Genomic DNA, 115343 nt, shown 5'->3' with positions numbered 1-115343 from the left:
ACGTTCAATCCGGACGGCACCTTCACTGCGGGAGGGGTTTCGGGGGTCTCCCCGGGCGGCATCGGCCTGTACAACAACCGCCCCTCGGGGACGCCCACGGTCACGGTCGGGCTGGCAGGCCGGGTGAATACCCCGAATGGGGAGGCGTTCCTGCCGTTCTGCGGCTTCACCCTGAACCCGCAGAACTCGATCGTCATGACGCCGCTGGAGCAGATCCTGCTGGTGGCGGCCCAGAAGAGCCTGAAGTCGGGCAACGTCCAGGCGACCGCGGCCGCGCCGGGGTGCACCTTCGCCTTCAGCAACTCGGCGGGCACCTACCAGCTCATGGTGAAGGACAGCACCTTCGAGATCACCAACCTGCCCAAGACCGCCGCCGTCACGCCCGTCACCTCGGGAAGCCTGATCAGCATGATCAACGAGTAGGCCTGCGGCGAACCGCCCGTGGCCCGCGTCAGTGGCCACGGGCCTCGTGCGCCTCGTTGTCATGGCAGTCCATGCCCATGCGCGTGAGCAAGCTCTTCATCGCCATCAACGTCTCCATCCTGCTCTGGGGCTTCAGCTCCTGTGCGCTGTCACCTGCCTCCCCACCATCCCAGGATGCGCCTCCACTGTCGGTGATGGCGGGCCCCGCCCAGCCTCCACCCCTTGCGCCTGGAACGCGGAGTCGTCCTCGCGACGCCACGGATGCTGCCTGCTCGGCCTCTCCGGGCTCGCACCTGGGGACGAAACCGCTGAAGCTGAGGATCCAGATGGACGTCGAGGGACGAAGATTCCTCTTGAGCACGGCTCAGAGTGTCGTGATCACGTCGGCGGAGCCCTCCGACGCGGATACGGTTGTCATCCGCGACGCCTTCGTGCCAATCGCCGACGACTCGACGGTGACAGTCGAACCGGCGTCGTTGCTCTACATTTCCCAGCGGCTCCATGGCGCTTTCGACAGCATCAAAATCACCCTCAGCGCTCCGGCCCAGGCGGGACAGGGCTACGAATTCACAGGCAACGCTGTCGTTGGCGCCAGCACCAGCCTTCCGGGATACATCTCCGTCTATTATGACGCCCCCGCCAATGCCGACATGGCCGTAACGGTAGGACTGGCAACCAAGGCCCAGGACGCCTCGGAACCACAGCCGATAAATCATTACATCCTGCAACGTTTTGAGACGCGGGCAATCCCCGTCCCAGGGCCATGCATCCTGATATTCATCGCAGGAGGCGTGCGGATCGGCGAAACACTTCCCATCAGCCTTCTGCGGCCCTTGAAAGGGGCCCAGGCGGCTTCCGGTGAAGCTCTGGCCGTGCCGCGGTCCTCCGGCGTGCCAATGTTGTCCAGGTACCTGCGAGTCGACCTGACCGCGTCAGAGCAGGCGGTGGTCCACTTCGACACAAGGCTCAACGCGTTCCAGTACGGTCCCCAGCCCCATTGACAGGGTGTCTGGGTATTCCCACCGCAAGAAGACTTGAATCACCCACTCCTGGCGCCGCTCAAGCCGGGTGAGCAGGAACAGGTCTCCCTCCGCCCGCATAGGGCACCACCGGCGCGGGCCCCGGCGGTGGACGCGGCCCCTTTGACGCCCGGTGGGTCGCTGTCGTCCTGGGTGCCGAGCGACAACCTCTGGCGTTGCGCGTTTGTCCGGCACGCATCCGGGCCCGGTCATGGTTGTGTAGACTGGCATTCCTCCAACCCCCCCATGCGACCGCCATCCTTTGTCGATGTCTCCACGGTCAACGTGCCGGAGCGTGACGCCGACGTGCCAGCCACCCGGCGCGTCCCCGCGCTGACGCTCGCGGTCCACCCACGGGTGGACCGTGTGGGTGAGCGCGCGCTCCTGTCCTCCGCGCCCGGCGAAGCGCAGGCCCTCTCCCGCACGGAGCCCCTTTTCCATCACCCAGGCCAGTCAGGAGGGCGCCCGCTGGAGGACGCCTTCGTGAGCCGCAAGGCCGTGCGCCTCCAGGTCACCCCGGAAGGAGGGGTGCGCGTGGATCCAGGCGAAGGCAGCCGGGTGCGGGTGGCGGAGCTGGTGCTGACGGGCCCCTGGGAGTTCTCCGCCGAGGAGGTCGCCACGGGCGTGCCGCTGGAGCTGGCGGGGCGGGTGGTGCTCCTGCTGCATGCGGCCTCGCCCGGAGAGGAGGGGGGCGACACGCTGGGCATGGTGGGCGCGAGCGCGGGCCTTCAACGCGTGCGCGCCCAGATTTCCCGGGTGGCGGACCTGAGCGTGCCCGTGCTCATCCGGGGCGAGACGGGCTCGGGCAAGGAGCTCATCGCCCGCGCCCTCCACCAGGCGAGCCCGCGCCGCCAGCAGCCGTTCGTGAGCGTGAACCTGGGCGCCATCCCTCGGGAGCTGGCCGCCTCGGAGCTCTTCGGCGCGCGCCGGGGTGCCTTCACCGGCTCCGTGCGGGACCAGGACGGCTTCTTCCAGGCGGCCCACGGCGGAACGCTGTTCCTCGACGAGGTGGGTGAGGCCTCCCCCGAGGTGCAGGTGATGTTGCTGCGCGTGCTGGAGACGGGGGAGGTGTACCGCGTGGGCGAGCGCGTACCGCTGGCCGTGGACGTGCGGCTCGTGGCCGCGACGGACGCCCTGCTGGAGCAGCAGATTCAAGAGGGCCGCTTCAAGGCGCCGCTGCTCCACCGGCTCGCGGGCTTCTCCCTGAGCGTGCCGCCCCTGCGCGAGCGGCGCGAGGACCTGGGCGTCCTCCTCCACCATTTCGCGCGCGAGGAACGGGAGGCCATGGGCGAGCCGTGGCCCCCGTCATCCGGGGAGCCCTGGCTGCCCCCGGCGCTCGCCGTCCGCCTCCTGCGCCATGACTGGCCGGGCAACATCCGACAGCTTCGCAACGTGGTGCGCCAGCTCGTCATTGGCAGCCGCGGCCAGTCCCACCCGCGGCTGGATGCACAGCTCGACGCGGAGCTGCCCTCCATCACCCGCACGCCCATGGGCAGGCCCGCCGGGAAGCAGGCAACGGTGGAACCCGCGCCCGCGTCCCCTGCCCTCCGGCGCAGGCCCGCGGAGATTCCAGAGGCGGAGCTGCTCGCGGCCCTGCGCGAGGGGGACTGGGACTTCCAGGCCGCCGCGGACCGGCTGGGCATCCACCGCACGTCCATCTACCACCTCATCGAGCGCAGCCCCGGCCTTCGCACGGCGGGTGCGCTGGGCGCGGAGGAGCTCACGCGGGTCCACGCCGCCACCGGGGGCAGGCTGGACGCCATGGTGCGCACGCTAGAGGTGTCCAAGCGGGCGCTCGCGCGGCGGCTCAAGGAGTTGGGTTTGGATGTGCGTGAAGACTGACTCGTTCAGGAGGATGGCAGGTCTTGAAGACAGACAAAGGCAGGAGCGGGAGGCAGTGGTACGGCATGCTCGCGGCGGGAGGACTGCTGATGGCGGGGCTCCTCGCGGGATGCCCCAGCAGGAGGGAGGAGCGGTCGAGCGTGCTGCCCCACACCGGCAGCACCTGCAACAACGGCTTCGCCCCTAAGCCATCGGCGGCCATTGTCGTGGGTTGTGTCAAGGGTTGTCCGGGATTCGCCGAAGGCGCGAACTCCTGCGTCCTACCGAGAGGCGAGGTCTCCATCGAATTTCAGTGCGAACAGCCTGTCAGATTGAGCTGGAGCGACGAGAAGGGACAGCTCTTCCCCGGGTACGATGGAAGCTCCTTCACCATTGGTGGCGCGGGAACATTCGAACAGAGAGTGGGCCCCGCGCCAGGGGACTACACACTGAGCGTGGACGGCCCGGGATGTCCGCCCACGCCGGACACAGGGGGGGGCCCAATCCACTACCCCAAGACCGGCACCCTGGACGTCTTCACCAGCATTGAAATGGAGCCTCTCCCAGAGAAGCAATGACCCCTCGCCCGGTCCTTCATGGGCCGGGGGGCGGTCCGTGATCCACGAGGTGCGGGTTGGCGGCGAGCGCGGCCGCTCGCTCCCGGAGCGCTTCGGGGAGCCCCGGGGATTGCGTCAGGAGCAACCCGGCGCGTAGCAGGCGTGCCTCGGCCCAGGTGGGGTGGAGCGTGAGCAGGGCCTCCACCCCCTCCAGGCCGCGCGCCAGCACGGGCGCGGCCTCCAGCCCCGCCGCCTTCCGGCTCCGGGCCCACGCCAGGCACAGCCGCGCGAAGGCCAGACGCGCCTCCAAACTCCGGGAGTCGCGCACGAAGGCTTCGTCGAAGCCTGTCGCGGCCCGCGCGAAGGCCGCCTCGGCGCGGGCGGGGGCCAGGGCCCGGGCTCGCTCGCCGTGGAGCTCCGCCTGGAGGCGCCACGCCAGGGGCTCTTCCGGGTTGCGGCGGAAGGCCTCGTCGAGCGCGGCCTGCGCCTGCGCCAGGGGGGCCTCCGGCGAACGTCCCCGCGCGAGCGCGCGCGTGGCCCGCTGGAGGTGGACCCGCGCCAGGTTGGCCCAGGGAACGGCCTGCCCTGGCAACAGCGCCGCGGCCTCGGCGTAGGCCTCGAGGGCGGCCCGGGCCTCCGCCTCGGGCGTCGCACTCCGGGGATCGCCCCATTCCGCGCGCGCGGCGTGGACGTCGCCCAGGTTGTTCTGCCCCCAGCCCTGACCGGGCGCCACCTCCACGGCCTTCGCGTAGGCGGCCTGCGCCGCGTCCAGCAGGGGGAACGGCTCCCCGCCCCGGTCCCAGGCCTCGCGGGCCTGCTCCGCCCGGACGATGCCCAGCCCGTTGTGCAGGGGCGCCACGCGCGCGTTGATGGCGATGCCGCGCTCGAACAGGGTGGCCGCGGTGTCCAGGTCCGGGCGCGGGTCCCCTCCCAGCGTCCGCCGTCGCGCCGCCAGCTCGGTGTGCAGCGTTCCGCCCAGGAACCACGCCACGAAGTTCTCCGGGTTGAGGCGCCGGGCCTGCTCCAGCGCACGCCGGGCCTCGTCCAGGTCCGCGTCTGGCGCCGCGGAGCGCGGATCCGAGGCCCGTGTCAGGTGGAGCTGGCCCAGGTTGATCCACACGTCCGACAGCGTGTCGTCCCGCTGGAGGGCCTCCTGGTACGCCGCGATGGCCCGGGCACGGTGCTCCGAGGGGGAGACACCCCGCTGCTCGTCGGCGTCCGCCCACACCCGGAAGATGAGGCCTCGGGTGGCGGAGACCTCGTAGTCGCGCGCCCGCGGGTCGATGCCGTCGAGCGCCTCCAGGGCCTGCTGGAGCAGCGCGCCCGGCTCCAGGCCCCGCCCCTGCTTCACCCGGGCAGCGCGCAACAAGGCCTGGGCCAGCTCCTTGCGGGCGCGTGGATCCGCCGGCCGTGTCGCGAGCACCTGCCTCGCCGCGGCGATGGCGCGCTGGAGGGACGCCTCTGGATCCGCGCCCCGGCGCAGCGCGTCCTCGGCCAGCCGGTTGTGGAACCGGGCCTCCCAGTGCCGGGCCGGCACGCTGTCGGGGTCGGCCGCGAGCGCGTGCGCCACCGCCTCCAGTCCGCGCGCGGCGCCGGACTCCACGTCGCCCTGGCCGTACAGCGCCATCACCAGGGCCTGGTATTCGAGCCGGGCGAGCGCGAGGTGCACCTCCGGAAGGCTGTCGCCTGTCGCGGCGGCGGCGGCGAGGGTGCGGCGACCGGCGTCCAGGTCCTCCTGGGCGGCCCCGCGGTCCCCCTGGTTCCAGCGCTGGTGCGCCCGCGCCTGGAGGATGTCGCCGCGCAGGAGCGGCGCCTCGAAGAACCACGGAGGCAGCGGGCCCGCTGCGTCCAGCCGCGCCAGGGCGTCGTCCCACCGCTCCTCGTGAAAGGCGAGCAGCGCGGCGACGAAGTCCGGGGACGGCACCTCCGCGCCCGCGCTCCGGCGCAGCCACGCGAGCGCCGGGTCCCGGTACTCCCGCTGGACCTGCTCCCTGCGCGTCCGCCGTCGCGCGGGGTCCTGGACGTTCTCCGCGTCCAGGAGCGCGTCGCGGTAGAGCGGTCCCAACGCGAGCGCCAGCGACCACGCGAGGCGCGGCTCGTGGAAGCCTTCGTTCCAGGCCGCCTCCAGGTGCTCGCGCGCCTTCGCCGCGTCCCCCAACGCCAGGGCCCCGCGGCCCAGCGCATACAGGCCCGGGCCCCGGGCCTCCGGGCCTTCGCGCGCGATGTCAGAGGCCAGGGCCTCCATGCGGCGCGCGAGCTGGGCGCGCTCCTCGCGCACGTCATGCAGCCGGGCAAGGCCGGTGTAACGGACCTGCGCCTCCACACGCTCCACCTGTTCGGTGAAGCGGCGGGCCAGCTGCTCCCGGCGCACGGCCTGCCTGCGGGTGAGGCCCACCTGGAGTCCGGCCCCCAGCACGGCGACGAGCGCGACGGCCGCGGCGCCCACCACGACGCGGTGCCGCCGGACCTTCTTGCGCAGCCGGTAGCCCAGGCCCACGGGGCGCGCGCGCACGGGCACGTCCGCGAGGAAGCGCTCCAGGTCCTCCGCCAGCGCCCGCGCCGAGTCGTAGCGGGCGGAGCGGTCCTTCTCCAGGCACTTGAGGACGATGGCCTCCAGGTCCGCGGACAGGCCCGGGACCCGCGCGCGCGGCGGCACGGGCTCCTCCGTGGGGATGCGGTTGAGCACCTCCAGGTTGTTGGCGCCGGGGATGGGAGGCTCGCCCGTCAGCAGGTGGTAGAGCGTGGCGCCCAGGCTATAGACGTCCGCGCGCCGGTCCAGCCGGCCCACCTCGCCCCGGGCCTGCTCCGGGGACATGTACGGGGGCGTGCCCATCACGGAGCCGGTGGCGGTGGCGCCGCGCGTGGTCGCGTCGTGCGCGAGCCCGAAGTCCACCACGTAGGGAAGGAGGCGCCCGTCCGGGGTGCGCTCCACCAGGATGTTGCCAGGCTTCAGGTCGCGATGGATGAGGCCCGCCTGGTGGGCGGCGTGGACGCCCTGCGCGACGTCGCGCATCAGCACCACCTGCTGCTCCACGGTGAGCGTCCCGGCCAGCTGCCCCAGCGTCTGTCCTGGGATGTACTGCATGGCGATGAAAGCGCGGCCCTGCACCTCGCCCACCTCGTGCACCGGGCACACCCGTGCATGGTGCACCCGGGCCTGTGCGCGGGCCTCGTTGAGCAGCCGGTGCACCACGGCCGGGTCATCGCCCTTCACGAACTTGAGAGCGACGGCGCGGCGCAGCCTCGGGTCATATGCCAGGAATACCTGTCCCATGCCGCCCTGGCCCAGGAAGCGCAATCCCTGGTAACGCTCCCAGTCTCCCATGGGAAACACGGGGTCCGCCGAGTGCGTGACCTTGCCCGGCATGGGTATGGAGGGTGTCGAAAGGTCCGGAGCAGCGGGTCGCCGTGGCAGCAGGGCGGCGAGCGTCTCGTCGGAGATGCGTCCGCGCGAGTAGAGCAGCGCGAGCGGCCCCTTGCCGCTGCGACGGGCTTCGTCAGCCAACTGAGCGGCGTCCTCATCCGAGACGAGCCCCTCGGCCACCGCAATGCGCAGCTCCTCCTCGTATGACTGGAGCTGGGCAGTCGTGTCGTCCATGCCCTGCGAACGCTAGCACCCGGAGCCGTGAGCCTGCCCCGAGTCAGCCATGACCAGAGGTCAGACCTGGTGAGAGCCGTGAGCAACCCTTGAGGGGTTGGCGAAGGGACGGCTTCCCCAAGGACAAGCCGCGGCTCAAGGACGCCTTCGGCACCTACGCGCAGGCCATGTTCGAGGAGGACCCGAACAAGAAGAGCGCGGACCTCTTCCGCTCGCGTCAGCCGGATCCGCACCCGCGGTGTCGTAGGCCCCGCTCCCACCCATGGGGGAATGCCCGCCGCCATGAATTCCCGGCGGCGGGCTGCGTCCATCAAGGCATCCGACGCACTTGATGGAGCCCCCCATGTCGAAGTCGAAGTGGCTGCTGGCAACGATGGCGCTGTCCCTCCCGGTCCTGGCTCACGCAGGCGGTCCCCGCGGCAACAACCACGGCGAGCAGGCCCGTGACCATCAGGAGCTGAGGCAGGACGCGCGCGAGACCCGCGATGATCATCAGGACCTGCGCCAGGTGGAGTCGCTGCTCTCCCGCTACGACTCCGCCCGTGGCCGCGCCGCGCGCCGCGACCTGCTCCAGGTGGAAGAGGACCTGCGCCGCTACGTGTCGTCGGAGCTGAACGAGACCCGCCGCGAGCTGTCCCAGGACAAGCAGGAGGCGCGCTCCAGCGCCCGCGAAGTGCGCCACGACGGCAACCGCTACGACGACCGCAAGGACCACCGCGACGACGTGCGCGACGCCCGCCAGGAGTCCCGCGCCCTGCAGCAGACGCGCTCCATCTCCCAGGAACTGAACAACCTCTACGGCCGGATGGACAGCGGCAGCCTCAGCCGCAAGCGCATGCTCATCGCCGACCTGGTCCAGCTCGCCCGCTCCGAGACGGCCCAGAACCGCCAGGAGACGCGTGAGGACCGCCGCGAGGCCCGCGAGGACAGCCGCAGGTACTGACCCCGCATCACGCGTCCTCGGCGGCGGTGAAGCCCTCCAGCCGCTCGATGCCCAGCTTCTTCATCCGGCTCTGCAGCGTGGACGGCTTGAGCCCCAGCAGCGCCGCCGCGCCGCCTTCACCGTAGACGCGACCCCGGGTGAGCGTGAGCACCCGCAGGATGTGCTCGCGCTGCACCGCCGCCAGCGTGAGCACCTTCGCCCCCGCGGGCAGCGGCGCCGGGGTCTCCTCCACCGACACCGGGCCCGACACCTCCCGCGCGCGCTCGCCGTTCGCCAGGTCGAAGGACTGCGCCGTCAGCTCCTGGCCACGCGTGAGGATGGTGGCGCGCTCCAGTGCGTTCGCCAGCTCGCGCAGGTTGCCCGGCCAGTCATAGGACGCCAGCCGCGTCAGCCCTGACGCCGTCACCCGCATGCCCCTCCGGCCCGTGCGCTTCGCCTGCTCCTCCAGGAGGAACGCGGTGAGCTGCGGCAGGTCCTCGCGCCGCTCGCGCAGGGGCGGCAGCCTCAAGGGGAAGACGCTCAGACGATAGAAGAGGTCCTCGCGAAAGCGCTTCTGCGCGATGGCCTGGTGCAGGTCCACGTGCGTCGCCGCGAGGATGCGCACGTCCGCCCGCACCGTCTTGTCGCTGCCCACCGGCTCGAAGGACTTCTCCTGGAGCGCGCGCAGCAGCTTCGCCTGCAGCTCCACCGGCAGTTCGCCAATCTCATCCAGGAGCAGCGTGCCCCCGTGCGCCATCTGGAAGCGGCCCGCACGGTCGCGGTTCGCGCCGGTGAAGGCCCCCTTCACGTGGCCGAACAGCTCGCTCTCCAGCAGGCCCGCGGGAATGGCCGCGCAGTTGAGCGACACGAAGGGCTGATCCGCCCGCGCACTCCAGCGGTGGATGGCCCGCGCCAGCCGCTCCTTGCCCGTGCCCGTCTCTCCCGTAATCAGCACGGGCGTGTCCGTCTCCGCCACCTGCCGCGCGCGCAAGGACAGGTCGCGCATCACCGGACTCAGGGACGTCTCCAGGATTCCTTCCGAGTCCCCGCCCAGCTGCGACTCCAGCAGCTTCGCGTGCTCGTGGTCCTGGCGGTGCAGCCGCTCCGCCGTCGCGCGCTGCTCCGCGCCCTGGAGCGCGGTCGCCAGCATCTGGCCGTAGACCTCCACCAGGTCCACCACCGGCTGCGCGTACGTCTCACACTGCACGCGGTCCAGCGTGAGCACGCCGTAGCAGCGCTCCCCCGCGCACAGCGGCACCACCATGCACGAATGGCCCGCGGGCAGGTCCAACACCCCGTCGAACGGGTCACCGTCCCCGTGCGAGTGGTCCTCCTCCGTGAAGGCCCGCGCGCGCCGCGTCTCCAGCGCCTGCTTCAAGGACGGGAAGTCCGCCAGTTGCAGCGAATGCTTGCGCACCGCCTGGTTCGCGAGCGGGCCACGCGCCGCCACCGCCTCCAGCCGTCCCTCCTTGAGGAGGAACAGCGTGGCCAGGTCGAAGGGCACCACGCGGGACACCCAGTCCAATCCCCGACGGAGCAGCTCGCCCACTCCCTCTTCGGTGGTTGCCAGCTCGACCAGCTCCCGAGCATCCTGCGTCACTTCCGGGTGGCGCCCCATCAGTTCATCCGGCATGTGTTGGCGATAATAGCGGCCCACCGAAATTGCAGTGGCGAAAGGCACCGGAATTTCGTTATGCACCGACCCGGCGTCACCGCCCCGCCGGTGCGAATCTCAGGGGGAGCTGTAACCTCCTGGAATCAGGGCAGTTGATGCGCTGGCACGGTGGCTGCTTTACCCGGTAGCAACTCATCACCTCTGGGGTGGACCACGGTGGCCCGCCCCCCATCCCCAAGGAGTCGAATCCCATGCTGACCGTTGGCGACAAGCTTCCGAACTTCAAGCTGAAGGGCACCGTGAGCCTGGAGAAGAACAAGGAGTTCCAGGACATCTCCAACGACACGTACAAGGGCAAGTGGACCGTCCTGTTCGCGTGGCCGAAGGACTTCACGTTCATCTGCCCGACGGAGATCGCGGAGTTCGGCAAGCACAACAAGGACTTCCAGGACCGCGACGCGCAGGTGCTGGGCCTGTCCACCGACAGCGAGTTCGTGCACCACGCGTGGCGCACGCACCACCCGGACCTGAAGAACCTGCCCTTCCCCATGCTGGCGGACATCAAGCGCGAGCTGTCCAGCGCGCTGGGCATCCTGCACAAGGAAGAGGGCGTGGCCCTGCGCGCCACGTTCATCGCGGACCCCGAGGGCATCATCCGCCACGTGTCCGTGAACGACCTGTCCGTGGGCCGCAACGTCAAGGAGACCGTCCGCACGCTGGACGCGCTCCAGACCGACGAGCTGTGCCCGTGCAACTGGCAGAAGGGTGAGGAGACGCTCACCACGAAGCTGCAGAAGGCGGGGTAAGGCACCATGGCTTCGCTCGAAGTCGTCCGCAGCGAGCTTGCGGACGCCCACAAGGACACCCGCCTCAACCTCTCCGCGGTCCTGGAGAGCACGACCCTCACCCCCGAGCAGCGCTGGGGAACGGCCGTGGCATGCGCCTTCGCCGCCCGGAACGAGCGGCTGAAGGAGGCCATGCTGAACGAGGCGAAGCAGGCACTGGGTGACAAGGCCACGCCGGTCATCGAGGACGCGCGTGCCGCAGCCTCGCTGATGGCGATGAACAACGTCTTCTACCGATTCCGCCACATGATCGGGAAGGAGTCGTACGCGACCAAGCGGGCCGGGCTGCGGATGAACCGGCTGGCCCAGGTGCTGACCAACAAGGTGGACTTCGAGCTGGTCTGCCTCGCGGTCAGCGCCATCAACGGCTGCGAGATGTGCATCCAGTCGCATGAGAAGGTCGTGCTGGAAGGCGGCCTGAGCGAGGACCACGTCCACGATGCGGTCCGCATCGCGAGCGTCATCCACGCGGCGGCGGTTGGACTGGAGTCTTAGTTCCTTCGTCGTTATCCCTGAGTTGTGATTGGCGCCCTCCGGTGGATGACACCGGGGGGCGCTGTCTTTTCTCTTCGACGTCCCACCCCTCACCCGAAAGGAACGTGTCCGTCATGGCCCTCTACAAGAGCCCGAGTCCCCTGTCCGAACAGGCCCGCACCGCCATCTCCGCCACCCTCAACGAGCGGCTCGCGGATGGGTTGGACCTGCACTCGCAGATCAAGGTCGCCCACTGGAACATCAAGGGCCCGCAGTTCGCCGCGCTGCACCCGCTGTTCGAAACGTTCGCGGTGAGCCTGGCCAACCACAACGACTCCATCGCGGAGCGCGCGGTGACGCTGGGCGGCCGCGCGTACGGCACCAGCCGCCACGTGGGCAAAACCAGCCGCCTGCCGGACTACCCGCAGGAGACCTCGCGCGACCTGGAGCACGTGAAGCTGCTGGCCGAGCGCATCGAGGTCTACCTCGGCGGCCTGCGTGAGAGCCGTACGGCGGTGGAAGGCCTCAAGGACACGGACACGGTGGACCTCTTCACCGGCATCATCACCGAGTTCGAGAAGCACGCCTGGTTCCTCCGGGCCTCCCTGGAAGGCTAGGGGCTGCGCCGAAGCAGGGGGCGCGCTAGCGTGTCGTCCGTGAGCGACAGCGTCCCCCTGCATGCGTTTCGCACCGTGCCCCGCACGGGCGTCATCTTCGTCACCGCCGAGGCCACGCGCCGCGGCTACCGTCCCGGCGACCCGGAGTGGTGCAACCTGGGCCAGGGTCAGCCGGAGACGGGGGATTTGCCCGGTGCCCCGTCGCGCGTGCACTCGGTGACGGTGGACATGGCGGACCAGGAGTACGCCCCTGTCGCGGGCCTCTGGGAGGTACGGGAGGCCATCGCGGGGCTCTACAACCGGCTCTACCGCAAGGGGATGTCCAGCCAGTACAGCGCGGAGAACGTCTGCCTGTCTGGCGGCGGCCGCGCGGCCCTCACCCGCGCCGCGGCCAGCCTGGGCAGCGTGAACCTGGGCCACTTCCTGCCGGACTACACCGCGTATGAAGAGCTGCTGGACGTCTTCAAGGCGTTCACCGCCATCCCCATCCTGTTGGAGGGCGAGCGCGGCTACGCCTTCACGCACGACGACCTGCGCCGGGAGATTCAGGGGCGAGGGCTGTCCGCGCTGCTCTTCTCCAACCCGTGCAACCCCACCGGCAAGCTGGTGCAGGGCGAGGAGCTGGCGCGGTGGGTGGGCGTGGCGCGCGAGCTGGAGTGCTCGCTGCTCATCGACGAGTTCTATTCGCACTACATCTGGACGGGCCGCCCGGGCGTGCTGCCGGTGGAGAGCGCCGCCAGGTACGTGGAGGACGTGAACCGCGACCCGGTGATCCTCTTCGACGGGCTCACCAAGAACTGGCGCTACCCGGGCTGGCGCATGACGTGGACGGTGGGGCCCAAGCAGGTCATCGACACGGTCGCCAGCGCGGGCAGCTTCCTGGACGGCGGCGGCAGCCGGCCCCTGCAGCGCGCGGCGATTCCGCTGCTCCAGGAGGACGCGGTGGTGGCGGAGACGCGCGCCATCCACCACACGTTCCGGGAGAAGCGGGACCGGTTCCACTCCCGGCTGGAGCGGCTGGGCATCCGCACGGACCGCGCGCCGGACGGGACGTTCTACGTCTGGGGCAACCTGTCCGGGCTGCCCGCGCCGCTCAACGACGGCATGGCCTTCTTCCGCGCCGCGCTGGAGCACCAGGTCATCACCGTGCCCGGTGAGTTCTTCGACGTGAACCCCGGCAAGCGCCGCGCGCGGGCGTCGCGCTTCCGCAACTACGTGCGCCTGTCCTTCGGCCCGTCGTGGGAGACGCTGGACAAGGCGCTCCTGCGGCTGGAGTCGCTCGTGCTCAAGCACACGCCCGGCGCCATGCCGTGAGTCTGGGCCTGAAACATCCGAATTGCTGACTCAACTCGCCATTCGCTATTTACTGCGCAGCCCCAAAACAGCATCCACAGATGAATGACGCTGCACAGCACTTGCATCAATCCCACACTGCACCTGCAAGACCTTAATTAAACGCCCATCAGGATTTCCAGACCGTCCCTCGAAGAAATTCGCACGCCACCACTGCACTCCGCTCAGATTTGTCTTCGAGTTTACCTTGGCATTCCATAGACGTGCCCCAGTCAAATCGCACCCACTAAGATTCGCACCCTCTAGATTGCACTCAGTCAAATCTGCACCTGCGAATGACGAGCCACTAAAGTCTGCCCCCTTAAAATCGCACAACCTAAGATCACAACCAACAAAGCTACACGATTGAGCCACCAAGCTGCGGCCTCTAGAACCGCACAAAAGCGCCCTATCGAACGCTCCTTTCCTCACGACAACTCCATCAAGCGTAGACTTTTTCATCGACAGCCCTTCAACAACGAGCTTCGAGAAATTACTGCCATTCCAAAAAACATGATCCAAAGAAGGCGCCCGACTTGTCACTGGGTGCGACAGGTGCTCCAGCGCCAAGTCTAGTGAGATAACAGATGACTCAAGCCGCATTCGAGCCAATCGGAGTTCTCCAATAAGAGCCTCCTCGACTGTTCCATCATCTCCCCCTTTCCTGCCCGCCGAGCTTTTCGTTTTGACCAATCCAGCAAATTCGTCAGCCCAATTTGAAATCAACAACTCAACCACATCCCGACCACACCCTAACGCTCCGCCAGCAAGCTCAACCATTCGCTCGTGGGCGTGGTTTACACCCCTCGCCCTTAGCCCGGACTCACACAAAGCAAACGCATGAATACAGGCGCGCTGAATCACAACATTCGCACGCACCACTCTCTTGATAATGCGAGCAGGCTCCTGCTTGGCGAGTTCATGTAACGCATCTTGAACCGCCACCAAGGCAACTGGATCCGTCTCCAGAAGGATGCTCGTCGACAACTGAGACGAAGCCGTCTCAAAGTACGGTCTTTTTGCCCGGAGACCCTGCGTTTTCTGACCACCAATCTCTGCCAAAAGAGCAGCTGCGCTCGTTCGGAGCAACGGGCTCTCTCTGTCGCCAAACCGACGTAACGCCTCGTAGAACTGCGTGTCGCGCTGGTTTTTTAATTGAGATCGATAGTTCAGCGCAAAAACAAGGAGAGTCACCAAACCTGTCAAAACAGGCGCAACCAATGCGACTGCGGTGCCGGGAGACTCCTTGATTAAATCAATGATCGTACTGGGGCGGTTGGCCGCAACCTTCGCCTGCTCTCTGTAATACTTTGCCAATTCGTCTGCGGCTTGCTTCTGGGCGATGTACAGCTCTCTCTGCTCTTGACTTACAGAAGCATCGTAGCTCTGACCTTCTGGCTTATTGTCCAAAACCAGCGATACCCCATCTGATTCACGCTTCGGCGAAAGGGGGCCCCTGGATGCCGCACCCCCACCGTCCGTAGGCGCAGATCCCATCAACAAGACCACGCCCATGGTAGCGACGACCATTTGGGTCCAACCAAAGCAAGTCACCACAGCCCCCTGTCATCTCCCACCAGGAACAGTATTCGTCCGCTGTTCATTCAAGCTAACTCAAGGAATATTCGGCCGCTCTCGTCGACCGGTCCCATTAGCCCTCTATTTGTTGCGTCTGGAACTCCGCGGTGGCCATCACGTGCACCTTCTTGCGGTGGGACACGGGGAAGCCCAGCGAGGTCGTGGCCGGCCGCTTCAAGCTGTAGCTGCCGGACGGGGCCATGGGCATCACGTCCTCGTTCCCGCCTCCGTAGGCGCCGCCTCCGTGGTTCCCGAAGGCCCGCGACTCCCAGGTGCGCTCGGAGAAGCGGTGCAGCCCGGCCAGCGTCACGCCCAGCCCGGCGGCCACGCGGCGCGCCTTCTTCACCGACTCGCGGGCCAGCGCCTCCAGCCAGTCCTGCCGGGCCTCCGGCTCGTGCGTGTAACCCCAGCGCAGCTCGCGCAGCGTCGCCTGCTTCATGCCCGACAGCGCGGCGAGCACGTCTCCCACCCGGGCCATGTCCACCAGGCGGATGCGCACCGTGTAGAGGGCGGACGAGGAGCGCGTGAGCAGCCCCTCCTGGGTCTCCGCCTGCACCGACTGGAGGGTGAAGGCCGAGGCCTGCACGCCCAGGTCCTCCATGAGGCGCACCAGCGCGGCCACCTCCTTCGCGTTGGCGAAGGCCGCGTTGCCGGTGAAGAACGAGGACGCCTTCACATCCACCACCGCGTCCACGTGGTCCGCTTCCAGTTCGTGCTCGGCGGACAGCTCCACGACGATGATTCCCGACTCGGTTGCGGCTCGCTCCGGCATGCGACTCCCTGGGAGTGACTGGAACGGCGAGTATAGGCCCACGACTCAGGCCAGGGGGCATGCCTATGCTCGCGCCACGACCATGCGACGCATCCCGTCCCGGCTGTGGCTGTTGTGCGCGCTGTACTTCGTGCAGGGGCTGCCTTTCGGCTTCCAGGTGACGGCGCTGCCCGTCTACCTGCGCACGCGCGGCGTGTCGCTGGCAGCGCTGGGGTTCGCGGGCGCGCTGTCCCTGCCGTGGATGCTCAAGGCGCTGTGGGCCCCGCTGGTGGACCGCTACGGCTCCGCGCGCGTGGGGCGCAGGCGTTCGTGGATTCTCCCCATGCAGGCGGGCCTGGCGCTCGCGTGCGCGGGGGCGGCCTTCGCGGCGGGGCGGGAATCGCTGCCGCTGCTGTTGGGCCTCATCTTCGTGATGAACCTCTTCGCCGCGACGCAGGACATCGCGGTGGACGGCCTGGCGGTGGACCTGCTGCGTCCGGAGGAACTGGGCCTGGGCAACACCGCGCAGGTGGTGGGCTACAAGCTGGGCATGCTCACCGGCGGCGGCCTGCTGGTGTGGGCCAGCGCGAGCATCGGCTGGTCCGGGCTGTTCCTCGTCATGGCGGCGCTGTGCCTGACCGTCTTCACCATCGTCCTCTTCGTGCGCGAGCCGCCTCCGCGCGAACCCGAAGGCCACGAGTCACCGAAGCTGGACTGGCCCGCGCTCTGGGCCCGCATCAAGTCCGCGCTCACCGTGCCGGGCACCGGGTGGCTCCTGCTCTTCATCGGCACGTACAAGCTGGGCGAGACGATGTCCGATGTCCTCTACAAGCCCTTCCTCGTGGACGCGGGCTACACGCCGGCGCAGATCGGCCTGTGGGTGGGCACGTGGGGCACCGCCGCGTCGCTGCTGGGGTCCACGTGCGGAGGCCTCCTCGCCGCGCGGCTGCCGCTGCTTCGCGCGGTGGCCCTCACCGGCACGATGCGCCTGTTGCCGCTCCTGGGTCGGTGGCTGCTCACGCGGGCGGGCGTCAGCGACGCGGGCGTGCTGGGCGTCACGCTCACCGAGGAGTTCTTCGGCGGCGCGCTCACCACCGTGATGTTCGCGTTCATGATGTCGCGCACGGACCGGAGAATCGGCGCCACGCACTACACGCTCTTGGCCAGCGTGGAGGTCGCGGGCAAGGCGCCCGCGGGGCCACTGGCGGGCCTGCTCGCGGATCCGAAGTTCGGCAACCTGGGCTACGGGAACATGTTCCTCCTGGGCGTCGTGCTGTCCGCCGCGTTCCTCGCGCTGCTCGCCCCCCTGCGCCGTCACGCGCCCGCCCCCGCCGCCGCGCAGCCCGCAGCGTGAAAGTTTCCAGCCTCGCGACACGCGCGTTCACGGGCGTGTCACGAGCGCGAGCCGCGTCAGGGGAGCGTGGTACTGGCCATCGCGTCGTTCGCGGTGCTCTCCCTTGAACGCGCGCCCGTGACACGGGCCGCGAGTGAAGAGGTCCCCATGAAGACCCTGTCGATGACGTCGCTCTTGAGCGGTCTGGCCCTGTTCGCGGCTCCGGCGGCGTTCGCCTCGTCCACCACCAGCATCCCCGCCTTCGAGGCGAGCATCTCCGCGGCGCAAGGCCCCAACAGCCCTGGCGGCACGACCCTCCTGCGCTCGGAACTCAGGCCCGCGCTGGAGGCGTTCATCTACGACACCGGCGGTGCCCAGGGCGTGGACAGCGCCGAGCGGGCCTACCTCACCACCCGCCTCAACGACACGCCGTTTCAGCAGTCGCTGACGGGCACCGCGGCGAAGTACTACGCGGACTTCTACGAGCTGAACGACGCGACCTTCACGAGCTACCCGCTGTACCAGGGCTCCGTCTCCGGCACCGCCGCGTCGCTGTTTGGCGCCACCGGCCCGCTGGCGTCCAACGCGGACATCCGGGAGGGCTACATCCCCAACGGCCAGGGCATCGCCAACCAGGCCACGCTGGGCACCGCGTTCACCACCTACTTCGAGCCGCCCGTCGGCCCCTTCCAGCCCATCACCGTGAAGGAGCTCATCGAGCGGCTTGGCACCACGTCCATCAAGGGCAGCCCCCCCACCGTGGACGAGGTGGAGGGCGCGGTGGCGTACATCACGCAGATTTCGCGCAACAGCAACCGGCTGTACGTCGCGGATTGGACCTGCCGCCGGTGCAGCTTTTCGCCGTGGAACACGCGGGGCTACGTCATCGCCGCGGTGAGCACGGACCGCCGCTTCGTGCGCATGGTCTCCGTGTGGACGGCGGACTTCGGGAACGACTGATGCGACGCACCGCCGCACAGCGGACGTCCTGAAACATTCCAGTCCCGCGACACGCTCTTTCACGAGCGTGTCACGGGCCGTGCGTGACTCCGGAACCTCATGCCGGATGTGTCAGGGGAGCGTGGTACTCGCCAGCGCGTCGCTCGCGGTACTCCCCCTTGAATGAAGAGGTTCTCCATGAAGACCCTGTCGATGAAGTCGCTGGTGGGCGCCCTGATGCTGTTCTCCGCTCCGGCGTTCGCGGACTCCACCACCAGCATCCCCGCCTTCGAGGCGAGCATCACCGCCGCGAAGAGCGCCAGCAGCCCCGGCGGCACGACCGTCCTCCGCTCGGAGATCCGCAACGCGCTGGACGCGTTCCTCAACGACGTGGGCCTCGGCGTGGACAGCACCGAGCGCGCCTATCTCACCACCCGCCTCAACAACACGGCCTTCCAGCAATCCATGACGGGCACCGCGGCGAAGTACTTCGCGGACTTCTACGAGCTGAACGACGCGACCTTCACGGGCTACCCGCTGAACCTGTACCCCGTCGCCCAGACGCCCGCGGTGCTGTTCGGCGCCACCGGCTCGTTCTCTTCCGCGCGCATCTCCGAGGGCTACATCCCCAACGGCCAGGGCATCGCCAACCAGCAGACGCTGGGCGAGGCGTTCAGCAACGCCTTCGGTCCGCAGGCCAGCGACTTCGAGCCCATCACCGTGAGGGAGCTCATCGCGCAGCTCAGCGCGTACAGCTACAACGTGGACGAGGTGGAGGGCGCGGTGGCCTACATCACGGCGATTTCGCGCAACAGCAACCGGCTCTACAGGACGGGCTGGAGCTGCCGCGGGTGCGGCGCGCCGGGCTACACGCAGGGCTTCGCCATCGCCGCGGTGAGCACGGACCGCCGCTTCGTGCGGATGATGTCCGTGACGACGTACGCGGACTGACGTGACGCACCGCCGCAAGCGCCCGGCTACACACCAGGGCGCTTGCGGTCCCCGCCGCCTCCGTTCATTGATGCGCGTCACACGCACCGGGTGGGCGGAAGCGCGCTTCCGGCTCGGGCATCACGCAGCAACCGGAGGAAGCACCATGGCGGAGATGAAGACGTATACGGGTGGCTGCCACTGTGGACAGGTCCGCTACGAGGCGACCACGGACCTGGCGCAGGTGGTGAGCTGCAACTGTTCCATCTGCCACAAGATTGGCGCGGTGCTGACGTTCGTCCCGCCGGAGCAGTTCAAGTCCCTCTCCGGCGCGAACGTGGTGCAGACCTACCAGTTCAACAAGAAGGTCATCAACCACCTGCACTGCCCCACCTGCGGCGTGGAGTCCTACGCCACCGGCAAGGGCCCGGACGGCAAGGAGATGTTCGCCGTCAACCTGCGCTGCCTGGACGGCCTGGACCTGTCCACGGTCACGCCCTTCCCCTACAACGGCCGGGACGCGTAAGGCCCGCGCCTCACGCCCGGCGGCCCCGCCACATCAGGCCCCCTGCGACGAGGACCGCCGCGGAAGGAGCGGCCCACGGGAGGGATTTCCGCAGCCGGTGCTCCCAGACGTCCACCCGGTCCGCCAGGAGCAGCAGCATCCAGTGGCCGGGCTTGTGGTCGGGCTTCGCGTAGGCCGCTTTTCGCAGCAAGCCGCTCAGCCCCTTCGGAGGCTGGGCGGTGCCGAACACCGGCGGCATCTGCTTGCGGCCGGCGTGCTTGAACACCGGCACCTCCGCGTGCTGGAGCGCGATGGGCGCGCGAGCACCCGCCAGCGGCTTCGGCGCCGTCTCCATGGGGACGCCCGGACGGTTGGCGGGGTCCTGATCCACGGCCGAAGTGGGGTTCGCTTTCGCCCGCGCCTTCGCGTGGCCGTTCTTCGCGCGACTCGATTTCCGCGTCGTCTTCTGGGGCATGACGTGCCTCCTGTGATGGCGAGTGGTGTCTGTCAGGCGTGGCCGTGCGGCATGAGGACGCACTTCACGCACCCGTCCTGCTTCTGCGCGAACAGGTGGTAGGCGTCCGGCGCCTGCTCCAGCGGGAAGCGGTGGGTGATGATGATCTTCGCGTCGATGCGGCCCTTCTGGATGTGCTCCAGCAGGTGCGGCATGTACCGGCGCGTGTTCGCCTGGTTCATCCGCAGCGTCAGGCCCTTGTTCATCGCGGTGCCAATGGGCACGAAGTTCCACGGCGGCCCGTACACGCCAATGATGGAGACGTTGCCGCCCTTGCGCACGGAGTTGATGCACCACTCGATGACGGTGGGCGCGCCGGCCTCCAGCTTCAGCCCCAGGCCCAGCACGCGGTGCGCGCGCGAGCCTTCCGCCTCCATGCCCACCGCGTCGATGCAGACGTCCGGGCCGCGGCCGTCGAACATCTCCTTCAGGTGCAGGATGATGTCGCCCACCTCCTTGAAGTTCACCGTCTCCACGTTCGCGAACTTCCGCGCGAACTCCAGGCGGTACGGCACGTGGTCCACCGCCACCACGCGGCCCGCGCCCATCAGCCACGCGGACTTCATCGCGAAGAGGCCCACCGGGCCCGCGCCGAAGACGACGACCGTCTCGCCGCCCTTGATTTCGCCCATCTCCGCGGCCTGGTAGCCGGTGGGCAGGATGTCGGAGAGGAAGAGGACGGACTCGTCATCCATGTCGTCCGGAATCTTCATGGGGCCCACGTCCGCGAAGGGCACGCGCACGTACTCGGCCTGCCCGCCGTCGAAGCCGCCCGTGGTGTGCGAGTACCCGTAGACGCCGGAGGCCACGTCGCTGCCGGGGTTGCTGTTCTCGCAGTTCCCGGTGAGGCCGCGCTGGCAGTAGAAGCAGGTGCCGCAGGAGATGTTGAAGGGCACCACCACGCGGTCGCCCTTCTTCAGCTGCGCGACCTCCTTGCCCACCTCCTCCACCACGCCGGTGAACTCATGGCCGAAGGTGCAGCCCACGCGCGTGTCCGGCACCAGCCCGTGCAAGAGGTGCAGGTCCGAACCGCAGATGGCGGCGCGGGTCACCTTGAGGACGACGTCCTGGGGGTGCTCGATGCGGGGGTCCGGCTTCTGCTCCACCTGGACGCGATAGGGACCTTGGTAGGTGAGTGCACGCATGCGCGGGATTCCTCCGTCCCTAACGGGTGAGGACGCCCGCGCGCCAAGGCAAGGGACGGTGCGCTCCCGGCCCCTGCTCGGCTAGCTGCTCTCCGGCGGTGCGAAGGTGCCCACGGGCTTGTCCGCCGCCCGCCACAGGTACCAGCTCACCACGCTGCGATAAGGGCGCCAGCGCTCGCCGTACGCCAGCAGCGCCTTGGGCTTGGGCTGTTCCTTCAGGCCATGCAGCACCATGAAGCCCTTGCGCACGCCGAAGTCGTCCACGGGGAGGATGTCCGGCCGGCCCAGGCGGAAGATGAGCAGCATCTCCACGGTCCACTGGCCAATGCCGCGCACCTGCGTGAGGTGCTCGATGAGGTCCGCGTCGGACATGCGGCGCACGCGCGCGAGCGGCGGCACCGTGCCGTCCACCGTCTTGCGCGCCAGGTCCTGGATGGCCAGCAGCTTGTTCGCGGACAGGCCGGCCTCGCGCAGCGTGGCGTCCGGGAGCGCGAGCAGCTTCTGGGGCGTGAAGCCCTTGCCCTGCCCCACCCGCTCGCAGACGCGGCCGAAGATGGTCGCCGCCGCGCGGCCGTGGAGCTGCTGGTAGACGATGGAGTGCGCCAGCGCCTCGAAGGGGCTGTGCAGCGGGCTCCGCTCGAAGCGGAACGGGCCAATCGTCTTGAAGAGCGTGCCCAGGATGGGGTCCGCGCGCACGAGGGCGCGGCGCGCGGCGGGTGTGAACGCATCCGGCAACAACACGGGGGTGGAAACAGGAGCGCGCGGCATGGACCGCATGCTGCCCGGCCCCACGCCACGCGCAACCCCCGTGTTGCTTCGGACCCGGCGCGCTAGATGGGCGCGGCCCGATCCGTCTCCTCGGGCACGTCGTTGCGGGGCTCGCCCTCCATCAGGGAGTCGTATTCCTCCTCCAACTGGATGCCCAGGTCCTCCAGCTGATCCTTGGTCAGGAGCTTCCGCGCCGCCTTGAAGAGGTCCTTCTCCTCCTCCTCGACGTGGTGCTCCACCTGCTCCTGGAGGACCTTCATCTTCGCGTCGAACTCCTCGTCGGAAGGCTCCATGTCCAGCAGGTCCGCGATGAGGCGCTTGACGGCGAGGTGCTCCTCCACGGCCTCGCGCAGCTCATCCTCCGTGTCGTCCTTCTTGATCGCCGGATACAGGTACAGCTCTTCAATCTTCGCGTGCGCACCCAGCCGGTCGGCGATCTGCTCGAACAGCTCCTGGCGCTGGTCGTCCGCGTGGTCCGCCAGCTTCTCGTACTTCTTGAAGAGCTTGGACACCTCTTCGTGCTGCTGCTTGATCAGTTCCAACGCGTTCATTCCCTGCCCCCTGAATGAAAGTGGATGTGCAGAGAGATGGGGGTGGGACCGTCCGAAAGGAAGCCCACCCGCACGCACTTCTCACTTCATCGGCAGCTTCACGGACGGCAGGTCCTTGAGCGCGGGACCGTTGAGCACGCGCCCGGTGGGGCTGAAGCGGCCGCCGTGGCAGGGGCAGTCCCAGGAGCGCTCCGCGTTGTTCCAGTGCACGTGGCAGCCCAGGTGCGTGCACACCGGGGACACTGCGTGCGGCGTGCCGTCCTCCTCGCGGTACACGGCCACCTTGCGGCCATCCACCTCCAGGATCTTTCCCTCGCCGGGCGCCACATCCGCCAGGTGGTGTCCGTCCGGCCTGGCCAGCCGGTCCGCGACGAAGCGGAAGGCCACCTCCGCGTTCTCCTGGATGAAGTCCTTGGCACCGGCCTTGGGCTTCACGCGGCCCGCGTCGTACAGCGCGGCGTAGGGGTTCTGGTTGCCGAGGATGAGGTCCGACAGCACCATGCCCGCGAGCGTGCCGAACGTCATGCCCGTGCCGGAGAAGCCCGTGGCCACGTACACGTGGCGGCTGCCCACGTTGCGGCCGATATAGGGCAGGCCGTCCGCGGACTCGATGATCTGACCGGACCAACGGTGCGCGATGCGCTTCACGGGGAAGCGGTCGCGCGTGTACGCCTCCAGCGCGGCGAAGCGAGCGGCGGTGTCCTCCTCGCTGCCGACCTTGTGGTCCTCGCCGCCCACGATGACGTAGGACATGCCGTCCACCCGCTGCGTGCGGACGTAGTGATACGGGTCGCGGCTGTCGTAGTACTGGCCCGGCTCCAGCGGCCCGTCCAGCGGAGCCGCCACCGCGTAGGTGCGGTACGGGTAGAGCTTGGTGTGCATGGCCACGCGGTTGAGCGGCGTGGTGGTGGCCTCCACCACCGCCTTCGCCGTCACGGTGCCCAGTTCCGTGACGACGCGGCAAGGCGTGCCGTCATGGATGTCCACGACCTGGGTGTTCTCGAAGAGGTGGCAGCCGTCGCCAGGGATGCGGTCCGCGAGCGCGAGCAGGTACTGCCGCGGGTGGAACACCGCCTGGTCCTCCACGCGCAGCGCGCCCTTCACGGGGAACGGCAGCGGAACCTCCTTCGTATAGGACGCCAGGAGGCCGGCCTGCCGCGCAGCGGAGACCTCGTGCAACAGGTCGCGCAACTCGGCATCCGTCTCCGCGTAGCGGAAGCCCGGCACGCGGGTGAAGCCGCAGTCGATGGCGAGCGTCTCCACCAGGGACGCAATCTGTTCAATGGCTGCGCGGCTGGACGACGCGGCCAGATGAGCACCCTTCTCACCAAAATCTTTCAGGAGCGTGGCGTACGGCGTGTCCAGCAGCTCCGTGAGGTGCGCGGTCGTCTGCCCCGTCTGGCCGGAGAGGACGCGGTGCATCTCCAGCACCGCCACCTTCTTGCCAGCGCGCTTGAGCAGCCAGGCGGTCGTCAGGCCCGCGATGCCCCCACCGATGATGGCCACGTCCACGTCCAGGTCGCCCGGCAGGGAGGGGAAGTCCCGGGGAAGCGTCGTCACCGTCCAGAGGGATTTGTGCTGGCGCTCTTCATTCATGCTGGAAGGCTAGGAATCCGCTTCCCTGGGCATAAGCCACGCCTGCCGAGCCCCGCCCGCCCGGTTGCCCAGCGCCGGGTGTATGCGACCCAACAGAGCTTCGCCCCGGGTGTTGGTCAGTCAGGGGCCGGGCGTGAACAGGGCTGGGGTGCGATGTCGCCAGCGCGTTAGAACGGCCCTTGGACCCGAAGGTCCGCGCCGGGCGGACCCAAGGAGCATGCGCCGAATGCCCGTGGAACGCGTGGCTGGTGGGGCCAGCCTGGTGGACGTGCTGGACCGCCTGCTGGACAGGGGGTTGCGCTTCGACTCGCCGGCCCTGGAGGTCCTGGGCCGCCCCTCTTCTTTGGAGGGGGAGGCGCGCATCGTGGTGGCATTTTCGGAGGTCCGCACCGCAGACTCGCTGGAACGCGGTCGTTCCCCGCGTCCCCCTTCACCCGGAGCGTAAGGTCGTGGCGTCTCCAGCCCCGCTGCCCCCCGCCGAAGCCGACCCCGGGGCGCGCCTCGTGCTCGCCGAGCACCTGCTCGCCTGCGAGTCCGCCGTCGCCTGTGCGCGAGCGGTCGTGGAGTGGCTCGCACGCAGACATGGCGCGTCCACCGCCTGTGTCGGGCCGGGGGATGGCGCGGGTGCGTCCGTGTGCCTGGCCAGTGAAGGGCTGACGGGCGCGCAGCAGGCCGCGCTGGCCCGGGCGTGGGACACGCAGGGCTCGCCGCTCGCTGGCTTCCGCAACCGGCCCGGGGCGCGGTGGCTGGCGGCGGACGCGGTGGAGGGCGCGGCGATGCCCGGTGGGTTCCTCGCGGTGCCGCTGGGCCGCTCCGGAGCGCCCGCAGCCGCGCTGCTGGTGGTGGGGCTGCCCGGCCCGGCCGTACCGGAGGACGTGGCGTGGGTGGCGTCGTGCGCGGGTCCGCACCTGGCCCGGCAGCTGGCCTCGGATGCGCGGGCGCCGCGCCGTCCGGAGCCGGACCGGCTGCTGCGCCGGGTCATCAACGCGGTGTCGGACCCCGTGCTGCTCACGGACACGGAGGGCACGCTGCTCTTCGCCAACGCCCGCGCGGAGGGACTGCTGGCGGCGGGCCCGGACGCGAGCCCCGGCCGCACGCGCGCCGTGGAGCTCAACCAGCGCCTGTTCCGGGAGACGCTCGCGCAGGGCGGCACGTCCGTGCACCGGCGCGAGGTGCCGCTGGTGGATCCGCTGGAGGGCATGGACCTGCTCTTCGAGCTGGTCACCACGCCGGTGCTGGCGCCGGACGGGCCGTCCGTGGTGGTGAGCGTGCTGCGCAACCTGACGGACCTGGGCCGCGCCACGCAGGCGCTGGGGGAGAGCTACCGGCAGCTGCGCGCCACGGAGCGCGAGGCCCGGAGCGAGCGCCACCGCCTGGACCGGGTGCTGGACTCGGTGGCGGACCCCATCATCCTGACCGACCCGGCGGGCGGCATGGTGATGATGAACGACCCGGCCGAGCGCCTCTTCGCGTGGCCTCACGAGGAGGGCCCCGGCGGAGAGCCCACGCTGCGCCGGGTGCGCGCCAACGACGCCCTCTTCGCGTCCTTCCTCGCGAACCTGCTGGGGCCGGTGAACGCGGGCGTGTCGCGCTGGAAGAGCCAGCTGACGCTGGACGAGCCGTCCACCGGCGCGCCCGTGCCCATGGAGGCCATGGCCAACAAGGTGCTGGGCGACGGGGGCGAGCTGACGGGCATCGTCACCGTGTTCCACGACCGCACGGAGGTGCTGGAGCGGGCGCGGCTGCTGGAGCGCGTGAAGGAGGTCTCCAGCGAGCTGGAGGCCCGCGTGCAGTCCGCCACCGCGGAGCTGGCGGAGCAGAACGAGAAGCTGCGCCGTCAGGCCATCCAGTTGGAGCAGGCGAGCGCGGCCAAGTCGCAGTTCCTGGCCAACATGTCACATGAGTTCCGCACGCCGCTGAACGCCATCCTCGGCTACACGAACATGCTGCTGCAGGGCGTGTCCGGGGAGATGACGCCGCCGCAGCGAAGGAACCTCACGCGCATCGACTCCAACGGGCGGCACCTGTTGGAGGTCATCAACGAGATATTGGACATCACCCGCATCGAGGCGGGGCGGATGCCGCTGCACCTGTCGGACTTCGGAATCCCGGAGCTGCTCCAGGAGGTGATGGCGGAGATGGACCCCATCATCGCGCGCAGCAAGTTGACGGTGGACACGCGCCTGGATGATGGGCTGCCAGGGGTGTGGAGCGACCGACAGAAGGTGAAGCAGATCGTCCTCAACCTGTTGTCCAACGCGCTGAAGTTCACGCACGAGGGCGGCGTGCACGTGGTGGTGGAGTATCAGAACGCCACCGGCACCGTAGCCATCTCGGTGAAGGACACAGGCATCGGAATCGACGTGTCGAACCAGGAGAAGATCTTCGAGGACTTCCAGCAGGTGGACAGCTCGCCCACGCGTGCCTATGGGGGAACGGGCCTGGGCCTGTCCATCTGCCGTCGCCTGGCCTCGATGCTGGGGGGACGCGTCTCCCTCCAGAGCGCCCCGGGCGAGGGCTCGACCTTCACCCTGCACTTTCCAAGACGCGCGAGACGGACATGACGAACACCCCGGAAAAGACAAAGCCGCTCGTGCTGGTGGTGGACGACTACCAGGATGCCCGGGAGATGTACGCGGAGTACCTGGAGTTCTCAGGCTTCCGCGTGGCCGAGGCGAAGAACGGCCAGGAGGCGTTGGACAAGGCCTTCGAGCTGGTGCCGGACGTCATCCTGATGGACCTGTCGCTGCCGGTGATGGACGGCTGGGAGGCGACGCGCCGGCTGAAGGGCGACGCGCGCACGAAGAGCATCCCGGTGGTGGCGCTCACGGGGCATGCGCTGAAGGGCCACTCGGAGGACGCGAACGAGGCCGGGTGTGATGCGTACGTCACCAAGCCGTGCCTGCCGGACGCGCTGGTGGACCAGGTGAAGAAGATGATCGCCCTGCGCGAGGCGGCATCCACGCGCTGAAAGCCGTAGCTGCACGGAGGGGGCACGTCATGACGACGAAGACCCAGGCGGAGTCCTCGCGCGAGGGACGGGCACACTACCTCTACGGCATCGTGCGCGAGGACAGCGGATGGAACCTGGACCTCGCGGGGCTGGATGAAGCCCCGGTGCGCCTGGTGCACGAGGGTGGCCTCACGGCGCTGGTGTCCGAACTGGCGAGCCCACGGGTGGTTCCCACGCGGACGCACCTCCTGATGCACCAGCGCGTCACGGAGGCCGTGGTGCGCGAACACACGCTGGTGCCGGTGGCCTTCGGGACGGTGCTGCCGTCGGAGGAGCGCGTGCGGGAGTTGTTGCGCGTGGCGCGCGCGCCGCTGAGCCGGGCACTGTCCGAGCTGGAGGGCCGGGTGGAGCTGGGGCTGAAGGTGTACTGCCACGGCGACGCGCTGACGCGCAGGTTGCTGGAGGCGAAGCCGGAGCTGGCGCGCGGTCCCGCCGAACTCGAGGAGGACCACGAGGCGAGGCTGGAGGCGGCGCTGCACGACTGCACCCGGAAGGACCTGGACGGGCTGAGGGCGGGACTAAGGCCGTTGGCGGAAGCCACGCACGAAGCGCCGCCGCTGGGTGAGCGGATGATGCTCAACACGGCCTGGCTGGTGGACCGCACGCGGGTGGCCGCGTTCGAGGCGCGGGTGCAGTCACTGGTGGCGCGGCTGGACGCGTACACGTTCCGGTTCACGGGGCCGTGGCCGGCCTACAGCTTCGTGGACGTGCGGTTGGACGTGGAGGCGGAGTCCACCGCACGGTGAGATTCAGCGAGGCGCGGTGAGCTTCGCGGCGTCCTCGGCCAGGAGCTCCAGTCCGCCGCCCATGCGCGTCCAGCCTGCGGTGAACTCCGTGCGCGCGTACCAAGAGCCGTCCGGCGTCTTCGCCATGGAGAGCTCGCCCACGGCCTTGCCGGCGCGCTGGTACTCCACGCGGAAGGCAGGCGTGGGAGCCGGGCCCGGAGGGGCTTCGCCCCGTCCCAGGAGCTCCACGGGAGTGAGGCGCCACAAGCGGTCATGCCAGTTGCGGGCGAAGTCGTCTGGAGTGCTCGCAGCATCCACGGGCGACAGCTGCACGGCGCCCGGCGACTTGCCGCTGGCGACGAAGGCGCGGGACGTGGTGCCGGTGGAGATGACGATGTGGTCGAAGCCGTCCACGTCGAAGGTGTGCAGGCGCCGATCCACGAGCCGGCTGGCTGCTGCCTCCAGGTCCGGCAGCAGTCCGGGGCCGAGGAGGAAGACGTGCCCGTCGGTCGTGCGCTGGAGATAGGGGGCGCCCCAGCCCGAAGCGGGCGTGGCGAGTCGGAACGTCTTCGGAGTCCCGTCCAGAGTGAGCGTCAGGCCGCGCTCCGTCTTCACCAGGCCGATTTCCTCCAGCTTCTTGTCGTCCAGGACGCCCAGGTCCCGCTGCGCGCGCAGCGGAGCGAAGCGGGAGAACAGCTTCAGCGCCACGTCGTTGCCGCGCAGCTCGCGGGGCGGAGGCACGGGAGCAGGACTCGCGGGTGTCCCCGCGTCGGTGGAGGCGTTCGCGCCTGCGTTGGCGCGAGGCGCAACCCCAGCGTCGGTGGCCGCCGCGAGCGCGCCTGTGTTGGCCCGAGGCGCGACCCCAGCGTCGGTGGTCACGGTGAGCGCGCCTGTGTTGCCAGCACTTGCTGGCGAGTTCGCGCCAACCTGCGGGCCTGCGTCGGACGTCACGTGGGCCAGTGCTCCCGCGTCGAGCGCGGCACTGCCCGCATCACTGGCGACTCCCGCTTCGGAACCCGGCTTCGCGGGCTTGTTGCCCAAGCGGACCCAGACGGTGTCGCGGTCCTGGGGGTCGCGGAACAACTCCACGAACCGCACCTCCTCGTCGTACCGGATGCGGTCGAGCACGCTCGCCTGCGCATCCTCCACCGTCACCTCACCCTGCGCACGCGAAGGCTCGCGCTGCCACACGAAGAACGCGGCCACGAGCGCCACGCCCGCCAGCACGCCCTGCACCGCCACATCGCGAGCCTTCATCGCGCACCTCCCGCCACCGCGGTGCTCCGGGGAGCACGCCGTCCACGCCGCCGCGTCACGAAGTAGCCCACTGCCAGCACCGCCAGCGGCATCCCGAAGACCGTCGCGTAGAACCACACGACGTCCTGCGAGCGCGTGTGCTGCAACGGCACGTCCTCCTCGCTCGTCGTCACGCCGGAGAGCGCCTCCTCGCCGGAGAGCCAGCGCAGCGTGTCCACCGCGAGATACGCATTGCCCACGTTGCCCAGGATGCCGTCACCCAGCGCGTCCGCGTCCGCGATCACCACCGCGCGCGGTGCGGGCTTGCCCTCCGCGGCGGGCCGCTCCACCGCCACCACCAGCGGCCACGCCTTCGTAACCTCGCCCGGCTCCGGCTCGAAGTCGCCATTGCGGTCCGCGAACGTCTCGCCCTGCGCGCGCACGCTCGTGTCCAGCATCACGCCGGGAACGGGCGGCGTCAGCGGCTCCAGCGCCGTCGCACCCATGAAAGCCACCGCGCCCTGCGAGCCCAGCGCGGACAGCGACGTCACCGACGGATGCGAGGAGAAGCTCGCCGTGCCCAGGTTGGCCCGGTCACTCAGCTGACGCGTGGTGCGGAAGTACACCCGGTCATTCGCCAGCGGCACGCGCAGCGACTTGAGCCCCATCGGTTGCAGCAACGGCTCCAGCGCCGCGCCATCCGGCTCCAGCGCGATCCACAACCGCCCTCCCCGCTCCCAGTACTCGCGCAGCGCGGTGGCCTCTTCCGGGAGCAGCTCCCGCGTGGGCCCCAGCACCGCCACCATCGCCGCGTCGCCCGGCACCGCCGAGCCCAGCCCCTCCGCCACCGTGAGCGTGCGCACATCCACGTTCTGCGCGCGCAGCAACTCCTTGAACTGCGCCACCGACGGCCGGGCCGCCTCACCCTGCACGGGCCGCGTGTCGGCGCGCTCGCCATGGCCTCCCGTGAGGTAGACGATGCGCTGGGGCTTCGCCACCGCCAGCAGCCGCCGCTGCACCTCCGCGTCCAGCCGCTGGAGCTGCCCGCGAGCACGCTCCGGGTCCAATCCCAGCGTGAGGATCTCCTTGCGGGCCCCCCGCGACAGCACCACGGAGCCGTTGTTGCTGACGCCCAGGGCCTTGCCGCGCGCGGGCTCCACCGCCTGGTCCAACGACTCCACGCCCAGCTGCGGACTCTCCGGCTCCAGGTCGCGGAAGTACTGCCGCACCGCCTCGCCCACCTCGTTGGCGGGCGGGAAGAAGAGCGTCACCTGCAAGGGCTCGTTGAGGCCTCGCACCAGCTTGCGCGTCGCATCGCCCGGCTTCGCGGTCCGGAAGTACGACAGGTCCCAGGTCGGGTCCGCTTGCGTCGCCACGTACGTCGCCGCGAACGCGAACACGATGACGAACGCCATGCCCAACCCTGAGAACAGCGCGCTCTTCACGCGCCCCGTCTCCGGCACCTGCGCCCGAGCCATCGCCACGAGCGCGGCCTCCACCATCGCCAGCGGCACGAGCGCGCACAACAGCAGCGCCGGGAACAGCACCGCCAGCACCACTGACAGCCGGGGCGACGAACGCGACAGCGGCTCACCGAGGAGCGCCGTCCCCACGTCCCCCTTCACGAAGTAGAGCACCAGCGCGGCCAGCCCCACGACGTACAGCGTGAGCACCCACCGCTCCAGTGCGCGCCGGTCCGCGGGCGCGGCGATCATCCGCACCGCGCGCCACGCCGTCGCGGCCACCACCACGGCGGTACCCAGCGACGCCAGCGCCACGCGGCCAGAGCCCACGCCCAGCACGCGCTCCGCGAGGAACACGGCCACGAGCCCCGCGACGAACGCCCCCGTCGCGGCGAGCCCCGTCCCGAAAGAAGCCGGCGAGCTCATCGCCACCTCCGCGCTTCCAGCACCCGCGTGGCCGCGAACAGCGCCACGTAGGTGACCACCAGGTAGTAGACGACGTCCCGCACGTGGATGAGCCCTGCCTGGAACGGGGGGAAGTGCTGATTCCACAGCGACATCGCGCTGAAGACGTCGGACAGCGGCTGCTCGGTGATGCGCGCCAGCAGCCAGCACAGGATGAGCGCCACCAGCATCACCGCGGAGAAGATGGCCGCGAGCAGCTGGTTCTTCGCGAGCGACGACCCGAACGTGCCCACCGCCAGCGACGCGCTGCCCAGCAGCAGCAACCCCAGGTAGCCCGCCGCCACGTGCCCGAAGGACACCTTGCCGTTCACCAGCACCAGCAGCGGCATGTAGAGCGTGAGCAGCAGGTACAGCGCCAGGAACGCGAGCCCCGCCAGGAACTTGCCCAATACGATGTCCCGGTCCCGCACCGGCGACGCGTACAACAGCGGCAGCGTGCCCGTCTGGCGCTCTTCCGCGACCAGCCGCATGGACACCAGGATGGCCGCCACGATGGTGAACCCGCTGGAGTAGTAGAAGAAGCCGGACAGCACCTCCGCGGAGCGCTTGCTCGCGCCGCCCAGGGCGTACGCGTTGAAGAACAGCCCGTTCACCGCGAGGATGATGGCCAGGATGACGTAGCCGCTGAGCGTGCGCAGGTAGCCGGCCAGCTCGCGGCGAGCAATCAGGAGCGCCTTCACGCCTTCACCTCCTGCCCATGCGTCAGGCGCAGGAACAGCGCCTCCAGTTGCCCCTCGTTCGCGTCCAAGCGCAACAACTCCAGGCCCGCGCCCACCACCGCCCGCGCCACCTGGGGCCGCAAATCCGGCGCCGCCGCGACTTTCAGGGCCAGCACTCCGCCCGCCCCTTCCCGCACCTCCACCGCGCCGAAGCCCTGCAACGCTTCGAGTGCCCGCGCGCGGTCGCCCCGCACCTCCAGCACGATGGACGGGCCGCCCAGGCTTCGCGACAGCTCCTCTTCACTGCCCTGCGCCAGCAGCGTGCCCTTGTGGATGATGAGCAGGCGGTCACACGTCTGCGAAATCTCCGGGAGGATGTGGCTGGACACGAGCACCGTGTGCGCGCCCTTGAGGCCGCGGATGACGTCGCGCATCTCCACGATTTGAAGCGGATCCAGGCCGCTGGTCGGCTCGTCGAGGATGAGCAGCGCGGGTTTGTGCACCAGCGCCTGCGCCAGTCCCACTCGCTGGCGGTAGCCATGGCTGAGCGTGGAGATGACCTCGCCGTGCACATCGCGCAGGCCGGTCTTCTCCTCGGCTTCGCCGACGTGGGACGCGGTGGCCTTGGCGGGCACGTCGCGCAGCCGGGCGACGTAGGCCAGGTATTCGCCCACCGTCATCTCCTCGTAGACGGGGGGCACGTCCGGCAGGTAGCCGATGCGCTGGCGCACCTCATGGGACTGGCTCACCACGTCGTGCCCGTCGATGACGACGCGGCCCGAGGTGGGCAGCAGCACGCACCCCAGGATTTTGAGTGTCGTCGACTTGCCGGCGCCATTGAGGCCCAGGAAGCCGATGACCTCGCCCTGGCCGATGGTGAAGGCCAGGTCCCGGATGGCCGCGTGCTCGCCGTAGAACTTCGTCAGCCCTTCGACCTGGATCAATCAGGACTCCTCGAAGCGAGGGGAAACGGCGCACTTCTGTCGCCCCTCCCGAGGAGTGTCAAGCACGGGGCTTACCCGTGGCGGTATTCGGCGCCGTCGGTGGTCCGGCCCAGGGTGAATCGCAGCGTCTCCTCCAGGCCGGGCAGGAGGAAGGAGAAGCCGTGGGCCTGGGCCACCGTGGGCAGGGCATGGGTGCTGGACAGGAGGGTCTCCTCGCCCATCTGCCCGAACACGGTCTTCACCACGGCGGCGGGCAGCGGGAACACCGCGGGACGGTGGAGCACCTTCCCCAGCACCTTCGCCAGCTCGCCCTGTCGCACCGCGTTCGGAGACACGGCGTTGAGGGGGCCCTGGATGGACGGGGTGAAGATGGCGAACTGGATGAGGCCCAGCACGTCCTCCAGGGACACCCAGCTCAGCCACTGACGTCCGGAGCCCACGGGCCCGCCACCGCCCGCCTGGGTCGCGAGCGCCAACTTCGCGAGCGCCCCGCCGCGCGCGTCGAGCACCACGCCGATGCGCAGGTTCACCACGCGGATGCCTGCTTCCCGTGCGGGCGCGGTAGAGGCCTCCCACTGGCGCGTGAGGTCCGCGAGGAAGCCGTCGCCGGAGGAGGACGTTTCGGTGAGTTCCTCGTCGCCCCGGCTGCCGTAGTAGCCGGTAGCGGAGGCGCAGATGAGCACGCGCGGCTTGCGGGTGGCGCGGGCCAGCGTTTCACACAGCAGGCGGGTGCTCTCGGTGCGGCTCTTGAGGAGCTCCTGCTTGCGCTCCTCGGTCCACCGGCCTTCGCCCACGTTCGCGCCGGACAGGTGCACCACGGCGTCCACGTCCTCCAGGCCCGCGGCGTCGACAGTGCCCTTGTCGGGAGCCCAGGAGATGTCCCCGCGAGCAGCGTTCGCCCGGCCGCGCACCAACCGCTTCACGCGGTGGCCGCCGGTGGTGAGGAACGACGCCAGCGCGGAGCCCAGCATGCCGGACGCACCGCCGATGGCCACGGTGAGCGGGCCCTCGTTCGCGAAGGCCCCATGACGGCGCAGGTCCGCGCGGGTGAGCGAATGGCGGTACGCGAACATGCGCTCCAGGCGCTTGCGCGCGTAGCCACCGCCGAAGGTGTCCCCCAGCGCGCCCACGGGCAGTTCGTACTGGATGGAGTCCTCCAGGACGGAGGTCTGGCCCGAGGGGTTCATGCGGTGGTCATGGATCCACTTCGCGAACGGGCCTTCACGCTGGGTGTCCTGGAAGGAGGAGCCCTCCACGTAGGCGGTGTGCTCGGCGACCATGCGCTGGGGGATGGGGCCCAGGAGGAGCTTCACGACGACGCGAGCGCCGGGGCGGATGCCGTCGCCGGAGCGGTCCACGACTTCAGCGGTCTCCCAGGGGGGCGACAGGCGTTCGAAAGCCCCCTCGCGGGTGTGCCAGGAGAAGAGGTCGGCGGCAGGGACCGGCATCTGGCTGTGCGCTTCGAAAACGTGCGGCTTGCCCATGGTTTCTCCAGGGGAGACAGTGCGACCCGAGCATGCTTACTCCCGACCTCCTCGACCGTGCAGTCGAATTGCTGCGACGCGGCGGTGTCATCGCCCTGCCAACAGAGACGGTCTACGGCCTCGCGGCCAACGCCGAGGACGAACTGGCCGTGCGCCGCGTCTTCGCCATCAAGGGCCGGCCGGCGAACCACCCGCTCATCGTCCACATCCCGGACGAGGAGTACCTGCCGGAGTGGGCCCGCGAAGTGCCGGACGAAGCGAAGGCACTGGCGAGGGCGTTCTGGCCGGGTCCGCTGACACTGGTGCTGCGGCGCACGTCGAAGGCCACCGACGCGGTGACGGGAGGCCAGGACACAGTGGCGCTGAGGGTGCCCGGCCACTCCGTGGCGATGGAGGTGCTGGAGAGGCTGGGAGGAGGCGTGGCCGCGCCGAGCGCCAACCGCTTCGGCCGGGTGAGCCCGACGACGGCGGAGCACGTGCAGCGAGACCTGGGCGACGACGTGGACCTGGTGCTGGACGGAGGTCCGTCCACGGTGGGCGTGGAGTCGACCATCGTGGACCTGTCGTCCGGAGCCCCCGCGATTCTCAGGCCCGGTGGTCTGGCGACGGAGGACATCGAACGCGTGCTGGGGCGCGCGGTGCCTGTCCGCACGTCAACCACGGTGCGCGTGTCCGGTTCGCTGGAGTCGCACTACGCGCCCAGGGCGGGCGTGGTGCTCGCGGAGCCACATGAAGCAGTGCAGCGGGTGGAAGCACTGCGCGCACAGGGATTGCGCGTGGGAGTGCTGGGCCCCGCGTCACTGTCATTGCCTGGTGATGTGCAGCGCTTCGACGTGCCGGGAGAACCGGCGCAGGCCGCGCGAGTCCTGTATGCACGGCTGCGTGAAGCCGACGAACAGGGCCACGACGTGCTCGTGGCCTGTCTGCCCGCCGCAAGCGGCCTGGGCATCGCCGTGCGAGACCGGCTGTCCCGCGCGGCTGCACCCCGCGACAGCTGATCAGAGTTCCTTCACCAGGTTCTGACGTGCCTTCTCGCTGTAGCGCCCGATGAGGTCCGCGCGCTTGGGCGCGTACTTCGCGGACTCATACTGGATGGCCACGACACTCCGAGACAGCATCGACCACTGCGTCAGGTTCACGTGGCTTTCCAGCGTGGTCCAGCGATTGATCAGCTTGGGACGTGCCTGGGAGGACAGCATGCTCTCCGTCGTCTGGACGGTCGCGGCGGCCTCCAGGTCCTCGACGGGCGCCAGGTCCGCGGCGAAGCGGATCGGCAGCCGCTCCCACTTCAGCTCTCGCGCCACGTCGATGGGCCTCTTCGGCTCTCCGTACTTGCGCGTGAGCAGGTCCCGCATCAGCGAGTGGAAGGTGCGCGGGTCCGCCACGTCCGGGAAGAACACGTCCACCGCCGCCAGCCGGTTGTCCAGGAACCCCAACGCCACCTCCGCCGGAACCTCCGCGATGGCCGTCTTCATCCGCAGCGTCCCATCCGGGCCCACGGTCGCCTCGGGCAGCTCGGCGCGCACCTCCTCCGGCGTCATCCCCCAACGGACCGTCTGGAATCCCTCCGTGCTCCGGTAGGTCTTGTCCTGCGCGTCCCGAACCGCCTGCCGCCGCTCCAGCGCGGTGGGCTGCCCCGACGCACAACCCGCCGACACCCCCAGCACCGCCAACAGCCCCAAAGCCTTGAACTTCATTTCATCGCTCCGTTTGCAGTTACGGGCCTCTCCCCATGAAGGACCCCCATCGCAGGCATCTTCGCGAGGTGCGGACATAGAGGAATACGGAGGGGCTCCGGAAGCTGGGTCGCCAGACGCCCGGGGGCTTGCGGCCAACAGCCCAGGTCGCCCAGGCTCTCTTCCTGGAGAGGGGAACAGACACATGGGCATCGCCACGGGGTGGTTATGGGTCGTTCTGGCCATGGCATCCGCCACGCCTCCGGGCCCTTCCGCCGAAGCCGTGTGCGGACTCACCGCGCTCCACACCGCCGAACAGGCCTTCTTCGGGGAGAAGGACCGCCACGACCTCCCCGCGGTCGTCGGCTTCCTGCCCCTGCCCTGCACCGACGGCACCCGGCCTCCCGCGCCGGACGCCAACTCCGTCGGCGGCTGCCAGTTCGTCTTCACCGTCCTCGAAGCGGGCCGCGCTCCAGATACCACCCTGAAGCTCGAAGCCCACGGCGTCACTCCCGCCACGAGGAACCTGCGCTTCCTGCTGGATGGCCGCGACGGCTTCATCACCCGCGCGGACTCCAACACCCGCGTGGCGCCCGTGGACTGTGACGCCTGGAGGCAGGCGGCGGATCCGCTCCTGCGCTACCACGAGCTCGTCGCGGAGCACGACTGCGTCACCGGCCCCTACGCCCCGAAGCATCCCTGCACCGAGGCCCTCACCCAGCTCGTGAACCTCGCGCGCAAGGGCGTGGGCGTCGCCAGGAAGGAGTACGACGCGCACCCCACCGCGCGGGAGCTGTATCCCTTGAGCCCGCCAACGCCCGCCATGCTCCTCTGCGGCGTCACCGCGTCCCCCGAGCAGCGCGCCCAGCACGCGGACCTCCTCACGAGCCAGGGCAGCCTTCTGGACGTGGTGCTCCAGCCCGGCTGCCGGGATGCCGGTCTTCGCGCGGGCATCCCCCTCCTGTTCAGGGACGGGGCCTGCCCGGGCCCTCACTGTCTGCAGCTGATTCGCCTGGCCCAACGCCTTCGTCTGCCTGAACGGTTCGGCGTCCTCGAAGGTCGCGCCGAGTCGCTGGTCACCTGGCTCTGGGATCAACCCGCCGGGCTCCAGCACGACTTCCTGCGAGCCGCCACGGACCGGGGCTCCGACAGGGTCGACGCGCTCCTGCTGCTGCATCAAGGGGCCTGGCCCAGCCTCCAGGCCCTGACCACACCTCCGCTCACGCCCCTGGAGAATGCGTGGCTCGAACGCGCCCACCGTGAGCACCCCACCCTGGCTCCCATCGTGGGTCTGCTGCGCGAGCAGCAACGAAGCCACCCCGCCACCGATGCGGCCTTCGAAACCTGGGCACGAACCGTCCCCTGCCCCCAGCTCCACGATGCCCGGGACGTGGCCCTGTCCGCGGCGCGGCTGCGCGCCATCGCCCAGACCCAGGCGCGCTGCCCGGGAGACGCCGTCTCGGTCCTGTCCCGCCACGTCGCGAAGCTGTCCCCCAGGGAGCTCATCGACGTGCTCCAGCCGCTGACCGGGGCGCAACTGCGCACGCTGCGCACGGAGCTGGGCCTCAACGACCCCGCACGCGCCGAGGCCCTGCTCGACTGGGTGATGGAGCGCGACACCGGCCTGCTCGACGGGCTGACCGCCACGCCCGCCGTCGTGACGAAGCTGCTCACCCCACCCCACGCGAACCGGCTGGGCGGACGCGAGGCGGTCCTCGACCTGCTGCTGGATTTCCAGCGGAGCCCGCGCATCACGCCGACCGACGAGGGAATGCTCCTCCTGATGGCCGAGGCCCTGAAGGGCACGCCTTCCGCGGCCCGCGTCAGGAACATCGCGGAGCGGAACCTGCTCCCCGAGGACCGTCAGCGCTTGCTGTCCCATATTCTCCGCTCCCGGGACCCACGGCTCCAGGCCGCCGCCGCGGCGGGGGCCGCTGATTGGAAGGCGTCTTCCGGCATCACCGCTTCCGCTGCGCGGGCGTGCCTGGCGGAGGCCCGCGTCGCCCTGGAATGCATGGCCACCCGCTCCAGGCCCCTGGGCCCGCCCCCTCCAGGCACCCGGCAATTCTTCTTCGGGTGCGGCACGGGACCCCAGCCGCCTCCGGCCCCACCCGCGCCCATCGAGGTCTACTGCACGCGCTTCGACGAGCGGGTGGCGCCCTGCCCCGGCGCCTGCGGAGGCACGCTGCCCGGCCCGAGCGAGCTCGCGCTCCTCGCGTCCATCGCCGGTGAGCCACCGCCCACCGCGCCGGAAGGACTGAGCGCCTGCATGCCCGCCCTTCCATGAACCTCCAACTTCGGCGGGCCGCGTCAAAGCCCGTTCTCCCTTTTACAACCGCCGTCCGCTCCGCTATCCCGCGACCGTCACCCAGGAGTGTCCCCGTGAAGCGAAGTCTCTCCGGTCTGCTCGTCGCACTCGCGTTCACCGCCTGCAAGCAGGAGGCACCGGGCAAGCTGGAGCCCATCCCGCGCCCGCCGGGGGCCACCGCGCCCGAGCCCGCCGAGGCCGCTCCCGTTCCCTCAGCGCCCGCCGTCCCCAAGGACGCCGTCGTCCTGCGCTGGAAGCTCGTCCAGGACGCGCCCATCTCCTTCCGCCTCAACCTCGCCCTGGACCGCAACGCGCCCGTCCTGGAGTCCGCCCCGGCGGAGAAGCCCGCCAAGGCCGACAAGAAGAAGGGGAAGGACGCCAAGGCCACCCCCGCCGCGGCCCAGGCCCCGGCCGCCCCCAAGGGCCCCGTCCCCACCGAGTACACGTACGTGCTCGTGCTGGACAAATCCGGTGAGCGCCAGCTGCGCGTGGCTCCCAACACCGGCGCGCCCGAGGACGCCACCTTCAGCGACCGCGGCTTCATCATCGACGGGCTCCAGGGCCCCGCGCGCAACCTGGCCACGCTGGTGCTGGAGCTGCCGCGCGACCCCGTGCGCCCCGGCGAGACGTGGCCCCTGGGCACCGAGCTCACCACGCCGGACGCCCTGGGCACCCTGTTCCGCCGCGCCCCCGGCGGCGAGCGCCACAACCGCGTGAAGCTCGTCTCCGTCACCCCGGGCGACAACGGCGAGCAGGTGGCCACGCTCGAGTACGACATCGTGGAGCAGTTCGGTGGCACCCTCAGCCCCCCGCGCCCCGCCCTCCCCAAGAAGGAGAAGGGCGCGAAGCAGGCGGGCCCCGAGAACACCGCCATCGAGGTCCCCAACGAGCTGGACGACGCGCCCGCCGCCCCCGCCGCACAGCCGGAAGGCACCGAGCTGGGCGCCACCGTGAAGGTCACCGGCAAGGGCGAGTTCCTGGTGAAGGCCGGCCAGTGGCGCTCCTGGGAGGGCACCCTGTCCACCTCCCTCAACGGCCCCGCGCAGCCCGCCGTGAACCTGCCCGCGGGCACCTACAAGGCCCGCATCACGCCCGTCAGCGCGCCCCAGCAGGCTCCGGCCGCGCCCCAGGCTCCGGAAGCCGCGCCCGCGCCTACCGCGACTCCGCCCGCGCCGTAGGGGCCGGGCCGTCCGAAGCGCGCACCATCCGAACCACGGCGTCCACCCACTCCGGGTGGGCGTTGAGGGACGGCACCAGCGTCAGCGACTCGCCGCCCGCCTCCGTGAACTGCTCCTTCGCGCGGAGGCCAATCTCCTCCAGCGTCTCCAGGCAGTCCGCCACGAAGGCCGGGCACATCACCGCCAGCCGCTTCACGCCCTTCGCCGCCAGCTCCGGCAGCACCAGGTCCGTGTAGGGCTTCACCCACGGCGTGCGCCCCAGCCGCGACTGGAAGGACACCGTGTAGCCGCCCTCCGGCAGCGCCAGCCGCTGGGCCAGCATCCGCGCCGTCGCGAAGCACTGCGCCCGGTAGCAGTGCCGGTTCTCCGCCGTGATGGCGTCACAGCACCCCGAGGACGCCAGGCAGTGCTGCCCCGTCGGGTCGCTCTTGCGCATGTGGCGCTCCGGCAGCCCGTGGAAGCTGAACAGCACGTGGTCCGCGCGCATGTCGGCGATCACCGGCCGGGCCACCGACGCGAACGCGTCCAGGAAGCCCGCGTCATCCCAGAACGCCGGCACCGCGCGCACATTGGGGACGTCCCAGCCCTCCGCCAGCACTTCATAGGTGCGCGCCAGCGACGACGCGGAAGACGACGCCGCCTCGTGCGGGTACAGCGGCAGCACCGTGAACTCCGACACGCCCTTCGCCTTCAGCCGCGCGATGGCGTCCGGCAGCGACGGGTTGCCGTAGCGCATGGCCAGCTCGACTTCGTAGTCGTCCCCCAGCTGCTCCCGCACCCGCGCCTCCAGCGCGCGGCTGTACACGAGCAGCGGTGAGCCCTCCTTCATCCACACCTTGCGGTACGCCTCCGCGCTCTTCGCGGGGCGGAAGGGCAGGATGAAGAGGTTCAACAGGAACCAGCGCCCCACCGGGTGGATGTCGATGACGCGCGGGTCGTTGAGGAACTCGCGCAGGTAGCGGCGCACCGGCCCGGATTCGGGCGCGTCCGGCGTCCCCAGGTTGACGAGCAGCAGTCCCCGCTTCGTGGTCGGCACGGCCATGCGCGAAGTCCCTCGGGAGTCTTTTCAGTGCAGCGCGTGCGGCAGCGTGAGCGCGAACTCGGCGATGCGCGCCTCGAAGCGCGTGCCGTCCGGACGCTCCATCTCGTAGCCGCCGCGCATGGTGCCGAAGGGCGTCTTCAGCATCGCCCAGCTCGTGTACTCGAACCGCTCGCCCGGCTTGAGGTGCGGCTGACGGCCAACCACGCCCTCGCCCTTCACCTCGTCCACGTGCCCCTGGGCGTCGGTGATGATCCAATGCCGCGACCGCAGCTGCGCCGGGACGGTGCCTTCGTTGAAGAGCACCACCTTGTACATGAAGGCGAACTGCCCGGACTCAGGGGTGCTGCGCTCCGGCCAGAAGGTCGGCTCCACGGTGACGCGGATGCCGTCGGTGGTGGCGGTGGACATGCCGGGAGACTTGGCAGCGACTCCCCCCCGATGCAAGGGAAACGCAGGGGTCTCCCGAGGCTCCAGGGCCCCCGTCAGCCGCGCTCCTGCTCCTTGGCCGGCGCGTCCGGGGCCTTGTCCGCGTCCGCCACCGGGGTGGAGCCCGCCGCCTCCGGAGGCTTGGGGAACACCAGCGACGCCACGATGGCCACCAGGAGGCAGGCGGCAATCACCGCCAGCGAGATGCCGATGGGAATCTTGTACCAGTGCTCGATGAGCATCTTCACGCCCACGAAGGCCAGGATGACGCCCAGCGCGACCTTCAGCAGGTGGAACTTCTCCATCAGGCTGGAGACGACGAAGAACAGCGAGCGCAGGCCCAGGATGGCGCAGACGTTGGACGTGTAGATGATGAAGGGGTCCTTGCTGATGCCCAGCACCGCCGGGATGGAGTCCATGGCGAAGAGCAGGTCCGTGGCCTCCACCACCATCAGCACGATGAACAGCGGCGTCACCTTGCGCCGGCCGTCCTCGTGGACGAAGAACCGGCTGCCCTCGCCCTGCCGCGCCACCGGCAGCAGGCGCCGGGACATCTTCACGATGAAGCCCGCCTCCGGGTCCACGTCCTCGTCTTCCTTGGCCCACAGCATCTTGGAGGCCGTGTAGACGAGGAACGCGCCGAACAGGAAGATGAGCCACTCGAAGCGGGCCACCAGCGCCGTGCCCGCGACGATGAGCACCGCGCGCATCACGAACGCGCCCAGGATGCCCCAGAAGAGCACCCGGTGCTGGTGCTGCGGCGGCACCCGGAAGTAGCCGAACACCATCAGGAAGACGAAGAGGTTGTCGACCGACAGCGCGTACTCCACGACGTACGCCGTCAGCCACTCCAGCGCAGGCCCCTTGCCGCCGTAGTGGAAGACGCCTCCGCAGAACGCGAGGCTGATGCTCACCCACACCAGCGTCCACAGCGTCGCCTCTTTCGACGACACCGCGTGCTCCTTGCGGTGGAACAGCCCCAGGTCCATGGCGAGCATCGCCAGGACGAAGACGTTGAAGGCCACCCAGGGCCAGAGCGTGTGGGTCATCACGCCCGCTGCCTACTCCGGGACGGCCCCGGCGGCTACTCCCATTCCGTCGCCGGGCGCCGCAAGACCACCAGGGAACGTCCCACCGCCTGCACCTTGCCGCCCGCCGGGGTGTGCGTCCGCAGGGATTCCCCCGTGGCCGCGGTGTCCACCACCAGCTCCCAGTCCGCCCCCCACTCCAGGGCGGGCAGCATGAAGGTGATGGGCTCGTGGTGCGCGTTGAGCAGCACCAGCAAGGTGTCCCCGACGATGCGGTGGCCCTCGTCGTCCGGCGTGGCGATGGCGTCCCCCCCCAGCAGGAAGGCCAGGGAGCGCACGTAGGGCTTCTCCCAGTCGTCGCGCTTCATCTCCTTGCCGTCCGGCCGGAACCACGCCAGGTCCTTCAGCTCGCTGTCCCAGATGTGGGCCCCGCGGAAGAACCGGCGCTTGGACAACACCGGCTGCTCGCGCCGCAGCTTGATGATGCGGGAGGTGAAGTCCAACAACTGGCGCTGCTTCTCGTTGAGCTCCCAGTTCACCCACGACAGCTCGTTGTCCTGGCAGTAGGCGTTGTTGTTGCCCTTCTGCGTGCGGCCCATCTCGTCGCCCGCCACCAGCATGGGCACGCCCTGCGACAGGAAGAGGGACGCCAGGAAGTTGCGCTTCTGCTGCTCGCGCAGCGTGTTCACCTTGGGGTCGTTCGTCTCCCCCTCCACGCCGCAGTTCCAGGCGTGGTTGTCATTGGCGCCGTCGCGGTTCTCCTCGCCGTTGGCCTCGTTGTGCTTCTGGCTGTACGTCACCAGGTCGTGCAGCGTGAAGCCGTCATGCGCGGTGACGAAGTTCACGCCCGCCGTGGGCTTGCGGCCAGACAGCGCGAACAGGTCGGAGCTGCCGGTGAGCCGCGAACCAATCTCCGCCGCCTGCCGATCGTCGCCCTTCCAGTAGCGGCGCATGGTGTCGCGGTACTTGCCGTTCCACTCGCTCCACAGCACCGGGAAGTTGCCCACCTGGTAGCCGTAGTCCCCCACGTCCCACGGCTCCGCGATGAGCTTCACGCGGCTCAAGACGGGGTCCTGGTGGAGGATTTGGAAGAAGGCCGCGCGGGTGTCGTAGCCGTGCCTGTCCCGGCCCAGCGTCGTCGCCAGGTCGAAGCGGAAGCCGTCCACGTGCATCTCTTCCACCCAGTAGCGCAGCGAGTCCGCGATGAGCTTCAGCGCATACGGGTGCGTGGCGTTCCACGAGTTGCCGCACCCCGTGAAGTCCATGAAGTAGCGCGGGTCCTTCTCACTGAGCCGGTAGTACGCGCCGGCGTCCAGCCCCTTGAAGGACAGCGTGGGCCCCAGGTGGTTGCCCTCGCAGGTGTGGTTGTACACGACGTCGAGAATCACTTCGATTCCCGCGCGGTGCAGCAACTTCACCATCCCCTTGAACTCCGCCACCTGCTCGCCCAGCGAACCCGACGCGCAGTAGCGCGCGTCCGGTGCGAAGAAGCCCAGCGAGTTGTATCCCCAGTAGTTGGAGCGCCCCTTCTGGGTGAGGAACGGCTCGTCCATGAAGGCGTGGATGGGCAGCAGCTCCACGCTCGTCACGCCCACCTTCTTCATGTGCTCGATGGAGGCCGGGTGCGCCAGGCCCGCGTACGTGCCGCGCAGGTGCTCCGGCACGCGAGGGTTCAGCTTGGTGAAGCCCTTGACGTGCAGCTCGTAGAGGACCGTCTTGTGCCAGGGGACCTCCGGCCGTTTGTCGCCTTCCCAGTCGAACCCGTCCGCCAGGATGACCGCCTTGGGCACGCCCCAGGCGTCATCCTGCGTGTCCATGACGAGGTCCTCCTCCTTGCCCCCGTGCACGTACCCGTGGATGGGCGCCTTGGGGTCCACCTGGCCGTGCAGCGCCCGGGCGTAGGGGTCCACCAGGAGCTTGTGCGGGTTGAAGCGCAGGCCCTTCTTGGGTTCATACGGACCGTGAACCCGCAGGCCGTAGAGGCAACCGGCGTGCACGCCCGGCATGTAGCCGTGAAAGACGTGGTTCGTGGTCTCCAGCAACGGGAAGCGGCGCGTCTCCTTCTTGGGGTCGGCGGGGTCGAAGAGACAGACCTCCACCTTCTTCGCGTGCTCGCTGAACACGGCGAAGTTCACGCCGTTCCCGTCGTACGTGGCGCCCAGGGGAAACGGCTTCCCTGGAAGCACCTCGGCCCTTCTCATCCAGTGCTCCTCTCCAGCAGCACCACCGGGAACTCCGCGAGGAGCGGCCCCAGGGCCAGCCCCACGCCTCCCGGCCCCTGCTGGGGACGGACGGGGCGCCCGGTGAAGACATTGCGGAACATCATGCCCGCATATGCTTCCGGAAGGTTCAGGAACGTACCGTCATACGCCTGAGCCAGCCCGCCGGACTCCAGCGCCTCCAGCGTGTAACGCGGCGCGCAGGCAATCAGCACGCTGTCACCGTGCGTGCGCGCGAAGCCGACCGCCGCGGGCGAGCGCGGCCCGGACAGCTCCAGCGCCTCGTAACCGCCCGCGCGGCAGAGGTCCGCGTACTTCTGGCGCAGCCGCAGCGCCTCCGCCAGGACGAAGAGCTTCACCTGCCCGTCATCCAGGTCCTTCACCAGCCGCTCGCACAGGGCGGGCCGGTCCTTCGCCGCCGCGTCGTCCAGCGCCGTGAGCAGCCGCTCGCGCAGGGCGTAGTCCACCGGCCGGCGGTTGTCCGGATCCACCAGCGACAGGTCCCACAGCTCGCAGCCCTGGTACGTGTCCACCACGCCGGGCGAGGCCAGCTTCAGCAGCAGCTGCCCCAGCGCGTTGTGCTGGCCCGCGCGCTCGATGCGGCGCTTGAAGGCCTTCATGTCATCCAGGAAGGCCTGGCCCTTCGAGGGGTCGAAGCACGCGTCCACGAAGCGCGCCACCGCGTCGTCGTAGGCGCCGTCCGGGTTGGTCCACGACGTGCGGACCTTGGCCTCCTTGATGGCCTTGCCCATGTACTCGCGCACGCGGCGGTGGAACTCCTTCCACTCGCCTTCGGGCACCTGCTCGCCCATGGGCCACGCGCCCACCACCGTCTGGAAGAAGAGGTAGACGTCATTGGACGACGGCGCGGGGCCGGTGGACAGGTGGCTGACGAAGGGCCGGGTGAGGTCCGCCCAGGCGCGCACCTTCTCCCGCCAGTCCTCCGGCAGCTCCGTGAGGACGTTGATGCGCGCGCGCACGTCCTCGCTGCGCTTGGTGTCGTGGGTGCTGGAGGTGAGCATGCTCGCCGGCCAGCGCTCCACGCGCTCCTGGTTGCGCAGGTGGAAGGTGGTGGCGCGCATGCCGAAGTGCTCCGGCTCGCCGCCCACCTCGTTGAGGCTCACCAGCCGGTTGTAGATGTAGAAGACGGTGTCCTCCAGGCCCTTGGCCATGACGGGGCCCGTCACCTGCTGGAGCTTCATGGCGAAGCGCAGCATCACCGCCTTCTCTTCATCCCCCACGTGCTCCGGGTAGCGGCCCAGGAGGATGTCGCGCAGGAAGTCGAAGATGGAGGCGTTGGTGGTGGTGTTGCGCTCCTTGGCGCGCTGGAGGGTCCACTCGATGTACTGCACGTCGCGCACGTCCAGCTCCGCGCGCCAGCCGTCCACGTAGGTGCGGTACACGGGGAACAGCGCGATGAACTCCACCAGCGCGCGCCGCAGGCTGTTGAGCGTGAAGTCGCGCGTGCGGCGGTTCATCTCCGAGATGCGGTTGAGCTCGTGCGCCAGCACGTTGATTTCGCTGGCCATGCTCACGCGCATGATGAGCAGCTTCTTCTGGTACACCAGCTCCGCGAAGTCCTGCGTGCCGCCCGCGAAGCGCTCGTACGTCTCCGTCAGGTGCGCCTCCGCGGCCGGGTGCACGAACAGGCCGCTCACCGCGTTGGCGTAGCGGTAGCCGGTGGTGCCGTGCACCGCCCACGACTCCGGGATGCGCTCGCGGCCGCCCTGGATTTTCTCCACCGCCACGAAGAGCGCCTTGCGCAGCGGGCTGTCCGGCGTGGCCATCACCTCGCGCCGCCACTTCGCGCGCAAGAGCGCCTCCACCTCCGGCCACCGCGCATCGTCCCCCTCCTTCTTCTCCGCGTCGAAGCGCGCCCGCGCACGCTCCACGAAGAAGCGCTCCTGCAGGTCCAGGAAGTAGGCGGTGGGGTCGAAGAGGCCGTCCGGGTGGTCGATTCTCAGGCCCGTGACGCGCCCCTCGCGCAGCCACTCGAAGATGCGCTGGTGCGACTCCTGGAAGACGTCCGCGTCCTCCACGCGGATGGCGGCCAGGCCGTTGATGTCGAAGAAGCGGCGGTAGTTGATCTCCTCGCCCGCCACGCGCCAGTGCGCCAGCCGGTAGCTGCAGTTCTGCAGCAGCGCATCCAGCAGGTCGAAGGAGCGCACGTTGCCGGGCGTGCCGTTGAACACCCGGAGGTTCTCCTCCACGTACGCCGCCAGCTCCGCGCTGTCCGCCACCACCGCGGCGAGCCGCCGCTTGATGACCTCCTTCTCGCGGTGCCGCTCCGTCACCTTCGCCAGGTCCACCTCCGTGCGCAGCGGCAGGTGGTCCAGGGCCGTCAGGATGGAGAGCAGCTCCACCAGGTGCGTCGACTCCGGCCCCAGCTGCTTCTCCAGCCGCTCCAGGCCGTGCTTGAGGAGGGTCGCGTACTGGCGCGGCGCCACCGGCAGCCGGTGGTCGTAGTAGTGCAGATGGAAGGCGCCGGACTCATAGGACAGCTTCAGCTCGCCGCGCTCCAGCACGATGCCGTACTGGTCGCCCAGGATGGGCAGCAGCACCTTGTCCGCCAGCTCGTCCTTCACCGGCCGCCAGTCCACGTCAAAGAACTTCGCGTAGACGGACGACGGGCCGTTCTCCAGCACGTCCAGCCACAGCCGGTTGTCCCGCTCGATGCCCATGTGGTTGGGCACCACGTCCAGCACATGCCCCAGCCCGTGCTCGCTCAGGGTGTCGCAGAGGGCCGCGTGCTCCTCCACCGTGCCCACCTCCGGGTTGAGCCGTTGGTGGTCCACGCAGTCGTAGCCGTGGGTGCTGCCGGGCGTGGCCTTGAGGTAGGGCGACGCGTAGAAGTCGCTCACGCCCAGCCGGGCCAGGTACGGCACCAGCGCCTTCGCCTGTTGGAAGGTGAAGCCCTGGTGCAGCTGCATCCGGTAGGTGGACAGCGGCGTGCCGCGGCGCGATTGCAGCTCGCGTTGGACCTGTTCGAACAGGCTCTCCGCCTGGGCTTCCACCGCCGTGTTCGTGCCATCCGCGTCCGCCACCCGCGCGGAGCGCTCCCCTGCCTCGGAACCGTCGTGGAACATGACCCCCAGAGGTAGGTCCGACGCGGCGCGTCCGCCAGCAGGCAGATGCGCCTTCGCCCCCTTTTCAACGCTCCGGACGGGCGGCCGGTACAGAGGGAAAAGCGGAGGGCCCGTCCCGCGCGATGCGTGACGAGCCCCCAGGGTCCTTCGGGCTACCGGCGACGGCCCCGACGGGCCCTGCACCGTTCAGCTCAGGTGCTTGTTCACCAGCGCGGTCATCTCGAACATGGTGACGTTCTTCTTGCCGCCGAAGATGGGCTTGAGCTTGTCGTCGGCGTTGATCTGGCGCTTGTTCTTCGCGTCCTGAAGGTTGTTCTTCTTGATGTAGTCCCAGATCTTGCTGACCACCGCGGTGCGGGGCAGCGCCTTGGAACCGACGATCGCCGCCAGCTCAGCGGAGGGCGTCATCTCCTTCATGAACGCGGCGTTGGGCTTACGGCCCGCGGCCTTCTTCGCGGCAGGAGCCTTCTTCGCGGCAGCAGGGGCAGACTTCTTCGCAGCGGCTTTCTTGGCGGCCATTCGTCTTGTGTCTCCTCCCCTCCGAAGGGGACGTTGCACGGCGTGCTTGCATCTTCAAGCTAGAGCCGATGGCGCGTAGTAGCACGGCCTAGAGCGAAAAACAGCGTCCATCGCGCGCTTTTTCCCTCTGGGGCTCCTCGGAGCGACGGCTTCGGAGGCTAGAACTCGGCCCCGCAGCGCATTCTTCCCTCGGGAACGGAAGTCCCGCGACGCCTCCGGAGCGCCAGAAACCGGCTCCGGAGGCCGTTTTCCCTCGGGGATTGTGCCTCGCGGCGCGTCCGGAGGCGGAAAGTCGGCACCCGGAGCAGCCTCCTCCTCGGGGGGACCCTGCCCTTTTCGGCGGTGGACGGGATGTGGCTTTTCGGATGAAACAGCACCCATGAATGCCCTCATCACTGGTGCCGGTGGCTTCCTGGGGACCTGGCTCGCGCGGGCGCTGGCGGCTCGCGGCGACCGGATTTCATGCCTGTTGCGCCCCACCACGGACACCCGCGAGCTGGAAAAAGCCCTGGAGGGCCACCCCTGGACGCGGCGGGTGGGCGACGTGACGGACCCCGCCTCGCTGGCCAGCGCGGTGAAGGGCGTGGACGTCGTCTTCCACCTGGCCGGCATCCGCCGCGCCGCGCTGCGCGATGAGTTCATGCGCGTCAACGCGGAGGGCACCCGCCTCATCTGTGAGGCCATGGCCGCCCTGCCAGAGCCCCGTCCCCGCCTGGTGATGTGCGGCTCCCTGGCCTCCCACGGGCCCTCCACCCCGGAGCGCCCCCATGTAGAGGAGGACGCCTTCCATCCGCATGAGTGGTACGGCGAGAGCAAGGCGGAGGGTGAGCGCATCGCGTTCTCCTTCCAGGACCGGCTGCCGGTGACGGTGATCCGCCCGCCGCGCATCCTGGGGCCCGGAGACCGGGAAAACCTGACCTTCTTCAAGCTGGGGAAGAAGGGCATCCGGTTGGAGCTGGCCGGGGGCCCCCGTCCCCTGTCCCTGGTGGACGTGGAGGACGTGGTGGACCTGCTGCTCGTATTGGCGGAGAAGCCGGAGGCCCTGGGGGAGGCGTTCTTCTGCGCGGGGCCGGAGCGGCTGACCCTGGAGGAGATGCAGGACCTGGGGGCGAAGGCCCTGGGCTTCCAGACGCGCACCTGGAGGCTGTCCCCGGCGGTGCTGACCGCCCTGGCCTCGGCGGCGGACGGGGTGACCCGGCTGACCGGGCGCAAACTCCCCCTGAACCGGAAGCTGGCGCGGCAGCTCCTGGCCCCGGCCTGGACCTGCTCGGGGGCCAAGGCCGAACGCCTGCTGGGCTTCCGGCCGCGCCGTGGGCTGGCGGAGTCCATCACTCGCAGTGGTGAATGGTATCGCGCGCAGGGCTGGTTATAGCCCCATGCGGCCAAAGGCCCTGCAGCCCACGCTGGCCTTCCGCTTTCGTTGACCGGACCCCCCCCAGGATGGGAGGAAGCCCGACCGCCCATGCCCCCCAAAGTGCCCGCCAAAGCAGCCTTCTTCGACGTCGACGGGACGCTGGTCCGGACGAACATCGTCCACGTCTATGCCTATTACGCCATGAACCGGGGCTCGCTCCGGGGCATCGCGGGCCGCACCCTGGGCACCGCCCTGGGTCTGCCGGTGTTCGGCATCCTGGATGCCGTCAACCGCAAGGCCTTCAACGAGTTCTTCTACCGGTACTACTCGGGCCTCAGCGAGGACCGGCTCGTCACCATCGCGGAGGACATGTTCGAGGACGTCCTCAAGCCCGCCTTGTACGAGCAGACGCAGGACCTCATCGACGAGGCGCGTCGTGCCGGCTGCCGCATCGTGTTGGTCACCGGAGCGCTGGACTTCACCATGCGCCCGCTGGCCCGGCACCTGGGCTGCGATGACGTCATCGCCAACAAGATGCAGTTCGTGGGCGGCAAGGCCACCGGCAAGGTGATTCCGCCCATCATCGAAGGCGCCAACAAGGCCAACGCCATCCGCGCCTACTGCGAGCGCGAAGGCCTGGCCCTCAACCAGTGCCATGGCTACTCGGACAGCGCCTCCGACTACGCCATGCTCGCCGTGGTGGGACGGCCCACCGCGGTGAACCCGGACCTGCGGCTGCGCTCGCTCGCGCGCGCGTACAACTGGCCCATCCTGGACCTGAAGTAATCCCCCACCCCTTTTCGCCGCCCCCCTCATCCATGCGCCCGCTCAAGACGCTCCAGAAGCTGTACGACGAGGAAAGCCAGGTGGTCATCACGGAGAAGGGCAGCCCCCCGCGGGCGCTCTTCTACGGTGAGGGCTTCCTCCAGGAAGACCTGCCCGTGGGCACCCGGGTCATCTTCCCCCGCCCCCCGCTGGAGGGCGTGCCCAACGTGAAGGCCGCCATCCGCTGGGCCATCAACCACCCGGAGGGCATGGACCCGCTGCACGCGCTGCTCAAGCCCGGCATGCGGCTGACCTGCGTCATCGACGACATCAGCGTCCCGCTGCCGCCCATGGTCACCCCGGACGTGCGCCAGTCCATCCTGGAGGTGGTGCTGGAGCTGTGCGCGGACTCAGGCGTGGATGACGTGCACCTGGTCATCGCCAACGCGCTGCACCGCCGGATGACCGAAGGCGAGATGAAGCGCATGGTGGGCGAGAAGATCTTCGACGCCTACTACCCGGACCGCTACTACAACCACGACGCGGAAGACCCGGACGGCATCACGGAGCTGGAGCGCACCAGCCACAATGAAGTGGTGGCGGTGAACCGGCGTGTCGCGGAGAGCGACCTCATCGTCTACGTGAACATCAACTTCGTGCCCATGAACGGCGGGCACAAGTCCATGGGCACGGGCGTGACGAACTACGCGTCGCTCCGGCACCACCACAACCCCAAGACGATCCGCGACTCCGACAGCTACATGGAGCCGAAGGCGAGCGCGCTCTACACGAAGAACTCGCGCATCGGCACGGTCATCGACCAGACGCTGAAGGTCTTCCACATCGAGACCACGCTGAACAACCGCATGTTCGGCGCGCCCACGGACTTCCTGGCGAAGAAGGAAGAGGACTACACGGAAGCCGACCGGCTGAAGTTCCAGGCCCTGCGCTTCACGCTGTCCAAGCTGCCCCGCGCGGCGGCGCGCAAGGTGCTCAACGCCATCCCCGCGCCCTATGACGTGACGGGCGTGTTCGCGGGGGCCACGGAGCCCACGCACCAGAAGACGCTGGAGCAGAGCTGGAAGCAGTACGTGGTGCCGGTGGAGGGGCAGAGCGACATCGTCATCTTCCCCATCCCGTTCGTCAGCCCCTACAGCGTCAACTCCGTCCTCAACCCGCTGCTCGTGCAGGTGATGGGGCTGGGCTACTTCTACAACCTCAACCGGGGTGTGCCGCTGGTGAAGAAGGGGGGCGTGCTCATCCTCCTGCACCCGGCCTACGACGAGTTCGACCCCGTGCAGCACCCCAGCTACATCGAGTTCTTCCACCGGTTGCTGCCGGAGACGCGGGACTCCATGAAGCTGGAGCACAAGTACGAGAAGGAGTTCGCGGAGAACCCCAGCTACGTGCACCTGTACCGCAAGGGCAACGCCTACCACGGCGTGCACCCCTTCTACATGTGGTACTGGGGCGAGAATGGCCGCCAGCACGTAGGCAAGGTCATCGTCGCGGGCGCGGAGAACAACCACGTCCCGGCCCTGCTCGGCTGGGATCGCACCGACACCCTCTCCGAGGCGATTGAAGAGGCGCGCGGCTTCATGGGGCGCTCCGCGTCCATCAGCCTGCTGCGCATCGCGCCCACGGTGATGGTGGACGTGAAGTGAAAGGGTCGCACACGGACATGGCCACGCCCTCCGAGCTGAACGTCACCGAGGTCTTCACCGGCAAGCGCATCGTCTTCGTCGGCACCACCGGCTTCGTGGGCAAGGTGACGCTGTCGATGTTGCTGGCCCACTACGGCGACGTGCTGGACCGGGTCTACGTCATCGTGCGCAAGGGCAGCGCCGCGTCCGCGGAGCGCCGCTTCTTCGACAAGGTGGCGCCCAGCGAGCCCTTCCAGCCGCTGCGCGACCGCCTGGGCGACGAAGGCGCCATGGCGTTCATCCAGAAGAAGTGCACCATCCTGGATGGCGACATCACCGACCCCTTCGTGGGCCTGGAGGAGGCGCAGGTCGACGCGCTCACCGGACAGGTGCACGCCATCGTCAACTGCGCGGGCCTCGTCTCCTTCAATCCGTCGCTGGAGGTGGGCCTCAACGTCAACACCCACGGCGTGAAGAACGCGGTGGCGCTGGCGCTGCGCTGGAGCGTGCCGCTCATCCACATGTCCACCGCGTTCGTCGTGGGCAACCGCAGCGGGCTCGTGTTCGAGGACGAGCAGGTGCTGAACTACTTCCCCAAGCAGGGGGAGATGGACGGGCGCGACTTCAGCCTGGAGCAGGAGCTGGCGGACGCGGACAAAATCGTGGCCCGCCTGCGCGAACAGGCGGATGACAAGGCGCTCACCTCCCTCTTCCGGCAGAAGGCGCTGGACCGCCTGGAGGAGGAGGGCCGCGACGCCACCGACGAGAAGACGCTGCGCCTGGCCGTGGGCCGCGAGCGCAAGCTGTGGCTGTCCGGCGAGCTGGTCCGCGCGGGCATGGAGCGCGCGCAGCACTGGGGCTGGCCCAACACGTACACGTACGCCAAGCACCTGGGCGAACAGGTGATGGCGGGGACGCCGGGGCTGCGCTACTCCATCGTGCGGCCCTCCATCGTGGAGAGCGCGGCGCACTTCCCCTTCCCCGGCTGGAACGAAGGCTTCACCACGTCCGCGCCGCTGGCGTACGCGGGCATCAAGGGCCAGCGCGGCATCCCCGCGGGCGACCACGCCATCCTGGACATCATCCCGGTGGACCAGGTGGCGGGCGCCACGCTGGGCATCACCGCGCACGCGATGCAGGTGGAGGAGCGCCGCGTCTACAACCTGGCCTCCGGTGACGTGAACCCGTTCCTCGCCAGCCGCTCCGTGGAGCTGGTGGGTCTGTACCGCCGCCGCTACTACCGCAACCGTGAGACGGGCAACTCGCTGGTCAACTCGCTGCGCTCGCGCATCGAGCCGCAGCCCGTGAGCAAGCAGGAGTTCCAGCTGCTCAGCGCGCCCATGCTGGCGAAGGGCGCGAAGCTGCTGAAGAAGGCCATGGAAGACGTGCGGCCCGCGTGGGGCGCGCCCCGCGTGCAGGCGATGATGGACAAGGCCCGCGTCGCGCTGGACGAGGTGGAGTCCCAGGCGGGCAGCCTCGGCGGCCTCATCGAACTGTTCCTCCCCTTCCTCTGGGAGAACCGCTACGTCTTCCGCTGCGACAACACGCGCTCCGTCTACGAGCGCATGGTGCCGGCGGACCGCGCGAAGATTGACTGGGCGCCGGACCGCATCGACTGGCGCGAGTACTTCCTGGGCACGCACCTGCCCGGCCTGGAGAAGTGGGTGTTCCCGGGCCTGGACGAGGAGCGCGAGAAGCGCACCGCCATCCCCGCGCACCGCGACCTGCTGGAGCTCTTCGAAGCCACCGTGCACGCGTACCGCCACCGGGTGGCGTTCCGCATGGCCGCGGGAGAGAAGGAAGAGCGCTTCACCTTCGGCGAGGTGCACCGCTACGCGGCCCGCGTGGGCAGCTACCTGATGGCCCAGGGCATCAAGCGCGGCGACCGCGTCCTGCTGGTGTCGGAGAACCGGCCGGAGTGGGCCATCAGCTACTTCGGCATCCTGCGCGCCGGAGGCACCGCCGTGCCGGTGGACCCCGCGCTCACCGAAGCAGAGGTGGTCAACATCGCGAAGCGCGCGGCCGCGAAGCAGTGCCTCGTGTCCGAGCAGACCGCGGAGGACTTCCCCGGCCTCTTCACCGCGCTGGGTGAGGGCGTGGGCGTGGCCAGCCTCGCGGAGGCCATGACGGGCGACCCGGCGTTCCCGGACCGCATTGGCCCGGTGAGGAAGTCCGCCGCCGCGGACGACGTGGCGAGCGTCATCTTCACCTCCGGCACCACCGGCACGCCCAAGGGCGTGATGCTCACCCACCGCAACTTCGCGGCGCTGGTGGCGAAGCTGGCGGGCGCGTTCGACGTGGGCGTGGGTGACGGCGTGCTGTCCGTGCTGCCCCTGCACCACACCTTCGAGTTCTCCGCCGGCTTCCTCACGCCGTTCATGCGCGGCGCGGAAATCACGTACATCGACGAGCTCACGTCGGACCGGCTGGGCGACGTCTTCGAGACGGGCCGCGTGACGGCGATGATTGGCGTGCCCGCGCTCTGGCAGCTGTTGCACCGCAAGATTACGCAGGAGATGGCCGCGCGCCCGCCGCTGGTGGAGCAGGCGCTCAAGGCGCTGATGGCGGCCAACGGGGAGCTGCGCAACCGCAGCTCGCTCAACCTGGGCAAGCTGCTGTTCTGGCCGGTGCACCGCAAGTTCGGCGGACGGGTGAAGGTGCTGGTGTCCGGCGGCTCCGCGCTGTCTGAAGAAGTGCACCAGGCCTTCCACGAGCTGGGCTTCACCATGCGCGAGGGCTACGGCCTCACGGAGGCCGCGCCGGTGCTGGCGGTGTCCGAGGCCACCAACAAGCGCATCAAGGGCACGGTGGGCAAGGCGCTGCCGGGCATCGAGTTCAAGATCCAGAACCCGGACAACGACGGCATTGGCGAGGTGCTGGCCAAGGGCCCGAACGTGATGGCGGGCTACTTCGGGGACCGCGAGGCCACCGAGGCCGTGGTGAAGGAAGGCTGGCTGCACACCGGCGACCTGGGCCGCATGGACGACGAAGGCCGCCTGTACCTCATGGGCCGCGCCAAGGACGTCATCGTCGACGCCAACGGCAAGAACGTCTACCCGGACGAGCTGGAGGAGCTGTACCAGGAGCACGAGCACATCAAGGAGATGTCCATCGTCGGCCTGCCGGATGACGCCGGCGGCGAGAAGGTGGCGTGCCTGTGCGTGCCGGACTTCAAGGACCGCCCGCGGGAAGAGGTCCGCCACGAGTTGGAGGAGCACTTCCGCAAGGTGAGCGCGGGCATGCCCTTCTACCGGCGCGTGAAGGTGCTGCGCTTCTGGGACGGCGAGCTTCCGCGCACGTCCACCCGCAAGGTGAAGCGCAAGCGCGTGGTGGAGGAGCTGCAGCGGCTGGACCGCGTGGCCGCCAGCGCGGGCCGCGTGAAGGAGAAGGCGCAGGCGGCGCCCACCACGGGCGGCGTCGCGGACTGGCTCTTCCCGCTCATCGCGGAGGTCTGCCACCGCCCGGCGTCGGACGTGCGGCCGGACTCGCAGCTCATTGGCGACCTGGGCTTCGACTCGCTGATGCTCACGGAGATGTCCGTGGCGCTGGAGGGCGCGGGCGTGCCGCTGCCCGCCATTGAAGACCTGACGCAGGTGCAGACGGTGGAGGACCTGCGCAAGCTGGTGGTGGCCTCCGGACGCCGGCCCTCGCAGGAGACGCGGGCGCGCGACATCAAGAAGGAAGCCGAGCGCGCGGAGGAAGCAGAGATTCCGGTGCCTGAGTCGGTGTCCGCGCTGGGCCGGCAGCTCTTGTCCTTCGGGCAGAAGGTGCTCTACGGCGGCGTCTTCGACGTGAAGGTGACGGGCAAGACGTTCATCCCGCAGAACCGCAACTTCCTCGTCATCGCCAACCACGCCAGCCACCTGGACGCGGGCCTGGTGCGCGTGGTGCTGGGCGGCCAGGGCGAGCGGCTGGTGTCGCTGGCCGCGCGCGACTACTTCTTCGACACGCCGCTCAAGCGCGCGTGGTTCGAGAACTTCACCAACCTCATCCCCATCGACCGGCAGGGTTCGCTGCGCGAGTCGCTGCGCGTGGCCGGCGAGGCGCTGCGGCAGGGCTTCAACGTCCTCATCTTCCCGGAAGGCACGCGCTCCAAGACGGGCGAGCTGATGGAGTTCAAGCCGACGCTGGGCTACCTGTCGCTCACCTACGGGGTGGACGTGCTGCCGCTGTACATCCACGGCGCGTACGAAGCGCTGCCCAAGGGCTCCATGTTCCCGAAGACGAAGGAGCTGGAGGTGCACGTGGGCCCGGCGCTGGAGTACGCGTCGCTGAAGGCCCGGGCGCAGGGCATGGCGCGCTCGGAGGGCTACCGCTACGTGACGCACATCGCGGAGGAAGCGGTGCGCTCGCTGAGGGCGGGCAAGGTGCTGGACCTGGAGCAGGTGGGCGCGGACCGGGACTTCACCCCGCCCGCCCGGGCCCTGCCGGAAGGGAAGGACGCGTGAAGCTGCTCGTCACCGGAGGCACGGGATTCCTGGGCACGCACCTGGTGCCCAAGCTGGTTGCCGCGGGCCACGACGTGCGCCTCATCGCGCGCTCGAAGCCGTCAGGCCCCGCGTTCGCGAAGACCGAAGTGCAACAGGGCGACCTCAAGGACCGGGACGCCGTGCGCCGCGCGCTGGAGGGCGTGGACGCCGTCTACCACCTGGCGGGGCTCGTCTCCTTCCAGAGCAAGGACGCGCGGCGGATGTACGAGCTGCACGTGGACTGCACGCGTGAGCTGCTGCGCGACGTGCGCGAAGCAGGCATCAAGCGCGTCATCCTGGGCTCCACCTCCGGCACCATCGCGGTGTCGAAGGACGACCGCGTGGGCACGGAGGACGACGACTACCCCATCACCACCGTCGCCAACTGGCCCTACTACCTGTCCAAGATCTACGAAGAGAAGCTGGCGCTGGAGTACTGCCGCAAGCACTCCGTCCCGCTGGTGGTGCTCAACCCCAGCCTGCTGATGGGGCCCGGGGATGACCGCCTGTCCTCCACCTGGACGGTGGTGAAGTTCCTCAACCGGGAGATTCCGGCCATGCCCGGCGGCGGCATCTCCTTCGTGGATGCGCGCGACGCGGCGGACGCCTTCGTGCAGGCGCTCACCCGGGGCGAGGTGTACGGCCGCCACCTGATGGGCGTGAACATGGCCATGCCGGACTTCTTCGACCGGCTCCAGCGCCTCACCGGCGTGCCCGCCCCGCGCATGAAGCTGCCGCGCGAGGTGAACATCTGGGGCGGCAAGCTGCTGGAGCAGTTCGCGAAGCTGCGCGGCACCGTGTCCAAGCTCGACCCGCAGGAGGTCGAGATTGGCGAGCACTTCTTCTACCTGGAGCCCGCCAAGGCCGAGCGCGAGCTGGGCTTCAAGGCGCGCGACGTCCAAGAGACGCTGCTCGACACCGTCCAGTACATCTACGGGAAGATGCCGCCCGGAAACCTGCCCGGCACCCGCGGCCGGCTGGCCGAGTCGCGCGAAGGCACCTGACGTTTCAGGAAGAAAGCGCGGCGGGTCCTACGGATTCGCCGCGCCGCCGTGCACCCGGCCGCCGCTCACGCGCTCCACGAGCCGGGCGGCGTTCGGGTCGGTGTCCTTCTGGTGCCACGCCCAGGCGGCGCCCAGGAAGGCCACTCCCAACAGGATGAGGATGAGCCGGGCCAGGAAGGACGGGCCTGAGCCTTCGTCCGCCATGGCCTTCAGCCCACCACGCGGTTGCGGCCGGACTTCTTGGCCTTGTAGAGGTTCGCGTCCGCCACCTTGATGAACTGGGACGGCTCCGACATCTCCGAGGCGACTTCCGCCACGCCCAGGGAGATGGTGACGGGGATGTCCTTGTCCTCGAAGACGAAGCGCTTGTCCTCCACCAGCTTGCGGATCTTCTCCGCGAACAGGCGCGCCTTGTCCGGCCCGTCCTCCGGCATCACCACGGCGAACTCCTCGCCGCCGTAGCGCGCGAAGCACTGCTCGCGGCGCACCAGCCGTTTGATGGACTGCGCCAGTTCCCGCAGCACGTAGTCGCCGGCCAGGTGACCGTGCACGTCGTTGATCTGCTTGAAGTGGTCGATGTCGAACATGAACATCGACAGCGTGCGCTGGTACCGGTGCGAGCGGCCCATCTCCCGCTCCAGGTACTCCAGGAAGTAGCGCTTGTTGTTGATGCCGGTGAGACCGTCCGCGATGGTCAGCGTGTAGATGGTCTCGTGGTACTGGGTCTCGATGTTGTCGCCGTCGAGGAACTTGAAGATGGAGCCTCCCACCTTCACCAGGTCCCCGCTGCGCAACGGCTGCGCCTGGAGCACTTCCCGGTCGTTGAGGTAGGTGCCGTTGGTGGACTGGAGGTCCTCCACGAACATCTTCCCCTGCCGGCCCCAGATGCGCGCGTGGCGGCGGGACACGTTGTCCAGGTCCACCACGATGTGGTTGTGCTGGTCGCGACCGATGGTGAACTCGGTCTCTTCCAGCACGTACTTCTTGCCCAGCTCAGGGCCGTGGATCTGCACGAGGCAACACTCAGCGCCGCGCTCGGGTCCCGGGGTGAGGCTGGAGATCTTGGTGACTCGCGTTTGGTCGCCAGACATCGCCTGGCCACGCTAGCACGCAAGGTCCAGGGAAGCCACGCAAGCCAAGAGGACGCACGGGGTTGCGCCCCTCCTCCTACATGCCGCGAAACCGAGAGGTCGCTTTCCGCCCATCCTCCCCTCCCGGTTGGGCACTCAACGGAAAAGCTTGCACCGGCCGCACGGCCATTGTGGGCCAGCGGCCGGGGGCTAACGTGGCCGGCACCTATGTCAAAGCTGCTGGCCATGATTCTTGCGGGAGGCGCTGGCACGCGCCTGGAGCCCCTGACCCGAGAGCGCGCGAAGCCCGCGGTTCCGTTCGGTGGGCGCTACCGCATCATCGACTTCGTCCTGTCGAACTTCGCCAACTCCGGCGTGTACCGGATGAAGGTGCTGACCCAGTACAAGAGCGACTCGCTCAACAACCACCTGTCGCGCGCGTGGCGCATGACGGCGTTCCTGGGTCACTACGTGGAGGCGGTGCCCGCGCAGATGCGCACCGGCGTGGACTGGTACAAGGGCAGCGCGGACGCCATCTACCAGAACCTCAACATCATCACGGACGAGGAGCCGGACCACATCTTCGTCTTCGGCGCGGACCACGTGTACCGGATGGACACGCGCAAGATGCTGGACTTCCACATCGAGCGGAAGGCCGCGTGCACGGTGGCCGCGATCCCGGTGCCCATCGAGCAGGGGCACGAGTTCGGCATCATCGACGTGGGGCCGGACGGGCGGATGCTCCAGTTCCTGGAGAAGCCCAAGAACCCGCCGCCCATGCCGGGCAACCCGAAGATGTGCCTGGCCTCCATGGGCAACTACCTCTTCACCACGGACACGCTGGTGAAGCAGGTGGTGCGCGACGCGGCGGATGAGAAGAGCGCGCACGACTTCGGCAAGTCCATCATCAGCCAGCTGTACAAGCACGAGCCCGTGTACGTGTACGACTTCGCCCAGAACACGGTGGCCGGCCAGGAGGACAAGGAGCGCGGCTACTGGCGGGACGTGGGGAACATCGACGTGTACTACCAGTCCAACATGGACCTGGTGGAGGTGGACCCCACCTTCAACCTGTACAACGACCGCTGGCCCATCCACACGCAGCCCAACAACTACCCGCCGGCGAAGTTCGTCTTCGCGGACCGGGAGAACAAGCGCGTGGGCACCGCCACGGACTCGCTGGTGGCGGAGGGCTGCATCATCTCCGGCGGCCACGTGCACCGCTCCGTGCTGTCGCCGAAGGTGCGGGTGAACTCGTATTCGGAGGTGGAGGACTCCATCCTCTTCGAGAACGTCACCATCGGACGCCGCTGCCGCATCAAGCGGGCCATCATCGACAAGAACGTGGAGATTCCGCCCGGGATGACCATTGGCTACGACCCGGTGGAGGACAAGCGCCGCTTCCACGTCACGTCCGGCGGCGTCGTCGTCATCCCCAAGGGGATGAAGGTCACCTGAGATTCACAAGGCTTCAGGGCGCTCCCGGAATCACTCCCGGGGCGCCCCGCCTGGCTCACTTCGAGCTGAAGGCCGCCTTCACCTGCGGGCGGTTGAGCACGACGAGCGACCAGATGCCCGGGATGAGCCCCAGGCCCCACATGGGGCCGCAGCACGGGATGCAGCAGATGATGGCCACCGTCATGGCCAGCCCGTAGAGCTGGAGGTTCTTCATCTTCCACGCGCCGAAGACGACCAGCCCGTTGAGGCAGATTCCGGGCAGGGCGCTGAAGGCGAGGAAGGTCGGGCTCAGGAAGGACGCCACGATGGCGCGCGCCTGTGCCCGCAGCTCCGGCGGGTAGACCTCCAGGGCCTTGTCGACGCTCAGGTGCAGGGCCTCGAGCCCCTCCGGGGTCAGCGTCCGGTAGAGCCCGAAGAGCGAGTACAGCAACCACAGTCCGCCCATCCCCATCATGATGAGGGCTGGCAGCTTGAGGTCCTGGGCGGCCTTCGCGCGCGCGGCGTCGAGGTCCAGCGCCGGAGGAAGGCCTTGGGTCTCGTCCATGGCGGGGGGCTCAGGCCGGCTGGCGCATGGCCGCGACGGGGCGCTTCTCGAAGGCGGCCAGGGTGGTGGCGATCTCCTGGTTCACCTGCCGCAGCATGTCCTGCTTCTCCCGGAACGGGAGGAAGGCGCTCTTGAAGCCGGACACGATGATGGTGGTGAGGTCCTCCAGCGACAGGCCCAGCTCGCGGTGGGCCAGCCACAGCTCCTTCGTCACCGTGGTGTCGGTGATGAGGCGGTTGTCCGTGTTGATGGTCACCCGCAGGCCGTAGTCGAAATAGAACTTGAGCGGGTGGGACTCCAGCGAGGACACCGCGCCCGTCTGGACGTTGGAGGACGGGCAGACCTCCATGGGGATGCGGTGGTCGTTGACGTAGTTGAGCAGGTCCCCGTCCTCGCGCAGCCGGGTGCCGTGGCCAATGCGGTGCGCGCCCAGCGAGTGGATGGCCTGGGAGATGGACTCCGGTCCGTAGGCCTCACCTGCGTGGGCGGTGCAGTTGACGTTGTTCTTGAGGATGAGGCGGAAGGCGTCCAGGTGGTCCTTGGCGGGGAAGCTGGCCTCCGCGCCCGCCAGGTCGAAGCCCACGACGCCGCGGTTCTTGTACGCCACGGACAGCTCCGCCAGGCGCATGGACGTCTGCGGGTTGATGTGGCGGATGCCGCAGACGATGACGGCGCACTTGATGCCCGTCTCCTTCTTCGCGGCGCGCAGGCCCTCCAGCACGGAGTCGATGACGGTGGTCATCTTCAGGCCCTTCTGCAGGTGCAGCGCGGGCGAATAGCGCACCTCCAGCCAGCGCACGTTCTCCGCGGCGGCGTCCACGGCCAGCTCGTAGGCGGCGCGGTAGAGGGACTCGGCCGTCTGGAGGACGGAGAGCGTCACGTCGAACGCGACGAGGTACTCCTCCAGGCTCTTGCACACCTGGCCCATGTGGATGGCCTTGGCCAGGCCGTCCTCGGTGTCGGCCATGAGCTTGATCTTCTGCTGCTCGGCCAGCTCCAGGATGGTCTTGAGGCGCATGGACCCGTCCAGGTGGCAGTGCAGGTCCGTCTTGGGGAGCGCGTGGAGCAGCTCCTCCGTCACCGCCAGCGTGGGGGGCGGGATGATGTCCGTACGCCGGGCGGATGAAGGGATGCCGGTGGCGTTGGGGGTTTCGTCTTCACGAATCGTGGGCATGGTCGAAGTTCCTCGCTTGCGTCATCCTCCCCCAAACCATGCCGTCCCGCGCCTGTCCACGCCTGCCCCTGCTGACCTGCCTGATGTTGACGCTGGCCGTCATGGCGTGCCAGCGGGCGCCAGCGGAACCGGCCTTCCAGTACTCCAGCAATGCGTCCTCGCGGACGGGGCTCACGGCCCTTTCGGACGGGGTGCTCCTGGGCAACGAAGCGGGCACGGTGGTGCGCCTGGACCGCGAGGGCCGGCCGGTGTGGACCGCCCGGCTGGGCCGCGAGGTGGCGGTGGCCCCCGCCCTGGCCGGCGAGAGCGTCGTCGTGGGGACGGTGGTGGGCGAGGTGGCCTGCCTGTCGCTCGAGGATGGCAAGGAGCGCTGGCGGCTGGGAGGCGAGCCGCCCGTGCTGACCCCGCCCGTGGTGGACGACGCGGGACACATCGTCTACCTGGTGGCGCCCGATGGCGCGGTGCGCGCCCTGGCGGTGGACTCCGGGCAGGAGCGCTGGAAGCAGCCGCCGCCCAAGGCCCCCGCGCCCGCGTCGGCGGAATCCTTGGAGCCACAGCTATCCGTGGCCCCGGGGCTCCGGGCGGCGCCGGTGCTGGTGGCGGACGTGCTGGTGGTGCCGCTCGGCTCGGGGCTGTGGGCGCTGGACGCCCGGAGCGGTGTGCCGCGCTGGTCGCTGCCGGTGACGGACGTGGTGGGGCTGGATTCGGAGCGCGACACGGTGTTCGTGGCCACGCGGCCGGGCCGGGTGCTGGCGCTGTCGGTGAAGAACGGGAGCACGCGCTGGGAGCAGCGCTTCTCGGACGGGGTGACGGGGCCGCCCGCGCGGGCGCTGGGTGCGCTGTGGGTGGGCGCGGGGCCGTCGTCGCTGGTGGGGCTGTCCACCTCGGAGGGCCGGGAGGTGGCGCGGGTGGCGCTGCCCTCGCCGCTGGTGGGCCGGGTGCAGGTGGGGTTGGAGGACCTGCTGCTGGTACCCACGTCCGGCCACGAGGGGAACCTGGTCGCGCTCAAGGCGCCGGGCTGGACGCCTGCGTTCACCATGCGGGCGGACACGCCGCTGCGCACGCGGCCGGTGGTGCGCGGGCCGCTGGTGTTCGTGCTGGGGTTGGACGGCCGCGTGCTGGCGTGGCGGCTGCGGGTGCCGCCCGCCTGAGGACTCAGGCGCCGGAGCGGGTGGGGACGTCCACTTTCGCGTCGCTCACAGACTCCACGTAGTCCAGGTCGCGGTGGAAGGTCTCCGCCAGCCGCGCCAGGGCGACGAGCGCCAGGACGAAGCACACCGCGCCCACGGCCAGCGCCGCATGCGCCACGCCCAGTGAGCCCTTGAGCTGACCGAAGGCGGTGGCGGCAATCACCGCGGAGCCGCGCACGAAGTTGGGCACGGACGTCGCCACGGTGGCGCGGATGTTGGTGCCGAACTGCTCGGCCGCCATGGTGATGAGCACCGCCCAGTAGCCCACGCTCAGGCCAATGAGGAAGGTCAGCGCGTAGATGAGCGTCGGGGTGAGGCCCGGCATGAGCCCGTACACGAGCACCAGCGCGAACCAGACGCACAGGCTGAAGCCCACGGCGCGCTTGCGGCTCTGGAGCCACTGGCTCAGCAGGCCGGACATCAGGTCTCCCAGCGTCAGGCCCACGCTGCCGAAGAGGATGGCGTCGCCGGCGGTCACCGTGCCCTGCACGTTGAGGCCCGCCGTCAGCTCCGGAGCGAAGACGAAGAGGATGCCGGTGGTGAAGTAGATGGGCACGCCCACGAGGATGCAGCCCAGATACTTGGAGAAGCGTCCGCCCGTGATGAGCAGGAGCGGGTTCCCCTTCGCGGGGCCGGCCTTCTGGGTGAAGAGGGCGGACTCGGACACCTTGAAGCGCGCGAAGAGGAGCAGCAGGCCCAGCACGCCGCCCGTCACGTAGGCCGCCTTCCAGGGCAGGTGCTGCCCGACGAGCGCCGCGACGACGATGCCCAGCATGCCCAGCGTGGCGACGACGGTGGTGCCCAGGCCGCGCTTCTCCTTGGGCAGGGACTCGGCGACCAGGGTGATGGCCGCGCCCAGCTCGCCCGCGAGCCCCAGGCCTCCGAGGAAGCGGCACGCGGCGTAGCTGTTCACGTCCCAGACGAAGGGGTTGAGCAGGTTGGCCACCGAGTACAGGAGGATGGAGCCGAACATCACGGACAGCCGGCCCCGCTTGTCCCCGAGCAGGCCCCAGAAGAGGCCGCCCACCATCATCCCCGCCATCTGCGCGTTGTAGATGAACAGCCCCTTCTGGAAGATGTCGGAAGGGTCCGTGAGGCCCAGGTCCTTCAGCGACGCGACGCGCACCACGCCGAAGAGCGTGATGTCGAAGAGGTCCACGAAGTAGCCGAGCCCCGCCACGAGGACGGTGAGGTTCAGGACCGAGCGCAGTTCCCGGAGACGGTTCATGGCGCGCAACCCTACCGCTTCTGGCTCGGGCGGGAAGGACGACTCCGCGCCTCCAGCGCCTGCCACTTCGCCAAACACAGACATCCACCACCGCGCCTGCCCGCCCGGCGGGTCCGGGAGGACGGGCGCGGGTGGCCTCCGCCCTCCCGCCGTCCCCACCAGGGCGTGACACGCAATCCACACGGTGAGGTGCTTCCCGAAGAATTTCCGGGAAGGTAGGTTTTACTGCATGTCCGTGTTGGAGGCCGTGGCGAGGCAGCGCGTGGTGGTGCTGGCCCTGGTGCTGGGCCTGTGGAGCCCCGCGTGGGCGGCCGGGCCGTGGCGGGCGGTCGTGCGCGTGGCGTCCACCGAGGACCGCGCACTGCTGGAGCGGGTGCGCGGGCAGAGCAGCGACCTGCCGGTGGTGCTGGAGGTGGAAGCAGGGCCGTCCATGGACTCGAGCCCCGGCGGTGCGTGGCGGGAGGCGGAACGGCTGGCTTCACTGAAGGACGCTCGCGCGGTGTTGTGGTTCACGCGCGACGGGGCGGAGCTGAGGGTGTCAGTGGCGGCTCCGCGCACGGGACACCTGTTCGTGCGGAGCGCGCGGGTGGAGGGTGCGCCGGAGACGCTGACGTGGTCCGTGGGCGCGGAGGCCCTGGCGTTGGCGGTGCGCTCGGCGCTGCGCGCGGTGGACGCGGGTGAACCGCTGGGGGAAGTGGTCGCGCCCCCTCCCCCGCCTCCCGTGGTGGCCGTGCCTCCTCCGCCCCCTGCCGCGCCGGTTCCGGTGGCCGAGGCTCCAGTGGCTCCGGCCGACGGGGCCTTCGTCCAGGTGGGCGTGCACGCGGCGCTGGACGGCTATCACCCCTGGGGACAGCAGGGCCTGTCGGTGGGCGCTGGATGGGCGGGCCGCGTGCTGCGCCTTCGCGCGCAGGTGCTGGCGGCGCTGCCAGTGCACCTTCAGGACGCGTACGCGGACATCCGCCTCACGCAGGGCGCCGCGCTGGCGTGGGCGGACGTGCCCTTCGTGAAGGCGGGGGCGTGGGAGGGCACGGTGGGGCTGGGGGCGGGTGTCGCGGGCTTCTGGCGGCACACGGAGGCGCGGGCCGCGGAGGTGGAGCCGGCGCCCTCTCGCAGGGTGGTGGCCTTCGTCGTGGGGCCGGCGGTGCGGGTGGCGTGGCGGCTGGGGCCGGCGCTCGCGTTGGAGGCATCGCTGTCGGGAGAGGTGCTCCTGGGACGCCCACGGCTGGGGTACGCGGTGGACGGCGATTTCGTGCTCCGGGAGGACGGTGCGTCCGTGCGTCCCCGACTGGGCGTGGGGATGGTGATTTTTCCGTGAGCACCGATGACCCGAATTCGCGGCGTCCCTTCTCCTTGGGGGGCATGAGGAGCTCGGGCTCACATGCGACCGTCGCGCCCCGTGGCGAGGACGCCCGGCTGACGGCGGCCATGCGGGGACAGCGAGACGCGACCGAGTCCCTGCTCCTGGAGCTGCTGCCGCGCGTGCGCAACCTGGTGCGATACCTGGTGCGGGGGGACATGGACGTGGAGGACATCGCCCAGGAGTCGCTCATCGCGCTGGTGCGGGGCCTGCCCACCTATCGCGGCGACGGGCGTTTCCACGGCTGGGTGGACCGGGTGGTGGTGCGCACCACGTTCGCGTGGCTCAAGCGTTCACGCAGCCGCGAGGCCCGCTACAGTGGGGACCCGGTGGAGTTGTTGGCGGTGCCGTCCGACGAAGCGCCGGCGGACGAATATCTGCACCGCCGTCACCTGGTGACGTTACTGGACAGGTTGTCGACGGAGCAGCGGCACGCGCTGGTGCTGCACCACGTCCTGGAATTGAGCGTGCAGGAGATTTCGACAGAGCTGGGCGTCCCCTTCGAGACCGTGCGCAGCCGCCTGCGCCTGGGACGCACCGCCCTGCGCGCGCTGGCCTCGGATGGCGAGGCACCCGAGGGGGAGTCGTCATGAGTCCCCGCCCCCCCGACGACGGTGACGGTGAGCCGCTGGACGACCTGCTGCGGCCCCTGGACAACGGCAGTGGGCCCGCGCGGCGGCTGTCCCGGCAGCGTTCGAGCGCGCTGGTCCAGGCGGCGTTGGACGCGGCGCTCCAGCAAGCGCCGGAGCCTCCGCGAAGGCGCAGGCGGCCTCCCGTGTGGTTGATGGCGGGCGCAGCGCTCGTCTTCACCGGAGCCGCGGCCGCCGCCGTGTGGCGCTATGCGCGGCCCGCGCAGCCGCACCCGCAGGTGCTGACGCCAGCCGTGCCGGAGCCGACGCGGATGGCCACGCTGGAGCCGGTGCCCCTACCCCCGCCCGCGCCGCCCGAGCCCTTCGTCATCGAGCATCCCCGGCCGCTGCGTCCAAGCATCACCGTGAAGGAGTCGTCGAAACCGGAGGACCTGCTGCGGCAGGCCAACGCGTTCCGTTCGGCGGGGAGTTGGAAGGAAGCGGAAGGGCTGTACCTGCGCGTCATCCGCGCGGAGCCGTCGTCGCTGGCGGCGTACGTCGCGCGTGTGGCGTCGGGGTCGCTGCGGCTGGAGCACCTGGGTGACGCGCGAGGTGCCCTGCGCCAGTACCAGGACGCGGTGCGACTGCAACCCGGTGGCATGTTGGATCCGGAGGCGCGCCACGGCGTCGCGGAAGCCCACCGCGCACTGGGCGACACGGCGGCGGAGGCCCGAGCGCTGGGTGAGTTCCTCTCGCTGCATCCGGACTCGCCGCTGAGCGCGGCGTCACGCGCGCGGATCCGGGAGCTGTCGCCGCAATGAGGCTCCACATCGCGGGGTTCATGGCCTGGACCGCGCTGCTGAGCGCCGCGTGCACGGTGGATGATCCGGTGGCCACGCTGCGTTCGCCCGACGCGGGGACCGACGTTCCGGATGAATGGGCAGCGCACTGTGCGAACAGCGGACCTCCGCTCCTGCTGGGCAATCCCGCGTCGGGGCCTCAGGTGTGCAGCGGCCAGCTGGCGCAGACGCTGTTCCGCCGCGCGGCGTGTTCCTGCGAGGGGCTGTCCCTCAGTGCCCCCTTCACCGTGGATGCGTTCCGAAGCTCCGCGGGGCCCTACGCCCCCGGTGGCACGGGCGGCGACGTGGGAGTGAACGGAGTCCTGTCCGCGAACGACCGCGTCACGGTGGGTGGCTTGCTCCAGGTGGGCGGCGTCCAGCTGAGCAGCCCGCTCACAGTGGGCGGCGGTCTGGACAGCAATGGCCCCCTCTCCGGCCCAGGCACTTCAGCCACCGTGACTGGTGACGCACGGGTGAATGGGGACGTGGGGCTCGCCGCGCTCACCGTGGGCGGCGTGCTCACCATCCCTCCAGAGTTCTCCCCTGGCTCTGCCCAGGCGTCGGAGTTGCGCCGTGAGCCCGTGCCCTCGGTCATCCCCTGTGACTGCGACGAGGGTTCCCGCTTCGACCCGGCCGCGCTCATCGCCCACCACACCGTGGACAACGACAACGCGGCCATCGGCCTGGACCCGGCGTCGCTGACGGACGTCACCGGCGAGCGCGTGCTGGAGCTGCCCTGTGGCCGCTTCCTGCTGACGCGCATCGCGGGGCCGGGCCGCGCCACGCTGCGCATCCGGGGCCGCACCGCGCTGTTCATCCCCAGTGGCGTGGACCTGAAGGAAGCGCTCACCGTGGACGTGCAGCCTCCCGGCGAATTGGACCTCTTCCTCGCGGGAGGCTTCATCGTGTCCGGCGACCTCACGCTGGGGTCCGCCGCCCTGCCCTCGCGGGTGCGCGTCTACGTGGCGGGCTCGCAGGCGTTGGACATCTCCGCGGGCAGCACACTCGCGGGCAACCTCTACGCGCCCCAGGCCCAGCTCAACCTGAGCGGCAACGCGGAGGTCTTCGGCTCGCTCTTCGTGCGCCACCTGGAGGCGTCCGGCGCGGTGCAGGTGCACCACGACGCGGACGTGCTCGGCGCGGGCGCCGCGTGCCCCGCCGGCTGATTCAGCGGAACACGACGGTCTTGTGGCCGTTGAGCAGGATGCGGTGCTGCACGAACCACGTCACCGCGCGGCCCAGCACCACGCTCTCCACGTCGCGCCCCATCGCCGTCAGCGCCTCGGGCGACAGCGTGTGGTCCACGCGCTCCACGTCCTGTTCGATGATGGGTCCCTCGTCCAGGTCGCCCGTGACGAAGTGGGCCGTGGCGCCAATCAGCTTCACGCCCCGGTCGTAGGCCTGCTGGTACGGCCGCGCTCCCTTGAAGCTGGGCAGGAACGAGTGGTGGATGTTGATGAGCCGCCCGCGCAGCGCATCACACGTCTCCGCGGAGAGGATCTGCATGTACCGGGCGAGCACCACCAGGTCCACGCGCTGCTCACGCACCAACTCCAGCAGGCGCGACTCCTGCCGTTCCTTGTTCTCCGGCGTCACCGGCAGGTGGTGGAACGGAATGTCGTGGGACGCGGCCAGTTGGTAGAAGTCCCGGTGGTTGGAGACGATGGCCGGAATCTCCACCGGCAGGATGCCGCTGCGGTAGCGATACAGCAGGTCGTTCAGGCAGTGGCCAATCTTCGAGACCATCAGCAGCACGCGGGGCTTTTCCGCCGCGTCGTGCAGGTGCCACTCCATGGAGAAGCGCCCCGCGAGCGCCCCGAAGGCCTCGCGCAGCGCTGCGGGCTGCGCCTTCCCCTCTTCATCCGCGAAGTGCACGCGCATGAAGAACAGCCGCGTCTGCGGGTCGCCGTACTGGGCGCTGTCGAGGATGTTGCAGCCGTGCTCGGCGAGCCAGCCGGAGACAGCGTGGACGATGCCGCGCTGATCCGGGCACGACAGCGTGAGGATGTATTGGGCGGGACGCTCGGTCATGGACGGCGGCGATTATAGCCCCGCGGGTTGACGGCTCGTCCCCAGGCACGGCGGGGAGTGTCCGGTGTCATGCGAGGGGCACTTCCCTCTCCAGGAAGCGAACCTAGACTCTGGTCTGAGATGGCCGACAGTCTCCCAGCCGACGCAGCCCGCCGCCGCAGACCGGTGTCGGACTCCCTGCGTGAATACGGCCGGGGCATCGCGGGCGGCCTGCTCTTCAGCCTGCCGCTGCTCTACACGATGGAGGTGTGGTGGGCGGGCTTCACGTCCCATCCGGCCAGCGTGCTGGGCTACCTGCTGGCCACGTACGTGCTGCTGCTCGGATACAACCGCTACGGCGGCTTCCGCCGGGACGTGTGCTGGTTCGACGTCTTCACCGACTCGCTGGAGGAGTTGGGGCTGGGGCTGCTCGTGTCGCTGGTGGTGCTCGTGCTCATTGGCCGCATCGGACAGGGCACGTCACTCCAGGAAGCGGTGGGCATGGTGGTGGTGGAGGCCGGCACGGTGGCCATCGGCGTGTCGGTGGGCACCGCGCAGCTGGGCGGCCAGCACCGGGAAGAGGCCGACGAAGAGGACAAGAAACGGCTGGAGTCCGCGGATCACGTCCCCGGCCAGCTGGTCATCGCGTTCTGCGGCGCGATGTTGTTCGCGGCCAACGTGGCGCCCACGGAGGAGATCGTGATGATCGCCGTGGAGACACAGCCCTGGTGCCTGCTGGGGCTCGCCGTGCTGTCGCTGCTGCTGGGAGGGCTCATCCTCTTCCAGAGCGACTTCACCCGCGCGCACCGCTTCACGCGCCGCCGCCTGCGCCGGGACGTGCTGGCGGGCACGTTCGTCACCTACGCGGTCGCGCTGCTGTCGAGCACCTTGGTGCTGTGGTTCTTCGGCCGGTTCAACGGCAACGGCCTGAGCATCTGCGTGGCGCAGGTGGTGGTGCTGGGGCTGGCGTCGACGCTGGGGGCTTCGGCGGGGAGGTTGCTCATCCAATCATGAAGACGAATTGGAACTGGCTGGAGGGCGTCGTCTTCATCGCGAGCTGCGTGCTCGTGGCGATGGTCATGGGCTACCTGGCGGTGGACGCATGGACGACGGGCAGCGGCCCGCCGGACCTGACCGTGCAGGTGGGCGCGCCGATGGCCAGTGAGCGAGCCCAGGAGTGGCGGGTGCCCGTCACGGTGACGAACCACGGCGACACGGCGGCGGAGGAGGTCCACGTACGCGTGTCGCTGAGAGGCGGCCGCGAGCCGAAGGAGGAGGCGGAGTTCGTGCTGGCGTACGTGCCACGCCACTCCCAGCGCGAGGCCTGGGTCGCCTTCCGCGAGGACCCGGCTCCCGCGGGCGTGGAGGCACACGCGGTGGGCTTCGCCGCGCCCTGACACCCGCTGCTATCCTGGCGGAACATGCACGCCAGGAAGACGTGGTGGTGGGCAGTCGCGCTTCTCTTCGGGATGAGCGGGGCCTGTGTGTCCGTAAAAGGCACGCGGAGCCCCGGCGGTGACGCTTCGAGCGGGCTCCGCCTCGACGCCAGCACGCCCCGCGCGGGGACGCACTCCACGCGGCCCATTCCATCCCCTCCGGTGGGCACGCTGCGCATCACCGGTGTGGTGCGCGACGCACGAGGTCCTGTCGCGGGAGTGGAGCTGTCCGCGACGCGCGTGGACGCCGACAGCTTGTCGGAGCGTCCGTGTCCCTCCCCGGATCGCGCCCGCCCGCTGCAAACACCGCTCGAGCATTGCTTCCTGGAGCTGGCGGACTCCACCGCGCGCCTCGTGGAGTCCAGCGCGGGGGAAGCGCCCCTGTTCGCGCGGACGGTGACGGCGGCGGATGGCACCTTCGTGCTCGAGGGCCTGCCGCCAGGCGCCTTCACCCTCTGGGCGCTGGGCGACACGGGCGCGTCGGTGCGGCCGGAGGTGCTTGCCGGCAGCGAGGGTGTGGCCCTCTCGCTGGAGAAGGGCTCCTTCCTCTCCGGCACGGTGGTGGAGGAAGACGCGCGAACGCCCATTCCCGGAGCCTGGGTGACGATGGTGCACGAGGCCTCGTCCCGCTTCTTCCTCGTGCTCGCGGACGCGCGGGGACGTTTTCACATCGGGCCCCTGCCGCCGGGGCGCTACCTGAAGGTCGCGGGTGCGAAGGGTTGGGTCCCCGAGGCCGTCCGCGGCGACGTCTGGCTGAACGCGGAGGTGGAGGTCACGCTCGGGCTCCAGCGGAAACACCGGCTCGAGGGCGTGGTGCTCACGCAAGAGGGACGCCCCGCGAGCGGACTGACCGTCCACCTGCGGCCCAACGCGGAGTTTGGCCAGACGGTGACGACCCGAAGCGATGTCCAGGGCCGGTTCGCCTTCGACGGCATCCCCGCCACGGAGTTCATGGTCTGGGCCTGGAGCGACGGCCAGACTGCGTATGGCGACAGCTGGGTGACCCTGCCCCGAAGCGCCGTCATCCGGATGAGGCCCAGCACGTTCATCGAGGGCACCGTGAAGAACGAACGGGGGCAGCCCCTGAGCGGTGTGCGCGTGCGAGCTCACTCGGGTGGCGTGGGAGGGGATCTTCCACCGGAGACCCGCACCGACGGAGCCGGTCACTACCGGTTGGGCCCGCTGATCGACACCTCCGTCGAGCTCTCACTGAAAGGTGACCACTACCGCCTTCGACACGAGCAACTGCTCCTGGGTGGAGCACGGACCGGCCCGTGGGACTTCACCCTCACGCGCGGCCTGTCGGTCGAGGGCATCCTGGTCGACACCGAAGGCAAGCCTGTCCCCGGCGTGTACGTGGCGCTGGGAACGGCTCACGCTTCCGGTGGGTTCACCTCCGCGGCAATGACTTTCGAGGATGCGTTAGGAGTGTCCGACGAGGCGGGACGCTTCGTCGCGGGTGCGATTGAAGCGGGCAGGAAGGACCTCCTCGTCGAAGCCCGGGGCTTCATGCCCCTGACGATCCCCGTTCAGGTGCCCTCGACGGGGGTCCGCGTGGTGGTGGACCGAGGAGCGTCCGTGTCCGGCTCGGTCACGGATGCGACGGGCCACCTCCTGCCCGAGGTGAGAATCGGTCTCTGGGATTCAGCGTCTCCGGACAGTCGTCCGCGACCTGACTTCCTCTCCACGGATAGAAATGGGGCCTTCTCGCTGAGCGGACTGAAGGCGGGCCGCTACGTGCTGGAGGCCTGGCATCGCACGCCAGGCTCCGTGCAATGGGTTTCCCGGACCCTCGACCTGAAGGAACGGGACCACGCCGAGGTGTCCTTGCGATTCGATGAGGGCCGGACGCTTCACGGGATGACGACGGATGCCGCCGGTCAGCCCCTCCCAGGGGTCCGGGTCCAGGCCTGTCTCTCGCAAGAGGACTCTTTCGCGGGACGGACGCCTGAGCTGAGTTGCGTCCCCACGGCGGATGACAGTGTGCGGTCCGGCCCGGACGGCCGCTTCACCCTCGGGCACCTGACAGCGCCGGTGTCCCAGCTCGTCGCCATGAAAGAAGGCCTGCGCCTCAATCCCAGCCGCTCCCGGGGCGGGACGCCGGGCCCGCTCTCCCTGCGCGTTCCGGTGGGAGCCGACGACGTCCGGCTGGTCATGGAGCCCGCTCCCCTGTTGAGGGCACGGGTCGTGGATCCGGACGGCGCGCCCCTCCCCAGCACGGTATGGCTCGAGGAGGGCATCACCGGCATTGCCTCCCCGGGTCCGGCCCACGAGCTCCAGGTGGAGGAGTACCGCCCGGATGGCCGTTTCGCCCTCCCCCTGGCGGAGGACCGGGAGACCTGGAACGTGACCGTCAGCGCGAAGGGCTTCGTGGGCCTCAATCGGTACATCCAAGGGAGCCCTGGCCAGGACATCGACCTGGGGACCGTGAAGCTGCTCCGGGGCCGGAAGGTCCGGTTCGTCATCCTCGATGAAGCGACCCGCGCGCCCCTGGCGGGAGCACGCGTCTCCATTGAGCTGAACCCTGGCCTGGATGTCTCGCCCTATGAGGTCGCCAGCCCGCGCTCCTCTCGCTGGAACCTCGACCTGGCGGGCGCCATCGAGTTCGAGGACCTGCCCATCTCCCCCCTCCACTTCAAGATCATGACGGAGCCGGGTCTGCCCTTCCGCGAAGGCACCGTGGATGCGCGGCAGGAAGTCGTCACGGTGACGCTACCGGCTCCGGGCCACTGAGCCGGTGCCTTCACACCCGGGAGACAAGCGCATGAAGAGGGGACATCGCCGGGCAGCGTTCTTCTCCGCGGGCATCGTCGCGGTGCTGCTCCTGGCCTTCTTCCTGCGCTCGGACGAGAGCGCTTCGCTCCAATCGGGCCGAAGCTCCTCCGACAGCCCGCGCTTCTTCGCGGGCTCCAACACGGGCTCCTTCGCCATGGCCTCCTCGAGGGAGGGGCTCCGCATCACCGGCGTCGTGCGTGATGCGCGCGGGCCCGTCGCGGGCGTGCAGGTGTCCGCGTCCCGTGTGGATGCGGACACCCTGTCGCAACTCGCCTGCCCGTCGGAACCTCCGTCCCGTGAGCGTTCCTGTGCCGGGAAGACGTGGCTGACGAAATGCTGCTTCCATGAACGGGGATTCGAGCTCGCGCGGCGCGTGGAAGCTCGCGAGGGCGAAGCCCCCGTGGTCGCGCAGACGGTGACGGCGAACGATGGCACCTTCATCATGGATGGACTGCCCGCCGGCGTCTTCACCCTCTGGGCCCTGGGCGACAGGGGCACGGCGATGCAGCCGGAGGTGCCAGCGGGAAGCACGGACGTGGCGCTGACGCTGGAGGCGGGCATCTTCCTCTCCGGTACGGTGGTGGATGAAGACACGCGGGCTCCCATTCCCGGTGCGAGGGTGACGGCGGTCCAGGCGGCTCAGTCCCGCTTCTTCGACACGCTCACGAATGCCCAGGGACGCTTCCGCATCGGGCCCGTGCCCCCAGGCCGATACCTGAGGGTCGGCAGCGCGCAGGGATGGCGGACGACCGCATTCCACAATGACGTCTGGTTCGATATCGACGTGGACGTCACCTTGGAATTGCAGAAGCAGGCGCGGCTCGAGGGCCTGGTGCTCACGCCAGAGGGACGGCCCGCGAGCGGCATCACCGTCCAGGCATTCTTCACGGGCGTCTCGGATGACGCCTGGTCCACGCGAAGTGATGCGCAGGGACGCTTCGTTTTCGAGGACGTCGCTGGGGCTCCGCACACCGTCTGGGTCTGGGCCCGGAATGAGACCGCCATCGGCGACGCCCCGGCGAGTGCTCCAGCGAAGGTCGTGATCCGGATGGAGCCCGTGACCTTCATGGAGGGCACGGTCAGGGATGAGCGGGGCAGGCCCCTGGAGGGTGTGCTTCTGCAGGGAGGAAGCCTTCCGCCGGAAGTTGAACCCTCCCCAGATGCGCGCTCCGATGCAGCGGGCCATTACAGGCTGGGGCCCCTGCGCCAGACCGCCATGAACCTCCGGTTGCTGCATGCTCGCTACAGCGACCGGACAGAGGAGATCGACCTCCGCACGCCGCATGCGGGACCGTGGGACTTCACGCTCCAGCGAACGGTGTCAGTCGAAGGCTGGGTCGTCGACACCGAAGGAACCCCTCTTCCAGGCATCCGGTTGCGGCTCGCCAAGGGCCCTGTGGGCACCCGGGACCGGGACTTCATCGATGAAACGGAGGCCCTGTCGGATGACGCCGGCCACTTCGTCCTCGACACAGCGCAAGAGGGCTCAGGCCACCTCTTCATCGACTCCGAGGCTTTCTGCTCCATGGAGCAACCCGTGGAGTTCCCATCAACGGGAGTCCGCGTGGTCCTCAGCCGAGGTGCTTCCGTGTCCGGGAGGGTCGTGGACGCGACGGGGGCTCCCCTGCCCCACGCGGAGGTCCGGCTCTGGTACCCCACGGCGCTGAGTGGAGACGAAGACTCCCGCCCCTTCCTTGTGGACGGCAACGAAGGCACGACCTGGAGTGGGGCCCCAGACCCCCGCTCCCTCCGGGTGAACAGCGAAGGCGCCTTCTCCGCTGCAGGGCTGAAGGCAGGACCCTACGTCCTGGAGGCCCGTCTCCAGACCCCTGGCATCGAGCGCTCCGTGACAGAGCCCTTCGTTCTGGATGCGCACTCGCAAGTGACCCTGTCGCTTCGCATCGAGGAAGGTCGCACGGTGAAGGGGCTGACGGTCGATACCAACGGACAGCCGTTGGCCGGCGTCCGGGTCCAGGCCTGTCTCTCCCTGGACGATGTTCCCGAGTGGCGGACCCGTTCCCTGAGCTGTGACGCCGATAGCGAGCAGGGTGTTCTCTCCGGGCCGGGAGGTCACTTCGTCCTCAAGCACCTGGTGGACCCGGCCCATCAACTCGTCGCCTGGAAGGAGGGCCATGCCTTCGTTCCCTCCCGCTCCCGGGGCGGAACACCCGGGCCGGCCGCGCTGGTGGTCAGGGCGGGAGCGGAAGACGTCCAACTGGTCCTGCAGGAACGCCCCCGGTTGCGCGGACAGGTCGTGAACGAAGACGGAATGCCCCTGTCCAGTGAGGTCTGGGAAGGGCGCCACCGGGTGCCTGCACCTGACGGCGCCTTCGAGTTGCCCTTGCTGAAGGATGGCCCTGGGCAGGTCACCGTAGGCGCGAAGGGCTTCTTCGAGCTCGAGCGGGAGTTTGTCGTGAGTCCCGGCAAGGATATCGACCTGGGAACACTGGTGATGCGTCGAAGCCGCAAAACGCGCTTCATCCTCGTGGACGCGGCGACGCATGCCCCCTTGGTGGGTGCCCGCGCCTTCATTGGCCGGAGCGAGTGCGATGACCGCAGGTGCTCAGGGATGTATCCCTCCTCGTTCTACGGGAACCTCGACGCGGAAGGTGGCGCCGACGTGGAGGGGCTGCCCTTCAAGCCCATCGCCATGTCGGTCAGCCTGAGGCCAGACGAGCCCACCACGGATGTGCTCCTGGATGCACGGCAGGAGACCGTCACGGTGCGGGTGCCCAACCCGAACCACTGAGCCGGGCGAGCGGCTATCCTGCACCTACGCACTTCGGGAGACGCGGCGCATGCGCAGGGGGAATCGGGCAGCCGGGTTCGCGGTCGCGGTCGTCGTCGGCCTGTTGCTCCTGGGCTTCTTCGTCCTGCGCGAGCATGGGAGTGCTCCGGGTCCTGCGTCCCAGCACTCCACCAAGGCCTCCCGATTCTTCACCGGCCCCCAGGCGAAGCAGGCTCCCGCCACGGGAAGCCCGCGCATCACCGGCGTCGTGCGTGATGCGCGCGGTCCGGTCGCGGGCGTGCATGTGTTCGCGTCCCGAGCAGAACCCGAGGTCACGCTGTCGGAGCGATCCTGCCCTCCATCCGACGCTCCCGCTGCGTCTCCGCCCCGGCTGATGCAGTGCAGGAACGAAGCCTTTGATGAGCTGGTGGATCAGGTCGGCAAGCGCGAAGGAGCAGCCCCCACCGTCGCGGAGACCCTCAGCGCGGAGGACGGCACCTTCGCGCTGGACGGACTTCCCGACGGAACGGTCACGCTCCATGCCTCCAGCGGCCAGAACGTGGCGATGCTCCCGGACGTGGCGACGGGTCAGCAGGACGTGGTCCTCGTGCTCGATGAAGGCCTCTTCTTCGAGGGCGCGGTCCTGGACGATGTGCTGGAAGGCAAACCCATCACGGGTGCCCGCATCACCGTCTTCACCCGGGAACACACGCGATTCTTCCCCGCGACCAGCGGCGCGGATGGACGCTTCCGCATCGGGCCGGTACCGCCGGCCGACCATGGCATCCTCATCACGGCCCCGGGGTTCAGTCCGCTCCTTGAAATGGAAGCGGATCCGCTGAAGGACACCTTCGTCCTGGATCGCCCCGCGAAGTTCGCGGGCACGGTCGTGACGGCGAAGGGAGCTCCCGCACCCGGCATCTCCGTCCGCCTCCACACCCCCAGCCTCGCCCCTGAATCGCGCACCACCCTCACGGATGCGCGGGGACGCTTCTCCTTCCCGTCCAGCGAAGGCGTGCTCGCCCAACTCTTCGCGGAGACCCCGGCGCGCGACGGCTTCGCGACCCTCGGGACCGAGCCGCGCGAGGACGTGGTCCTCACGCTCGGGCCCGGCATGTTCCTCCAGGGCACCGTCAGCGACGAGAGCGGCAACCCGATTCCCGGCGCCCGGGTCGAGGCCTTTCGCTTCGATGAGGACGCACCGGCGCAGCGAGGCAAGACCGTCACGGATGCCCGGGGACATTACCGGATGGGTCCCCTGTTCCGGATGCAGCACCTGGTGGCGGCCCGCGCCGAGCACTACGTCGACATGACAGAGGAGCACGAGGAGCCTGAACAGACCGAGGTGTCGCTCGACTTCACCCTGCGGCGTGCTGTCTCCGTGGAGGGCGTCCTCGTCGACGAAGCGGACCAGCCGCTCGCGGGCCTCGAAGTCCAGCTGCGTCCGGGCGTGGCGCCGAGGCCCTCCCCCTCCGTGGGCGTCATCACGGACTACACCGTGACGGACGAAGCCGGACGCTTCCTCCTGGACGCGAAGGAGGCGGGCGCCGCGTGGCTGGACGTCAGTGGCACGAACTTCATTCCCCAGCGCGTCAACGTGACGCTTCCGTCGAGCACACTGCGGCTGGTGCTGCGCCGGGGCGCGAGCGTCGCCGTCACCGTCCTGAGCGCGGCGGGGGCGCCGGTGCGGGACGCCCGGGTGACGCTCTGGCAGCGCGACGCGCGCGGCGAAGCCGACCATGCCGGCGGAACCGACACTCGGGGCCAGGTCACGCTCCAGGGTGTTCCTCCGGGCAGGTACATGGTGGAGGCCCTCGCTCCTGGAAGGGCCGTGGACGTCCATGCCTCACAATCGCTGGAGGTCCTGCCGGGAGAGGCGCCGTCCGTGACGCTGCGGATGGAGGAAGGCCGGACCCTGCGGGGCGTGGTCATGACGTCTCAGGGCCGGCCCCTGTCTGGGGTCCACATCCGCGCGAAAGTCCTGGACGCGGACCGCCCCCTCTACCGTCGCGACGAGCACGGGTTCAGGGTGGAGCGGCGCACCGAGGGTGTCCACACGGATGCCGAAGGCCACTTCCTCCTCCGCTCGCTGAGCGCCTCCCGCTATGAGCTCACCGCGTCGCTCCAGGAGCATTTCCTGGACGCCCAGTCCTCGCAGGGCGTCCGTGCTGGCGAATACGAGACCGCCGTGGTGGACCGGGACACAACGGAAGTCCGCCTGGTGATGCGGCGCATCCCTCATGTGCGGGGCCGGGTGGTAGCGGAGGGCGGCGCGAGGCTGGCGTCCTTTGTCGTGAACGACGCCGAATACACGGACCCGGATGGCCGCTTCGACCAGCAGCTGAGCGAAGTGAGCGGCCCCCAGCGGATCGTGGTGCAAGCCCGCGGGTTCGCTCCGGTGGACCGCACCGTCACACCGGACGGAGAAAACGGCCTGGACCTCGGCACGCTCACGCTGACGCGAGGGAGGACCCTGAAGGTGTTCCTGCGCGAGGCGGCGACGGGTGCGCCGTACACCGGACGCGTTCGCGACGATTCAGGCCAGGAGACGACGGTGGCCGTCAGCTATCACGTCGAAGAAGACGGCGTCGTGGACGGCCCGTCCTTCCGGCCGCCGACCCAAGTCATGCCCTCGAAGGACGGCTCGCTGCTGCTGGAGCAGGTGCCCACCATGGCGTGCACGCTCGAGGTGGACACCGAGCTCCACCTGCCGCTGCGCGTGACGGTGGGCGCGGAGGTGGAGCACCTCACCCTCTCGCTCGAGAAGGGCGCCCGCGTGACGGGCCACGTTCGCGACGCGCAGGGCCAGCCCGTGAAGGCCCAGCTCAACTTCACACGTCCCGACGGCTCGGATTTTCGACGTACGCCCCGCCCGGGTGACTTCACGCTCGCGGTCATTCCTCCCGGGCCCTACACGGTGGATGTCTGGCCGGAGGAGCGGACGAATGACGTCATCTTCCAGCCCCGCGTGGTGCGAATCCCCAGCAGTGGCGACGTCACGCTCGAATTCGACGCCCTGGGCACGGGCACCACCGTCACGCTCCGGCTGCCGGAGGATGTCGACACCGCGTTCCTGCTGTCCGGACGGGCCCCCACTCCCAACAACAGCAGGGCCTTCAAGCACCTGATCCATCAGGGGCACCCATTGACCGAATGGAGCGGCACGTCCGTCACGTTCCGCCGTGTGCCCGCCGGCCACTACACCGTCATCGCGGGCAACCGCGACAAGGACCGCATCCACCGCGAGGAGCTGGACGTGCCCGCCGAAGGCACCGTGTCCCAAGATGTGAAGCCGGTGTGGATGCCCCTCGCGCGCTGACTCACGCGCTATCCTGCCGCGCATGGGGAATGGCAGACCTGGGGGATGGAAGCCTTGGCTGGGAGGGGCCGCGCTGGCTGTCGTCGCGCTCCTCGCGTTCCTGCTGTGGAGGTCCCAGGACGCGTCCTCCCCAAAGGGCTCGGCACCCTCCCCCAATGCCTCCGCCGCGAGTCTGGTGGCGCGCACCACACGGGTGACCACGGCACCCGGCTCCACGGGCACCGCGCGCATCAAGGGCCGCGTGCAGGGCACCCACGGACCGGCCGCGGGCGTGCGCGTGTTCGCGTCCCGAACAGAACCCGAGGTCACGCTGTCGGAGCGCTCGTGTCCTCCTTCCGCTGAATCTCCACGCGGGCTGATGCAGTGCTGGAACGAAGCCTTCGATGAACTGGTGGATCAGGTGGACAAGCGCGAGGGAGAAGCCCCCACCATCGCGGAGACCACCAGCGCGGAGGACGGCACCTTCGTCCTGGACGGACTCCCCGACGGAACGGTCACGCTCCATGCCTCCCGCGGCCAGGACGTGGCGATGCGCCCTGACGTGACGACGGGCCAGCAGGACGTGGTCCTCGTGCTCGAGGAAGGTTCCTTCTTCGAGGGCGTCGTCCTGGACGGGCCGACGGGAACCGAGCCCATCGCGGGTGCGCGCGTCACCGTCTTCTCCCGCGAGCACACGCGCTTCTTCCCCGCGACCAGCGGCGCGAACGGGCGCTACCGCATCGGGCCCGTGCCTCCGGCCGACTACGGAATCCTCGTCACGGCGCTCGACCGCGGCCCCAACCTGGGCATGCATGCGGATCCGCTGGTGGAGGACACCTTCATCATGGACCGCCCCGCGAAGTACGCGGGCACGGTGGTGACGGCGAAGGGAACTCCCGCGCCCGGTGTCTCCGTCCGGCTGTACACGCCCAGCGCCGCGCCCGAGTCGCGCACCGCCCTCACGGATGCGCAGGGACGATTCTCCTTTCCCTCCTTCGAAGACGTGCCCGGCCAGCTCTTCGCGGAGACATCGGCGCATGACGGTCTGGTCCATCTCAGGACGCAGCCTCGCGAGGACATCGTCCTCACGCTCGGGCCCGGCATGTTCCTCCAGGGAAACGTCAGAGATGAGCGCGGAAGCCCGATTCCCGGCGCTCGGGTCATGGCGGATCTCGAGGATGCGAACGCGCCGTCACCGCGCGGGCAGACCGTCACGGATGCGAAGGGCCATTACCGGCTGGGCCCACTCTTCCGGCTGCCGCATTTCGTGGCGGTTCGCGCCGTGCACTACACCGACGTGGAGCCGGAGCACCAAGAGCTTGGCGACGTCCAGGAGACCCTCGACTTCACGCTGCCACGTGCCGTCTCCGTGGAGGGCGTCGTCGTGGACGAGGCAGGCAAACCGCTCGCGGGCCTGGAAGTCCGGCTCCATCCAGAGCCGACGTCGGATCCCACCATGGACCTGATCACGGACCACACCCGGACGGACGAAGCCGGACGCTTCACCCTGGACGCGGTGGAAGCAGGCACCGTGTGGCTGGACGTCGACGACGCGACCTTCGTTCCGCAGCGCTTCGCCGTGGAGCTTCCGTCACGGGACACGCGGCTGGTGCTGCGCCGGGGCGTCAGCGTCTCCGTCACCGTCCTGAGCGCGCTGGGCGCACCGGTCCGCAATGCACAGGTGAAGCTGTGGAAGCGCGACGCACGCGGCGAATCCGACCATGCCGGGGTCACCCACGCGCACGGACAGGTCACGCTCCAGGGAGTGGCCCCCGGCGCCTATGTGGCGGAGGCGACGGTCAAGGAACGAGCCGTGGACGTGCACGCCTCCCAACCGCTGGAGGTCCAGGCGGGAGCAGCGGCAACCGCCACACTGAGGCTGGAGGAAGGCCGGACCTTGCGAGGCGTCGTCGTGAGTCCCAAGGGCCTGCCCCTGTCCGGTGTCGCCGTCCGCGCGGACCTCCTGGACGCGGATCGGCCCCGCTACCGCGGCGGGCCATCCAGCATGAGTGTGCCCCCCGATGGCGTCCGCACGGATGCCGAAGGCCGCTTCACCCTGCGCTCGCTGAGCGCGGCCCGCTACGTGCTCAGCGCGAGACATCCGGGGTACGTCATCGACACCGCCCTGTCCCAGGGCACCACTCCTGGCGAAGACAAGACCGTGGTGGTGCGAGGCGACACGGGAGAGGTCCGGCTGGTGCTGCGGCGCATTCCGCACGTGCGGGGCCGGGTCGTGGCGGAAGCCGGCGCGACGCTGGAGTGGTTCGAAGTGAATGGCACCCGGTACACGAAGCCGGACGGTGGCTTCGACCAACCCCTGTACGAAGCCACCGGCCCGCAGCGGTTCGTGGTGCGCTCCAGGGGCTTCGCGACGGTGGATCGCACCGTCACGCCGGACGGAGAGAATGACGTGGACCTGGGCACGCTCACGCTGACCCGGGGCAGGACCGTGCGGGTGTTGCTGCGCGATGCCGCGACGGGCGAGCCCTTCACCGGACGCGTGCGCGGTGACTCCGGGCAATGGGCGACCATCGCCACCGGCTATCGGATCCATGGCGAAGGCGTCGCGGACGGACCGCCCTACCTGCCCGCCACCGGAGCGGTGCCACGAAAAGATGGCTCGCTGCTGCTGGAGAACCTGCCCACCACCGCGTTCACGCTCGAAGTGGACACCCAGATCCACCTGCCGACGCGGGCGACGGTGGGCGAAGCGGAAGACAGCATCACGCTCTCGCTCGACTCCGGCGCCCGCGTGACGGGCCACGTCCGCGATGCGCGAGGCCAACCCGTGGACGTCCAGCTCACCTTCACGCGCTCTGACGGCGTGACGCTTCAACGCTATCCCAGCACCGGAGCATTCACCCTCCGGGCCATTCCTCCAGGGCTCTACACGGTGAATGCCTGGATGGAGAACGGACCGCGCGACACCGTCTTCCCACCTCGCACCCTGCGGGTTCCTCCCAGCGGCGACGTCACCCTCGCCTTCGACGCACTGGGCACCGGCGCCACCGTCACGCTGCGACTGCCGGAGGACGTCGACACCGCGTTCCTGCTGTCCGGCCAGGCTCCAGCGCCCGACAGCGCCAGGGCCTTCGAACACCTGAGCCTCCAGCAATACCCCGGTGAGGAATGGACCGGCACGTCCGTCACGTTCCGCCGCGTTCCCGCCGGCCACTACACCGTCATCGCGGGCAACCGCGGCAAGGACCGCATCCACCGCGAAGAGCTGGACGTGCCCGCCGAAGGCACGCTGTCTCGCGACGTGAAGCCGGTGTGGATGCCCCTCGCGCGCTGACTCACGCGCTATCCTGCCGCGCATGGGGAATGGCAAACCTGGGGGACTGAAGCCTTGGCTGGGAGGAGCCGCGCTGGCCGTCGTCGCGCTCCTCGCCTTCCTGCTGTGGAACACCCAGGCGCCTTCGTCCGCGAAGGACTCGCCCGTGCCCCCGGCGTCGTCCGCGATGAAGCCGGCGACACGGGCGGCTCGGGCGACACGGGTGACCACGGCACCGAGTCCCGCGGGCACCGCGCGCATCACGGGTCGCGTGCAGGGAACCCATGGCCCGGCCGCGGGCGTGCGCGTCTCCGCCTCCCGAGTGGAGCCCGGGGTCACACTGTCGGAGCGGTCCTGTCCCAATCCTTCCGGCCAGGACGACACGCAGGCTCCTGCACTCAAGAGCGGCGCGTGCAGCTTCGACTCCGAACGCATGCAGTGGGAGTCCGTGGAGGCCCGCGACGGCGAAGCCCCCGTGTTCGCGGAGGCAGCTACGGACGCGGAGGGCCGCTTCGTACTGGAGGGATTGCCCGAGGGCCTCGTCACGATCTGGGCCCTGGGCGACACGGGCGCGGTGTCGCAGGGTGGCGTGGCGGTGGGCTCGAACGACGTGACGCTGTCGCTGGAGCAGGGCGTTCTCTTCGAGGGAACCGTCACGGACACGGACCGGAAGACGCCCATCCCCGACGCGCGGGTGACGCTCGTCTCCCGTTGGCATACGCGCTTCTTCGACGCGACCACCGACACCGAGGGCCGCTTCATCATGGGCCCCCTGCCCCAGGGTGACTACGCCGCCTTCGTCACCGCCGAGGGCCGGTCCCCGTGGTTCCAGCCGGAAGTCGAATCACCTACCGCGATGACGACCGTGGTGCTCGCGCGTGCGCTCTCCCTGACGGGACAGGTCCTCTCCGTGGAGGGCACGCCGGTGCCGGGCATCCTGGTGCACCTCGAAGGCGACACCGCGACGGCGTCTACTCAACGCACCACGACTGATGGCACGGGGCGTTTCCGCTTCACCGCGCCCGCCGTCCTCCACCAACTCACCGCGGAGGCCGGGGGCGCATTCGCCACGCTGGACGTGACACCACCCCTGGAGCACGTGGAACTGCGGCTCCAGCCCGGCGTGTTTGTCACCGGCACCGTGCGAGACGACGCAGGCCACCCCATCCCGAGCGCACGAGTGGAGACCTACCGCGAGGACGGCGGTCCCGTCGCCGCCGAGGCAACCACCGTGACGAACGCTGGCGGCCGCTACCAACTGGGCCCCACGCGTCCGGGGCCGCATACGTTCCGGATCCTCGCGGCACATCACCTGGACGTGGAGCTGCAGGCCCAGAAGCTCCAGCAGGGCATGGCACCCCTGGACTTCACGCTCCGGCGCGCGCAGAGCGTGGAGGGCCGCGTCGTCGACACGTCGGGCGCTCCGCTCGAGGGCATCCTCCTGTCGCTGTCTGGCAGCTTCGGCGACGGTGACGGCATCGACTCGGGTGGCGCCCAGCGCTCGGATGCCACCGGGCATTTCGTCCTGGACGTGAAGCGCGCGGGGACGGGTGAGCTGTCCGTGGAGGATCCGTCCTTCCAGCGTCAAACCCTCGCGGTGCGCGTCCCCTCGCGGGATGTCGTCGTGGTGCTGGACCGGGGCGCCTCCGTGGCCGGCACCGTCTCCGATTCGCGAGGGCTGCCGCTGCGGGGAGCCACCGTCACGTTGGGGACGGAGGCGAAGGAGGACGCGCCCTACGAAGAGCCGCGTCAGACCCTCACGGACGAACAGGGCCGCTTCCACCTGCAAGGGATTGCCCCGGGCACATACCTCCTGGGGGCCGTCGTCCAGGGAGACCTGATGGACGCGTCGGTGTCCCAGTCCATCACCGTCAAGGCGCGTGAACACCGGGACGTGTCCCTGCGCCTGGAAGCAGGCCGTGAGCGCTCTGGCATCGCGGTGGATGGCGCGGGCCAGCCGCTCGCGGGCGTCATCCTCACCGCGGTCTTCCTCGATAGCGATTCATCCGATCCGCGAGCCACCGATGACGAGTGGCCTCCCGGCCTCCGCACGGGCCCGGACGGACGCTTCACTTTGCGCGGGCTCGTGGCTCCTCGCTACGCCCTGATGGCCCAGCTGCCGGGCTACACCTTCCGCCCCAGGCGCTCCCAGGGAGGCGAGCCCGCCCCGGAGCTCGGAGGCATCTGGGTGGACTCCAGCGAGGCTCCCCTCCAACTCGTGCTGGAGCGCGACGGACGCATCCGGGGCCGCGTCGTGGAACCTGGAGGCCAGGCCGTCACTTCGTTCCAGGTGACGGGCACGAACCTCAAGGACTTCGAACAGGCCACCGGGTTGCCGGACGGTGCCTTGGACGTCCCCTTCACCGCCGCGGGCCCGGACATGCTGACCGTGACGGCCCCCGGCTTCATGCCGCTGAAGCGCCCCGTGAACCTGACGGAAGGCGTGGACGTGGACCTGGGCGTGCTGACGCTCGACCCCGGCTGGACGCTGCGGCTCGCCGTCCACGACGCGGAGACGGGCGAAGCCCTGTCCCAGTTGGAATCCTTCCGCGCGACCATCACCGAGCCAGGAGACTCCGACGTCGCCCGTGCGATGGCGCGTCCCCGAAACGTCTCCCTTCGCGACGGCGTCTACACCCTGTCGCAGCTGCCGCCCCCGCCCTTCACCCTGGCGCTCCACAGCCGCAACGCGCGTCCCTTCGAGCAGGAGGTGACGGCCCGCGTGGACACGCTCACCGTGGCGCTGGACCGCGCCGCGACGGTGCGGCTCCTGGCCCAGGACACGAACGGCACGCCGCTGCCCGCGCTCGTCTCACTGAAGGAGATGGGGAGATTTCCCATGACCCGCTACCAGGCCCCCGCCCCGAAGGGCACCCTCATCCTCCGAGGCGTCGAACCCGGCGAGTACCTGCTGGATGCACGCGCCGCCGACCCGGACGAAGGGCCCCGCTTCACACCCCGGAAGGTACAGATTCCCCCCCGGGGTGAGGTGACCTTCACCGTGGAGGCCGCCCCTCCGTGAAGCCACGCGGCCCCCAATGAAAACGGCGGCCTTCCGTGGGGAAGGCCGCCGCTCTCACTGCTTCGGGCTCCGGACTACTGAGCGGTGGTGATGGTGCCCACCGCCACGTTGATGACCTGCAGCGAGCCGGAAGCCGGCAGCGCGTGCGCCTTGAGGACGGTCAGCGGCACCACGGTGCCGGCCGGCGTCTCGGCGGTGGCCTTCACGGTCAGCGACACGGACAGCAGCGCGCCGTTGTACGCGTGCGCCGGAGCGCCCTTCTGGTACACGCCCACGCTCAGCGTGCCGCCCTTCACTGCCGACTTGAGCAGCTGGGGCGCGGTGCCCAGGTCGTAGCCAGCGTTGGCCACGTACTCGGTGCCGTCCACGGTGGACCAGTCCGCGGTGGCCGCATCCAGCCCCAGCTTCAGGTCCGCGCCGCGGCCGGACTGGCCCGTGGGGCCCACCAGGTCCAGCACCAGCGTGTTGCCCGAGGACAGGGTGGCGTTGCGAACCAGGCGCCAGCCCGTACCCGTGGGGTCCACGTACTTCACCGTGCCAGCGACGGGCACGGTGATGACGGCGGAGTCCTTGCCCGCCGGATTCGCCACGCTGGAGGCCGTCACGGTGTACGTGCCCGGCTTGTTCGGCGCCGTGTACCGGCCCGTGCTGGTGACGGTGCCGTTGGCCGCACCGCCCTCGACGGTCCAGGTCACCGCGACGACAGAGGAGCCCGTGACGTCGGCCGTGAGGTCGACGGAGTTCCCCTGATCCACGGTGGCCGTCTTCGGCGTGACGCTCACCGTCACCGCCGGGGGGACGTAGGGGCCCACGGTGAGGGAGGCCGAGTCGGACTTCGTCGGGTCCGCCAGGCTGGTGGCCGTCACGGTGAACGTGCCCGAGCGGCGCGGCGCCCGGTACACGCCCGTGCTGCTCACGGTGCCGTTGTCGTCACCGCCCACCACGGACCACTGCACCGCGACGTTGTTGGTGCCGGTGACCTGCGCGGACAGGGAGAAGGCGGCATCCTGCGCCACCGAGCCCGTCTTCGGAGAGACCGTCACCACCACCGTCTCGATGACGACGGGGTCCACCCGGATGGTGGCCGTGGCCTTCTTCGCCGGGTCCGCCACGCTGGTGGCCGTCACGGTGAACGTGCCCGTCTTCTTCGGCGCGCGGTACACGCCCGTGGTGCTGACGTAGCCGTTCGCGTCGCCACCCTCCACGGACCACTGCACCGCCAGGTTGTTGGTGCCGGTGACCTCGGCCGTCAGCTGGACGGTGCCATCCCAGGTGGTGGTGCCTGACGAGGGGCTCACCGTCACCTTCACCTCCCCGACGACGACAGGCTCCACCGTGATGGAGGCGGAGCCCTTCTTCGTCGGGTCCGCCACGCTGGTGGCCGTCACGGTGAACGTGCCCGGCGTGTTCGGCGCCGTGTACCGGCCCGTGCTGCTGACAGTGCCGTTCGCGTCGCCACCCTCCACGGACCACTGCACGGCCGTGATGGAGGAACCGGAGACCTCCGCCGTCAGGTCCGTGACGGTCCCCTGCCCGATGGTCGCCACCTCCGGCGTCACCTTCACGATGACCGTCGGAGTCGGAACTGCCTCCACCTTGACGGTGGCCGTGTCCTTCTTCGAGGTGTCCACCGCGTTGGTGGCCACCACGGTGTACGTGCCGGCCTCGGCCGGCGCGGTGTAGATGCCCGAGCTGCTGATGGTGCCGTGGGAGTCGCCTCCCTCCACCGACCAGAGCACGCGCGGTTCCTTCGCGTCCTTCACCGAAGCGCTGAAGGTCGACTTCTCACCGGCCTTCACCGTGACGTTCTTCGGAGTCACCGTCACCGGCCCCGTGTCGGGGTCGGAGCAGGCAGCCAGCGCCCCAATCAGGAGCGGAACAATGAGCTTCATCCACGTTTTCATGGGGGATTACCGTCCGAACTGGCTGACGAAGAGGGTGATGTCGTTGTCGTTCACAGAGCCGGCGCCGTCGAGGTTGGTCTCCTCGGAGCCGTTGGTGCCGTAGTCCTGCGCGAGCAGGCCCATGTCCTCTCCGTCCACGACGTTGTCGCCATTGATGTCGCCCGTGTAGACCTGGATGGCCGCCACGGCCTTCGCCGTCGGTACCACGACGCTCGCCGCGGACACGTGGCACAGGCCACGGGCCACGGGCGCGGCGTAGACGCCGTCCGTGCCGACGGTGCCGCAGACGCGGCCCTCCGCCACGGACCAGCTCACCGCCGTGTTCACCACGTTCGCCACGTTCGCCTGCAGGGCGACGGAGCCACCCACCGGCACCACGTGCTGCGCCTCCAGGAACTCCACCGTGACGGGCAGGAGCGTGAAGGGGGTGGTCGCCTTGGCCGAGTTGCCGTAGGCGTCGTACGCCACCGCCTCGAGGATGTGCTCCCCCGGCGCCAGCGGAATCGGGAACAGCGGCAGCGTGTACGGCTCGTACGAGGTCCGGCCCTTCAGGGCGCCGTCCACGTAGAACTCCACGTACGCCACGCCCGTGTCGTCGGTGGCCTCGGCCCGCATCGCGTAGGTCTCGAACAGGCCCTCCACGCTGGCGGTGATGTGCGGCGCGCCCTGGTCCTGGACGGTGGAGTTGCGGACCTCGAAGGTCACCGTGCGCTCCGTCGTGTTGCCCGCCTTGTCCGTGGCCGTCGCCTTGAACGTGTGCGGGCCGTTGGACAGGGTCTTCGTGTCGAATGCGGTCGCGTAGATGCCCTGGACGTCCGTGAAGGAGCTCACCGGGGCGTCATCCACCTGGAACGCGAGGCTGGACGTCCAGACGTCGTCGCTCACGGAAGCCGTGAGCTGCACCGTCCCGTAGCTGCCTTCGACCGCCACGGCGAGCGTGGGGGCCTGGATGTCCGCCTGGGTCGAGGTGACCAGGTTGACGTCGTCCACGAAGTACTGGGTGACTCCGCCCGGGATCTGCGGGGCCGCCGTCTGGTCCGCGTCGAAGAACAACTGCACCGTCTGGCCCTTGTACGCGGTCAGGTCGAAGCGGTGCTGGCGGTACTCCCCGCCGGTGTCATCCACGTTGGAGAGCGTCTTCAGCGTCGCCAGCTCGGTGCCGGCGGAATCCCGCACCTTCGCGCTGATGGTGTGGTGGGGCAGGCCGTCGGAGAACGCGCCGTTGTACATGCGCAGCCAGAAGCTGAAGATGGCCGAGGTCGCGGTCGCCGGGATGGCAACGGACTGACGGACGGAGTGCCGCGCCGGACCCGCGTTCGTATAGAAGACGTACATGCGGCTGCCCGTGTGCGCGAAGGACGCGCTGGACAGGATGCCCGTCGAGCCCGACTGCGTCGTCGCGCTCGTCCAGCTCGTGGAGAGCTCGAAGCTGGGATTGAGCACGCGCTGGGTGGAGGTGGTGTCCACGTAGAACGTCACCGCGGGAGAGTCCCCCACGTTGCCGTCCGCGTCCGTGGCCCGGGCGACGAGCGTGTGCGGACCGGCCGTCAGCGTGGAGAGGTTGACGGCCCGGGTGAACGACTTGACCGAGTTGCCCAGCGACGTGCCGTCGACGAGGAACTCCACCGCGTTGACGAAGCCGTTGTCGGACACGTCCGCGAAGTAGCCCACGCGCGTGCCGGAGAAGACCACGCTGGCCTTCACCCGGGGCGCCTCGGCGTCCGCCGCGCGGATGACACGCAGCGAGAAGTCATCCGCCTGGAAGTTGGTGGCGAGCGAGGCGTTCTCGCTGCCCTCCAAGAAGATGCGCACCGTCTGGCCCGCGTAGGCCGTCAGGTCCAGGCTCTGCTGCGCATAGCCCAGCGTCGCGTCCAGGTTGGACCACGTCGCCACCGTCCCCAGCACCGTGCCGGAGGTGTCGCGCACCTGCAGCGTCAGCGTGTCGCGCACGGCGGTGGTCGTCTCGGCGGTGCTGATGTTGAGGAAGAAGGTCAGCGCGGCCTTGGTGACGCCGGCGGGAATGGTGACGTCCTGCCACAGCCGGTCGACGTGCGTCGTGCCATAGCCGTTGAGCCACGCGAAGCCCTGGCCGTTGCGCGGGCCGGAGGCGACCGGGTAGTTGATGTTCGACGGGTCATCCGTCCAGCCCAGGGTGTCCTGTTCGAAGCCCGGGTTGATCAGGAGCTGTTCGAAGCTGTTGGAGACGGTGAAGCTCGCCGGAGCGGACGCGGTGGAGTTGCCGGCCGCGTCGAACGCGACCGCCACCAGCGCGTGGGCGCCGTTGGTCAGCGAGGTGGCGTCCAGCAGGAGCTGGAACGGCTGGGCGGAGACGTTCCCCGCCAGGGCGCCGTCGACGTAGAACTCCACGCGGGCCACGCCGACGTTGTCGTCGGCCTGCGCCTTCAGCTGGATGTCAGGCGCGCTGCCAGAGACGCTCGCGGTGACGGTGGGGGCCGTGCGGTCGTCGTACGTACCGGCGGTGTAGCCCACGTTGATGGCCGCGAAGGCGTTCTGCACCGCGCGGTACTCGTTGGACTGGGAGCCGAAGAGGTCCGCCGCGGCCTGGAGGCTGCTGGTGCGGGCCGACAGGTAGTTGGACGACGGGAACAGGTAGACGGTGAGTGCGCGGTACCAGATGGCCGCCGCCTTGTCGTTGCCGATGCCCCTCATGCCCGCGGGCAGGTAGGTGCTGGAGAAGTCGGTGCTGATCGCCAGCGGCTGCACGCCCTGGGACAGGAAGTAGAAGGCGCGGTTCATCGGGCCGCTGCTGTAGTGCACGTCGATGTTGCCGAGGCCGGGGAACCAGGCGTCCACGCTCGCGCCGTCCAGCGACGGGCGGAACATGATGCGCAGCGGGAAGCTGCTGAGCTGCTCGCCCATGAGCCAGTTGCCGCCGGTGTCACCAATGGAGCTGCCGCGGCCGTTGGCCACCCAGAACTCCGTCATGGCGCCGAAGATGTCCGAGTTGGCCTCGTTGAGGCCGCCGGACTCGCCGTCATAGATGAGGCCGGCCGAGTGCGAGGTGACGCCGTGGGACATCTCGTGGCCCGTCACGTCGAGCACGCCCAGGGACCTGAAGCCGCCAGCGGCAGGGAACGAGCCGTCGCCGTAGCTCATGCAGAAGCAGCCGTCGCTCCAGAAGGCGTTGTTGTAGAGGTTGCTGGCGTGCACCCGGTTGTAGGTGGGCGAGCCGACGCCGTCGATGCCGTCGCGGCCGAGGATCTTCTTGTAGAAGTCCCAGGTCGCCAGCAGGCCGAAGTGCGCGTCGACGGCGGCCGTCTGGCCGTTGGTGCTCAGGGTGTTGTTGGCACCGACGATGTAGTTCTGCCCGTCGCCCCAGACGTTGTCGGCGTCCGTGTAGAGGGTCAGCGTGGGGACGACGCCGTTCTGCACGGCGGCGTGGTTGACGTCGTAGGTCCGGATGCCCTCGCCGCCGGCGCGCGTGACGTCGCGCAGCTCGAAGAGGCCCTGGGCGTTCTGGAAGACGTCCAACGGGACGTCACCGCTGTACTGCGAGTGGCCGAGCCCCTTGGCGGCGGCCGTCTCGAGCGAGTTCCACTGCTTGAGAACCTCGCCCGAGTTCGCGTCGACGATGAAGTCCGTGTGCTTGACGCCGTCCTTCGCGTTCTCCAGCTCGGTGTGCACGTGGTACGCGAGCCGGTAGGCGACGACCTGGGTGTCGAAGTCCGCCGCGTTCTGCTCCGCGACCGGCTTGCCGGGGTAGCGGTTCACGAGCCGCGTCTGGGGGTAGACGATGAGCTCGCTCTTCGGCGTGACGGCGAGCTCGCCCTTGGGCGCCAGCTCCTGGGTGGCCTTCGCCGCCGCGGACTTCGCGTCCAGCGCGGGCGTCACGCCCAGGCGGATGTTCTTGCGCAGGCCTTCGGTGGTGATGCGGATGTCCCCCGCGGACACTCCCTGGTGGGTGATGGCCATGGCGCCCCACACGGGGACGCCCTGGTACGTCTGCTCGAAGCGCGCATGCGTCTGGCCAAAGGCATCCGTGCTGGAGCTGGACAGCTGGAAGTCGTCCCGCGAGCCCAGCCCGAGCTTGAGGCTTTGCGCCTTGAGGCTGGCCAGGGATTGCGCCACACGCGATGGCTCCTGGACCTGGAGCTGCATCAGCGTGGAGGGTGCGACAGGGGAGAGTTTCTCAGCCGCGAGGGATGAGCTCGCCGAGAAAACACCGGCGAGGAGCAGAGGCCACCGGGGCCACGGCTTGGGCATGGAATTGACTCCACAGCATGCAGGGGAACTCCCGCCGACAGCACCCGTGGGGGCGTGCTGCCGCCGGAAGGATCACGCTCATGGCGGAGGGTCCGGACAGACTCAGACCTTTGCCCCCGTTCGTTCCATGATCAGCGTAATTGTCCACCAGTATACAGTGTCGAAACCCCAAGAAAATGGGGGGAAGCCCTGAGGACTACGAAGCACGCGGAGTCCTGTCAATTTCACTCCGAGTGATTGGTGGCCGCCTCTCACCTGGCCTGGTTGGCGAGCTCCCACGCGTCCTGCCACGCCATGCCCGTGCCCGGCGCGTAGTGCGACGCCGCGCCCTTGCACCAGCCGGAGTACGGGAACGGCTTGCAGCGGTAGATGAGCCCGTCCGTGCCCTCCACCAACGTGCCCGCCGTGTAGCTGTCGATGCCCGCCGGGTACTTGTACTGCGCGGACCCGCCGGTGGAGGGCTTCTCGATGTCCACCTGGAACGAGTAACCCGTCTCCTTCGCGTACACGCGGTTGCCCAGCGCGTCCTGCACCGGCGTCACGCTGCCAGTCGTCTGGAGCACGCCCACCTGCACGCGGCTGGAGCCCGCGTTCACCTGCTGCGCCAGCCGGTACATCCACGTGGCCGCGGGCGTGGCCGCGTCGAGCGTCAGCGGATACGACTCGGCGTCGCGGCCCGCGCTGTCGAAGAGGCGGAACGTCACCTTGCTGGACTTGGGCAGGTCCTCGCGCGCCTGCACCTGGCCCAACTCCTTCCACGACACCGGCGGGGGCGGCGTGTTGCTGAACTTCACGTCCGTGCAGGCGTAGAAGGCCTCCGGGCTGTCCGCGCGCTGCCAGACGGCGTAGATGACGTGCGAGCCCGTCCGGGTCGCCGGGAACGGGCAGTTGAGCCGGTAGCGGTTGTTCACCGCGGACACGTTGGTGACGTTGCAGAACGGCGTCGACTCCAGGTCCGACCACTTCAGGGGCAGCGCCGGGTTGTAGCCCTCCTTCGTCACGAAGAGCTGGAAGTAGCCCGTGGCGTGCACCGCGGTGGCGTGGAAGACGAACTCGAAGCGGCCGCCGCTGTCCGGGGTGATGAGCGTGGACGGCCAGTCCGCGCGCGCCAGGTCCAAGCCCTTGTGACTCTCATTGGCGGCGCTGCACAGCTTGCCGTCGGGGATGATTTCGCGGTGACGCCCGTTGGCGGCGCCCTGCCGGACGCCGTTCCAGTCATACAGCGCCTGCGTCCCACCGGTCTGCACGGCGGCCTTGCACGCGGCGGACTTGGGACTCTCCGGCCCTTCCTTGAAACATCCATAGACGCGGCTCAGCGGGACTTCCATGGAGCCGTGCGCCGCCGCCGGACCGGCGGACAGCAGGGAGACGAAAGCGAGCGATGCGGTGAAGGCCTTGCGGATTGCTGGGAACATCCCTTCCTCCTCTGTTCGAAAACAAAGGAGGAAAGGAGGAGGCGAATCGGGTCAACGGCCGCTCAGGCCAGCAGCTCCGTCAGCAGACCCTTGGGCAGCGTGGAGTCGCCGAAGTCGTCCAGCGGCCCGCCGGCCGCGTTCTTCAGGCCCACCGCGGCGCCCAGGGTGTTGAGCATCTTGTTGAGGTTGGGGCTGCTGTTGCCGCCGGCCGCCGTCACCGCCACGCCCTGCTTGAGGTAGCCGTTGCAGCTGCCCGCCAGGATGAACGGGATGTGGCGCGCCGAGTGCGCCGGCCCGTTGCCCAGGTCGTTGAACCAGACGGACACGCCCTGGTCGACCAGCTTCTTGCCGTTCGGCAGGGAGTACGCCGCCAGCTGATCCAACAGGTAGTTGAAGGTCTGCGCGAACTGCGCGTCCACGCGCGAGTGCAGCACGTCCGACCCGGCGATGATGCCACCCGACGCGTCGTGCGACGCGCGGCGATGGGAGATGTAGTGGAAGTTCTCCATCAACTGCCCCGTCGTGGGGTCGCGGTAGCGCGTGGCGCTGTCGTTGCCGTTGCCCACCTGGATGGCCACCGAGCGCGTGGTGCCGCACGCCACCGCCAGCACCGCGATGTCCATGTGCAGCCGCACCGTGGCCAGCACCTCGTCACCGTCCGTGCTGTTGTAGCCGGGCGCCTGTTGCTGGAGCCGCAGCTCCTCGTCCGCGCGGGCGCGGCAGCTGAGCGCCACCTCCAGGTCGCGCACGTTGGACAGGTGCAGGTCCAGGCGCTGCTTGTCCGTGCTGCTCAACTCCGGCCGAGACTGGAGCGCCTTCAGCTGGCCCGACACCAGGTCGTTGAGGCTCTTCTGGCGCACCAGCAGCTGCTCGCGCGCCTCCGGCGAGAGGCCTCCGGGGCCACCCACCATGGTCTGGTAGGCCACCCACGGATCATGTAGCGCGGCCCGGCGTGAAGCGCTGCCCCGGTGAGAGATGCAGGGGCCACCCAGCCACCCGCCGGCCTGCCCCGCGTAGAGGTAGAGCGAGTCGCGCTTCTGCGGGTTCAGCTCACGGCCGATGCGGTGGTCCAGCGACTCGCCGGACGCCTCGGAGTCGCCGCCCACGCCCTCCACTGCGGGGCCTCGCGCGGTGAGGCACTGCAGCGCCCCGCGGGCGTGGCCGTCCCCGTAGTTGTAGTCCTTCATGTTGACGTTGCGCACCACCAGCAGGCGCGCGCGGTGGTCCGCCAGCTCCACCAGCGACTTGCCCGCGAGCGTCGTGGTGGAGAGGTTTCCCAGCGGCTCCGGCCAGAAGCGCTCCGGCTCGTTGCCCAGCTCGGAGGTGCTCTGCGCGGCGGCCACGCCATCCGCCTGGCGCAGGAAGATGGCGAAGGGCAGCGCGTCCGCCTCCGCCGCCTGGGCCTTGCGGGGCAACAGCCCCTCCAGCACCGGCAGCCCCAGCATGACGCCACCCAGGCCCTGCAACATGCGTCGTCGGCTCAGTTTCACGGCAGCTCCTCCGGGTGGCGAGTCACGAAGCCCACGCCCGTCACGACCTCGACGACCAGGTCCACGATGGGCAGCTGACCGGACTGCGACAGCTTGCCCAACCGCGCCACCAGCGCATCGTCCTCCGCCACCGCGGGGCGTCCGCTCAGGAACTCCACCCAGTGGCGCGCGTAGCATTCATGCACCGCCTGCGTGGCCGCGAGCGCGTCCGCCAGGTCCAGCGCGTCCTTCACCGACACCTTCTGTCCGCCGATGCCCGGCGTCGACGAGGCGTCCACCGGGAGCCCGTTGTCCGTCGTGCGGTAGCCGCCCACGGCGTCGAAGTTCTCGAAGGGGAAGCCCAGCGGGTTGATCAGCGTCGCGTGGCAGGACGCGCACACCGTGCCCGGCGCCTCCGTGTGCGACGTCACCACCTCGCGGTTGGTGCGGCCATTGGGCGCGGGCAGCGCGGGGATGTTGGCCGGCGGCGCACCAATCTTCTGGCACAGCAGGTGCTCCGACAGGAACACGCCGCGGTGGATGGGGTCCGGGTCGATGGACGTCGCATGCGACGCGAGGAAGCCCACCTGCGTGAGCACGCCCCGGCGCTGCGCCCCGTCCAGCGTCACCGGCACGAAGTCCGCAGTGAACGTCCCGGTGAGGCCGTAGATGCGCGCCAGCTCGGCGTTGACGAACGTGTCGCGCGACGTGAGCAGGTCCGCGAAGCGCCCCTTGCGCCCGAAGACGACGTCCTCGACGAAGAGCGTGTTCTCCTTCGCCGCGGACTCCGCCAGCTTCGTGGTGACGTTGGGGAAGCGCGTCGCGTTGGGCCGGATGCTCGCGTAGCGGGGCACGTCGAAGACGGCCTGGTGGTAGGCGTCCACCACGCCGCGCGCCCGGGCGTCCGCGATCATCCGGCGCGCTTCGGAGGCCACGCCCTCGCGCCTGGCCAGCATGCCCTCGCGAGCGGCGGCGAACAGCGCGTCGTCCGGCATGGAGTTCCAGAGCGCATAGCTCAAGCGGGACGCCACCTCGAACGCGTCCAGCGGCACCTTGCCGGCCGTCGCCTGCGTGCTGCGCTCCACGCGGTAGAGGAACAGGGGCGACTGGAGGAAGCCCTCCAGCACCAGCCGCAGGCCGCCCTGGAACGCGGCCATCGTCGGGTACGCCTGAGGGCCCTGGCGGTACAGCTTCAGGTACGTCTCCACCTCGTCCGCGGACAGCGGGCGGCGCAGGGCGCGCAGGCCAAAGGACTCCACGAACGCCTTCGCGCGAGCCTCGTCCGTGGTGCTCCCCGCCGGCAGCAGCTTGCCCAGCTTCGTCGCGTCCGTGGCCACCTGCCCGGCCAGGTCCGCCGCCGCGCGCTGGTAGGCACCCCACAGCGCCTCGTCCACCGACAGCGCGCGGGCGTCGTTGTCGAAGAGGAAGCCGCTCTGGGACGGATCCGCGCGAAACGACTGCGCCAGCGCCGTGGGCGCCGCGTCCAGCTTGAGCAGGTCCTTCACGCTGCTCACCCACTGCGCATGCGTCAGCCGAGCGACGCGCACGGAGCGCGCCGCCTGCTCCACGCCCACAGGGGGAGGCTTGTTCGTCCCGTCAGGGCCAGGATTGCGCGGATTCGCCGCGTCAGAAATCTGGCCTTCGCAGGCAGTCAGGAAACTCAAGGAGCCCGCGAGCAGCGCGGAAGTCCACCGTCGTTGACGTAGCGCCATGGGGGGAAGCGCCTCCGTTCGTTGGAGGTCATCCCACTGGGGAAGCGTCAGGAAGTCAATCCGTACACCGGCCGACCGGGCCCGGTGTCACATGAATACTGGAAACCGCTGTGGACACCGGATCCGCCCGGCGCTCAGCCAGGGATGAGGAAGCGCGCGATGACGCGCTTGAGGCCCACGGTTCCGCCGAACTCCACGGTGACCTTGGCGTTGGGGCCGGACCCTTCCGCGGCGACGATTCGGCCGGAGCCGAACTGTTCATGGCGCACGCGCATGCCGCGCACGTCTCCGCCCACGCCGTCCATGTCGGACGACGCCTGCGAATAGCTGCGGTCCACGCGCGGGCCCGTCTCGTCGTCGTCCCAGTTGCGGCGGCGCTGCGGCATGGCGGCGGCGCGCGGCGGGGGCGGCAGGTCGTTCTCCTTGAAGCCGAACAACGCCTGCGGCACGTCCGCGAGGAAGCGGCTGGGCGGGTTGTACTTGAGCTCGCCGAAGAGGGAGCGGCACTGCGCCAGGCTCACGAAGAGCCGCTTGCGAGCGCGGGTGAAGCCCACGTAGCAAAGCCGTCGCTCCTCGGCCATCTCCTCGCCGCCGTCCGGGTCGTCGCTCTTGAGCGCGCGAGAGTGAGGGAAGACGCCCTCCTCCATGCCGGTGAGGAACACGGCGTCGAACTCCAGGCCCTTGGCCGCGTGCAGCGTCATCAGCGCCACGCGGCCCTCGCTCACCTCCGCGTCCGCTTCACCCACCAGGCTGATCTGCTCCAGGAAGGATTGCAGGGGCGGGATGTCCGCGGTGAGCGGCGCGGAGTCCACGCCCTCCGGCGCTTCCTCCTCGCGAGCTTCGAGCGCGGCGGCGGAGGCCACCATGTCGGACGCGCGCTTCAGGTCGAACTCCTGCGCCGCGCCCAGCAGTTCCTTCAGGTTCTCCGCCCGGGTGAGCGCCTCGTCGCTGCCTTCCGCGACCAGCGTCTCCACCAGCTTCGACTCCTTCAGCATCTGGTCCACCGCGCCCGCCGCGTCCTTCGCCGTGAGGGAGAAGGCGTGCAGCGACTGGAGCAGCTGGTGGAAGCCGCCCAGCCGCTTCTGCGCGGTGGCGTTGAGGGAAGGGATGCGGTGGCGCTCGCCCAGGGCCTCGTAGAGGCTCAGGCCCTGCTCGTTCGCGAAGTCGGTCAGCCGCTCCTCGGTGGTGTCGCCGATGCCGCGCGCCGGCACGTTGAGCACGCGCAACAGGTCCGCGTCCGAGCGCGGGTTCACCATCAGCCGCAGGTACGCGGAGGCATCACGCACCTCCGCGCGGTCGTAGAAGCTGCGTCCGCTCACCAGCTGGTACGGCACGCGCCCCAGCCGCAGCGCCTCTTCCAGCACGCGGCTCTGCGCGTTGGTCCGGTAGAACACGGCCATGCTGGAGAACTTGATGAAGCCCTCGCGCTGGACGGCGAGGATGCGCCGGGCCACCTCCTGCGCCTCCGCGCGCTCGTCGCGGTGCAGCAGCAGCTCCAGGTTCTCCCCCTTGGGCCGCTCGCTCCAGAGCTTCTTCTGCATGCGGCGCGGGTTCTTGGAGATGACCTCGTGCGCGGCGGTGAGGATGTTCTGGTCGGAGCGGTAGTTCTGCTCCAGCTTCACCACCTTCGCGCCCGGGTACTGCACGGGGAACTGGAGGATGTTGTCCACGTCCGCGCCGCGCCAGCGGTAGATGGACTGGTCGTCGTCTCCCACCACCACCAGGTTCGCGGACGGCGGCGGGGCAAGCTGGCGCAGGAACGCGTACTGCACGGGGTTGGTGTCCTGGAACTCGTCCACCAGCACGTGCGTGAAGCGCGTGCGGTAGCGCTCCAGCACGTCCGGCCGGTCGCGGAAGAGCTTCACGAGCAGGAGCAGCAGGTCCCCGAAGTCCACCGCGTTCGCCGCGCGCAAGAGCTTCTGGTAGCCCGCGTACACGCGCTTGACGATCTGCCCGCGCACGTCCTCCTGCTCCACGCGCATGTCCTCCGGCAGCCGCGCGGCGTTCTTCTCCTGGTCGATGCGGTGGAGGATTTCACGAGGCTGCATCACCGGCTCCACGCCCGCGTCGCGCATGGCGCGCTTCACCAGGCTGAGCTGGTCGCCGTCGTCGTAGATGACGAAGGAGCGCGTGAGGCCCGCGGCCTCCGCCTCGCGGCGCAAAATCATGGCCGCGGAAGAGTGGAACGTGCTCACCACCAGGTCGTTGGCCTGAGCGCCCAGGAGCTGGGTGAGGCGATCGCGCATCTCGCGCGCGGCCTTGTTGGTGAAGGTGACGGCCAGGATGCGCCACGGGAAGACGCGGTGGACCTTCACCAGGTGGGCCACACGGCGGGTGATGACGCGCGTCTTGCCGCTGCCGGCGCCCGACAGCACGAGCAGGGGGCCGTCGCCGTGGAGCACGGCTTCCGCCTGGGGCGGATTGAGGTCTTCGAGGAGGGCGGTTTCGTGGGCGTTCACGGAGGGTTCCACCAGGGGGAAGAACCCCGTCTTCTAACGTCTTTCGCGCGCCGGTGCCGGGTCTTCCGGTAAGCCCTGTCGCCCGCCGGGCCGTCCGCTCTCGGGACGGGCAGGAGCGTGGGATATAAAAGGGCCCACCTGCCATGTCCGACACCCCGTCCCGCCCGTCCCAGGCCCAGCTCGACCGCTTCGCGGAGCTCTTCAACGAGAGCCTCACCCTGCGCCACTTCGGCGCCCGGATGTCCTTCCCGGAAGGGCGCATGGTGGTGGTGGAGCTCCCGGAGGTGCAGCCGCAGCACCGGGGCGGCCTGGGGGCCTCCGCCGTCAACGGCGGCGTGCTCTCCGCCCTCTTCGACTACGCCATCGGCTGCACCCCGGCGCTGAGGGATCCCACCCGCCGCTGCGCCACCGTCCAGCTGTCCATGAGCTTCGAGCGCCCCGCCACCGGCAACCACCTCCGCGTGGAGGCAGTCATCGACAACGGCGGCTCCTCCACCCTCTTCGCCTCCGCGAAGCTGATGGACGCGGAGGGCCGGGTGTGCGCCCGCTGCCAGGGCGTCGTGCGCGTCTCCAACCAGCCGTGGGCCTCCGGCGAGAGCCCCGCCACCAACTGACATTCCCCCACCCCGGGCCCCCCTTGCCCATTCCCGTCGATATGTCCGGCCAGGAGGCGCGTTTCCCTGGGAGCCCGGGGCAGGAACGGCCTCCGGGGGACGAGCGCGGCTCGCAACGGGAAGACGGCATGGATGCAGCCGTACAGGGCTTGGGGATGACGACCCTCCAGTCGCGGCAGGACACAGAGAGGGCCGCGCGACCGGCGGCGCCGGACGAGGAGGCCCTGTCCCGGCGCGCGCTGGAGGGGGAGCGGGCCGCGTGGGACGCGCTCATCGCGCGGCACCAGCGCCGGGTGGTGGTGTCGCTGCTCGCGCGGGGCATCCGGGTGGACCGGGCCCAGGAGCTGGCGCAGGAGACGTGGGCGCGCCTCATCCAGCAGCAGCAGCGGGGCCTGCTCACGGAGCTGCGGCTGCCTGCGCTCGCGCTCACCCAGGCGGCGTTCCTCGCGTCGGATGACGCCCGGCGCATGCGGCGCGAGTCGGTGGACGGCACGCTGGAGGATCTCCCGGAGCGGCAGCAGCCGGTGGACCCCGCGCAGTCCGCGGAGAAGCGCCTGCTGTCGGAGGAGCAGCTCGCCCGGGCCCGGGACGCGCTGGAGCAGGTGTCACCGGGCGCGCGCAACGTCTTCCTCCTGGCCTGTGACGGTCAGGGACTTCCCCATGCAGAAGTCGCCTCCCGCGTCGGGCTGTCCGTCCAGCGCGTGCGACAGATTTTGTGCGAGGTCCGCAAGAAGCTGCGCACCGCGCTCGAAGAGGAACAACCATGATCAGGCCCACGCCCCACCTCACCCGCGACCGCACGGAGCAGTACCTGCTGGGCGCGCTACCGCCCGAAGCCGAGGCGGAGCTGGAGGCCCACACGCTCACGTGCGAGCCGTGCGCGCGGCTGCTCCAGGAGGAGGCCCTGCTGGAGGAGCAGCTGTACGAAGTCGCCGCCGCCACGCCGCGCGACGCTGTCGTGGTGCGCCCCGCGCGCTGGCACCGTCCGGCCGCCGTCGCCGCGGCGCTGGTCGCGGTGGCGGCCTCCGTGTTCCTGATGCTGCGGTCCGGAGGGGAAGCCGTCTCTCCGTCCGTGACGCCCGTGGAGGCGCCGATCGCCGCGGTGCAGGACATGCCAGTCGAGGATGACGAGGCACCCCGGGACATCGTGGTCGCGTGCCCGGACCTGGCCACGCAGGAGCACTGCCTCAAGTCCGCGAGCGCGCGCGGGCTGCTCGTGTATCACCCCGGTGGACAGGGCGAGGTCCCCCGCTACGACGCGTCCAGCGGACTGACGCAGGTGGCGCTGAGCTCGCGTCCGGCCGCGCTGTGAGGACTTCCGTGATGACGCTCCGAACCCGCCTCCCCGGCCTGCTGCTCGCGCTCTGGGCGCCCCTCGCGGCGGCCCAGACTCCGCCCGCCGTCGCGACGGCCGCGTCCGAGGCGACGGCGCCGAAGGTGAGCCCGACGTCCTCGGGCGCGAAGACAGCCGCGACAGCCAGGCCCGATACCTCGGCGCCGAAGGCGAGCCCGCCGCCGCCCACCAGTGCTCCAGCACCCAGGCCCGGCGCGGAGGTGGCTTCCGTCACGACCGCCCCCGCCGCGTCCACGCCGCCATCAAGCGCGACGGCCCCGGCCACATCCGGCGGCATGCCCGCCGCTCCGGATGCCACGCGGACGAAGCTGCCGCAGGGCTGGTACGTCACGGAGAGCGCGCCCCAGCACTACGAGGCGGGCGTGGACGAGTCCTCCCCGTGCGAGGGCACACGCAGCGCCTTCCTGCGCTCGCGCACGCAGGCCACGGACAGCTTCGGCACCTTCATGCAGGCCTTCAGCGCGCAGGACTTCCGGGGCAAGCGCCTGCGCTTCTCCGCGGCCGTGCGCCACCAGGACGTGAAGGGCTGGGCGGGGCTGTGGATGCGCGTGGAAGGCGCGGACCCCAAGCAGCCGCTCGCCTTCGACAACATGCAGTCGCGCGCCCTGGTGGGCACCCACGGCTGCAAGCGCTACGACGTGGTGTTGGACGTCCCGAAGGAGGCCACCTCCATCATGGCGGGCCTCATCATGAGCGGCGCCGGCCAGGCATGGCTCGGCGGCGTGCGCTTCGAGACGGTGGACACGTCGGTGAAGACCACGGACCTGCTCGCCACCCCGCAGCCCCTGCCCTCCGGCCCCCAGGGACTGGAGGATGGCCCCCGGCCCAAGGCGAACACGCCCCTGGGCAGGGTCGGCACCGCCTGGTTCGACACGCAGCGCGTGCAGACGGCCACGCCGCTCATGCTCGGCAAGGGCCCTTCGTGGAAGGGCGAGTTCGGCGACGAGCTCTTCGAGCACGGCATCGAGGTGAACGGTTCCTACGAGCGGCGGGACCTTTCGGTGAAGGTGCGCGCTGGCGGCTCCGCCACCCTCATCGAGGGCACCTGGGGCGGAGAACCGCTGTTCATCCGGCTCGCGTCGGACTCGCTCCGCATCCGCTGGGGCGTCGACGACCAGCGCTTCGAACGGGACCTGGCTGCTCCCACGCAGCAGGGATGCAACGCATATCGGCAGACCACGGGACGCTTCGAACGGCAGTGGCTGGAGGTGTGCGGCGTGGCGCTCGCTACCCGGCCGCCGCTCACGCAGCTCGTGGCGGCGTTCCTGTCCGGTGGCGTGCGGGCCGGAGCCTCGCGAGGCCCCCTCCCCATGCCCAGGCTGCCGGTGCGCTCGGCCCAGCCGTACGACTCGTCCGGCCGGAACGTGCCCTCCTCCCAGCTCCAGTGAGGCAGAGCGAAGGCGGAAGGTTCACACCTTCCGCCGCTCCGCGCTTCACTCAGAACGCGAAGTCGCGCTCCAGCGTCTCCTGCCCGGCCTGCACCGTGAGGTGGGCCGCGTGCGCGCCGGTGGCCGCCGCCGTGGACAGGTCGAAGGACAGCCCCTCCGGGCCCTGCGTCGGCTTGAGCGACGGACGCCCGGGCGACAGGAACACGGCGGCCGTCACGGCGCGCGTGCCCAGGGGCTGAACCAGCAGCCGCACCCGCTGACGCTCGCGAACCAGCACCACGCGGAAGTCTCGCCGCTCCTCCAGCACCTCGCGGTGCTCCGGCAGGCGGGCCGCGCTGGGGCGACGGGCCATGTCCGCGCGGGAGTCGCGCGCCGCGCGCGGAACCTGCGCGCCTTCCTCATCCAATTCCAGCGCCTCGTCGATGGCGGCGTCGCCCTCTTCCAGCGCCAGCACGGCCTGGGCGCACTCACCGCAGCCGGCCGTATGGGCCTCCACGCGCTCGCGCTCCTCGCGGCTCATCTCGCCGGAGTCCAGCCGCCACAGCTCGTCATCCGTGAGGTGGCGGCGCGGGGGCGTGTCCACCACCGCCGTGTCCGCCCGGTCCGCGCGACAGCTGGCGCAGTCCTTCAGGTGCTCCGGGTCCTTCATGGGGCGGCCCGTCCAGGACGCCACCAGGTCATCACAGCTGGCCCTCGCGGAGAACCACCAGGCGCCGGGGCGCTCCACGGGGTCCAGCAGGTCGCGCTCGGCGCGGCGCTCGGTGTTGAGCGGGATGAACCAGCGCGCCCGGGAGCGCAGCGAGGAGTCCAGGTGCCCCAGCGCCCCGAGAAAGCGCTCACGAGCGGTGCTCGCATCCCCGTCCAGCGGGCCCTTCAACATCTCCCAGGTGACGAGCGCGCGGGCGGCGGAGGCGGCCCGGTCCCGGGCGGCCAGCCCTTCCAGCGCGGATGCGCGCCACAGCTCCGCTTCTTCACCCTCCTCGCCCAGCGCCACCTCCATCGACTCCTCGGCGGCACGCAGGAGCAACGGCTGGAGCGCCTGCGGTTTCTGCTGGGCAAGCCAGGCTTCCACTTCGGGGCGGCCCAGGCCCTTCAAGGCCTCTTCCACCCCGTCGGTGCCGAGCCGGTCCGAGCGGCGCAGCACATCCCCCACCACCTCCAACAGCTCACCCACCGAGAGGGGGCCCGCGCCCAGGCGCGCGTACCGGGCCTGGTAGCGGGACAGCGCGTCGCCCTTCATCGCGACATCCCGGGCGAGGCGGAAGTCATCAGACTCCCGCGAGACGTCACGACGGCTCCTCCGGCAGTCCGTCCCGCTGCAACTCCAGCAGGTACAAACGCAGGTATGCCTGGGCGCGGCTGACGCGCTTGTACGAGTTCACCACGCTGATGTTCAAACGACGTGCGCATTCCTCGTGATCCTCCACGTCCTCGTGGTGATAGAGCTCCCATGCGGAAGCCTCCTTTGGATGCTCCTGCTGGAGCCTGGCGTAGGCGGCCCAATACAGTTCCTGCGCCTCGGCGCGCTCTTCGCGACGCCGTGCGCCCTCCACCGCCCGGGCCACCTCGGACGGGGTCTCTTCCATGACGTCGTCGGGCGACACCGGCGCGGGCGCCAGCTCCTCCCGGTGCCGCCGGTAGAAGTCGATGGCGACGTGCTTGACGATGCGCAGGAAGAACGTCTTGGGAGACGCGCTCCTGCCCGGCATCTGCTCGGACACGCCCCGGAACTGATCCAGGCCCCGGTCGAGGAACTTCCCCACCGCGTCCTGGAAGAGCTCGTCGGCGTCCGCCGGCGAACCCCGTCCGTAGCTGCCCTGAATCCGGCCAATGACGTAACGGGCCGGGCGCGCCCACCGCGCGCACAAGGCCCCCAACGGAGTCCCGATGGCCTCGCCTGTGGCGCGCCGCCGGGTCACCTCCGCGAACAATTCCTCATCCGTGAGCTGCTCGTACACCGGAAGACCCTGGAGGCTGTCCCGGGAGGTCCTCGTCCCGAGAGGTTGGGTTACGGGGATGTGGCGCGGCAAATTAACACGTTGCATCCGCGAACAGCCTCCGACTGGTTACCAGAACGCCCGACTCAGGCCCTCCGCGTTTCCTGACACGCTTTTTTCAAAAGCCCGCGGATGACGCGGCGGGTCGCTTCCATAGAGGCCCGGGCAGACTCCTAAGGTCCCGGAAGAAGGCCCGAAAATGGCGCCGTCAGGATTCCGGCCAGGGGGGCGTCCAGGGGCGCATCGCTTTCGAGCGCCCGGCCGAAGAGGCCCTACACGCCGTGGTTCGACTCCACCCCTCCGCTCGCAAGGCGGGGGGCCCGCCGGCGGTCCGGCACTGAACTCTGGATTCAGCCTTCCGGCTTCCTCACTCGGGCGCTCACTTTTTCCCTCCCATCTCCAGGCAGCCCTTCCGGGCATGCCTTTGTCCCGAAAGGGGGACGACCGCCATGACCGCTCGCACCCAGACGACCCTTCCGGAGACGCAGCGAGGACCGGCCGAGCGCCTGCTCGACGTGGTGCTCGGTGGCTCCGCCCATCTGTGGCACCACCGTCCTGGCCTGGACGTGAACGGCACCTGGGTGGCCGTCGCCGGCGCGGACGCGAAGGCCTTGTCGCGCGGCCGCAAGGCGGCGCCCGGCCTGTTCGTGCCCGCCGCGGTGAAGCTGTACGGCCAGCTGCTGGAGCTCTACCGCCTCAACCCGATGCTGATGGCGCACTTCGCGTCGTACGCGCTGACGCAGACGGACTGGCGCGACCTGAAGGTGGCCACCTGCGCGCTGATGCTGGTGCAGGAGCACGCGGGCCAGCCCGTGCGTGACGGCCAGGGCACCATCGCCTTCCACGACGACGACTACCGCTCCATCGGCGAGGCCATGGTGCTGCACTACGTGCGCCGCTCCACGCGGATGCTCACGCCCAAGGCCGTGCTGCGCGTGGCGGAGCTGTTGGAGACGCCGGAGATCGCGCGCCTCAACCGCGCCGCGGGCTTCGGTGACCCGGCGTCGCGCAAGCCGCCCCTGGGCCGCTGGAAGCGCGTGGCGCAGAAGTGGCTGGCCGCGCGTGAGGCGAACCTGCCCATGCTCCAGGGCCTGGTGAAGGCGGGCTACAAGGAGACGCTGAAGAAGCTGGCGCGCAAGGCGGGCTACAAGCCCCAGTCGCAGGGCTTCTTCGAGGTGCTCGGCTGGAAGCAGAAGCAGGCGGACGGCGGCCACCGGCAGGTGGGGCTGCACGGGCTCACGCTGGTGAAGCGCGAGCGCTTCGACGGCCTCTCCGAGGCGGAGATCTGCGAGTGGATTGAACTGGAGCGGCTCTCCTACAAGGAGGTCGTGGGCCGGCTGCCGAAGGACGTGGGCCTCACGCCCGCCATCCTGGCCACGCTGCTGCCGTCGTTGTCGGACCGCGACCTGCGGCTGATGACGCCCACGCTGGAGGACCTGGGCCTGTTGCAGGAGCCGTCCGTGAAGGCGCGCTGGGAGCGGGCGGTGGCGAACGCCACGGATCAGCGCTCGCTGAACATCGCGAAGAACGTCCGCGGTGAGGACGTGCGTCGCAAGCTGGAGGAGGCGAGCGACAACGCGGTGAAGAAGGCGGTGGCGGAGGCGACGGCGGAGACGGACGTGCGGGTGATGTTCCTCATCGACAAGTCGGGGTCCATGGAGGGCGCCATCGAGCAGTCCAAGGAGGCGCTGTCGCGCATCCTCGCGGGCTTCCCGCTGAACAAGCTGCACGTGGCCGCGTTCGACACCATGGGCACGATGCTGCAGCCCAAGGCGGCGAACCGCACGGCGGTGCAGCACATGCTGGCCGGGCTGAAGGCGTCCGGCGGCACGGTGCACGCGGCCGGTGTCCACGCGCTGCACCGCTCCGGGGTTCGCATCCCGGCGGAGGCGAAGCTGGTGGTGATGGTGGTGGGTGACGAGGCGGGCGAGGCAGGCGACCAGTTCGCCCGGGCCTTCCACGCGTGTGGCTACAGCGTGGCGGCCATGGCGCTGCTGGTGAGCGTGGCGGGGGCGCGCGGCAACACGGTGCGCTCGGGGGCGAAGCAGCTGGGTGTGCCCTTCAGTGAGGTGAGCGTGGGGCAGTTCGCGGACCCCTACCAGGTGCCGCGAGTGCTCCAGGCGCTGATGGACGCTCCGCGCGAGGCGGGGGCCAGCCAGTCCGGCTGGGTGGACCGGGTGATGAGCACGCCGCTCTTGAAGGTGGCGTGAAGAAAGAGGCAGGGGCGTGGACTACCGGAAGCTGCTCGGGAAGGTGGAGTCGGCGGTGCTGCCGTATTTCGGCGGCGGGACCGTGGACGCGCCTTCACGCCGCCTGCGCGTCACCCAGCCCGTCGCCCCGGGCTGGTGGCGTTTCGAGGTGAAGGGCCGCGAGGCCACCGCACGAGAGCCGGCGTCTCCCGAAGGGCTGGAGGCGCTGCCGCGCGTGCGGGGCCACGTCTGGGGCACGCGGCTGGTGCGCGAGGGCGCGGTGGCGGAACCGCTGGCGTTGATGCCGGAGGAGGAGCCGCCGCGCCTGTCGCCGGTGACTGCGCGCCGCTGGCATGACGGCACGCTGCTCTTCGAGGGAGTGGAGTTCGAAAGCGAAGCGGAGGAGACGGCCCGCCGAGCGCTGGAGGAAGACCGTGCGCTGGGGGATGCGCGTGGCGTGAGTGCTTCGCTGCGCGCGGCGTTCGGCTTCGCGGTGCTGGACGCGGTGTCGCGAGGCACGGGCATCCCGTTCGCGCCCGTGGAGGCCCGTGCGCGGGTGCTCGACGTGGCGCGCGAGGGACGCGCGGAGGCGGAGCGTTGCCTGAACCGGCTGGCCGAGGAGCGTGCGCGCTTCGTCCGGAGGCAGGCGGAGCTGGAGGCCCGGCGCGAAGCAGAGGCCCGTGCGCGGATGCATGAAACCGGCATGCCGGAGGTCTGGCGGGACGCGGAAGGACGCGAGCTCGGGCGGGCGTTGTCAGGGCGTGAGCGCGAACGCTGGGAGACCCATCACGGAGAAGAAGCCCAGCACGGTACGGCGCGGGACGCGAACGGCCGCGGGGTGACGCCGTCGGCTTACGAGCGTGAGGCGTGGGAAACACGCCGGGATGCCTCCGCACGCGCTTCCGGCCGGACGTTGGGCGCGCGCGATGGACGAAACTTCACGCGCCAGGACCGCTGGCGCGCGGAGTCGGACGTCGGCGCGAGGGTGGAGCGCGCGCTGGACAAGGCCGGCGCGCGGCTGATGGACCACCGCCGGCTGGGGGACGGCCTGCTCGAGGTCGTCTACACGTTCATGGGCGAGCGCTTCGTCACGGTGGTGGAGGCCACGACGCTGCGCGTGCGCGACGCGGGCGTGTGCCTGGCGGGCGCGGACAACCGGGTCACGCTGGAGAGCCTGCCGTCGGTGCTCAAGGAAGCCATCGACACGGACGCGCTGGTCATCACCCGGCACGTCTGAAACCCGCGTGTCCGACCGGGCCCGTCCCCCACGTCGGTAAGGGACATTCGGGAGGAAGAACTTCATGACGACGACGCGCGAGGTGTGCCTGCTCATTGGACCGGAGGGCCAGGTGTTGTGGGGCGACTCCTTCGACGACCCCATGGCGCTGCCGGACTCCCGCCCCCGGTGGGAAGCCATCTGGAGCCTGAGGGACACGCTGGTGGAGATCACCCACAGCCACCCGGAGGGCCCACTGGCCTTCTCGCAGGAGGACGAAACGACCATGGCCGCGCTCCAGGCGGCGCTGGGCCGGCCGTTGCGCTTCTCCGTGGTGGCCCCCGACGGCATGGTGGTCCGCATCGGCGGCGAGGACGTGCTGGTGCGCGACGAGCCCGCGTGGGCCGCGCCGCTGCGCATCGCCTCGGGGCTGCTGTATGGCCGGCCCCGGCCCGGTCCGACCATCCTCCAGGAGGACGGCCTGCTCCTGGAGCGAGCCCACCGCAAACCGTGAGCCGCTTCTTCAGCCCGGCAGCAGGATGATGCGTGCAATCTCCGGCGGCGCGGCGACGCGCATGGGCGGACCCACGAAACCGCACCCGCGGCTGACGTAGAGGTGCGAGCCGCCCTGCTGACTCAGGCCCGCGTTCTGCTCGCCCCAGATGAGATGGCCCAACACGTTGCCAGGGAACATCTGTCCGCCGTGCGTGTGCCCTGAAATCTGGAGCCCCACGCCGCGCTGGGCCACCACCTCGAAGTTGGAGGGCTGGTGCGCCAGCAGCACCGACGCGCGGTCCGGCCGGAGGCCCTTCAGCGCCGCGTCCAGGTCATACCCGGCCTCACCGAACCGGCTCGCGCTCCAGTCGTCCACGCCGATGAGGTCGAAGGACGCGCCCGCGTCACCAATGGACACGGCGCGGTTGCGCAGCACGGTGATGCCCAGTCCCCGGACGAACTCCGTCCACGCCTCCACGCCGGAGTAGTAGTCGTGGTTGCCGGTGACGAAGTACGCGCCGTGCCGGGCCTTGAGCGCGCCGAAGCCGCCCACGTAGCGCCCCAGCTCCGGCACCGTGCCGTCCACCAGGTCGCCCGTCACCGCGATGAGGTCCGGCTTGAGCGCGTTGGCGCGCGCCACCAGATCGTCCACGAAGCGGCGCTGCAGCACCCCGCCAATGTGGATGTCGGTGAGCTGCACCAGCGTGAAGCCCTCCAGCGCCTTGGGCAGTCCCGGCAGCCGCACCGGGATGTCGCGCACGTCTGGCGGATGGTACGCGCGCCAGGTGCCATAGGTGCTCACCGCCGCGCCCGCCACGGTGGCACCCGCCGCGAGCCCCCGAGCGAGGAAGGCCCGGCGCTCGGGCGACGGATCCGGCAGCTTGCGCGCCTTGGCGATGACGCCCCGCACCACGTCCAGCCCCAGGGTGAACATGAGCAGGTAGAGCACCAGCCCCATCCACACCAGCAGGAGGATGCCCGTCCACCACGCCGCTTCGGAGGAGAGCCTCGCCCCCACCATCCGGGCGCCCAGGGAACCCACCAGTCCCCCGGCGAAGAGCACCAGCCCCGCGCGGCGCAGGGCCTTGCTCGCCGTCACGTCGCGCACCAGGCGGCGGTACAGGTAGACGTGCGCCATCGCGAGCAGCGCGGTGACCGGCACGAGGAACAGCGCCATCCGGAGCCATTGGGGCATGAGGGCCGTGTCTACCCGCGCAGGAGCTTGTCCACGAGCGCCACGTACTGCTGCTTCGCGGCGTCCTTCGCCAGCCCCTTGCGGCCGGCCCACGCGTCGTACTTCGCGCGCCCCTTGATATCGAGCATGCCGGGGCGCTTGCCCTGCACGTCCCCTTCCGTGCCTTGCTTGTAGAGCGAGTACAGCTCCAGCAGCGTGTCGTTCGAAGGAGCCTTGGACAGCGTCTTCACCCGGCTCTGTGCGGCGCTGAAGTCATCATCGAGGGCCATGCGCGGTCTCCGGCAAGCGTGTGCCGGAGACCTTAACAGCCGGCCTCACATCGTCGGCAGCCAAAGGTGGCGGATGTCCTCGGGCAGTTGGGCGCTCACATCCTCCGCCTCGCCTTCGCTGATTTGATGACGGACGGCGTCCATCACCGCGCGCACCACGGGCTCCACGGCGTCCGGATTCAAGGCCAGGTCCTCGCCCACCAGCTTCAGCAGCTCGTCGCGGCCGAACTTCGACGGGCGGGGGTCTGCGTCGTGGCGCTCGCAGCGGTGCAGCATCTCCGTCAGCCTGCGCGGCAGCTGTGCTTCGAGGTCGAGGGACTCCTCCGCCTGGATGCGTTGCTCCAGGCCACAGAGCACGGAGACGGCCGCCTGCTGGGCGACACTCGGGGACATGCCGCCCCGGTCGCAGAGGTGGTCGATGAAGCGGGCATACGTCTGACTGGCCCGCATCGCACTGCGCCGCGCACGCCGCTCCTCGATGGACAGCTCGCGCCGCTCCTCCGCGTGCTCCTCATCCTGGGGTGCGCCGGAGCGGCGCTGCGGATCACGGTCTTCAGCCATGGGGGTCCTCCCTGTCGGTCCCGGTGGGTAACAGGGTGCCCATGCCAGCCCCGGAGGGCACGTCATCGCGGACTGGTGCACTGTCCGCCGGCTGCCTGACTGCTAGGCGGCCACGCGCCGGACGTAGGTGTCCCAGAGGGCGCCGAAGAAGAAGCCGCCGAAGCGGGCCAGGGCCTCCGCCCGCTGCACGCTGTCCCGGGCGTTGAGCACGCGCAGGGTGGTGAGCTGGCGCGCGAACTCCTCCGCGGACAGCCGCAGGAAGCCCCGGCCCATGCACGGCGCCTCCGGGCCATCCCCGCGGTGCAGGGACACGAACAGCGTCGTGGTGTCCTTCCACAGGTCCAGGCCCGGGTCGTCGTAGAGGTCCTTGTAGCCCTCCAGGTAGTACGGCTCGCCGGCCTCGCTGAGCAGGTGCAGCAGGTACTCCATCCGCTGGCCGCCCGGCCGAGCGTGCTCGCGGGTCATCAGGCGCAACTCGCCGCGAGTCACGACCAACGGACGGGACGACAGCACCGGCGCCGTCACCGTGCCCATCAACTTCAAGGGGTGGCGCTCGTCACGCAGCGTCGCGTTCAGGTCCTCGGCCGTCACGGTGAGCACGAAGCGAAGGGGCGTGGCGTCGTCGCGCTCCGGGTCGCCTGCCTCCAGATGCGGGGCCTTCACGTCACCGGACAGGAAGCCGTGCATCGTCTCCGTGAAGCGCACGCCCACGGGCCCAGGGGCCTGGGGCGCCGAGGCCTCCGGCAGCGGGGCGTAGTCGATGGTCCACCCGTGGCGACGGGCCATCAGGGCGCAGGCGCGCTCGGCGACAGCGGAGATGGTGAGCAGCGGGTTGATGCCCAGCGAGCGAGGCACCACGGAGCCATCGGACACGTACAGCCCTTCGTGCACCGCGTGGCCGGAGGCACCGGAGAAGACGCGCCCCTCGTGGTCCACCACGCCGTCCTCCGCCCGTTCGGCCATGACACAGCCGCCCAGCGGGTGCGTGCACAGGAGTTCCTTGCCGAAGGCCTCGGACCAGAGCGGGTAGCGCACGAAGGTGCCGCCCAGCGCGGCGGTAGCCCGGCGAAGGCGCTCCTCGATGCGGGTGAGCTGCGGGTCGCGGCCGGCGTCCGGCCAGTGCAGGCGCACGCGGTCGTGCTCCAGCCGCAGCTCGCCCTTGCCTTCGTCGTGCGACATCACCATCAGCGTCTGCGTGTGCTCCACCGCGCCGTGGTCCGGCCCGCGCACGAAGCTGTCCGCCTGGCGCAGCCGCTCCTGGACCCAGTCCAGGATGCCTTCGTCGGTGTCCTCGCCCACCAGCGCCGCGGCCCCCGCGAGCGCCGCGGGCATCAGCGACGCGAGCGCGCCGGGGATGACGCCCTCCTCGATGATCATCCCCTCGTCCAGGCGGGCGGTGTCGCGCTGGTCGATGACGCCCGCGATGCAGGGCCCCACCGGGTCGCGCGTCTCGTGGTTCTGCTCGCCGTGGCCCACGCCGTGGACAGGCATGTCCAGGTTGTAGCCGAAGGCCAGCACGTCGCCGTTGCTGCTGAAGCGGTGGCCCAGCTTCGAGGACACAGGAAGGCCGCGCTCGCGCGAGCGCAGCAAAATCTCCGCCGTGCCCATGGTGCCGGCCGCCAGGACGACGCGGTCCGCGGTGAGCCAGGCGTCGGGCGCGTCGAAGCGTTCGCGGCCGGTGTTGAGGGGACGGTAGTAGACGCGCCACTTCGCGCCGTCCGGCACCACCGCGCGCACCGACACCTCGGTGAAGATGCGGGCCCCGTGCGCGTGCGCGTCCGGCAGGTAGTTCATCAGCACGGTGTTCTTCGCGCCGGTGTTGCAGCCCGTGGCGCAGTCACCGCACAGCGAGCACCCCGGCTGCCGCACGCCCGCGGCGTTGACGCCCGCCTCGAACGTCACCGCCACCGGGGGCCGCGTCAGCCGTCCGCCCAGCTTCTCCGCGGAGATGCCGAACGTCTTGAGCTTCTGCAGCGGCGGGTGGTCCTCCGGGTACGGAAGGGGCCGCAGCATCAACTCCGCGTGCGCGAAGCCGTCCTCCAGCAGGCCGTGCACGTCGGCGCGCAGGGCCTGGGGCCAGCGAGGGTCCTCGAACACGCGAGGGTCGGGCCGCATCGTCACGCCGGCGTTGATGAGCGACGTGCCGCCCAGGCCGCAGCCGTCGATGACGGACACGTCACCGTTGCGGTGGACCTCGATGAGGCCGGTGGGGCTGCCCACGTCCAGGTCTCCCTGGCCCGGGGCGCAGTGGAGTTGGAACTCGGCCACCGCCTGCGCGGGCGTGCGAGGCATCTCCCCCGGGTGCATCTCCCGGCCGCGCTCCAGCACGCACACCTGTTGCCCCGCGCGCGACAGCCGGCTGGCGGTGATGCCTCCGCCGTAGCCCGACCCCACGACGACCACGGGGTAGTGGGATGCCAGATCACTCCACGGGGATGACAACCTGCGCATGCTCACCTCTGGCGGCCTGACGCGCCGCCTTTTCCAGATGCCGCCTTTTATTCCCCACCGCTGACGTCAGGGACGGCGGGCCGCATGCTGCGCGGTTCAACGGCGCGGATCCACTCCGCGTCCGTCCCGGGCCCCAGCCTTCCCGCCCGGACAGCGGGCGGACAACCGGGCAGGTCGCTTCTGCCGGTCAGACGCCAAGGGCGCGCATTCTTGAGAGGAAATCCGCCGGAGCCCCTGCCCGCCCGACAGACTCAAAACCTGTCCGACTGTCGGACAAGTTCGTCAGGGGCGCCGCCGACAGGGAGGCTCGAAAGGGTTCTCGCCTTCTCAACCGATGGACAGACGTCCGGTCCGAAGGCCTAGAAGAAGCGGCGCACCACCCAGGCGCCCAGGCTGAGCAGCACGGAGATGAGGAACATGGAGGCCAGTGGCGCGTAGACGCGCGTGTTCCCGCTCTCCACGCGGATGTCCCCGGGCAGCCGGCCGAACCAGGAGAAGGCGCCGGCCCACACCAGCAGGCCCACGACGGCGAGCCCCAGGCCCGCCACCACCAGCATCAACCCCTCGGACTTCATCCGGGACTCCCCTCCTCCAGCTCCGCGGCCTCGCCCCCCGCGCGGCGGAAGGCATTCACCAGCCGGTGCGCGTGGCGCGTCGTCTCCGGCTCGCGGTAGCGGGGGCTGGCCTTCAACACCCACTCCACGGCGGTGTCCAGGTCCATGCGGTGGCCGGGGGAGACGAACACGGGGCTGACGCCGGTGCGGGTGCGGACCGCCATGCCCACCACCTCTCCTTTGTGGATGATGGGGGACGTGGCGCCCCGCTGCTCCGCGAGCTTCCCGGGCGTGCCCACCAGCAGCGACTTGGCGCAGCCGATGGAGGGGATGTCGAACAGCAGCCCTCCGTGGCAGGCGATGCCCAGCCGTCGCGGGTGCGCGGTACCCTGGCCATCGAAGACGAGCACGTCCGGGCGGACAGTGAGCCGTTCCCAGACGGCGGCCAGCACCGGCAGCTCACGGAAGGACAGCAGGCCGGGGACGTAGGGGAACGTCAGCGGCGCCGTGGCCACGGCACGGGCCACCGGTAGAAGCGTCTCCGCGTCGAGCACCACCATGCCGCCATAGCCCGTGTCGTTGCCCTTCTCCGTGGAGATGTCCGCGCCCGCCAGGCGGGTGATGCGCAGGCCCGGAGGCGGTTCGAGGATGAGCTGCTCACGCAGGCGCTTCTGCAGCGCCACGGCCTCCGTGGGCGTGACGTTCCAGGGGTGCGGTGCTCGCGGTGACTCCATGCGTCTCCTCCCGTGAGCCCAACACTGTGCATCCCCCGGCAGGAAGGTGACGGCCGCTCCCCTCCCCCACGTCCAGGAGGCGACGGAGGCCGGAGCATGGCTGCTCGCGCGGCCGGGTTGTCAGGATGCATCTGGGGCCGCCGTCCCGGGCCAGGGTTCCCTTCCCTGGAGGCACGCGACCATGGCGACGCTCAACATCACCTATGACGGACACTCGGCGGACGTGCCGGTGGAGTTGGAGCGGCACATCAGCGATGCGGACGTGCGCCGCATCGCGGTGGAGCTGGTGCGCTCGGGCGGAGTGCCGGGCCTGCACCGCTTCAATCTGGGGGAGGAAGCCTTCCAGCACTACGTCGTGGACCGCTTCCGGGGCGCGCACGGCGAGGAGCGCATCTACCTGCGGCCGAAGGTGCCCTTCGGGGCGTGCTGAGGGCGGCGACCATGCGCATCGTCTTCTGTGGCGTGGGGGCCATTGGGTCCGCGGCGGCGCTGTTGTGCCGCAACCTGGACGCGACGCGGGTGTTCATCGACTTCGACCGCGTGGAGTCGAAGAACCTGCTGTCGCAGGCTTACGTGAAGCCGTCCGTCGGAAAGAACAAGGCGGAGGCGCTGAAGCTCCAGCTGCACAACCTGCACGGCGTGAAGGCGGAGTCCTTCGGAGTGCGCCTCACGCGCGACAACGTGGAGGCGCTGTGCAAGGGCGCGGACCTGCTGGTGGACGCCTTCGACAACCAGGACAGCCGCCAGTTGCTCAGCGACCACGCCCGGAAGACAGGCACGCCGCTGGTGCACGGCGCGGTGTCCGCGGACGGCACGTTCGGACTGGTGCGCTGGGATGAACGCTTCACGCCCGACGCCGAGGACACTCAAGGACAGGCCACCTGCGAGGGCGGTGAGCACCTGCCCCTGCTGGGCCTGCTGGCCGCGACGCTCGCGCGGGCCGTGCAGGACTTCCTCAAGCACGGCGTGAAGCGGGACGCGTTCGTGAACCTGAACGCCGTCACCCCGGTCGCGGGTCAGGGCTGAGCCGTCGCGGTCAGCCCGCCCGCGCCAGGGCCTCGCGCTCCTCGTCGAAGCGCACGAGCGCCTGGACGATGTCCTCCTTCGAGTCCGTGAGGAGCAGGTGACGCGCGTACTCGTGCCCCTGGGCCAGGTGCTCCAGCAGCGGGTACACGGGCCGCGTCTGGGTCCAGAACTCGCGCCCCAGGAACAGCATGGGGCTGATGACGCCCACGGTGTTGTAGTGGTTCTGGCAAGCGTCCTGGAAGATCTCCTGCACCGTGCCCGCGCTGCCGGGGGAATAGACGACGCCACCCCGGGCGATGGTGAGCAGGCCCTCCTCGCGCACGCTGTTGGCGAAGTACTTCGCGATGCGCGTGGCGAAAGGGTTGGGCGGCTCGTGGCCGTAGAGCCAGGTGGGGATGCCCAGGCTGTCGCCCATCGCCGCCGGGTCGAGCAGGGGCCACATGGCGCGCACTTCAAAGGCGCGCGCGAGCCAGTCCCGGTCCTTGTAGGACGGAGCCCGCGCCAGCACTGTGAGCGCCGCGTCCAGATCCTCATCCGGCCGCGCGGCGAACCACGCGCCCAGATGCGTGGCCTCCATGGCGCCCGGACCGCCGCCGCTCACCAGGAAGAAGCCCAGGCGCGCCAGCGAACGGGCCAGCTCCGCCACGGAGCGGTAGGCCTCCTGGCCGCGCAGCATGGAGTGGCCCCCCATGATGGCCACCACCCGGCGGGGCTTGCCCTGATCCATCAGCGCCTCCTCCAACGCGTCGCTGATGGCGTGGTCGTGAAGCCGCTGTGCCAGGGTCTCCAGGATGGAGGGAGGGTGCGCCCCACCGCGCGAGTTCCAGTGCGCGTAGATGCGCGCGTCCAGCGTGTCCGCGTAGGTGTCCGGTCGGGTCGGGTCGAAGCCCGCGTACAGCTCCTCCGGCGTGTAGAGGCTGCCGCGGTACGGGCAGTAAGGCAGCCCGGAGAACGGCGGGAACACCATGGCGCCCCGGGCAATGACCTGTTGCAGGGTCGCGGGCTCCAGGATGCAGCCCAGGAAGACGGTGCCGGTGAGGTCCGCCTTCAGCAGCGCGTCGCTCCACGCGCGCAGGTCCAGCCCCTGGAGGATGACGTTGGCGAGGCTGCGGCCTTCGCGAAGGTGCTGCTCGAAGGCAGCCAGGGTCTCGAGTTCCGTCATGGGTGTCTCCGCGAGGTGCGTGTCAGGGACGGCATTATCGCCCCGTCATTTCCTCCCAGAAAGGAGGGATGCCCATTGCAGATCCGAAACACGCTGGACCCGAAGCGCCCCGCCACGAAGGTGACCTCTCTGGAGAACCTGGAGCTGGCCACCGCATCCTTCCGTGGCAGTGCGCCCGGGACCTGACGCTCGCACCCGCCCCCGGTGACCCGGGAAGGCGTGACGAGGGCCGGGTTCCCGAGAGGGGACCCGGCCCTTGTCGTGTCCGGGTCCCTCCCTCGAAGGTTTCCCCAGTCATCGGGATGTAGCTCAGCCTGGTTGAGAGCGTGCGCCTCGGGCGCGCAAGGTCGCTGGTTCGAATCCAGTCATCCCGACTTCAAGCACAATCAAAGACACACCCCGCCGGGGTAGCCCAACTTGGTAGAGGCGCCGCGCTCAGAACGC

Annotated in this window: 89 protein-coding genes and 2 tRNA genes (2 of these 91 running past the window's edge); 49 read left to right on the top strand and 42 right to left on the bottom strand. The window is 69.7% G+C overall.

Annotated elements, in window-relative coordinates:
• From D7Y04_RS07730 to D7Y04_RS07715, 4 genes are all read left to right on the top strand, one after another.
• A protein-coding gene (locus tag D7Y04_RS07730) for a hypothetical protein (protein ID WP_121758780.1) crosses the window boundary here: on the top strand, nucleotides 1-423 show its 3' portion. 297 nt of this gene lie to the left of the window's left edge; the window shows 423 of its 720 coding nt (coding positions 298-720); its start codon lies beyond the left edge, outside the window; it ends in the stop codon at nucleotides 421-423.
• A 326-nt stretch (nucleotides 424-749) separates the two neighbouring features.
• Nucleotides 750-1424 carry a hypothetical protein gene (locus D7Y04_RS07725; protein WP_121758779.1) on the top strand — a complete coding sequence of 225 codons (675 nt, stop codon included), beginning with the start codon at nucleotides 750-752 and terminating at the stop codon, nucleotides 1422-1424.
• A gap of 264 nt (nucleotides 1425-1688) precedes the next feature.
• Nucleotides 1689-3284: a sigma 54-interacting transcriptional regulator gene (locus D7Y04_RS07720; protein WP_121758778.1), complete on the top strand. Its 1596-nt coding sequence runs from the start codon at nucleotides 1689-1691 to the stop codon at nucleotides 3282-3284.
• Nucleotides 3285-3307: 23 nt separating this feature from the next.
• Entirely contained in the window at nucleotides 3308-3841 is a 534-nt protein-coding gene (locus D7Y04_RS07715) for a hypothetical protein (RefSeq protein WP_121758777.1), read from the top strand.
• Between the two features lie 16 nt (nucleotides 3842-3857).
• Here the strand turns inward: D7Y04_RS07715 and D7Y04_RS07710 are convergent, their stop codons facing one another.
• On the bottom strand, nucleotides 3858-7418 hold the full coding sequence (locus D7Y04_RS07710; RefSeq protein ID WP_233601296.1) for a serine/threonine-protein kinase: 3561 nt from the start codon (nucleotides 7416-7418) through the stop codon (nucleotides 3858-3860).
• 343 nt (nucleotides 7419-7761) lie between these two features.
• Here D7Y04_RS07710 and D7Y04_RS07705 point away from each other — a divergent pair, with 343 nt between their 5' ends.
• Nucleotides 7762-8361: a hypothetical protein gene (locus D7Y04_RS07705; protein WP_121758776.1), complete on the top strand. Its 600-nt coding sequence runs from the start codon at nucleotides 7762-7764 to the stop codon at nucleotides 8359-8361.
• Between the two features lie 7 nt (nucleotides 8362-8368).
• Here D7Y04_RS07705 and D7Y04_RS07700 read toward each other — a convergent pair whose 3' ends face one another.
• On the bottom strand, nucleotides 8369-9973 hold the full coding sequence (locus tag D7Y04_RS07700; protein WP_233601295.1) for a sigma 54-interacting transcriptional regulator: 1605 nt from the start codon (nucleotides 9971-9973) through the stop codon (nucleotides 8369-8371).
• A 233-nt stretch (nucleotides 9974-10206) separates the two neighbouring features.
• On the opposite strand from D7Y04_RS07700, the gene D7Y04_RS07695 reads away from it, so the two are divergent.
• The 4 genes from D7Y04_RS07695 to D7Y04_RS07680 all read left to right on the top strand — a co-directional run bounded on the left by D7Y04_RS07695 (nucleotide 10207) and on the right by D7Y04_RS07680 (nucleotide 13205).
• Nucleotides 10207-10761 (top strand): peroxiredoxin, encoded by a 555-nt coding sequence (locus tag D7Y04_RS07695; RefSeq protein WP_120557013.1) that lies wholly within the window; start codon nucleotides 10207-10209, stop codon nucleotides 10759-10761.
• Nucleotides 10762-10767: 6 nt separating this feature from the next.
• Complete coding sequence (locus tag D7Y04_RS07690; RefSeq protein WP_120550488.1) at nucleotides 10768-11295, top strand: carboxymuconolactone decarboxylase family protein; 528 nt, start codon at nucleotides 10768-10770, stop codon at nucleotides 11293-11295.
• Between the two features lie 113 nt (nucleotides 11296-11408).
• Nucleotides 11409-11891 (top strand): DNA starvation/stationary phase protection protein Dps, encoded by a 483-nt coding sequence (gene dps, locus D7Y04_RS07685; RefSeq protein ID WP_121758774.1) that lies wholly within the window; start codon nucleotides 11409-11411, stop codon nucleotides 11889-11891.
• A gap of 39 nt (nucleotides 11892-11930) precedes the next feature.
• Nucleotides 11931-13205 carry a pyridoxal phosphate-dependent aminotransferase gene (locus D7Y04_RS07680; protein WP_120595564.1) on the top strand — a complete coding sequence of 425 codons (1275 nt, stop codon included), beginning with the start codon at nucleotides 11931-11933 and terminating at the stop codon, nucleotides 13203-13205.
• 45 nt (nucleotides 13206-13250) lie between these two features.
• On the opposite strand, the gene D7Y04_RS07675 is transcribed toward D7Y04_RS07680, so the two are convergent.
• Both D7Y04_RS07675 and D7Y04_RS07670 read right to left on the bottom strand, forming a co-directional pair.
• Complete coding sequence (locus D7Y04_RS07675) at nucleotides 13251-14753, bottom strand: pentapeptide repeat-containing protein (RefSeq protein WP_121758773.1); 1503 nt, start codon at nucleotides 14751-14753, stop codon at nucleotides 13251-13253.
• 121 nt (nucleotides 14754-14874) lie between these two features.
• Nucleotides 14875-15573, bottom strand: a complete 699-nt coding sequence (locus D7Y04_RS07670) for an SIMPL domain-containing protein (protein ID WP_121758772.1) — start codon at nucleotides 15571-15573, stop codon at nucleotides 14875-14877.
• Nucleotides 15574-15655: 82 nt separating this feature from the next.
• On the opposite strand from D7Y04_RS07670, the gene D7Y04_RS07665 reads away from it, so the two are divergent.
• The 4 genes from D7Y04_RS07665 (at nucleotide 15656) to D7Y04_RS07650 (ending at nucleotide 19280) form a co-directional block, all read left to right on the top strand.
• A complete protein-coding gene (locus D7Y04_RS07665) occupies nucleotides 15656-16906 on the top strand; it encodes an MFS transporter (RefSeq protein WP_121758771.1) in 1251 nt (416 codons plus the stop codon).
• Between the two features lie 147 nt (nucleotides 16907-17053).
• On the top strand, nucleotides 17054-17845 hold the full coding sequence (locus tag D7Y04_RS07660; protein WP_121758770.1) for a hypothetical protein: 792 nt from the start codon (nucleotides 17054-17056) through the stop codon (nucleotides 17843-17845).
• Between the two features lie 177 nt (nucleotides 17846-18022).
• A complete protein-coding gene (locus D7Y04_RS07655) occupies nucleotides 18023-18775 on the top strand; it encodes a hypothetical protein (RefSeq protein WP_121758769.1) in 753 nt (250 codons plus the stop codon).
• Between the two features lie 145 nt (nucleotides 18776-18920).
• Nucleotides 18921-19280 (top strand): GFA family protein, encoded by a 360-nt coding sequence (locus D7Y04_RS07650; protein ID WP_120577988.1) that lies wholly within the window; start codon nucleotides 18921-18923, stop codon nucleotides 19278-19280.
• A 10-nt stretch (nucleotides 19281-19290) separates the two neighbouring features.
• On the opposite strand, the gene D7Y04_RS07645 is transcribed toward D7Y04_RS07650, so the two are convergent.
• The 5 genes from D7Y04_RS07645 to D7Y04_RS07625 form a co-directional block, all read right to left on the bottom strand.
• Nucleotides 19291-19734, bottom strand: a complete 444-nt coding sequence (locus D7Y04_RS07645; RefSeq protein WP_121758768.1) for a hypothetical protein — start codon at nucleotides 19732-19734, stop codon at nucleotides 19291-19293.
• Between the two features lie 32 nt (nucleotides 19735-19766).
• Nucleotides 19767-20918: a zinc-dependent alcohol dehydrogenase gene (locus D7Y04_RS07640; RefSeq protein WP_121758767.1), complete on the bottom strand. Its 1152-nt coding sequence runs from the start codon at nucleotides 20916-20918 to the stop codon at nucleotides 19767-19769.
• Nucleotides 20919-20999: 81 nt separating this feature from the next.
• Nucleotides 21000-21686, bottom strand: coding sequence for a DNA-3-methyladenine glycosylase (locus D7Y04_RS07635; protein ID WP_370457089.1), 687 nt, complete (start codon nucleotides 21684-21686; stop codon nucleotides 21000-21002).
• A 62-nt stretch (nucleotides 21687-21748) separates the two neighbouring features.
• Nucleotides 21749-22237, bottom strand: coding sequence for a hemerythrin domain-containing protein (locus tag D7Y04_RS07630; protein ID WP_121758766.1), 489 nt, complete (start codon nucleotides 22235-22237; stop codon nucleotides 21749-21751).
• An 81-nt stretch (nucleotides 22238-22318) separates the two neighbouring features.
• Nucleotides 22319-23833 (bottom strand): FAD-dependent oxidoreductase, encoded by a 1515-nt coding sequence (locus D7Y04_RS07625; RefSeq protein WP_121758765.1) that lies wholly within the window; start codon nucleotides 23831-23833, stop codon nucleotides 22319-22321.
• A gap of 226 nt (nucleotides 23834-24059) precedes the next feature.
• On the opposite strand from D7Y04_RS07625, the gene D7Y04_RS07620 reads away from it, so the two are divergent.
• Genes D7Y04_RS07620 through D7Y04_RS07605 form a run of 4 tightly spaced genes read left to right on the top strand, consistent with a single transcriptional unit; the run spans nucleotide 24060 to nucleotide 27592 of the window.
• Nucleotides 24060-24278 carry a hypothetical protein gene (locus D7Y04_RS07620; protein WP_120577993.1) on the top strand — a complete coding sequence of 73 codons (219 nt, stop codon included), beginning with the start codon at nucleotides 24060-24062 and terminating at the stop codon, nucleotides 24276-24278.
• 4 nt (nucleotides 24279-24282) lie between these two features.
• Nucleotides 24283-26397, top strand: a complete 2115-nt coding sequence (locus tag D7Y04_RS07615) for a PAS domain-containing sensor histidine kinase (protein ID WP_121758764.1) — start codon at nucleotides 24283-24285, stop codon at nucleotides 26395-26397.
• Nucleotides 26394-26804, top strand: a complete 411-nt coding sequence (locus D7Y04_RS07610; protein ID WP_121758763.1) for a response regulator — start codon at nucleotides 26394-26396, stop codon at nucleotides 26802-26804. The genes D7Y04_RS07615 and D7Y04_RS07610 overlap by 4 nt, the downstream gene beginning before the upstream one ends.
• 29 nt (nucleotides 26805-26833) lie before the next feature.
• The gene (locus tag D7Y04_RS07605; protein ID WP_121758762.1) at nucleotides 26834-27592 is read left to right on the top strand and encodes a GvpL/GvpF family gas vesicle protein; all 759 of its coding nucleotides are present in this window, start codon (nucleotides 26834-26836) and stop codon (nucleotides 27590-27592) included.
• 3 nt (nucleotides 27593-27595) lie between these two features.
• On the opposite strand, the gene D7Y04_RS07600 is transcribed toward D7Y04_RS07605, so the two are convergent.
• From D7Y04_RS07600 to D7Y04_RS07580, 5 genes are all read right to left on the bottom strand, one after another.
• On the bottom strand, nucleotides 27596-28828 hold the full coding sequence (locus D7Y04_RS07600; RefSeq protein WP_121758761.1) for a hypothetical protein: 1233 nt from the start codon (nucleotides 28826-28828) through the stop codon (nucleotides 27596-27598).
• On the bottom strand, nucleotides 28825-30696 hold the full coding sequence (locus D7Y04_RS07595) for a Gldg family protein (RefSeq protein ID WP_121759310.1): 1872 nt from the start codon (nucleotides 30694-30696) through the stop codon (nucleotides 28825-28827). The genes D7Y04_RS07600 and D7Y04_RS07595 overlap by 4 nt, the downstream gene beginning before the upstream one ends.
• On the bottom strand, nucleotides 30693-31415 hold the full coding sequence (locus D7Y04_RS07590) for an ABC transporter permease (RefSeq protein WP_014394402.1): 723 nt from the start codon (nucleotides 31413-31415) through the stop codon (nucleotides 30693-30695). The genes D7Y04_RS07595 and D7Y04_RS07590 overlap by 4 nt, the downstream gene beginning before the upstream one ends.
• Nucleotides 31412-32338, bottom strand: a complete 927-nt coding sequence (locus D7Y04_RS07585; protein ID WP_120589646.1) for an ABC transporter ATP-binding protein — start codon at nucleotides 32336-32338, stop codon at nucleotides 31412-31414. Before D7Y04_RS07585 ends, D7Y04_RS07590 begins: the two co-directional genes overlap by 4 nt.
• A gap of 71 nt (nucleotides 32339-32409) precedes the next feature.
• A complete protein-coding gene (locus D7Y04_RS07580) occupies nucleotides 32410-33822 on the bottom strand; it encodes a TIGR01777 family oxidoreductase (RefSeq protein WP_121758760.1) in 1413 nt (470 codons plus the stop codon).
• A gap of 32 nt (nucleotides 33823-33854) precedes the next feature.
• On the opposite strand from D7Y04_RS07580, the gene D7Y04_RS07575 reads away from it, so the two are divergent.
• Entirely contained in the window at nucleotides 33855-34820 is a 966-nt protein-coding gene (locus D7Y04_RS07575) for an L-threonylcarbamoyladenylate synthase (RefSeq protein WP_120578000.1), read from the top strand.
• Here the strand turns inward: D7Y04_RS07575 and D7Y04_RS07570 are convergent, their stop codons facing one another.
• Complete coding sequence (locus tag D7Y04_RS07570) at nucleotides 34821-35519, bottom strand: hypothetical protein (protein WP_121758759.1); 699 nt, start codon at nucleotides 35517-35519, stop codon at nucleotides 34821-34823. It abuts the gene before it with no gap.
• 223 nt (nucleotides 35520-35742) lie between these two features.
• Here D7Y04_RS07570 and D7Y04_RS07565 point away from each other — a divergent pair, with 223 nt between their 5' ends.
• Together D7Y04_RS07565 and D7Y04_RS07560 are read left to right on the top strand one after the other, a co-directional pair.
• Nucleotides 35743-37785, top strand: coding sequence for a hypothetical protein (locus tag D7Y04_RS07565; protein WP_147477058.1), 2043 nt, complete (start codon nucleotides 35743-35745; stop codon nucleotides 37783-37785).
• Between the two features lie 95 nt (nucleotides 37786-37880).
• Nucleotides 37881-38984, top strand: coding sequence for a hypothetical protein (locus tag D7Y04_RS07560; protein ID WP_121758757.1), 1104 nt, complete (start codon nucleotides 37881-37883; stop codon nucleotides 38982-38984).
• Here the strand turns inward: D7Y04_RS07560 and hemH are convergent.
• The 6 genes from hemH to D7Y04_RS07530 form a co-directional block, all read right to left on the bottom strand.
• A complete protein-coding gene (gene hemH / locus D7Y04_RS07555; RefSeq protein WP_121758756.1) occupies nucleotides 38959-40026 on the bottom strand; it encodes a ferrochelatase in 1068 nt (355 codons plus the stop codon). The two genes, D7Y04_RS07560 and hemH, sit on opposite strands and share 26 nt — an antisense overlap.
• A gap of 24 nt (nucleotides 40027-40050) precedes the next feature.
• Complete coding sequence (gene apaG, locus D7Y04_RS07550) at nucleotides 40051-40434, bottom strand: Co2+/Mg2+ efflux protein ApaG (RefSeq protein ID WP_120580970.1); 384 nt, start codon at nucleotides 40432-40434, stop codon at nucleotides 40051-40053.
• 74 nt (nucleotides 40435-40508) lie between these two features.
• Nucleotides 40509-41501: a TerC family protein gene (locus D7Y04_RS07545; protein WP_121758755.1), complete on the bottom strand. Its 993-nt coding sequence runs from the start codon at nucleotides 41499-41501 to the stop codon at nucleotides 40509-40511.
• 35 nt (nucleotides 41502-41536) lie between these two features.
• Entirely contained in the window at nucleotides 41537-43681 is a 2145-nt protein-coding gene (gene glgX / locus D7Y04_RS07540) for a glycogen debranching protein GlgX (RefSeq protein ID WP_121758754.1), read from the bottom strand.
• The gene (treY, locus tag D7Y04_RS07535) at nucleotides 43678-46785 is read right to left on the bottom strand and encodes a malto-oligosyltrehalose synthase (protein ID WP_199749630.1); all 3108 of its coding nucleotides are present in this window, start codon (nucleotides 46783-46785) and stop codon (nucleotides 43678-43680) included. Before treY ends, glgX begins: the two co-directional genes overlap by 4 nt.
• A 186-nt stretch (nucleotides 46786-46971) precedes the next feature.
• Nucleotides 46972-47304 carry an SWIB/MDM2 domain-containing protein gene (locus D7Y04_RS07530; RefSeq protein WP_014394388.1) on the bottom strand — a complete coding sequence of 111 codons (333 nt, stop codon included), beginning with the start codon at nucleotides 47302-47304 and terminating at the stop codon, nucleotides 46972-46974.
• Between the two features lie 379 nt (nucleotides 47305-47683).
• On the opposite strand from D7Y04_RS07530, the gene D7Y04_RS07525 reads away from it, so the two are divergent.
• From D7Y04_RS07525 to D7Y04_RS07505, 5 genes are all read left to right on the top strand, one after another.
• Nucleotides 47684-48676: an NAD(P)-dependent oxidoreductase gene (locus tag D7Y04_RS07525; protein WP_121758753.1), complete on the top strand. Its 993-nt coding sequence runs from the start codon at nucleotides 47684-47686 to the stop codon at nucleotides 48674-48676.
• Between the two features lie 102 nt (nucleotides 48677-48778).
• Nucleotides 48779-49444, top strand: coding sequence for an HAD family phosphatase (locus D7Y04_RS07520; RefSeq protein WP_120567363.1), 666 nt, complete (start codon nucleotides 48779-48781; stop codon nucleotides 49442-49444).
• Between the two features lie 32 nt (nucleotides 49445-49476).
• Nucleotides 49477-51087 (top strand): lactate racemase domain-containing protein, encoded by a 1611-nt coding sequence (locus tag D7Y04_RS07515; RefSeq protein ID WP_120580259.1) that lies wholly within the window; start codon nucleotides 49477-49479, stop codon nucleotides 51085-51087.
• Between the two features lie 17 nt (nucleotides 51088-51104).
• Nucleotides 51105-55514, top strand: coding sequence for an AMP-binding protein (locus D7Y04_RS07510; RefSeq protein WP_121758752.1), 4410 nt, complete (start codon nucleotides 51105-51107; stop codon nucleotides 55512-55514).
• Nucleotides 55511-56539, top strand: a complete 1029-nt coding sequence (locus D7Y04_RS07505) for an NAD-dependent epimerase/dehydratase family protein (RefSeq protein WP_121758751.1) — start codon at nucleotides 55511-55513, stop codon at nucleotides 56537-56539. The genes D7Y04_RS07510 and D7Y04_RS07505 overlap by 4 nt, the downstream gene beginning before the upstream one ends.
• Before the next feature lie 27 nt (nucleotides 56540-56566).
• Here the strand turns inward: D7Y04_RS07505 and D7Y04_RS07500 are convergent, their stop codons facing one another.
• Both D7Y04_RS07500 and D7Y04_RS07495 read right to left on the bottom strand, forming a co-directional pair.
• Nucleotides 56567-56743 carry a hypothetical protein gene (locus D7Y04_RS07500; protein ID WP_233601294.1) on the bottom strand — a complete coding sequence of 59 codons (177 nt, stop codon included), beginning with the start codon at nucleotides 56741-56743 and terminating at the stop codon, nucleotides 56567-56569.
• Between the two features lie 5 nt (nucleotides 56744-56748).
• A complete protein-coding gene (locus D7Y04_RS07495) occupies nucleotides 56749-57630 on the bottom strand; it encodes a GGDEF domain-containing protein (RefSeq protein ID WP_120599999.1) in 882 nt (293 codons plus the stop codon).
• Nucleotides 57631-57837: 207 nt separating this feature from the next.
• Between D7Y04_RS07495 and glgC the strand changes: the two genes are divergently transcribed.
• The gene (gene glgC, locus D7Y04_RS07490) at nucleotides 57838-59067 is read left to right on the top strand and encodes a glucose-1-phosphate adenylyltransferase (RefSeq protein ID WP_120580254.1); all 1230 of its coding nucleotides are present in this window, start codon (nucleotides 57838-57840) and stop codon (nucleotides 59065-59067) included.
• A 55-nt stretch (nucleotides 59068-59122) separates the two neighbouring features.
• On the opposite strand, the gene D7Y04_RS07485 is transcribed toward glgC, so the two are convergent.
• Entirely contained in the window at nucleotides 59123-59611 is a 489-nt protein-coding gene (locus D7Y04_RS07485) for a hypothetical protein (RefSeq protein WP_120599998.1), read from the bottom strand.
• Between the two features lie 10 nt (nucleotides 59612-59621).
• The gene (gene add / locus D7Y04_RS07480; RefSeq protein WP_121758750.1) at nucleotides 59622-60785 is read right to left on the bottom strand and encodes an adenosine deaminase; all 1164 of its coding nucleotides are present in this window, start codon (nucleotides 60783-60785) and stop codon (nucleotides 59622-59624) included.
• Nucleotides 60786-60868: 83 nt separating this feature from the next.
• Between add and D7Y04_RS07475 the strand changes: the two genes are divergently transcribed.
• The gene (locus D7Y04_RS07475; RefSeq protein WP_233601293.1) at nucleotides 60869-61936 is read left to right on the top strand and encodes a PQQ-binding-like beta-propeller repeat protein; all 1068 of its coding nucleotides are present in this window, start codon (nucleotides 60869-60871) and stop codon (nucleotides 61934-61936) included.
• A 4-nt stretch (nucleotides 61937-61940) separates the two neighbouring features.
• On the opposite strand, the gene D7Y04_RS07470 is transcribed toward D7Y04_RS07475, so the two are convergent.
• Nucleotides 61941-63203: an MFS transporter gene (locus D7Y04_RS07470; protein WP_121759308.1), complete on the bottom strand. Its 1263-nt coding sequence runs from the start codon at nucleotides 63201-63203 to the stop codon at nucleotides 61941-61943.
• A 229-nt stretch (nucleotides 63204-63432) separates the two neighbouring features.
• On the opposite strand from D7Y04_RS07470, the gene D7Y04_RS07465 reads away from it, so the two are divergent.
• From D7Y04_RS07465 to D7Y04_RS07450, 4 genes are read left to right on the top strand one after another with little or no spacing between them, the layout of a single operon-like run.
• Entirely contained in the window at nucleotides 63433-64518 is a 1086-nt protein-coding gene (locus D7Y04_RS07465; RefSeq protein ID WP_121758748.1) for a hypothetical protein, read from the top strand.
• A gap of 44 nt (nucleotides 64519-64562) precedes the next feature.
• The gene (locus D7Y04_RS07460) at nucleotides 64563-65153 is read left to right on the top strand and encodes an RNA polymerase sigma factor (protein ID WP_171808034.1); all 591 of its coding nucleotides are present in this window, start codon (nucleotides 64563-64565) and stop codon (nucleotides 65151-65153) included.
• Complete coding sequence (locus D7Y04_RS07455; RefSeq protein ID WP_121758747.1) at nucleotides 65150-65950, top strand: tol-pal system YbgF family protein; 801 nt, start codon at nucleotides 65150-65152, stop codon at nucleotides 65948-65950. The genes D7Y04_RS07460 and D7Y04_RS07455 overlap by 4 nt, the downstream gene beginning before the upstream one ends.
• Nucleotides 65947-67134, top strand: coding sequence for a hypothetical protein (locus tag D7Y04_RS07450; protein ID WP_121758746.1), 1188 nt, complete (start codon nucleotides 65947-65949; stop codon nucleotides 67132-67134). Before D7Y04_RS07455 ends, D7Y04_RS07450 begins: the two co-directional genes overlap by 4 nt.
• Nucleotide 67135: 1 nt before the next feature.
• Here the strand turns inward: D7Y04_RS07450 and purU are convergent, their stop codons facing one another.
• Entirely contained in the window at nucleotides 67136-67999 is an 864-nt protein-coding gene (gene purU, locus D7Y04_RS07445; RefSeq protein WP_120578292.1) for a formyltetrahydrofolate deformylase, read from the bottom strand.
• Nucleotides 68000-68119: 120 nt separating this feature from the next.
• Between purU and D7Y04_RS07440 the strand changes: the two genes are divergently transcribed.
• The 7 genes from D7Y04_RS07440 to D7Y04_RS07410 all read left to right on the top strand — a co-directional run bounded on the left by D7Y04_RS07440 (nucleotide 68120) and on the right by D7Y04_RS07410 (nucleotide 84511).
• Nucleotides 68120-68992, top strand: coding sequence for a TIGR02587 family membrane protein (locus D7Y04_RS07440; protein WP_121758745.1), 873 nt, complete (start codon nucleotides 68120-68122; stop codon nucleotides 68990-68992).
• Nucleotides 68989-69375, top strand: a complete 387-nt coding sequence (locus D7Y04_RS07435) for a hypothetical protein (RefSeq protein WP_121758744.1) — start codon at nucleotides 68989-68991, stop codon at nucleotides 69373-69375. Before D7Y04_RS07440 ends, D7Y04_RS07435 begins: the two co-directional genes overlap by 4 nt.
• Before the next feature lie 87 nt (nucleotides 69376-69462).
• Nucleotides 69463-72147, top strand: a complete 2685-nt coding sequence (locus tag D7Y04_RS07430; protein ID WP_233601292.1) for a carboxypeptidase-like regulatory domain-containing protein — start codon at nucleotides 69463-69465, stop codon at nucleotides 72145-72147.
• 31 nt (nucleotides 72148-72178) lie between these two features.
• Complete coding sequence (locus tag D7Y04_RS07425; protein ID WP_121758742.1) at nucleotides 72179-74938, top strand: carboxypeptidase-like regulatory domain-containing protein; 2760 nt, start codon at nucleotides 72179-72181, stop codon at nucleotides 74936-74938.
• 49 nt (nucleotides 74939-74987) lie between these two features.
• The gene (locus D7Y04_RS07420) at nucleotides 74988-78236 is read left to right on the top strand and encodes a carboxypeptidase-like regulatory domain-containing protein (RefSeq protein WP_158627461.1); all 3249 of its coding nucleotides are present in this window, start codon (nucleotides 74988-74990) and stop codon (nucleotides 78234-78236) included.
• Between the two features lie 193 nt (nucleotides 78237-78429).
• Nucleotides 78430-81510 (top strand): carboxypeptidase-like regulatory domain-containing protein, encoded by a 3081-nt coding sequence (locus D7Y04_RS07415; protein ID WP_158627460.1) that lies wholly within the window; start codon nucleotides 78430-78432, stop codon nucleotides 81508-81510.
• Between the two features lie 22 nt (nucleotides 81511-81532).
• Nucleotides 81533-84511 (top strand): carboxypeptidase-like regulatory domain-containing protein, encoded by a 2979-nt coding sequence (locus tag D7Y04_RS07410; RefSeq protein ID WP_121758739.1) that lies wholly within the window; start codon nucleotides 81533-81535, stop codon nucleotides 84509-84511.
• Nucleotides 84512-84585: 74 nt separating this feature from the next.
• On the opposite strand, the gene D7Y04_RS07405 is transcribed toward D7Y04_RS07410, so the two are convergent.
• From D7Y04_RS07405 to D7Y04_RS07380, 6 genes are all read right to left on the bottom strand, one after another.
• Nucleotides 84586-86403: an Ig-like domain-containing protein gene (locus tag D7Y04_RS07405; RefSeq protein WP_158627459.1), complete on the bottom strand. Its 1818-nt coding sequence runs from the start codon at nucleotides 86401-86403 to the stop codon at nucleotides 84586-84588.
• Nucleotides 86404-86421: 18 nt separating this feature from the next.
• Nucleotides 86422-90504, bottom strand: coding sequence for a M4 family metallopeptidase (locus D7Y04_RS07400; RefSeq protein WP_158627458.1), 4083 nt, complete (start codon nucleotides 90502-90504; stop codon nucleotides 86422-86424).
• Between the two features lie 386 nt (nucleotides 90505-90890).
• The gene (locus D7Y04_RS07395) at nucleotides 90891-92054 is read right to left on the bottom strand and encodes a lytic polysaccharide monooxygenase (protein ID WP_120596650.1); all 1164 of its coding nucleotides are present in this window, start codon (nucleotides 92052-92054) and stop codon (nucleotides 90891-90893) included.
• A gap of 62 nt (nucleotides 92055-92116) precedes the next feature.
• Nucleotides 92117-93544 carry a DUF1552 domain-containing protein gene (locus D7Y04_RS07390; protein WP_120596651.1) on the bottom strand — a complete coding sequence of 476 codons (1428 nt, stop codon included), beginning with the start codon at nucleotides 93542-93544 and terminating at the stop codon, nucleotides 92117-92119.
• The gene (locus D7Y04_RS07385) at nucleotides 93541-95070 is read right to left on the bottom strand and encodes a DUF1592 domain-containing protein (protein ID WP_121759307.1); all 1530 of its coding nucleotides are present in this window, start codon (nucleotides 95068-95070) and stop codon (nucleotides 93541-93543) included. Before D7Y04_RS07385 ends, D7Y04_RS07390 begins: the two co-directional genes overlap by 4 nt.
• A gap of 299 nt (nucleotides 95071-95369) precedes the next feature.
• Nucleotides 95370-97694 carry an ATP-dependent helicase gene (locus D7Y04_RS07380; RefSeq protein WP_370457088.1) on the bottom strand — a complete coding sequence of 775 codons (2325 nt, stop codon included), beginning with the start codon at nucleotides 97692-97694 and terminating at the stop codon, nucleotides 95370-95372.
• A gap of 143 nt (nucleotides 97695-97837) precedes the next feature.
• Here D7Y04_RS07380 and D7Y04_RS07375 point away from each other — a divergent pair, with 143 nt between their 5' ends.
• From D7Y04_RS07375 to D7Y04_RS07360, 4 genes are all read left to right on the top strand, one after another.
• The gene (locus D7Y04_RS07375; RefSeq protein WP_121758735.1) at nucleotides 97838-98308 is read left to right on the top strand and encodes a PaaI family thioesterase; all 471 of its coding nucleotides are present in this window, start codon (nucleotides 97838-97840) and stop codon (nucleotides 98306-98308) included.
• Nucleotides 98309-98436: 128 nt separating this feature from the next.
• Nucleotides 98437-99075: an RNA polymerase sigma factor gene (locus tag D7Y04_RS07370; RefSeq protein ID WP_120600334.1), complete on the top strand. Its 639-nt coding sequence runs from the start codon at nucleotides 98437-98439 to the stop codon at nucleotides 99073-99075.
• The gene (locus D7Y04_RS07365) at nucleotides 99072-99620 is read left to right on the top strand and encodes a zf-HC2 domain-containing protein (protein WP_121758734.1); all 549 of its coding nucleotides are present in this window, start codon (nucleotides 99072-99074) and stop codon (nucleotides 99618-99620) included. Before D7Y04_RS07370 ends, D7Y04_RS07365 begins: the two co-directional genes overlap by 4 nt.
• Before the next feature lie 11 nt (nucleotides 99621-99631).
• Nucleotides 99632-101050: an AraC family transcriptional regulator gene (locus D7Y04_RS07360; RefSeq protein ID WP_121758733.1), complete on the top strand. Its 1419-nt coding sequence runs from the start codon at nucleotides 99632-99634 to the stop codon at nucleotides 101048-101050.
• A gap of 49 nt (nucleotides 101051-101099) precedes the next feature.
• Here the strand turns inward: D7Y04_RS07360 and D7Y04_RS07355 are convergent, their stop codons facing one another.
• Both D7Y04_RS07355 and D7Y04_RS07350 read right to left on the bottom strand, forming a co-directional pair.
• Nucleotides 101100-102290 (bottom strand): anti-sigma factor, encoded by a 1191-nt coding sequence (locus D7Y04_RS07355; protein WP_121758732.1) that lies wholly within the window; start codon nucleotides 102288-102290, stop codon nucleotides 101100-101102.
• A gap of 46 nt (nucleotides 102291-102336) precedes the next feature.
• Nucleotides 102337-103008, bottom strand: a complete 672-nt coding sequence (locus D7Y04_RS07350; RefSeq protein WP_120577543.1) for an RNA polymerase sigma factor — start codon at nucleotides 103006-103008, stop codon at nucleotides 102337-102339.
• A 488-nt stretch (nucleotides 103009-103496) separates the two neighbouring features.
• Here D7Y04_RS07350 and D7Y04_RS07345 point away from each other — a divergent pair, with 488 nt between their 5' ends.
• The 3 genes from D7Y04_RS07345 (at nucleotide 103497) to D7Y04_RS07335 (ending at nucleotide 106966) form a co-directional block, all read left to right on the top strand.
• Nucleotides 103497-105257: a VWA domain-containing protein gene (locus D7Y04_RS07345; RefSeq protein ID WP_121758731.1), complete on the top strand. Its 1761-nt coding sequence runs from the start codon at nucleotides 103497-103499 to the stop codon at nucleotides 105255-105257.
• A gap of 16 nt (nucleotides 105258-105273) precedes the next feature.
• Nucleotides 105274-106473 carry a hypothetical protein gene (locus D7Y04_RS45490; protein WP_233601291.1) on the top strand — a complete coding sequence of 400 codons (1200 nt, stop codon included), beginning with the start codon at nucleotides 105274-105276 and terminating at the stop codon, nucleotides 106471-106473.
• A gap of 64 nt (nucleotides 106474-106537) precedes the next feature.
• Nucleotides 106538-106966, top strand: a complete 429-nt coding sequence (locus tag D7Y04_RS07335; protein WP_120595908.1) for a Mov34/MPN/PAD-1 family protein — start codon at nucleotides 106538-106540, stop codon at nucleotides 106964-106966.
• A gap of 9 nt (nucleotides 106967-106975) precedes the next feature.
• Here the strand turns inward: D7Y04_RS07335 and D7Y04_RS07330 are convergent, their stop codons facing one another.
• From D7Y04_RS07330 to nfi, 6 genes are all read right to left on the bottom strand, one after another.
• A complete protein-coding gene (locus D7Y04_RS07330; RefSeq protein WP_120595907.1) occupies nucleotides 106976-108142 on the bottom strand; it encodes a metallophosphoesterase in 1167 nt (388 codons plus the stop codon).
• A gap of 11 nt (nucleotides 108143-108153) precedes the next feature.
• Nucleotides 108154-108411: an acyl-CoA-binding protein gene (locus tag D7Y04_RS07325; RefSeq protein WP_014394349.1), complete on the bottom strand. Its 258-nt coding sequence runs from the start codon at nucleotides 108409-108411 to the stop codon at nucleotides 108154-108156.
• A gap of 45 nt (nucleotides 108412-108456) precedes the next feature.
• Entirely contained in the window at nucleotides 108457-108972 is a 516-nt protein-coding gene (locus tag D7Y04_RS07320; protein ID WP_120595906.1) for a DUF2267 domain-containing protein, read from the bottom strand.
• Between the two features lie 102 nt (nucleotides 108973-109074).
• Nucleotides 109075-111423: a GMC family oxidoreductase N-terminal domain-containing protein gene (locus D7Y04_RS07315; protein ID WP_121758730.1), complete on the bottom strand. Its 2349-nt coding sequence runs from the start codon at nucleotides 111421-111423 to the stop codon at nucleotides 109075-109077.
• 359 nt (nucleotides 111424-111782) lie between these two features.
• Entirely contained in the window at nucleotides 111783-111998 is a 216-nt protein-coding gene (locus D7Y04_RS07310; RefSeq protein WP_120577548.1) for a DUF2905 domain-containing protein, read from the bottom strand.
• Nucleotides 111995-112711: a deoxyribonuclease V gene (gene nfi, locus D7Y04_RS07305; RefSeq protein WP_121758729.1), complete on the bottom strand. Its 717-nt coding sequence runs from the start codon at nucleotides 112709-112711 to the stop codon at nucleotides 111995-111997. Before nfi ends, D7Y04_RS07310 begins: the two co-directional genes overlap by 4 nt.
• Nucleotides 112712-112892: 181 nt before the next feature.
• On the opposite strand from nfi, the gene D7Y04_RS07300 reads away from it, so the two are divergent.
• Together D7Y04_RS07300 and D7Y04_RS07295 are read left to right on the top strand one after the other, a co-directional pair.
• Nucleotides 112893-113141: a hypothetical protein gene (locus D7Y04_RS07300; RefSeq protein ID WP_120595902.1), complete on the top strand. Its 249-nt coding sequence runs from the start codon at nucleotides 112893-112895 to the stop codon at nucleotides 113139-113141.
• Nucleotides 113142-113152: 11 nt separating this feature from the next.
• Nucleotides 113153-113737: a ThiF family adenylyltransferase gene (locus tag D7Y04_RS07295; RefSeq protein ID WP_120595912.1), complete on the top strand. Its 585-nt coding sequence runs from the start codon at nucleotides 113153-113155 to the stop codon at nucleotides 113735-113737.
• Between the two features lie 10 nt (nucleotides 113738-113747).
• On the opposite strand, the gene D7Y04_RS07290 is transcribed toward D7Y04_RS07295, so the two are convergent.
• Nucleotides 113748-114899, bottom strand: a complete 1152-nt coding sequence (locus D7Y04_RS07290; protein ID WP_121758728.1) for an LOG family protein — start codon at nucleotides 114897-114899, stop codon at nucleotides 113748-113750.
• A gap of 298 nt (nucleotides 114900-115197) precedes the next feature.
• Between D7Y04_RS07290 and D7Y04_RS07285 the strand changes: the two genes are divergently transcribed.
• Nucleotides 115198-115273, top strand: a tRNA-Pro gene (locus tag D7Y04_RS07285).
• A gap of 29 nt (nucleotides 115274-115302) precedes the next feature.
• Nucleotides 115303-115343 (top strand) — tRNA-Pro (locus D7Y04_RS45085) (it continues 157 nt past the right edge of the window).

The sequence above is a fragment of the Corallococcus sp. AB038B genome, assembly GCF_003668955.1.
GTDB classification, from domain to species: Bacteria; Myxococcota; Myxococcia; order Myxococcales; family Myxococcaceae; genus Corallococcus; species Corallococcus exiguus.
The sequence above is the reverse complement of the archived record's forward strand: the minus strand, read 5'-3'. Positions and strand labels throughout refer to the sequence as shown.

Bases quoted from the DNA above. Each gene is read 5' to 3' on its own strand.
- D7Y04_RS07725 (WP_121758779.1), top strand. From the start codon at position 750: ATGGACGTCGAGGGACGAAGATTCCTCTTGAGCACGGCTCAGAGTGTC.
- D7Y04_RS07720 (WP_121758778.1), top strand. From the start codon at position 1,689: ATGCGACCGCCATCCTTTGTCGATGTCTCCACGGTCAACGTGCCGGAG.
- D7Y04_RS07710 (WP_233601296.1), bottom strand. From the start codon at position 7,418: ATGGACGACACGACTGCCCAGCTCCAGTCATACGAGGAGGAGCTGCGC.
- D7Y04_RS07705 (WP_121758776.1), top strand. From the start codon at position 7,762: ATGTCGAAGTCGAAGTGGCTGCTGGCAACGATGGCGCTGTCCCTCCCG.
- D7Y04_RS07700 (WP_233601295.1), bottom strand. From the start codon at position 9,973: ATGCCGGATGAACTGATGGGGCGCCACCCGGAAGTGACGCAGGATGCT.
- D7Y04_RS07695 (WP_120557013.1), top strand. From the start codon at position 10,207: ATGCTGACCGTTGGCGACAAGCTTCCGAACTTCAAGCTGAAGGGCACC.
- D7Y04_RS07690 (WP_120550488.1), top strand. From the start codon at position 10,768: ATGGCTTCGCTCGAAGTCGTCCGCAGCGAGCTTGCGGACGCCCACAAG.
- dps (WP_121758774.1), top strand. From the start codon at position 11,409: ATGGCCCTCTACAAGAGCCCGAGTCCCCTGTCCGAACAGGCCCGCACC.
- D7Y04_RS07675 (WP_121758773.1), bottom strand. From the start codon at position 14,753: ATGGTCGTCGCTACCATGGGCGTGGTCTTGTTGATGGGATCTGCGCCT.
- D7Y04_RS07670 (WP_121758772.1), bottom strand. From the start codon at position 15,573: ATGCCGGAGCGAGCCGCAACCGAGTCGGGAATCATCGTCGTGGAGCTG.
- D7Y04_RS07665 (WP_121758771.1), top strand. From the start codon at position 15,656: ATGCGACGCATCCCGTCCCGGCTGTGGCTGTTGTGCGCGCTGTACTTC.
- D7Y04_RS07660 (WP_121758770.1), top strand. From the start codon at position 17,054: ATGAAGACCCTGTCGATGACGTCGCTCTTGAGCGGTCTGGCCCTGTTC.
- D7Y04_RS07655 (WP_121758769.1), top strand. From the start codon at position 18,023: ATGAAGACCCTGTCGATGAAGTCGCTGGTGGGCGCCCTGATGCTGTTC.
- D7Y04_RS07650 (WP_120577988.1), top strand. From the start codon at position 18,921: ATGGCGGAGATGAAGACGTATACGGGTGGCTGCCACTGTGGACAGGTC.
- D7Y04_RS07645 (WP_121758768.1), bottom strand. From the start codon at position 19,734: ATGCCCCAGAAGACGACGCGGAAATCGAGTCGCGCGAAGAACGGCCAC.
- D7Y04_RS07640 (WP_121758767.1), bottom strand. From the start codon at position 20,918: ATGCGTGCACTCACCTACCAAGGTCCCTATCGCGTCCAGGTGGAGCAG.
- D7Y04_RS07635 (WP_370457089.1), bottom strand. From the start codon at position 21,686: ATGCCGCGCGCTCCTGTTTCCACCCCCGTGTTGTTGCCGGATGCGTTC.
- D7Y04_RS07630 (WP_121758766.1), bottom strand. From the start codon at position 22,237: ATGAACGCGTTGGAACTGATCAAGCAGCAGCACGAAGAGGTGTCCAAG.
- D7Y04_RS07625 (WP_121758765.1), bottom strand. From the start codon at position 23,833: ATGAATGAAGAGCGCCAGCACAAATCCCTCTGGACGGTGACGACGCTT.
- D7Y04_RS07620 (WP_120577993.1), top strand. From the start codon at position 24,060: ATGCCCGTGGAACGCGTGGCTGGTGGGGCCAGCCTGGTGGACGTGCTG.
- D7Y04_RS07610 (WP_121758763.1), top strand. From the start codon at position 26,394: ATGACGAACACCCCGGAAAAGACAAAGCCGCTCGTGCTGGTGGTGGAC.
- D7Y04_RS07605 (WP_121758762.1), top strand. From the start codon at position 26,834: ATGACGACGAAGACCCAGGCGGAGTCCTCGCGCGAGGGACGGGCACAC.
- D7Y04_RS07600 (WP_121758761.1), bottom strand. From the start codon at position 28,828: ATGAAGGCTCGCGATGTGGCGGTGCAGGGCGTGCTGGCGGGCGTGGCG.
- D7Y04_RS07595 (WP_121759310.1), bottom strand. From the start codon at position 30,696: ATGAGCTCGCCGGCTTCTTTCGGGACGGGGCTCGCCGCGACGGGGGCG.
- D7Y04_RS07580 (WP_121758760.1), bottom strand. From the start codon at position 33,822: ATGGGCAAGCCGCACGTTTTCGAAGCGCACAGCCAGATGCCGGTCCCT.
- D7Y04_RS07575 (WP_120578000.1), top strand. From the start codon at position 33,855: ATGCTTACTCCCGACCTCCTCGACCGTGCAGTCGAATTGCTGCGACGC.
- D7Y04_RS07570 (WP_121758759.1), bottom strand. From the start codon at position 35,519: ATGAAGTTCAAGGCTTTGGGGCTGTTGGCGGTGCTGGGGGTGTCGGCG.
- D7Y04_RS07565 (WP_147477058.1), top strand. From the start codon at position 35,743: ATGGCATCCGCCACGCCTCCGGGCCCTTCCGCCGAAGCCGTGTGCGGA.
- hemH (WP_121758756.1), bottom strand. From the start codon at position 40,026: ATGGCCGTGCCGACCACGAAGCGGGGACTGCTGCTCGTCAACCTGGGG.
- apaG (WP_120580970.1), bottom strand. From the start codon at position 40,434: ATGTCCACCGCCACCACCGACGGCATCCGCGTCACCGTGGAGCCGACC.
- D7Y04_RS07545 (WP_121758755.1), bottom strand. From the start codon at position 41,501: ATGACCCACACGCTCTGGCCCTGGGTGGCCTTCAACGTCTTCGTCCTG.
- glgX (WP_121758754.1), bottom strand. From the start codon at position 43,681: ATGAGAAGGGCCGAGGTGCTTCCAGGGAAGCCGTTTCCCCTGGGCGCC.
- treY (WP_199749630.1), bottom strand. From the start codon at position 46,785: ATGTTCCACGACGGTTCCGAGGCAGGGGAGCGCTCCGCGCGGGTGGCG.
- D7Y04_RS07530 (WP_014394388.1), bottom strand. From the start codon at position 47,304: ATGGCCGCCAAGAAAGCCGCTGCGAAGAAGTCTGCCCCTGCTGCCGCG.
- D7Y04_RS07525 (WP_121758753.1), top strand. From the start codon at position 47,684: ATGAATGCCCTCATCACTGGTGCCGGTGGCTTCCTGGGGACCTGGCTC.
- D7Y04_RS07515 (WP_120580259.1), top strand. From the start codon at position 49,477: ATGCGCCCGCTCAAGACGCTCCAGAAGCTGTACGACGAGGAAAGCCAG.
- D7Y04_RS07510 (WP_121758752.1), top strand. From the start codon at position 51,105: ATGGCCACGCCCTCCGAGCTGAACGTCACCGAGGTCTTCACCGGCAAG.
- D7Y04_RS07500 (WP_233601294.1), bottom strand. From the start codon at position 56,743: ATGGCGGACGAAGGCTCAGGCCCGTCCTTCCTGGCCCGGCTCATCCTC.
- D7Y04_RS07495 (WP_120599999.1), bottom strand. From the start codon at position 57,630: ATGTCTGGCGACCAAACGCGAGTCACCAAGATCTCCAGCCTCACCCCG.
- glgC (WP_120580254.1), top strand. From the start codon at position 57,838: ATGTCAAAGCTGCTGGCCATGATTCTTGCGGGAGGCGCTGGCACGCGC.
- D7Y04_RS07485 (WP_120599998.1), bottom strand. From the start codon at position 59,611: ATGGACGAGACCCAAGGCCTTCCTCCGGCGCTGGACCTCGACGCCGCG.
- add (WP_121758750.1), bottom strand. From the start codon at position 60,785: ATGCCCACGATTCGTGAAGACGAAACCCCCAACGCCACCGGCATCCCT.
- D7Y04_RS07475 (WP_233601293.1), top strand. From the start codon at position 60,869: ATGTTGACGCTGGCCGTCATGGCGTGCCAGCGGGCGCCAGCGGAACCG.
- D7Y04_RS07470 (WP_121759308.1), bottom strand. From the start codon at position 63,203: ATGAACCGTCTCCGGGAACTGCGCTCGGTCCTGAACCTCACCGTCCTC.
- D7Y04_RS07465 (WP_121758748.1), top strand. From the start codon at position 63,433: ATGTCCGTGTTGGAGGCCGTGGCGAGGCAGCGCGTGGTGGTGCTGGCC.
- D7Y04_RS07460 (WP_171808034.1), top strand. From the start codon at position 64,563: ATGAGGAGCTCGGGCTCACATGCGACCGTCGCGCCCCGTGGCGAGGAC.
- D7Y04_RS07455 (WP_121758747.1), top strand. From the start codon at position 65,150: ATGAGTCCCCGCCCCCCCGACGACGGTGACGGTGAGCCGCTGGACGAC.
- D7Y04_RS07450 (WP_121758746.1), top strand. From the start codon at position 65,947: ATGAGGCTCCACATCGCGGGGTTCATGGCCTGGACCGCGCTGCTGAGC.
- purU (WP_120578292.1), bottom strand. From the start codon at position 67,999: ATGACCGAGCGTCCCGCCCAATACATCCTCACGCTGTCGTGCCCGGAT.
- D7Y04_RS07440 (WP_121758745.1), top strand. From the start codon at position 68,120: ATGGCCGACAGTCTCCCAGCCGACGCAGCCCGCCGCCGCAGACCGGTG.
- D7Y04_RS07435 (WP_121758744.1), top strand. From the start codon at position 68,989: ATGAAGACGAATTGGAACTGGCTGGAGGGCGTCGTCTTCATCGCGAGC.
- D7Y04_RS07425 (WP_121758742.1), top strand. From the start codon at position 72,179: ATGAAGAGGGGACATCGCCGGGCAGCGTTCTTCTCCGCGGGCATCGTC.
- D7Y04_RS07420 (WP_158627461.1), top strand. From the start codon at position 74,988: ATGCGCAGGGGGAATCGGGCAGCCGGGTTCGCGGTCGCGGTCGTCGTC.
- D7Y04_RS07410 (WP_121758739.1), top strand. From the start codon at position 81,533: ATGGGGAATGGCAAACCTGGGGGACTGAAGCCTTGGCTGGGAGGAGCC.
- D7Y04_RS07405 (WP_158627459.1), bottom strand. From the start codon at position 86,403: ATGAAGCTCATTGTTCCGCTCCTGATTGGGGCGCTGGCTGCCTGCTCC.
- D7Y04_RS07395 (WP_120596650.1), bottom strand. From the start codon at position 92,054: ATGTTCCCAGCAATCCGCAAGGCCTTCACCGCATCGCTCGCTTTCGTC.
- D7Y04_RS07375 (WP_121758735.1), top strand. From the start codon at position 97,838: ATGTCCGACACCCCGTCCCGCCCGTCCCAGGCCCAGCTCGACCGCTTC.
- D7Y04_RS07370 (WP_120600334.1), top strand. From the start codon at position 98,437: ATGGATGCAGCCGTACAGGGCTTGGGGATGACGACCCTCCAGTCGCGG.
- D7Y04_RS07365 (WP_121758734.1), top strand. From the start codon at position 99,072: ATGATCAGGCCCACGCCCCACCTCACCCGCGACCGCACGGAGCAGTAC.
- D7Y04_RS07360 (WP_121758733.1), top strand. From the start codon at position 99,632: ATGACGCTCCGAACCCGCCTCCCCGGCCTGCTGCTCGCGCTCTGGGCG.
- D7Y04_RS07355 (WP_121758732.1), bottom strand. From the start codon at position 102,290: ATGAAGGGCGACGCGCTGTCCCGCTACCAGGCCCGGTACGCGCGCCTG.
- D7Y04_RS07345 (WP_121758731.1), top strand. From the start codon at position 103,497: ATGACCGCTCGCACCCAGACGACCCTTCCGGAGACGCAGCGAGGACCG.
- D7Y04_RS07335 (WP_120595908.1), top strand. From the start codon at position 106,538: ATGACGACGACGCGCGAGGTGTGCCTGCTCATTGGACCGGAGGGCCAG.
- D7Y04_RS07330 (WP_120595907.1), bottom strand. From the start codon at position 108,142: ATGCCCCAATGGCTCCGGATGGCGCTGTTCCTCGTGCCGGTCACCGCG.
- D7Y04_RS07325 (WP_014394349.1), bottom strand. From the start codon at position 108,411: ATGGCCCTCGATGATGACTTCAGCGCCGCACAGAGCCGGGTGAAGACG.
- D7Y04_RS07320 (WP_120595906.1), bottom strand. From the start codon at position 108,972: ATGGCTGAAGACCGTGATCCGCAGCGCCGCTCCGGCGCACCCCAGGAT.
- D7Y04_RS07315 (WP_121758730.1), bottom strand. From the start codon at position 111,423: ATGCGCAGGTTGTCATCCCCGTGGAGTGATCTGGCATCCCACTACCCC.
- D7Y04_RS07310 (WP_120577548.1), bottom strand. From the start codon at position 111,998: ATGAAGTCCGAGGGGTTGATGCTGGTGGTGGCGGGCCTGGGGCTCGCC.
- nfi (WP_121758729.1), bottom strand. From the start codon at position 112,711: ATGGAGTCACCGCGAGCACCGCACCCCTGGAACGTCACGCCCACGGAG.
- D7Y04_RS07300 (WP_120595902.1), top strand. From the start codon at position 112,893: ATGGCGACGCTCAACATCACCTATGACGGACACTCGGCGGACGTGCCG.
- D7Y04_RS07295 (WP_120595912.1), top strand. From the start codon at position 113,153: ATGCGCATCGTCTTCTGTGGCGTGGGGGCCATTGGGTCCGCGGCGGCG.
- D7Y04_RS07290 (WP_121758728.1), bottom strand. From the start codon at position 114,899: ATGACGGAACTCGAGACCCTGGCTGCCTTCGAGCAGCACCTTCGCGAA.